We start from the raw sequence: 115,343 nt of genomic DNA, 5'->3' as shown, positions 1-115,343 counted from the left end.
AACCCGGCGATTGGCGCATCTGGTCTATTCGCGCAAGGCTTGGCCGTCCGAGATTCTGGCGGTGACCTTCACCAACAAGGCAGCGCGGGAGATGAAAGAGCGGATTGGCACGATTGTGGGTGATGCCGTCGAAGGCATGCCATGGCTCGGAACGTTCCACAGCATTGGTGCGAAAATGCTGCGCCGCCATGCTGAACTGGTCGGCTTGCAAAGCAATTTCACGATTTTGGACACAGATGACCAATTGCGGCTGCTGAAGCAGTTGATACAGGCCGAGGAACTCGACGAAAAACGCTGGCCCGCTCGCTCTCTTGCTGGTTTGATCGATCAATGGAAGAATCGCGGACTGAATCCCACTGATCTCGATGCCAATGAAAACGAGCGCTATGCCAATGGCCGCGGTCAGGAGTTTTATGCGGCCTATCAGGCGCGGCTAAAGACACTAAATGCCTGCGATTTCGGTGATCTGCTGCTTCATATCCTGAACCTGCTCAAAACCGATCGCGAGATTTTGAAGCTCTACCAGGAACGTTTCAAATATATACTTGTCGACGAATATCAGGACACGAATAGCAGCCAGTATCTCTGGCTTAGGTTGCTGGCGCAGGAGCGCAAGAATATCTGCTGTGTCGGCGATGATGACCAGTCCATTTATAGCTGGCGCGGCGCCGAGGTCGCCAATATCCTGCGCTTTGAAAAGGATTTTCCTGATGCCAAAGTTGTCAAGCTGGAGCAGAATTATCGCTCCACGCCGCATATTCTTGCCGCTGCATCTGCCTTAATTGCGAATAATAGCGGACGCCTTGGAAAAACACTCTGGACCGAGGAAGAAGACGGCGAAAAGGTGCAGGTCACCGGTGTCTGGGATGGTCCGGAAGAAGCAAGACGTACCGGCGAGGAAATGGAAAGCCTGCAGCATAAGGATGTTTCGCTGAACGACATGGCGATTCTCGTCCGCGCACAATTCCAAACACGCGAGTTTGAGGACCGATTTATCTCCATCGGCATGCCCTACAAGATTATCGGCGGCTTTCGCTTCTATGAGCGTGCGGAGATTCGGGACGCCCTCGCCTATCTGCGGGTCATAGCGCAACCCGCAGACGATCTCGCCTTTGAACGTATCGTCAATGTACCCAAACGCGGGCTTGGTGATAAAACTGTGGAAAAAATCCACCGGCTCGCGCGGGCGCAAGCTATTCCGCTGGCCGCCGCCGCTTTGAGCATCTGTGATACCGACGAGTTGCCAGCACGGGCCAGAACCACTCTTCAGGAGCTAATGCGCAGTTTTGCAAGGTGGCGCTCCAATGCGGATGAAGTACCCCATGCGGAGCTAGCACAGATTGTCCTTGATGAATGCGGCTATACTACGATGTTGCAAGCAGACCGAACGCCAGAAGCTGCCGGCCGGCTGGAAAACCTCACCGAGCTGACTCGGGCAATGGAAGAATATGAAACGCTTGGCGACTTCCTCGAACATGTCAGCCTCGTCATGGACAATGACGCATCCGATGATGAGGCCAAGGTCACGATCATGACCATGCATGGTGCCAAGGGCCTGGAATATGATTATGTCTTCTGTGCCGGATGGGAGGAAGGTGTGTTCCCCTCCCAGCGCAGTCTTGATGAAGGCGGAATAGCCAGTCTCGAGGAAGAACGTCGCCTCGCTTATGTTGCGATCACGCGGGCCAGAAAGAAATGCACCATATTCCATGCCGCCAATCGTCGGATTTACGGACAATGGACCAGTTCCATTCCTTCCCGTTTCATCGGTGAACTGCCGCCGGAACATATTGAAGAGGAAACCAGCATGATGGGCGGCGAAAGCCTGTGGCGCGCCAACTGGTCGGAGCGCGCAGATCCCTTTGCCGATTCCGCACGCGGATCCACACGAGGACCTGGGTGGAAACGAGCGCGCAATACCGGCAGTTTCGATAGCACGCCCAAAAACATCAAAGAAGCGCGGCGCAGCGCAGTCTCATTGGGCAATAAAGGACGTGATGATATCACCGTCGGCATGCGTGTTTTTCATACCAAGTTCGGCTATGGCGAAGTGATGGAAAAAGAAGGCAATAAGCTTGAAATCCAATTTGAAAAAAGCGGGCAGAAACGCGTGCTTGATAGTTTTGTGGAAGTGACCTGAAACGCACCAAGTTGCGCACCTACAGGTCGATTTTGCGCCATTCACCGGGCTGCAGCTCGTCCAGCGACCAGTCACCAATACGCCACCGCACCAGCCTCAGCGTCGGATGACCGACGGCCGCCGTCATCCTGCGGACTTGCCGGTTACGCCCTTCCCTGATCGTCAGTTTCAACCAGCAATCAGGCACCGTCTTGCGAAACCGTACTGGTGGATCACGTGGCCATAGCGACGGTGCAGGGATCTGTTCGACATCAGCGGGCCGGGTCAAACCGTCCTTCAATCGAACACCTTGGCGCAATTGGCCGAGGCTTGCATCACTCACTTCACCTTCAATCTGAACCAGATAGGTTTTCGGCATCTTGAACTTGGGATCGGAAATCCGCGCCTGCAATTTGCCATCATCGGTCAAAAGCATCAGCCCTTCGCTATCCCGGTCTAGTCGGCCTGCGGGGTAGACCCCCGGCATATCGATGTAGTCCGACAACGTCTCGCGCGTTGTCTCGGTTCCGCGGTCCGTGAATTGTGACAACACATTATGGGGTTTGTTGAACAATATCAGTTGCGCCATGGCACATCTTTGGCATTGATCACCATGAGCGGCAACGTCCTTCAACAAAGAATGAGCATTTGTCGCTACACATCATGCAATCATGTCAAGTGGGTCGTAAGTCCCTCTATGGAAGCGACACTTTGACATCCGGCTTTTATTATCTGTGACTGAACCACCAAATTTCGTACAGAGCCTCAATGAACCTAACGAATTTTGATATCGACACTTTCCTTCGGGACTATTGGCAGCAGAAACCTCTGTTGATCAAAAACTCTTGGGACGGCTGGAGCGATCCGCTTGAACCGGATGATCTGGCCGGCCTTGCGTGCGAACAGGGCGTGGAGTCACGGCTGATAACCCAAACCGGGGATAATCCCGATCTGCCTTGGGTACTGGAGCACGGACCCTTTGCTGAATCGCGATTCAGCAAGCTTGATCACAAGCGCTGGACGCTGCTGGTGCAGGCCGTTGATCATTATGTACCGGAAATTGCCGCACTGATCGAACCGTTTCGTTTTATACCAAACTGGCGTATCGATGACGTGATGGTAAGTTACGCTGCCGATGGCGGCGGTGTCGGGCCGCATTTCGATCAATATGACGTATTTCTGATCCAGGGATCGGGACGCCGGCGATGGCAAGTCGGCGGCCACTGTGATGAAAATTCAGAATTGCTATTCCATAATGATTTGCGGCTGCTGGCCGATTTTGATGCCACCGCCGAATGGATATGCGAACCCGGTGATATTCTTTATGTACCGCCCGGTATTGCTCATAACGGGGTTGCTGTAGGGGATGATTGCATGACCTATTCCATCGGTTTTCGGGCGCCGGCACGTAGCGAGCTAATCGGATATTGGGCCGATGATCTGCTCGCGGATATGCAGGATGATGATCGCTATTGTGATCCGAAACTGAAGGTCCTGAACAATCCGGGCGAGATTCCGGCGGACGCTCTGGACCAGCTACACGCGATGATCACAGAGAAGTTGAACGATCGGGATGCGTTTGCGATGTGGTTCGGACAGTATAGCAGCACGCCGAAATATCCCGACGTCGACTGGCAACCCGATGAACCCCTTCAGATGCTTCAATTGCAGAAATATTTGGCGCGCGGGCTTCAGCTTTATCGCAATCCGGCCAGCCGTTTTTCTTTCATACGGGAGCCTTCGCAAATCCATCTATTTGTCGATGGAAAGCAATTTAATTGCACCGGGGAAAGCGCGATATTTGCTGAAACTTTGTGCGCGCAAAGCGCGATGCACATGGAACAGAAATGGGCACGGTCTGACAAGGTTCAGACGCTGATTTCGGAGCTCTACGGTCTCGGAAGTATTTCATTCGCTCCGCTGGATCAGGACTAGCAACAACAACGCCCGGCTATAGGCCTGTAGACATTGCATAATCATCGCATTTAACAAATTCGGCCAACACACCTATCGCTTTGCCTAACCTATGGGAAAATGATATAATTCAGTTGGTAGGGTCGCTTCTCATGTCGGGGCACATGGGTCCTGGTTGTGTGAGGCAAGCTGGTGATAGTTGACCTGAGGGCGTCCGACCCCTCGACGCGTTTCGAAGCGGACATTTGTATCGTTGGATCAGGTGCTGCCGGCATTACGCTGGCGCGTCGTCTGGATGCGGCGGGTCTGCGGGTCTTGCTACTGGAAAGCGGCGGGATCGACTTTGAGCCTGATATTCAGGCGCTGGCGGATGGACCGTCAACCGGCCATGACTATTATCCGTTAGCGGATTCGCGGTTACGCTTTTTTGGTGGAACGACCGCCATCTGGGGTGGCCGCTGTGCTGAGCTCAACCCGTCGGACCTGGAACGCCGCGACTGGGTGCCGCATAGTGGCTGGCCGATCTCTTTCGAAGAACTGCGGCCTTACTATGACAGTGCCCGGTGGCTGCTCGGATTGCCTGCCCGCCAATCTTCGGACGATCTATGGCCGCAACTCGGCCGTCAACCACCCGCATTTGCACAAGAAGGCCTGACCACCGATTTCTGGCAATTCACGCCGCAGACCGAGCGTTTTACCCTGCGGAAATGCCATGATCTAGTGAAAAGTGATACCGTCCGTATATTGCTGCACGCTACGGTGACCGCTATCAGCACCAACGATGGCGACGGTCAGGTCAATGGGCTGACTGTTAGCGATATTTCTGGCCGGACAGCGTATATCACCGCGAAGCAATATGTACTGGCGGCCGGCGGAATTGACAATGCCCGGCTGCTCCTCGCATCCGGCATTGGCAATAGTCATGATCAGGTCGGCCGCTATTTCATGGAACATCCTCATGCCCGCGGTGGACGGATGGTACAGGGCAGATTTACAGAGTTGCTCAAAAGCCTTCATGGTCGCATGCGAGACCGCAATGGCTATCTTCATGCAGCCTTGATCAGGCCATCATTGGCCATGCAGAAACGGAAAGCTATTTTGAACAGCGGCTTCACCCTTGCCGTCCGTCAGCATGCAGACGCAAATATGGTCGCACCAGTAAAAGCATATAATGGCTTTAAACATGCGCTCTCGCCGACCAAAGCCAATCGATCGCTTTGGCTCAATGTCAAAAAGGCCTCGACCCGGATCAATGAATGGGCTGGATCGCTGCGACCGCGGGCACTCATGGCGATGGGCTGGGAACTCAGCGCGATCATCCGGGCCGAGCAGGCACCCAATCCACAAAGTCGGGTCATATTGGCAAAGGAAACTGATGCGCTTGGCATGCCTTTGGCTGAGTTGGACTGGCGTTTCAGTGCGCTCGACAAACGAAGTGTAAAGATCATGATGCAGTCCTTTGCGGAGGAGCTCGAACGTCTGAAGATCGGCCGGTTTGATCCCGCTCCCTGGCTGGATGATGCAGCGACGCTATGGACAACCGATCCGCTAATATCCGCCCATGCCAAGGGTGGTTATCATCATATGGGTACCACCCGCATGTCCGCATCACCCCGGGATGGTGTTGTCGATGCGACCTGCCGGGTACATGGTCTCGGCAACCTCTACGTTGCAGGCAGTTCGGTTTTCGTCACGTCGGGATGGGCCAATCCAACTCTCGGAATTATGGCACTTAGCTTGCGTCTCGCCGACCATCTGGCGGAACAGGCTGCGCGAATGACCAAAAGCGTTTCAATGGCAAAGGCCTGATTGCGGTCAGCCCGCCACAATCGGTTCACCAAGTCCCAGCCTTTTGCCATTGGTTACGATCACCCGGTCGCCAAGTTCGACTTGCTCGAACAATAGACGCGCAAATTCTTCCGGCACGCCGATACAACCACGCGTGCCATAGCCCCATTTCACCTCTGCGGCATGAATCGCGATCCCGTCATTGGTCAGCCGCAACATATAGGGCATCGGCACATGATAGATGTTGGAGATATGATCCTTGCTCTTTTGGGTAATCGGGAAAACACCGGTCGGTGTTGGTTTCAATGCATCGCCAAATTTGATCACTGCCGCCCCGATTTCATAGCCATCACGGAAGACTGATATCGATTCCGCTTTCAGATCGACAGTGATAACGATCTCACCATCCGGCACCCCTTCATCATCCCACTTGTAATAACCATGCACGAACGGCTCGTCGATCTGCAGGATACGTTTGACGACAAAAGGAGAATTCGAAACAGTCTCGGGGAGCATTGCTGCCTCCTCCTGCTCGGCATCCATCGCCACAGCCTCGACGGCCACTTTCTCTTCCAATACCGTAACCGCCGGCAGAGGCTCCGCGGCTATCGGTTTTGCAGCAAAGGCACGAACAAGACCAAGAGCGATCAGGCCCAGAACAGAAAAGCCGACCACTATCAATATCGCCGCGCTGATCCGCATCGCTATCTGCTTTGTCATGTTCCAAACCTCCTGTTCGATTAAGAGGCTGGTTACCAAAAACGACAGGGAGCAACCATCGACCATTTCAGCCTGTACCGCTTGGAGACGCAGACGAACCAAATATTAAAAAATACCGTTAAACTGCCCGAGGAGAGCAATATTTGGTGCTTGCCTCAGAAAAGTTCACATTTTGTTCTTTCCTACAATTATGGGTCTGTGACATATTGTTTTCATGACTGATATTTCTCCTGCGCGCACCGCGCCTATCGCCGGTGAGGACGATCTGCTTGTCTTCACTCCTGTTCCCTTTGCCGTGAAGCGCTTCGGTGGCTGGACACCTAATCGCCAGCGCAAGTTTATCTATCACCTGTCTCGTATCGGTGTTGTCTCCGCCGCGGCCAGAGCCGTTGGAATGACCCGCGATTCCGCCTATAAGCTGCGTAGCCGCGCAGGTGCAGGAAGCTTTGCCGCCGCCTGGGATCTGGCTCAGGAAATGGGTCATGGTAATGCCGATGACCACGCCATTACAAGAGCCATTGAAGGTTATACCGTGCCCTATTTTTGTCGTGGTCTGAAGCGCGGCGAAATCCGGCGCTATGACAACCGGTTGTTGCTCGCGTCACTGGCTTCGCGCAGCAGATAGAATTCGATTCAACGTCGACAAAAAACGGTTCGACAGAATTTCGCCTCCGTTTTGCGTATCATTTGTATAATTTCTCGGCGCGTACAACGGGCTTCAGCGGCCTGCTTGATGACCGTTAATCGACATAACCATCATCACAATATCCTTCGGTGGATAAACAAATTTTTGCTGTCCAGCGAAGAGAGACTTGCCTAGAACCAGATATAATCATTGATCGCCACAGAAAATATAAATCATCGAACAGCGCGCACCTCATCCCTTTAGCATAGCCAATTACCGCTACCTCTGGTTCTCGCGGTTGTCGTCGATGTTCGCGCTCTACGCGATGATGCTGATCCTCGGCTGGCAGGCTTATAATCTTGCGCGCGAAGACATGGGTGTCGGTGCGTCGGCCGGCATATTGGGATTACTCGGGCTTTTGCAGTTCGTACCTTTGTTTATCCTGACTCCGCTTGTCGGTTGGGTGGCGGATCATCTGGATCGCCGTTGGATTGCGCGGATAGTTCTTGGCGTACAGGCAGCTATTGCGCTGGTCCTCGGTTTGCTCACCGTCAGCGGTGAAATCACCTTATGGGCCATTTACATCATTTCCGTCCTGCTAGGCATTTGCCGCGCATTTCTCGGGCCGGCAGTCACTTCCCTGGCCCCCAATTTGGTACCAAAAGAGTCGCTACCGCGTGCGATTGCACTGTCTACCATAGCCTGGCAAGTCGGCGTCATTGCCGGCCCTGGCATGGCCGGACCGCTTTACAAGATCGCGCCATCCCTGCCCTATTTCGTCTGCGCAGCGCTTTATGCGCTGGCCATGCTTTCGATATTCATGATCGGACCAGTCACACGCAGCGCGATTGATCGGACCAAGGGACCATTGCGTCAGGTGATGGATGGCATGTCCTACGTCTGGACCAACAAGCTGGTACTCGGTGCTATCACGCTCGATCTACTTGTCATGTTCCTCGCAGGGGCAACTGCGATGATTCCGGTATTTGCGAAAGATATTTTGGGCGCCGGCGAGATCGGTCTGTCATTGCTGGCAGCTTCACCAGCGGTCGGCGCGGTCATTGTCGCCGGGATATTCTCCTTTGCACCACTGTCCCGCAATGTCGGCAATATGATGCTCATCGCGATGGCGGTTTTCGGCTTGGGGACGATTGGATTTGGGTTGAGTACATCCTTACCCCTGTCAATGGCCTGCCTCGCATTGTGCGGTGCCGCTGACATGTTCGGAGTCTATGTGCGCAGTTCGCTAATCCAGCTCCACACGCCTGATGACCGACGCGGGCGCGTGAACGCCGTCAGCCAGATGACGATCAGTGCATCCAATGAGCTGGGTGATGCCCTGTCAGGCGGATTGGCCGTGCTATTTGGCCCTATTGCAGCCATTGTCGCGGGCGGTGCCGGTGCTATAGTGGTTACTGGAATTTGGTCACGGCTATTTCCCCAACTGGGTGCGGCCAAGACGTTTGATCCGCCCCCGGACTTGGAAGCAGACATAAAAAAAGAAGACAAATCAGTCACTAGTGCTACATAATGAATCAGGAGACAGAGCAATGATCGCAAACACCATTCTCGATACAATCGGCAATACGCCCCATATCAAAATGCAACGCCTGTTTGGTGATGCGAATGTCTGGATCAAATCCGAACGCTCCAATCCGGGTGGGTCGATTAAGGACCGGATCGCACTCGCAATGATCGAAGATGCTGAACAATCCGGGGCACTCAAACCTGGCGGCACAATCATTGAACCGACATCGGGTAATACTGGTGTTGGCCTTGCCATGGTAGCAGCGGTCAAAGGCTATAAGCTGATACTAGTCATGCCTGAATCCATGTCATTGGAACGCCGCCGGCTAATGCTCGCTTATGGCGCAAGCTTTGATCTCAGCCCGAAAGAAAAGGGCATGAAAGGCGCGATCGAACGAGCGCAGGAACTGATTGACTCCACCCCTGGTGCATGGATGCCGCAACAATTTGAAAATCCGGCCAATTTTGAAGTGCACAAAAGGACAACAGCACAAGAAATACTGGCAGACTTCAAAGATAATCCGCTTGATGCAATCATCACCGGTGTCGGTACTGGCGGCCATATAACGGGCGTTGCGGAAGTGCTGAAGGAGGAATGGAGCAATCTGAAGGTCTACGCGGTTGAACCTGTCGGTTCCCCTGTCATCAGCGGCGGCCAGCCCGGTCCGCATCCAATTCAGGGCATTGGTGCCGGTTTCATTCCCGGCAATCTACATACCCAAAGCATTGACGGCGCGATTCAGGTTGAGCCAGCCGATGCCAAGGCGATGGCGCTTCGCGCTGCCAAAGAGGAAGGAATGCTCATCGGGATCAGTTCGGGCGCGACCATGTCCGCCATTGCGCAAAAGCTTTCAGAGCTAGGCGACGGAGCCAACATACTCGGCTTTAACTATGATACGGGTGAGCGCTATCTTTCCGTGCCGGAATTTTTGCCCGAAGAATGAGCTCAATTGAAGTCAACACCTTCACCTACAATCACGGTGAACTCGAGCTGGCGGGCTATATGGCCCAGCCAAGCCGTTATCCGCGCGCCGCGATATTGATTGTCCCGACCATTGCAGGTCCGAACAAGATCATGTTTGATCGCGCGCGGTGGCTGGCGTCTATCGGCTATTCGGCGATGGTCTGTGATATTTATGGCCAAGGTGAAGTAACCGATAATCGCATCGCGCAAAGCATGGCGAACAGCTTGCGGGCCGATCCAGAAAATTATCGGGCACGGTTTCGCTGCGCTCTTGATGAACTGCGCAAACGCTCAAAGCTGGCGAACCAACGGATCGCTGCGATCGGTTACTGTATGGGTGGAGAAATCGTGCTGGAAATGGCGCGTGGCGGCGAAGATATTGCTCTCGTCGTCAGCTTTCATGGACTTTTGGCAACTCCCCTGCCCGCCAAGAGGGGCGCGATCAAGGCTCGTATGCTCGTCTGTCACGGCCGTGCTGATCCTCTGGTTCCGCCGAAGCAGGTGCGCGCCTTTATGGAGGAAATGGACTTTGCGGGAGCCGATTGTCACATGCACACTTATACCGGCGTGGTGCATGGTTTTACGGATCCGGCCAGCGATGGAAAGCCACTCGATGCAGTAGCTTATAACAAATCGGCAGATCTGCAGAGTAAAGCCGCAATGCTGAGTATGTTCGAAGAACTTTTCTAAAAAAAGCGCCGGGCAAGTGCGACCCGACCCGGCGCTTTAAGACAAAATGGCGTTAATCGGGTTTACCGTCGCCATCATCGTCAAGAAGGTCGGGTTTGCCGTCGCCGTCAGTATCCCAGGCATCGGGCTGGCCATCACCGCTGCGGTCCCAAGCATCCATGGTGCCGTCACCATCGGTATCAATGGTCGGGGCCGGAATTTCCGATTCCATCGGTTCTTCCTGGGTATCCTGAGCAGCAACTGCACCGGTTGCCATGGAGACGCCAACACCGACGGTCACGAGATAGGGTGTCAGCCTCCGCTTCGGCTTTAAAGTTGTTTTGGAATGCATTGCATCTACTCCTAATGCGGATCATTCCCCTGTCATTTACAGCAATGTGCTACCGCTGCCCTCTCTTCAAGAAGGCAGCGGTTAAGCGAGATAAAAATCAGACTTTTCGGCCGGCTTTTGTCGCCTATCGCGCCAGAGCCACAATCTGCCGCAACCGGTCCAATGAGTTAAGCGACGGCGAACATCTTGGGATCGAGCGCCATGATAGCTTCACTGCCGCCTTCAATCTTGCGCCGCAGCGAGCCCGCATCCGGAAAGAACCGCTCCGAGAAATATTGTGCGGTAACCAGCTTGGATTCGTAGAAATCAGGATTGTCATCGCCAGCTGCTAATGCCTCCGATGCAGCCTTCGCCATCCGGAGCCACATCAGGCCCAAAGCGACAATCCCCATGATATGCATGTAATGATGCGCGCCCGCTCCGGCATTGTTCGGATTTGCCATGGCGTTCTGCATGAACCACATGGTTGCTTTTTGCAGCTCGCCAGTGGCTTTTTCCAAGCCTTCGGCAAAACTCTTCAGCTTGTCATCGCCTTTGGCCTCTTCGACTTCTTTGGTTATCACGGCGAATAGAGCCTGCACTCCGCGGCCACCATTTTGAGCCAGCTTGCGGCCCACTAGATCCATGGCCTGAATACCGTTTGTGCCTTCGTAAATCATGGCGATGCGCGCATCGCGGACATATTGTTCCATGCCCCACTCGCCGATATAACCATGACCTCCGTAAACCTGCTGAGCATTTGTTGCAATCTCATAGCCCTTGTCGGTACCATATCCCTTGATAACAGGCGTCAGCAGTGACAGCAGATCATCTGCCATCTGGCGATCTTCTTCCGATTGCGCCTTGTGAATTAGGTCCGCTTGCAGAGCACCCCAAAGACACAATGCACGCATTCCTTCGGTAAATGCCTTTGCATCCAGCAACATCCGGCGAACATCAGGATGAACGAACAACGTATCGGCTTTTTCTTCTAGGTCTTCCGGACCAGTCAACGCCCTACCCTGACGACGATCATTGGCATAGTGTACGGCATTTTGATAAGCGACTTCAGCAACACCAAGGCCTTGTTGGCCCACGCCCAGTCGCGCAACATTCATCATGATGAACATCGCCGCTAGGCCTTTATTCTCTTCGCCAACCAGATAACCGGTCGCGCCATCATAGTTCATGACGCACGTGGAATTTCCGTGGATGCCCATTTTATGTTCGATAGAACCACAAGACACATCATTCTTATCTCCGAGACTTCCGTCCTCATTGACAATGAATTTTGGAACGATGAACAAGGAAATTCCCTTTACGCTCTCTGGTGCATCCGGTGTCTTCGCCAGCACCAGATGAATGATATTCTCGGACATGTCGTGTTCACCGGAAGAGATGAAAATCTTAGTGCCGGTAATCGCATGGGACCCGTCAGCATTAGGCACAGCCTTTGTCCTGATAAGCCCCAGATCCGTGCCGCAATGCGGTTCGGTTAGGTTCATCGTACCCGTCCATTCGCCGGAAAGCATTTTGGGAACAAACTTGGCTTTCTGCTCGTCGCTGCCTTTTGCGAGGATCGATGATATTGCGCCGTGAGTTAGGCCCGGATACATGGCGAAGGCCATATTGCCACTCGCCATATATTCTTCAAATGCCATCGAGACGATATGCGGCAGCCCCTGGCCGCCAAATTCCTCTGGTCCGGACAAAGTGCCCCAGCCTGCTTCGCAATATTGTTTGTAAGCATCCTTGAAGCCTGTCGGTGTTGTCACGCTGCCATCTTCATGGCGCGTACACCCCTCCAGATCTCCTACTTGATTAAGCGGAAACAGCACGTTTTCGATAAATTTGCTGCCCTCGGTTAAAATCGCATCGATCATTTCCGGCGTTGCGTTTTCAAACCCGGGAAGGTTCGAAAATCGTTCCACACCGAGCACATTGTTGATGACGAATTGCGTGTCGCGGACGGGTGCTTGATAACTTGGCATTATCTAAAACTTTCTCTTAAATTGATTTCAGCCAGAAAATACTGGCGAACTATCCTCTATTATTGCTGTGCTTTGGCGGCCGTCACGGCGTCCCGCACAATCTTGATAAATTCTGTTAGCTCCTTGATTGAGCTATCAATGTCATTTCTTTGCTTTTTCAGCAGATCGACCTTCTCTTGGCATTTGTCGAGTGTCACCTTCATCTGCGTGACACGTCCGTCGCCCAAATCATAGAGGTCGATCATCTCGCGAATCTCGGTCAGGCTGAAACCGACGTTCTTTGCTCGCATGATCCACGCAAGTCGTGCGCGATCCCTTTTGGTATAAATACGCGCCAGCCCCTTGCGATGAGGAGCAATCAGCCCCTCGTCCTCATAGAAACGAAGCGCGCGAGCGGTAACCCCAAATTCCTCCGACAAATCCGAAATCGTAAAGTTTTCGCGATTTTTAAGGTCAGGTGTATCAATCTCGGCATGACTGAGTGCTTTTGACATGACTATCTTATAGCTTACGCTAACGTAAACGTCAATATCAACCGCTAGGGCATAGGTTCTCGATTTCGCGACCCCGCGTCGAGCGCGCCACCGCATCGCCTTCACCAACCAGATAGAAGCTTACTCCGTTAAGTCCGGCGCGCGGAGTGCAATAGCTTTCGCAGGACTCGGGCAAGTCACCGGGCATTTGCAAAGCAACGCCGTCAAAACTTGCAGTAAAACTGCATCGCTGCTCGCTGTCTAATGTGATGGTAACTCGTTCGCCATTCCGTTCCGCTGATCCGAGCCCCTCGCATTTACTATCAGGGCCAAAAACCGCGAGGAGACCAACTTGATATCCTCGCTCATCATTGCCGACTGCGCAAAAACGATCTTCGCCGAGATCACTCTGTCTTTCGAAAGCACCTGACAAGCTGACATTGCGAACATCCGGGATAACTCCAGCGTCAATAGCGGCTTGTTCCAAGGAAGAAGGTTGTTCTTCCGGACCATCAGCTGCGTCGCCTCGCCCTGCCTCGATTTGGTCGCAGCTAGCGAGCAGGAAAGCGAACAACAGGACGCAAACCTGTTTCACTCAACATGCTCCAGCATGCCGTTCTCGATTTTGCGATAGAAACAACTTTTTGCTCCAGTGTGGCAGGTGGGACCAGCGGGTTTCGCTTTGACCCAGATCGCATCTTGATCGCAATCGATCCTTAGCTCGCTGACATTCAGTATATTTCCCGACGTTTCGCCTTTCTTCCAAAGCGACTGACGGCTCCTTGAATAAAAGTGCACGACACCCGTTTTTTGAGTTAGCTCGAGCGCATCAGCATTCATGAATGCGATCACCAGAACATCACCTGACGAATCGTCGGTGACCACTGCTGCGATCAAACCATTCGAATCATATTTTGGATTAAGCGTTGATCCGGTCTCCCGGTCATTGTTTTTATTCTCTGTCATTCCTTCGGATTAGGTCTCCAAATCGTTCAGTGCAACGCAAAACCGGTCTTTCTGCAATTGTGTCCGATGGCTCCCGATAAATATGATATTTTTATGACCAAGGGGGAAGACAAAGCAGGGAATCAAATCTATATCCCTGCCATCTCCCCACTGACGTTAACTAGGCGTCGATATTTTGGGCAGCAAACAAGGTGCGATATGCTTACAACCCACCCGTTTGAAGATGACAAGCTACGAGAGGAATGCGGCGTTTTTGGCGTCGCTGGAGTCGAAGACGCCGCAGCGATGGTCGCGCTGGGCCTTCACGCTTTACAGCATCGCGGACAGGAAGCGGCAGGAATCACCTGTCGCAATGGCAGGGAATTCTACAGTCATCGAGCCCTTGGCCCAGTGGCAGGGAATTTCGATAGCCAGGAAGTCATGGACAAGCTGCGCGGCGATTACGCATGTGGCCATGTCCGCTATTCAACGACCGGGGCTGGAACATTGCGTAACATTCAACCGCTGGAGGCAGACCTTGCATCCGGCGGTTTTGCTATTGCTCATAACGGGAATATATCCAATGCCCTAAAACTCCGCCATGAGCTGGTGCAGAATGGATCGATTTTCCAATCGACAAGCGATACCGAGGTGATCATCCATCTGCTGGCAACGTCAAAATACCGAACGTTGCTCGACAAGTTTATAGATGCCCTTCGGAAGGTTGAAGGCGCCTATTCACTCATTTGCATGACACCCGACGGAATGATCGCATGCCGAGATCCACTGGGTATCAGACCCTTGGTTATTGGCAAAATTGGCGATGCCTATGTCTTCGCGTCAGAGACTGTTGCGCTGGATCTCGTGGGTGCGGAATATGTCAGAAGCGTTGATGCCGGGGAATTGATTGTGGTTTCCAATGGAGAAATGCGATCTCACAGGCCATTTGGATCAACCAATGCTCGTCCCTGCATCTTCGAACATGTCTATTTCTCGCGGCCCGACTCCATTGTGGACGGCTCATCAGTTTATAGCGTGCGCAAAGAAATCGGTGCACAGCTTGCCATCGAAAATCCAGTTGATGCCGACTATGTCATACCAGTTCCGGATAGCGGAACACCGGCAGCCATCGGATATGCAGAACAATCAGGCATCCCTTTTGAATTAGGGATTATTCGCTCCCATTATGTTGGTCGCACTTTCATTCAACCTGGTGACGGAGTCCGTCATCTTGGCGTAAAGCTCAAACATAATGCAAACAGACCGCTGGTGAACGGCAAGAAGATTGTCTTGATTGACGACAGCATTGTGCGCGGAACAACCAGCCTGAAAATTGTTCAAATGATGCGCGAAGCTGGGGCAGCAGAAGTGCATATGCGGATCGCCAGCCCACCGACAATGCATAGCTGCTTTTACGGCGTTAACACGCCAACGCGCGAAAAGTTGCTAGCTGCGATGAAATCCGTCGAACAGATGTGTGAATATATTCAAGCTGATAGCCTCTCCTTCATTTCCATTGATGGCCTCTACAAAGCCGTTGGTGAAGAAGCACGCCAGGAGGCAGAGCCACAATATTGTGATGCTTGCTTCACCGGTGCTTATCCGACGCCGCTTACAGATCAGGAGGGTGGACAACAGCCTGATCAACTCACTCTGTTAAATGAGAAAGTGGCCGCAAAAGAAACACCGATATTGGTCGAGCAAGTTGGATAGGTTTGAATTTGCCAATGAGTTTTGAAAATCAACTGGCGCTGGTTACCGGCGCAAGCCGTGGTATTGGGGCTGCGACTGCAATTGCATTGGCCGCAAAGGGCGCTCATGTCATATTGACAGCGCGCACGGCGAAAGAACTCGAAGAGGTCGAGGAGAAAATTCATCAAGCAGGAGGTCACGCCACGATAGCACCGCTTGATTTGACGGACGGTGATAGCATTGGCAGGCTTGCTCAAGCAATTTCGGAGCGCTGGGAGGCGCTTGATATTTTGGTACTCAATGCAGCTATGCTAGGGACATTGACGCCGGTTCCGGCAATTGATGGCAAAGAGTTTAACAGCATTTTGACCCTCAACCTGATCGCGCAACAAGCTCTTATCGCTGCATTTGATCCGATGATGCGCAAAAGCGAAGATGCACGCTTGCTCGCCATTACCAGCAGTGTCGGCCGATCTCCCCGCGCGTTTTGGGGTGCCTATGGGGCTTCCAAAGCCGCGCTGGAAACGCTGGTGATCAGCTATGGTGAGGAGATGCGCAATCTGGGCAAGTTACGGACCGCGATTATCAATCCTGGCCGCACTCGTACCAACATGAGGGCAAGCGCATATCCCGGTGAAGACCCGCAATCCGTAAAACCGCCCGAGGTTGTTGCTGATCGTATGGTTGAAATTCTCACCAGTAGTTTTGAGACTGGCGAGAGCTTCGATATCAGTTAACCGCAGCCGTTTCGGTAGCCTCGCCATCCTCTGAATCCAAATAGGTTTTCACCGCATTGAAAAAGGCGATGCGCTGGTCCTTCTGCGCATCAGGAGTCGCGCTGGGCCAATTGCCATTACTGGCGATCACCAGTTTCCGAGATGGATCAATAAATATCCCCTGTCCGAAGATGCCTTGGCCGGCAAAGCTGCCATCATCAAAGGTCCACCATTGATAACCATAGCCGCGCCCGGGATCCCCTATATCCGCTTGTTTCGTTCCGGCTTTTGCAAACCAACCATCAGGCACGATCGATTCGTCACCGATCATGCCACCATTCATCGCCAACTGACCAAAGAGTGCATAGTCCCTGACAGTGGCAGAGATGCAGCAACCACCAATTTCCTTGCCGCCCTCATTGAGCAGCCATTCCCCGTCCTGCGCCATCCCATATGGTGACCAGACTTTTTCAGAAAGATATTCGGATATCGTTTTGCCCGTGGCCTTTGCCACCAACACACCAATGAGATTGGTTTCACCAGTATTATATTGCCAGCGCGTGCCAGGCTCTGCTTCGCTTTTCAGCGTCTTCATGTACACGATAATCGGATCAACACCGTCAACCGGCTTGGTATTGTTAAACAATGCCACATCGGATTTTGGATCAGCATAGTCCTCATTCCATTGCACACCGGATGTCATGGTCAACAGCTGCTCGACCGTCACGCCGTCATAACCACTGCCTTGCAGCTCGGGGATATAATCCGTCAGCGGATCATTGATGGATTTGATGAAACCGTCTTTGATGGCCGCGCCGACCATTGTCGACACCAAGGATTTCGCGACCGAGAAAGACGTCCAGCGATCATCTTTGCCGAATTCCATACGATATTCTTCCAGTCGGATTTTTCCGTCCTGCAATATCACAATACCGGCAGTACGCTGGTCAGTCATATATTGGTCGACCGACAGCATCTGGCCATCGATCTGAAATTCTTTGGGAAGCGATTCGCCTTTTTCCCAGACCTTAGGATTTGAGCCGGCCTCAATCGTGTTGGATGGCACAAGCACATCCATCATCCGGAAGGCTTTGTTGCGCTGATCATCGGTCCAAAACAGGATATTCTTGTCAGTCGGTAGTCCAGCAGCATCAGCCGCGACTTCCTTGACCTTCTGGCAACCAGGCAGTGCCAGACACAGTCCAACGCCGGTCATCGCTAGCATCAGCTTTTTTCCTAAACCCATGATCCACTCCTGCTTTCTATTATTCTTTTATCAAAGTCACTTGCGAGACATTAATGCCGCCACCACTGAAACCGCCTTCGCAATAGGTCAGGTAGTAGCGCCACAGCCGAACAAAATGTTCATCAAATCCCGATGGCAATTCGCCTTGCTCAACAATCGCTTCGAACCGTTCTCGCCAGAGGCGAAGTGTATGGGCATAGTCTGGGCCAAAATTGTGTTGATCCGACCAAGATAATCCGCGTTCTTCGGCAAGGGCACGGAACCGGCTTTCCGACAACAACATACCACCGGGAAAAATATAGGTCTGGATGAAGTCAGCGCTGGCGGCATATTGGTCAAAAATATCATCAGCAATACTGATATATTGAATGGCAGCACGTCCGCCTGTATTAAGATTGCGTGCGACGCAATCCAGAAAATCCGGCCAATATTTCTGCCCGACCGCTTCGACCATTTCGACACTGGCGATGGCGTCATATTGACCGACAACATCGCGATAGTCCTGAATGAGGAAATTGGCCTCAGGGTGATGCTCCCTGGCCCATTCAGTCTGCTCATTTGACAAGGATATGCCGGTCACATCCAATCCATGTTCTCGCGCCAATGTGCCGGACAAATATCCCCAACCGCATCCGATCTCCAAGACTTTCTGGCCGGGTGTTATGCCCAATCGGCCGGCTATCGCTGCAACTTTTTTCGCCTGCGCTTCTTCTAAAGTTACTGCTTTTCCGGCGTTATCTTCGAATAGTGCGCTGGAGTAGCTCATGCTTTCGTCTAGCCACAGCCGATAAAAATCATTGCCCAGATCATAATGATATTGGATATTCTGCCTTGCTCGGGCCTTGTCGTTGCGACGACGCGAATGACGCATCTTGGCAATGAACCTGAAAATGCCGGCGGCGCGCCCAGTGTCTTTCAACCCGGCGCGGTTGCGAGTAAACAGATCGAACACCGGCACCAGATCCGGGCTTTCCCACTCGCCCAGTTCCCAAGCACGATACCATCCCACAGAACCGCTATTCACCAGACGCAGCAAAGCGTTCCAGCTATGGATTGTAATCTCCGCCATCGGCCCTTCGCCGCGGCCACCGACAATACGGGTGGTGCCGTCCGGTAATTTGCCTTCAAACGTGCCATGATTCAGGCCTGCATCAATCCGGTCCAATATCCGATGGAATCCGGGTGCGATCAAACGTGCGAGCAAGCCACCACCTGTGCCGAAGCGCTTGCGCGCATCGAGCAGATGTTTTCCACGTTTTGGCGCCTCTGCATTCATGAGCCAAATATGGACCAGTGGTAACTGCTTGGCAATGCGGAACTATCCCTATCAGTGGTGGTCATATCAAGAACCCGGAGCCGCAGCAGAACCGGCTAATATACCGCCATCAATGGTCATTTCGGTTCCCGTGATATAGCTAGCCTCATCCGAAGCCAGCAGCACAGCAACCGCTGCTACTTCTTCAACCTCACCGAACCGTCGCATCGGTGTGTCTTTCACCAACGCATCAATGGCGGCCGCGCGTTCAGCACCTTCGCCCAACATCGGTTCCCACATCGGCGTCATTATTGCCGCTGGATGGATGGAGTTGCACCGGATATTCAAACCCAATTGGGCGCAATAGAGTGCCACCGACTTGCTGTGGTTTCGGATCGCTGACTTGGAAGATGCATAAGCTGCAGCTCCAGGAACACCGACCATACCGGAGCGGGACGAGATGTTGATGATGGAACCAGTCCCTTTGTCCTTCATCGCGCGGATCGCATAACGGCATCCCATGAACGTGCCATCGAGATTGACCCTGTGCACCGCGCGCCAGTCTTCCAACGATGCATTTTCCGGGTCATGGGGCGCGACGCCTGCTTCAAACCCGGTAATGCCGGCATTATTAACCACGACATCGGCCGCGGGATGCAGGTCGGCCAAACGATCCCAATCGGCCTCTTTTTCGACATCAAGGACAAGGGTTGAACTTTGCAGCTCCTGCCCCGCCTCCGCCAGTGTTTCGGTATCCTTGTCGGTCAATAGGACCGTGGCGCCCTCGTCAATGAAAGCCTTGGCAATAGCTTTACCAATACCGCGAGCCGCACCGGTGATAACGCAAAATTTTCCTGATAATCTGTGCATAAAAGATCCTGAATAATAGGTGTCAAAATCCTCAGTCCAACGGACTGATGGGGTTCATTTTGATGTGCCCTAAGGCGACCTACTTATTCATCGACCTGATATCCTCTTTTCGAATGTCCGGATCAATAAGCAGATATTTCAGTCATTTCAATCCCTTCCGTCATTTCACTTGTGCATAAGCGTCTAACGCCCGTGCCCGTGCCTCCTTGTGAGCGATGATCTTCGAGCGATAACGAGCCGGTTTCGCGCCACTTTCTTCGGGATCGTGGACATAGGGGTCACTGACATCTGCCAGCTCTGGCACCCATTTGCGGATATAGTCGCCAGCGTTGAATTTCTCTGATTGGGTCAGTGGCGCCATGATACGGACGAACATATTACTATCGACTCCGGTGCCTGAAACCCACTGCCAATTGACACTGTTAGACGCAAAGTCCGCGTCAACGAGCGTGTCCCAGAACCATCTCTCGCCTTCGCGCCAGTCGATCAGCAGATGCTTGATCAGGAAACTCGCCGCAATCATCCGGACGCGGTTATGCATCCATCCTGTCGCCCAAAGCTCCCGCATACCAGCATCAACGATCGGATAGCCCGTCTGGCCATGGCACCAGGCATCATATTCTTTCCGCACTGCGGGATCAGTCATGTCACGCCAAGGGAAAGCACGGAATTTCTCGCGATAGCTTTCTCCGCCATATTGCGGGAATTGCTGAATCACATTTTGGGCATAGTCCCGCCAGACAATCTCTTTGAGATAGGTTTCAACTTTGGCACCCTGCCCGGCCAACCGGTTCCAGATTGCGGCCGGGCTGATTTCCCCGAAATGCAGATGCGGTGAGAGCCGCGATACCAATTGCTCTGATGGCAGGTTGCGGCCTTCATCATATTGCGCTGCTTTATCGACGAAGATCTCTATAGCTTCATTGGCACCGGCTTCCCCAGGATTCCATTCATCCACAAAGCCAGTGGCCCAATCAGGCTTGCTCGGTAGCAGATGCCAGTCGTCCAGATCATCGCTGACCGGCCAAGCATGGGGGGCGGCGATATGTTCTGGCGCATCCGACGTTTGCGTCGGCGGCATGCGTTCGCGCAGGGATTTCCAGAACGGTGTATAGATTTTATAGGGGCCGCCGCTGCCGGTTTTCAATATTCCGGGCGGGAGCAGATAATTTCCGTGATGCAGAACAACTTCGGCATTGTCACTCAACTTGATCCGCAAGTCCTTTTGCGCATTAAGCCACCAAGGCTCATAATGATGCAGCGCATGGATTTCTTGCGCGCCGCTCTCCTGCGAGAGTTCAGCCAGTATGTCGGCCGCTTTGCCGCGCCGCAAGATCAGCCGCGATCCCTTGGTGCGCAAATCGGTGTCCAATGACTTCAGGCTATGATGCAACCACCAGCGCGATGCGCCACCCATTTTACGGTGCTTGGGTGTTTCATCATCGAGGATATAGACCGGGATGACCGGACCGTTAGCAGCGGCTGCAGCAACGGCGGCTTGATCGGAGAGGCGCAAATCGCGCCGGAACCAGAGAATCGTTGGCGATGTCATTGACCACCTATGGCAGTTTCTCCAGATCTCGGATTTTCATCATTCGGAATCACAGTGCTAACCGCAAAACGATCCTGAACCAGAAGGCTACGAAACCGCATGTCGGAAATATTCAGCGTCACACCTTCTTCTGATGCGGCACTCTTGTCCTGTTGCAAAACCGGCATTCTCGACCAAAACAGATATGCGTTTGCATTCGGGTCTGAACTTTTGACTTTCTCAACCATGGCTTGGGTTGCATCATTCTTAATCCATTCGCCTTTCCAGTAAAAGGGTTCCGGATCGATGAGATCAAATATCGTTTCGCCATATCTGGCATCGACACCTGTGCCCATTTGCCAAAGCATTTCCCGCCGCCAAAAAGTGACCGGTACGGGATTCGCTACCACCTGATCCGGTTTTTGTCCTGTATGCTGGGTAACCGCAAGTTCGGTGTCTGCTTCCGCCTTACCGGTAATCAAACCATTGGCAAAAATATAGGCACAGATGGCAGCAAAGCTTATCCAAGCCGGTCGCTGCCAGTCGTCCCTGCCCTTTTTCTCTCGCCGCCGCGATATCCAGACGCCGGCTATCAACGCAGCCCAAATCCAGATGTCGATGATGAAGATGCTGTCGCCATAATACCATTGCGAGGAAAATGGCTCGAGCAAACGAACCCCATAGCTGTTGAGCCAATCCAGCGCTGGGTGGCTGAGACAGCCGATATAAGCCAAGGCCAAGAGCCAGCCTCTGTGGATCGGCAAGCGATCCGCTGGACGCTTGCCCCGCCCGGTCTGCCAGCGGTCGAACCACAGCATGATTCCGGTCAACAATAACGGCAATATGACCATCGCTATCGGGCCGTGCGTTATACCCCGACGAATGGCGAGATGCTGATGTCCACCAAGTAGCGTCGCAAACGCATCAATATCGGGAATGTTAGCAGCGATGATCAAGGTCGCCATGCCTAAACCGGTTTTCTTTTTCAGGCCGAGCTGACCCAGAACAGCTCCGGCAAGGCTATGAGTAAGATTATCCATATGGTCGACCGCCGTCTAAACCGGACCAAGAAATTATACACTTTACACGCAAAACGGGGGTCATCTTCGGGTGAACTGTTTCATATGAGCGACGAAATTTCCGTTCAGAATCGCCCCACCCCATAGCGTGACGAAAAGGACCGCAGCCCTGCCAACATGCTGGCAAAGCAAATCCTACATTGCAAGCAACAAGTGTCGCAAATGGCTGCTAAAGTTCCGGGCCGTCCTCGGTCACAGTCCAGGTCTGCCCTTTGTTAAGCAATGCCTGAAGGTCCGGTTTCTTGCCTTCAGCCGCTTGTTCATTCTGCTCAACCACCGCCGCTTCAAAAGTCGGACGCGGATCGTCATAGAGTACGCCAATGGCCATCGGAAATTCTCCAAATGGCATTTCAATCAGCATATGGGCCACCGAGCGATTGGTCACGTCATGGACGATCACATTGGCTGCTTGCCAGTCGCCATCGACAACATCGACCACTTTCAGCGACAAGGTTTCACGATCCAATGTGATTCCCTTTTCGCCTTTTTCAAACAGCATCGGTTCACCATCGGCGAGAAGGAGCTGAGTCGACGCGGCGGTTTTCTTGGCCGCAAATTCCTCGAACACGTCTTTATTATAGACGATACAGTTCTGAAAAATCTCGATAAAGGCAGCGCCCTTGTGTGCATGTGCGGCTTTCAAGACATTGGTCAGGTCCTTGTGCACGTCAATACCGCGCGCAATGAACCGTGCACCGGAACCCAGCGCAAAGGCACAGGGGCTGGCGGGCCGATCAACCGAACCATAAGGCGTCGAAGGGGTGTTCGTTCCCACCCGAGATGTCGGTGAATATTGCCCTTTGGTCAGTCCGTAAATCTCATTGTTGAACAGCATGATCTGGCAATCGAGGTTGCGCCGCAACAGGTGCATTGTGTGGTTGCCGCCGATGGATAGCGCGTCGCCATCACCGGTTATAATCCAGACATCGAGATCAGGATTGGCCAGCTTCGCGCCTGTCGCCACCGCAGGAGCACGGCCGTGGATAGTGTGAAAACCGTAAGTTTCCATATAATAAGGAAAGCGAGAAGAACAGCCGATCCCGCTGATAAACAACGTATCTTCGGGACGGACGCCTAGATCCGGCATCGTCCGTTGAACCGCTTTCAGGATCGCATAGTCACCGCACCCCGGGCACCAGCGTACTTCCTGATCGGTTTCCCAGTCTTTCAGCGTCGTGATTTTCGTCATCTCGTTCATGACAGATTCTCCTCAATCGCCGCATCAATTTCGGCAATGGTAAAGGGCTGGCCTGATACTTTGTTTACGGGCTTCGCATCGACCAGATATTGATCGCGCAATACGGTTTTCAGCTGACCTGTGTTCATTTCCGGCACGATGACACGGTCATAGCTTTTCAGCAACTCGCCCATATTTTTAGGCATCGGCCAGACGTTTCGAACATGGATATGACTGACATCTTTGCTAGCCTCAATCGCACGGCGCACTGCCTGGTGGATCGGTCCGAAGGTTGAGCCCCAACCAACAACCGCCAGCTTGCCGCCCGATTTACCCATCGCAACATCCTGATCGGGAATGCTGTCGGCAACGCCCAGCACCTTATCGCGGCGAATTTCCGTCATCTGTTGGTGATTGGCCGCGCCATAATCGATATGGCCGGTATCAATGCCTTTTTCGATGCCGCCGATCCGATGCATCAATTCCGGCGTGCCCGGTTTGATCCAGGGCCGCGCCAGCTTCTCGTCACGCGCATAGGGCTTCAAGCCGCCTTCCGGCATTTTGTCCATGAAGCTGGTTGGAAACGGCTCCAGACTTTCAACGTCTGGGATTTTCCATGGCTCAGCCGCATTGGCGATATAGCCGTCGGTAAGCAGCATGACTGGTGTCATATATTGCACCGCAATCCGCACCGCCTCAATCGCACATTCAAAAGCATCGCCGGGCGAACGCGCGGCAATGACCGGCATGGGCGCATCACCATTGCGGCCATAAATGGCTTGATACAAATCCGATTGCTCGGTCTTTGTGGGCAATCCTGTTGAGGGTCCGCCGCGCTGCGAATTTACAATTACCAAGGGTAGCTCGGTCATGATCGCGAGCCCCATAGCTTCGCCCTTCAGCGCGATGCCCGGGCCAGATGAAGAGGTAATACCCAATTTGCCAGCATAGCTTGCACCGATGGCAGCCGCGATCGCAGCAATCTCATCCTCGGCTTGAAAGGTTGTTACGCCAAATTCCTTGAGCCGCGACAAATGGTGTAGGATTGCGGAAGCCGGGGTAATTGGATAGCCGCCAAAGAACATCGGCAAGTCCGCCAGCTGTGCACCCGCCACCAGACCAAGTGACAGCGCTTCTGCGCCGGTCACCGTGCGATACTCGCCAGGCGCGGACGGCGCTGCGCCCACCTTGCGGGTCGTCAAATGACCGCTACCAAGGCCATCGCCAGATAATTCGGCGGTTTCGCCATAGGCATGGCCGGCATTTAGTGCTGCGATATTTGCATCCGCCACATCAGGCAGTTTCGCAAACTTGGCCTTAAGCCAATCGATAATCGGTTGGCGTTCCCGCTCAAACATCCAAAGCGCCAGACCGAGCGTCCACATATTCTTACAGCGCAGAGCTTCTTTGTTACCAAGCCCGAAAGGCTTTACCGCTTCCAGCGTCAGCGCGGAAATGTCGAGCTTAAGCAATTGCCACTTGGCCAAAGAGCCATCTTCCAGCGGATTATTTTCATATTTCGCTTTGTCGAGGTTCCGTTTTCCAAACTCGCCTTCATCGGCAATGATCAAACCGCCATCGCGCAAGGCATCAACATTGGTCTTCAATGCAGCGGGGTTCATCGCAATCAGGACGTCAGGTTGGTCACCTGCGGTTTCAATGGCGCGGCTACCAAAATTAATCTGGAAAGCCGAAACACCGAATAAAGTTCCTTGCGGAGCGCGGATTTCAGCTGGAAAATCAGGAAAAGTCGCGAGGTCGCTGCCCGCCAGGGCGGTAGATAAGGTGAATTGCCCGCCGGTAAGCTGCATACCATCGCCGCTATCACCAGCAAAGCGAACGACGACATTCTCCGCACCTTCTGGTTGGTTATTGTCTGAATCGTCCTGTTTAAGCGCCGTAGCCATAAATAATTTCCGTACCCATCACTCTATAGAAGATGCGGTAAAGCACTTCTCCCCTCTGCTTCAAACCATAAAAACTACTAGGGATAAAGTTTTTGTTTGAAAGTACAGATTCAGAATACAACTTGCCTAGTGAACCCGAGCTGATCTAGTCGCCTCTGGAAGAGTAGCAAATCAATACGCAACGATACGGAGACTAGAGGATGACAACGGCTTTTGTACGACCCGATGCCCAGGCAATGCTGGCCATGTTGGAAACAGCAATGGAGGTTCCTATGGATCAAATGGAACCAGCAGCGGCGCGCGAAGTTTATGTTGGCATGCGCTTTCTGGTCGACGCTGAGCCCACGGAGCTGGCAGTTGTCAAAGACCTGACCTGCCCCGGACCTGCTGGCGATATAAAGCTGCGTTACTATGACAAGCGAGAGAACCGCGAAAAAGGTCCCGCGATCATTTTTTATCATGGCGGCGGCTTTGTCATCGGCGATCTCGAAAGCCATCATCCTTATTGTACGGAAATGGCAGCGCAGATGGATTTGCCACTGATCGCAGTCGATTATCGCCTCGCCCCCGAAGCGCCCTTCCCTGCCGCACCGGATGACTGTGAGGCCGCGACCCGCTGGATCGTTGAAAATGCAGCCAGTGCATTGGGAATCGAAATTGATGGCCTGATACCTTGCGGCGATAGCGCCGGCGGCAATCTGGCGATTGTGGTGGCACAGGACCTGGCCAAAAACCCTGCATCTGTGCCGGTAATTGCGCAGGTTCCGATCTATCCTGTTGTTGACAGCACGGCCTCGGAAGGGTCGATGCAGGAATTTAGCGAAGGCTTTTTGCTGACCAAAGACTCGATGGATTATTTCCAGGGCCATTATGCCAGCCCTGCCGGCGATGAACGCGGTGATCCGATTCACGGCGATCTGGCAAGCAGCCCGCCAACGGTCTTGATTACCGCAGGTCTCGACCCGCTCAGGGACCAGGGCCGGGCTTATGGGGCAAAGCTTATCGAAGCAGGCGTACCGGTGACCTTTATGGAGGCCAAGGGCAATATCCATGGTCTTATCTGTCTGCGTAAGGGGATTCCGTCGTCACAGCAGGATGTAGACGGTATTTGCAATGCGCTGAAAGCTACCTTGGCCGCTCTATGAAGGATTTTAGCAATCTTCCTTACCGCCCCTGTGCCGGCATCATGCTTGCCGATACTCTTGGGCGTGTTTTCGTCGGACAACGGCTGGATGCCAAGGCCAGTGCCTATCCAGACGCCTGGCAAATGCCGCAGGGCGGCATTGACAAGGGGGAAGATGGTGAGGCAGCGGCAATCCGGGAACTGGAAGAAGAAACTGGAATAACCGCCAATCATGTGCAGATAATTGCGCGCAGTGCCAATGAGCATCTATATGATCTGCCCGATGAATTACTGGGTAAAATCTGGAAGGGAAAATATCGGGGCCAGCGCCAATTCTGGTTTCTGATGCGGTTTACAGGCGAGGACCGGCATGTCAATATTGCCACCGACCATGCAGAATTTTCGGATTGGAAATGGGCCGACCCCAAAGAATTGCCGGATATGATCGTACCGTTCAAAAGAGATTTATACCGCGCAATTTTGAAGGAATTTGAACCCCTGATCTGACTGCGAAACAGAATAGATACGGATTTGTAATATGTTGCGTACAATAGTTTGGTCATTTCCTCTGGTGACTATCGGATTTGCATCGCCATCACTTGCGGCACTTCCAGAACCGGTAAAAGCGATGATCGAAGCGGCCATCGAATCCGGTAAGGACGCGGAAGTCAAATCGGTTCTCAAGTTTGCAAAAGTCACAAATCCGGACGATGCCGCAGAAATCGATGCGATGCTGGCCGCATATAACGTAAAGCAGACACAACTCGCAGCAGCCCAAAAACAGGCCAAAATGGAAGCGCCTTTTTTCCAGAATTGGACAGGAGAAGGCGAGCTTGGTGGCTTTCGCAATACCGGCAACTCTAACAATGTTGGCTTAAGCGGTGGTATCAAGCTGGCAAAAGACGCGGTCAAATGGCGCCTGAAATTCCGCGCCCGCGCTGATTTTCAACGCAGCAATGGCGTGACCAGTCGGGAACAATATGCTGCTGCCCTGGAACCCGAATATAAAATCAATGACCGGCTGTTCATCTACGGACTGGCGCAATATGACCGAGATCAGTTTCAAGGCTTTTCATCCCGGTACACCGTTTCCGGTGGTATTGGCTACGCAGTGATCAAGGAAAAAGACATTTTTCTGAACGTGAAAGCCGGCCCCGCCTGGCGGCTTACGGAATTTTCTGAGGGCGGGTCCGACAGCAGTCTTGCAGGCCTGATCGGTCTTGATCTGGGCTGGCAAATCGCGAAAAATCTAAAACTGACTCAGGGAGCCGGAGCAACACTAGCTTCTGATGCGCAAAGCCTGACCAGTGCTAATGTTATATTCTCTTCCGGTACAAATACGCTCACCGCAACAACCGGACTAGATGCGAAGATAAACGGCAAGCTAACCGCCCGCTTCTCTTATGCTGTTGAACATGAAACCAATCCGCCTGATGGCAGCGAAAAAACTGATACGCTCAGCCGCGCAACCCTGGTCTATGACTTTTAGAGGCCTGGAGTTTGCTGCTTAATTGGGCGCTACTTCTTTGGCCTTTTCATCGCTCACTTTTGGTTTTGGCGTAACGGCCTGCGCTGACATGACCGGTATTTTTTGAGAGGCAGTGATCGCCGATGCCAGCTGGGTTGTTTGCGAACACCTAGTCCGGCAGAGCGTTTCAATCCGTGAAAGGTTGATTTTTGCCTTTTCGACGGCACCGCGTTGAACCAGCGCTTCACCCTGCCCAGCCAGTGCATCAAGATTATTCGGATCAAGGATCAACGCCTCGCGATAAAAGCGAATGGCTTTGCCCGGTAATTTTTGAGCGCGTGCAATCTGGGCAAGCGCGATAAAAGCCGATCCGTTACGTGGATCAACCGCCAGAGCCGTCTCGTACAGGTCCGTTGCCAGTTCAAGATCACCTTGCTTCTGTGCCGCTTCCCCTCGCTCCATATAGGCAACCGAACGGGCCTTGATTTCCACGTCAGCCGACTGGCCAAAACCAGCACTGGAAACAGTGGCCAAAACCAGGGACATCGCAAGGGCAGCGGGTGAAAAACGCATAATCAGCTCCAATAAAGACTCAGGCTTTCTAGCAGGGTCACCTGCACGTTCGGTGAACATGCCGGATCCTGTCATCGTCTGCTATCACATTTTTTCAAGGCAGGTAAAATAAAAGCCATCCGTTCCGTCTTGATACGGGGTGAGAAGAATTCCTTTACGATATGGCCGTCCAATCGGCAAATCAACCTCTATATCCCGCCAATTCGGGTGGTTTTTAAGGAAAAGCTCCGGTTGATCCCCGCCTTCGGCATCCAAAAGAGAACAGACCGCATAGACCAGCCGCCCTCCCGGGGCGACCATTGAGCTCGCCAGTTCCAGTAATCGCGCTTGTAATTTTGCCGTTTGATCCAGCCTTTTCGGCGTCATTCGCCAGCGCAGTTCAGGGTTGCGCCGCCAAGTCCCCGTACCGGTGCACGGCGCATCAACCAGAACGAGATCGCATTGGCCCTTAAAGGGAGAGAGCGCCTCTTCTTCTTTATTAGGTGACAACAGCAACGTATCGATATTCCGAGCGCTGGATCTGCGGAGCCGCGGTTCAATACGGCTTAAACGCCCACGGTCCGTATCAGCAGCGATAATGCGTGTCTCATCTGGCAATTGCGCGGAAAGGCCCAGTGTTTTCCCCCCTGCTCCGGCGCACATATCCAAAACCAAATTCGGTTCATTGGGTAAACAAGCGGCTATTATGGCCTGACTGCCCAGATCCTGAATTTCGATCTGACCGTCATTATAGGCCGCATTGTTCTCGACATTTGTCCCGGTCGGCAGACGGTAGGCATAGGATAAAGGCAGCGCTTCTATTTCCGGCCATTGAGTCTTGATCGTCTCAGCGTTACCTTTTTTCGGATTGAGACGGATATCCAATGGCGCACGATCAAATAGGGACGCCTGTTCGTTGCCATCAATCGGCGCCGCAAATCGGCTCAAAAGCCAGTCCGCAATAATTCCTCCGCTGGCCCGGAGCTCTTTGTCCCCGAGCGCAGCAGGGCCGTAAGCAGAACCGTCGAACAATTCCCGCAATTCCGGCTGTTCCTCGGTCAATCCGGCCATTGCAGCGCGTCCGCTTTCTGGCCGATCACCAAATCGCCGGATGGCGGCGTAGGCAAGTTCCCGCACGGTCCGGCGGTCTTTTGATCCAGCATAGCGGCGGGCTTTAAAGAATTTCTTGGCGATATTATCAGCTGAAGCGCCGTTGTCCCGTGCCGCTACGATTATTTCGTCCAACAGTTCAATCGCTGCTTGCAGGCGCGCTGAGGGCGTCATTCGATGATGCGGCTGTCTTTGTTCAAACAGTGAGACTGCGTTTGAATGTCTGCGCCGTGCTTCTTCATCGCGTCCTCAATGGCTATGACAGCATAGTCTTGACACTCGGCCACAGTCTGGAAGGGTTCAATCGTCCACAATGGGTCGCCTTGATCGTGCCCTTCTGGCCAAACCAACAACAGCAAAAATATTTTCAACTCGACCATCGACCAATCTCTTTAGCGGGTGGGATAGTTTGGCGCTTCCCGCGTAATGGAAACATCATGCACATGGCTTTCCTGCAGGCCCGCATTGGTAATGCGGACAAATTCGGCATTTTCTCGCAAATGCTGTAACGTTTCGGAGCCAGTATAACCCATGGCCGCCTTAACGCCGCCCACCAATTGATGTACGACGTCACCCGCTGGACCTTTAAAGGGCACCTGACCCTCAATACCTTCCGGCACCAGCTTCATTTGATCCTTGATATCCTGTTGAAAATAGCGATCGGCGGATCCGCGTGCCATGGCCCCGACAGATCCCATTCCGCGGTAGCTTTTATAGGCGCGCCCCTGATAGAGGAACGTCTCACCCGGCGCTTCTTCGGTGCCGGCCAGCAACGAACCGACCATGACCGATGATGCACCAGCAGCCAAGGCCTTGGCGACATCGCCTGATGTTCTGAGGCCGCCATCCGCGACAATGGGTATACCGGATTTGGCTGCTTCCTCAGCGCAATCCATGATTGCGGTCAATTGCGGCACACCGACACCAGCAACCACGCGGGTTGTACATATGGAGCCTGGACCAATGCCGACCTTTATACCATCCGCACCCGCATCAATCAGCGCGCGCGTTGCAGCAGCCGTGGCAACATTTCCGGCGATAATCTGTGTCTGGTTAGAACGTTTCTTGACCTCTTCCACAGCCTTGGAAACCATTTTGCTATGACCGTGGGCAGTATCAATGACCACCAAATCACACTCAGCATCGATTAAAGCCTCGGTTCGCTCCAGGCCTGCATCTCCAACAGTTGATGCTGCGGCCACTCGCAGGCGCCCCGTGCTATCTTTGGTAGCATCTGGATAGGTCACCGCTTTTTCGATGTCCTTGACGGTGATGAGGCCGACACAATGATAGCTGTCATCAACCACCAACAGCTTTTCGATACGCCTGTGATGAAGCATCCTGCGTGCTTCTTCCTGACTGACACCCACCGGGACCGTAACTAGATCGTCCTTGGTCATCAGTTCAGAAACAGGTTGCCGAGGATTTTCCGCGAACCGGACATCGCGGTTGGTCAATATGCCGACCAGCTTGCCACTGTCCTCGACCACAGGAATGCCGGAAATCTTGTTTTGCGACATGGTCGTTTCAGCATCAGCCAAGGTCGCGTCCGGCGCAATCGTGATCGGATTGACAACCATACCGGATTCAAACCGCTTCACTTGCCGTACAGCGGCGATTTGTTGCTCCAACGTCAGATTGCGGTGAAGCACACCAATGCCGCCCATTTGCGCCATCACAATCGCCATATCGGCCTCGGTTACGGTATCCATTGCAGACGATAAAACCGGGATATTAAGTGCGATCTCTTTGCTCAGCCATGTCTGGGTATTGGCCTGACTGGGCACGATATCCGACGCGCCGGGCTGCAGCAGAACATCATCAAATGTTAGTCCGGTTCGGATTTCTCTGCTGCTCATGGAATGCCACTTTCTGGTCTGCTGAATTTGATTCTGTGGCGGCCCATGTAATCAGTTCTGTCGCCATCCGCCAGCACTATTCGCTGTACTATTCGCCGGCACTGTCCATATGCCCTTTTTGGTGGGCTTTCGTCGGATAGGTTTCAAGGTTGCCGAAATATCGACCAAGCGCGACGTGAAAATTGGCATCGTCGACTGCGCCGCCAAGCAACAGTTCGTCATCCAGTTCATCGCTTGCGTCATGATAGCGCCCGTTCAGATAGTTATTGAGGCGTTCCTGATCCGAAAAGGCGCTGGTGACCATGAAAGCCGGAATATTTTTCTCCAGGAATACATACCCATCCTGGCGCTTTAGAAAGGCATTGGCTTTGTCCGTTTTGTCTATTTCCCGATCTTCTGCGATAGCGACCTTTTCAAGGTCATCATCCAAATCTGTCTCACCGCGTCCGACAATCGCCAGCAACTTGCCATTGGGTGCTAAAGCTACCGTATCAGCGTTAAACACGGCGACCAGTTTTTCCAGTGGGAAGCTTGGATTAGCTGCAAAAGCCCTTGCGCCCAGCAATCCGCTTTCTTCCGCTGTGGTGGCCAGAAAATAGATGTCGCGGTCCGGTCGCACTTTCGTCAACCGCTTGGCGGTCTCGATCAACAGCGAAATACCGCTCGCATTGTCTACCGCCCCATTGCAGATACGGTCTACAGCAGGCGCTTGACGACATTCGCCAAGATGGTCCCAATGCCCCAGAAAAAGCACCGCACCGCTGCCCGGCTTACGCCCGACTATTTTGCCAACAACATTGTGGGATTGATAGGACCGAACGCGCGTATCGGCTGACAAATCTGCATAGATACCGGTTTGCAGGGGACGGAAATCGCCTGACGCTGCGTCCTCAGCCAATTGATTATAATCAATTCCGGTTTTCCGCAGTAACTTTTCAGCCGCCGCTTTGCTGATAATTCCCTCCAGGCCAGCATGTTGTCCATCAACATCCAGGCTTGTACTGGAACTGCGAAAACGTCTGGCCAACCGGTTAAATCTGGTTTCGCTGCTCGCTATGGAAATTACACCCCATGCACCGGCGGCAAGAATCTTGGCTTTACGATCACGATAGCTTGGAAATTCTTTGGCTCCTGGTGGCGATCGCAAGAACATGAAAACCAATTTGGTTGAGACGGCTTCAGCCAACTGATCCTCGCTCTGGTTTCCGTAACCGACATGCACAATGGGAACATTGGTCGACCGGCCTGATTGCATGGAAGAGCGCAGGATGATCTGATTCTCATCAATCCGAATGGTCTTTTCACGCTTACCATTAAAACGCGTGAAGCTTACAGTTTGCTTCAAGGGTGTCCGATCAACCAGCGCCACTGGCGCATACCAGGATGCTAATCCTGTCGCTGGCACCAATCCAGCTTTTTGCCACTCTGTTGCGATATATTTAAGGGTTTTGTTCTCCCCCAGGGTGCCTGGCTTCCGGCCACCGAAATCATCGCTCGCCAATATTTCGATATGCGTACGCAAATCCGATTCCGAGATATCCTCTGCTTGGACGCTGTAAGAAGACGCAAATGCCAACATGGCGACGCACATGATAAAACGCATAGAATCTGGTAACCTTGTTTCAGAGCGGAAAATTTGCTTTTTCCTTGGCATTTTGACGAGAATAATCAATGATGTTCTAAATATTCTGGAGGCTGGCAAAACATGGAATTTCTTTTATTGCTCGTTCTGATCGTGGTGATCGTTTATCTTTTTGCAAGTATAAAAATCGTTCGACAGGGCTATGAGTATACCATCGAGTATTTTGGCCGCTTCACGACTATCGCCAAGCCAGGTTTTAACTTCTTCCCCGCGTTTCTTTATCGCGTTGGCCGCAAAGTCAACATGATGGAACAAGTTCTGGATATTCCAGGACAGGAAATCATCACCAAGGACAATGCGATGATCTCCACCGACGGTGTCGTGTTTTTTCAAGTCCTGGATGCCGCGAAAGCCGCTTATGAGGTCAACGATCTCTACAACGCTATTTTGAACCTTGTGACCACCAATTTACGGACCGTCATGGGTTCAATGGACCTCGATGAAACTCTGTCGAAACGCGACGAGATCAACGCGCGCCTGCTTACGGTAATTGATGATGCCACTACACCTTGGGGCATTAAAATTACCCGTGTCGAAATCAAAGATATTCGGCCACCACAAGATATTGTCAACGCAATGGCGACGCAAATGAAAGCCGAACGCGAGAAACGCGCGAATATTCTCGATGCTGAAGGTGCCCGCGCATCTGAAATTCTACGCTCCGAAGGCGAAAAGCAGGCCCAAATCCTGCAAGCGGAAGGCCGCCGTGAATCTGCTTTTCGGGATGCCGAGGCCCGTGAACGCGAAGCAGAAGCCGAAGCCAAAGCAACCCAGATGGTTTCCGAGGCCATTGCCTCCGGAAACGCCCAGGCGATCAATTATTTTGTGGCACAAGACTATGTCAAAGCAGTCGAGAAATTTGCGGTCTCGCCCAATGCCAAAACCATCCTGTTCCCGGTGGAGGCCACACAGCTAATCGGTACATTGGGTGGTATTGGCGAGCTCGCCAAGGAAGCATTAGGCGATAACGCGCCATCAACACCGCCGACCAAGACCAGACGCAAGGGCCCGTTTGAGCAGTAATCGCACCACAGACATGATATGACAGATTTGATAACCACCAATCCCGCTTATGTCTGGCTAACCTTGGCAGCCTTGCTAGCCCTGGCAGAGATATTTGTGCCTGGCGTTTTCCTGATCTGGGTTGCTGCGGCGGCGGCGGTTACCGGTATTGCCAGTACATTTATTGAACTGACTCTGGCTGGTCAGCTGACGTTATTCGGTCTTTCTACCATTGCAAGCGTGTTACTGGGTCGTCGTTGGTATTTGACCAATGTTGTAAAAAGTGAAGACCCACTACTCAACGACCGGGCAGCGCGCATGATCGGAACGACCGTCACCGTCGTCAAACCGGTCAACGCGACATCTGGTCGTGTCAAAGTGGCCGATGGAATTTGGTCTGCACGCGGTCCTGACCTGAAAAAGGGTGAGACCGCGCGCATTGTTGATGTCGCCGATGGCGTATTGATTTTGGAAGAAATGCCCGAACAAATCACCTGATTGTCGGACATCCCGGTCCGGACTTATTTCTTAAAGAAGCCCTTGGCCATGTCCGTAATGTCATTCAGCGGATTGCCATCACCGTCACGGTCCAGAAAACCACTGACTTTGCCAAGGATACCGTCCTCACCGCCGAGCTTGTCCATCAGACCGCCTTCGCCGTCTAACCCAGCCTTTTCTGCCATCGCGGGCATAAGGCCTTTAAGTTTCTCCGCATCGACGCCGGCTTCGGCCGCAGCTTCCTTGATTGCGGTTGCTTTATCAACGCTGCCATCCTGCAATTTCGTGAAGAGCGCTTCCCCACCAGATTTCAGTTCGTCAGCTGACATGCCGACTTTTTCAGCCAAGCTGTCCAGATTTACATTGTCAGGCAACATGCCCAGTGCATTGTCCAAAAGTCCCATTTCTTCTCTCCTTTGGTTGTTCTTCTAACGTGCCAGCTTGCCCGCCATGCCGATGATATCATCGAGCGGATTGCCGTCGCCATCAAGGTCAAGCAGCGACCCTAATCCGCCTAGACCACCCGACGATGATGCGGACGAACCGCCACCGAGCAGACCGCCAATCAGACCGCCGAGGCCGCCTCCGCCATTGCCGCTATCATCACCGCCCTGCTTTGCCATATAGCCAGCAACCATCATCGCAACGACGGGAAGCATTTTTTTCAGCAAATCGCTGCTTATACCCGTTTGTTGCTCGGCACCGGCTGCAACCGTACGGCTGACCTCCTTAGATCCGAAAATCTGGCCGAGCACTTCATTGCCCTGATTTACCGGGGTAGGCTCGGTTCCTAACACATTGTCCAACAACCCGCCACCACCGAGCTGCCCCAAGAGACCGCCCAGGCCATCCAGACCACTGGGATGCGCCTGCGTGGTTTTCTTAAAACCGCCGAGAACGGCCGGGAGCAGAGCAGCTGCACCCGCTTGAGCTACGCTTTCATTTACACCCAGTTCACGTGCCATGGTTTCGATGCCACCTGACTGTTGTAATATTTCCAAAATGCTCATTTCCGGTCTCCTTAAGCCCCGCAGGGGTCATTATTGATTCTGTCGATTTAAACCCCTCATTAGCATGTTTTCTTACCCAAAACGCATGAGTTGCAAAGGTTTACGAGTATTTACACTCTAGTACACCATTGATCGGCAAAAAAACACCATGCGGCATTTGACTCTACGCAATGGAACTCCGAAGAACGGTCTCAAGGGCAAACAAAAATATCCCTGAGGAATCAAAGAGGAGCATAATCATGAGCATATTTGGAAAAATCAAAAGCGCCATTTTCGGCGGCGAAGCAAAAGCCGCTGAACCGGAAGCAGCAGCTCCGGCAGCCGAAGCAGCACCAGCGGCACGCGCAGCCATTACCGAGGTCGATGTCACCGCAAGGCTCGACAATATCCCCGGATCAGACAAGCTAAACTGGCGCACGTCGATAGTGGATCTAATGAAACTGGTCCAAATTGATGCGAGCTATGAAAACCGGAAGGCCCTGGCGCAGGAATTAGGCAACGCCAGCTATAGCGGATCGGCCGAAGATAATATCGCTCTGCACAAGCGCGTTATGTCGGAAATTGCGGCCAATGGCGGCATTGTACCGGCTGAGTTGAAAGACTGATTTTTCAGTCCTTTACTGGACGCGATGTCCAAATAATCTTAGGCGGGGGTTATGAGCGATCATAGCCCCCTTCCTTTTGCCGAAGCACCGAAAGACTGTCGCCGCTGTCCGCGCTTAGTCGGTTTGCGCAAGTCACTCCGCAAAGAACATGGCGATTGGTGGAACGCCCCGGTTCCTGCCTTCGGTGATCCCAATGCATGGCTCGCGATTGTCGGACTTGCACCCGGCAAGGAAGGTGCAAACCGGACCGGCAGACCATTTACCGGCGACGCATCCGGCGACCTGCTTTTCGCAACGTTGGACAATGTTGGTCTCTCCAACGGCAAGTTTCAATCTCGCGCGGATGATGGTGTGACCCTGAATGGTGCGATGATCCTCAATGCAGTCAAATGCCTGCCGCCAGAGAACAAACCCAATGGTGTGGAGATTAACAATTGCCGCCCCTATCTCATCAAGGCTCTTGATGGCTTGCCCAACTTGAAAGTTATCCTGGCCCTAGGGAAAATTGCACATGACAGCGTAGTCAGAATGACCGGCGGCAGGTTGGCAGACCATAAGTTCGCGCATGGCGCGGAGCATCGATTACCCGATGGCCGGATCTTGATCGATAGCTATCATTGCAGCCGGTATAATGTGAACACGAAGCGACTGACGGCCGCGATGTTTGAAGAGGTATTTCGGACAACCTTGGCGCGTCGTTAACAATCCTCAACCAAGCGCCCGTATAGCTCTGGTCGCCGATCCCTGAAAAAACCCATACCTGCCCGGTGCTTGCGCGCCTGTTCCAGATTAAAGGTCGCGACAAGGACTCCGCTATCTTCAGCACCATATTCCAGCACCAGATCACCCCATTCATTGGCGATGAAGCTATGACCATAGAAGCTCTGCCCATCTTCCTCCCCAATGCGATTGCTCGCAACCACTGGCATGCAATTGCTAACGGCGTGTCCCTGCATCGCGCGCCGCCACATCCGGCTGGTGTCAAGGCCGGCGTCATAAGGTTCTGAACCAATCGCGGTTGGGTAAAACAGGACTTCTGCTCCCAACAATGCCATTGCCCGTGCTGTTTCAGGATACCATTGGTCCCAGCATATACCGACACCGATGGTGGTTCCAAAGACATCCCAGGTCTTGAAACCGCTATTGCCGGGGCGGAAATAGAATTTTTCCTCATAGCCCGGCCCGTCGGGAATATGGCTCTTGCGATATACACCCATGATCTCCCCGTTCGGATCGATCATCGCGACGCTGTTATAATGATGTGGTCCTTCGCGCTCAAAGAAGCTTGCGGGGATCGCTACTCCCAATTGCTTTGCAAGCTTTTGCATGGCTTTAACGGGCGCGCTGTCTTGTGTTGGTTTTGCCAGCGCAAATAATGCTTCATCTTCGGTCTTGCAAAAATACGGACCGGCAAACAGTTCCGGTGGCAATATAATCTGTGCGCCCTGCTCTGCCGCTTCGGCCACATGCGCGCTCACCGCCTCGATATTTTCTACTTCGTTGCCGTTTAGGGCCAATTGCAAAGCGGCAACCGTGATATTCTGTGTCATGACGCGCTCATAGCTTGATGCCGAAACGGGCTGCAATCGGAATTGTCGCTAAATAGAGGATAATCGTGACCAAAATACCCGCTGACAGCGACGCCCAGAAGTTGATCCCCTGTCGCAACATGACCGGGATGATGAGAAACATCGGCAGACTAGGAATAACGTAGAAGAACGTTGCCTGCACATGTCCGGCTAGCAATTCCGTATCGCCGGTATCGCGCCACAACCAGATCATCGCCAAGATGGAGATTAGTGGCAGTGACGCGATTAGCGCACCCATGGCCGGATAGCGGCGGGCGATGATTGCAACAATGGCAACAATCACCCCCGAAACTATCGCCCGGACCGCAAACTCACCCATATATCAACATGACGTCATGGCAGCTTTTTGAACAACAATGTCATGCGGTCCGATTCACCGATCTCAGTAAATCTGGCTTTGTCCGTATCGCCCTCGGCATAGCGTGGCGGCAGGGTCCAGACACCTTTAGGATAGTCCGCAGTGTCTTTTGGATTGGCGTTGATTTCCGATTGTTTGACCAATTCAAAGCCATGCGCTTCCATAAACTTCACCACCGTATCCGTACGCAAATAGCCTTTGTTGCCATCGGCATAGCTAAACGGCGTGCTGTCCTTCGCGCGATGCTGAATGATACCAACCATGCCGCCATCTTTCAGCATATTGCGCATCACCTTGATCTCGCTATCTGCCAGATTCCAGCGCATCAAATTGTGCATCATCCGCGGAATTATTACAAAATCCGCAGTACCATTGGCTTCTTCCGGCACTTTGTCCGTTGTATAGGCGGAAAATTTCGCAGCTGGCATGCCCGTCCAATCGGCCACATCATTAGGAAACTTGGCAGGGAAGCCGCGAATACGTTCCTTGGCTTCATCGCCGAAAGGCAAAGGGTCGGGCGCGAATGTCAGGCCGATAAACTTGCCTTTTTCAGCAACATAAGGCGCCAATACCCGGGAGTACCAACCGCCGCCAGGAACATATTCAACAACCGTGTGACTGGGCTGGATACCAAAGAAACTGACGGTCTCAGCCGGATGCCGATATTTATCACGTGCCTTGTCCTCTGCGCGCCGCTCATGGGCGATGACAGCACCCAGGTTGGTTTCGTGCGACACACCTTCTTTGGCGTGATGATTTGCGGAAGCGGGCATAAGTGCAAGCGATCCCAAAGCCGTCATAGTGCCTATCATGATCAATTTCTTTTTCATCATTTTTCCTCTCGTTCGGAAGTCGGTTGATAGCCGGAGCGACTGTTTCAGTCGTCTCCCTGCAAAAATTAAGGCCGTTTCTTGAATAACAAGGTCATACGGTCAGACTCACCAATGGCCTGATATTTGGCTCTGTCTTGATCCTTATTGGTCAGAACAGGTGGCAGGGTCCAGACGCCTTTTTCGTAATCTTTGGTGTCTTTTGGATTGGCGTTGATTTCGGACGAATCTACCAGTTCAAAACCGTTAAGCTCAAACAGGGCGATGATCGAACTCTGCTTCAAATAGCCTTTTGTGCCCTTCGACGTCGCATAGGTAGCGTCTTCATTGGCGCGGTGCTGGACGATACCGATCATGCCATCATCCGCCAATATTGATCGTAGCGCCTGTAATTCGGAATCGGAACGAGCGCCATTGAGCATACCATGCATAGAACGGAATATCAGAATACGATCAATTTTGCCCTTCATCTCTTCGGGTACTTCATCGCTTTCATATGCGGCAATCTGGTCAGCTGGCACACCCGTCCATCCTGATGCCGCATCCGGAAAGCGCTCGGGCCAGCTTTTGGAGCGCCCTTCCCGGGCCCGGCTGGTAAAGTTGATGCTGTCACTGTTTCCGTTGACAGCGACATATTTTCCACTGCCGCTCAGATAGGGCAGCAATATCCGCGTATACCATCCTCCGCCTGGGCCATATTCCGCTACTATATGTGTCGGTTTAACCTGGAAAAATGCCAGAGTTTCAGAAGGGTTGCGATAAACATCACGGGCCTTGTCATCCTTGCGCCGATCATGGTTGATCACGGCTGCCAGATTGGCGTCACTATGCATCGCGCCGTCTTTTGCTTGATCTTTTGCCAGCGCAGGAACGCCTGCGGTTGCCAACAATGCTGTCGCGACGCTGGCGAATAGGAACTTCTTAGTCATTCATTCAGACCTTTCAGTTGGGGAATATCTCTCTGATATCGAACATAAATCAGCTGCACGGTGATGCAAAGCAGTTTATCCAGAGACATCTTCTATCATCTTGAATTCCGTCGCAACTTCTGGCCGGGGATAAAGTTCATTCAGAGGAATGGATTTGCCAGTATCTTGGACGATGCGAACATGTTTGCGGCTTAGTTGTCGGGGCTCATCAACGCCGCAGCTATGGGCCAGCACTTCAACCTCATGGACAACGCTTTTACAATAGTTCGCCACCTTGACCTTCTTATCCGTTGGGTCAAGCCCGCGTTGCAGGCGAGGATCATGAGTGGTGATACCAGTGGGGCAAGTATTTTTGTTGCACTTCATCGCTTGAATACAGCCCAGAGAGAACATGAAACCGCGCGCGCTATTGACAAAATCTGCACCGGCACAAAGCGCCCAAGCGACTTCGCTTGGCGTAATCCGCTTGCCTGAAGCAATAATGCGCACGCGCTCTCTCAATCCATATTTGTGCAAAATGTCCGACAGCATCGGCAAGCTTTCATCAAGCTGCAGGCCAACATTATCCATCAGCGGCATGGGTGCGGCACCGGTCCCGCCATCACCGCCATCAAGAGTGAAGAAATCCGGTGCGCTTTCTATGCCGCGACGATGGATCTCCTGGCAAAGGACTTCCAGCCAGCCATAAGCACCGACCACGGCTTTGATACCAGTCGGCTTGCCGGTAACTTTGCGAACATTATCGATAAAATCGAGCATATCGTGGACATTGTTGATTTCAGGATGCCGATTGGGGGAAATCGAGGCTTGGCCTTCGGGAATACCGCGTACCTTGGCGATAACATCGGTAACCTTCTCGCCCGGCAGTATACCACCCTTGCCCGGCTTTGCGCCCTGAGACATTTTTATTTCAAACATCCGCACTTGCTCATGATCCGCCACAGCGCGCAGTTTGTCATCATTCAGGCTGCCATCGTCATTCCGGATCCCATATTTGGCCGTACCAATTTGGAAGACAATGTCGCAGCCCCCTTCCAGATGATAGGGAGACAGTCCACCTTCGCCAGTATTCATCCAGCATCCCGCCATTTTCGCACCATGCGACAATGCCCGAACGGCGGGAACCGACAAGGCTCCAAAGCTCATTGCCGAAATGTTGAATAGCGACTTGGCTTCAAAGGGCTTTTCACAAAAAGGGCCCAATGTGCATGTCGCGGTTTCAGCGGCATCTTTTTCCAGCGTCGGAAACGGGCAGTTAACGAAAATCGGTGTTCCGGCTGGATCAAGATTCTTGGTCGATCCAAAGGCGATGGTATTGCCTTTCCCCTTCGCCGCGCGTCCGACCCATTCCCGTTCTGCCCGGTTAAAAGGCATTTCCTCGCGATCCATTGCGAAAAAATATTGTCTGAAAAATTCACCCAAGCTGCTGAACAAATGGCGGAAGCGACCGATGACCGGGTAGTTGCGGCGTACAGCATCTTGCTTCTGCGTAATATCAACGAAGAATAGCACAATCACGCTAGCCAACCCAAGACCTAGCAAGAAAACCAATATATAGGTGAGCGTGCTCAAAACACTCAAAATTCCGTCAGCCATTACTATCCCCTAAACAATTTAATCAGGATAGCATTTTGCTCCCCTCAAGCATAGTTCGACCGATCACGGCAGAAGTTACAAAATCTGGGCTACTGGGATTTGCTGGGAGATGCAGTGAAAGCTTCCACCACCATTCAGCAATGCGGTACTGGAGAGGCCCACAACCTTGTGTTCCGGAAACAGGGCTGCGATCGCCTCTACTGCTCGATCATCATTAACAGCGTCATATTGGGGAACTGCAACAACCGTGTTGCCGATATAGAAATTCATATAGCTTGCCGGTGCAACAGCGTCATCAATTTCATATTTCCCGACTGAGGGCAATCGGACGACCTCCAGGCCAGTTGCAACTGCCCGTAGCACCGCATCTTCGAAAATCCCTCCATTGGGATCATTGCCATCACTGGCCTTGGGAATCGCTACCGTGCCAGTAGCAACAAAGCGGGCCAAATTATCGACATGACCATCGGTATGGTCCGCCATCAAACCCTTGCCGAGCCAACATATTTTTTTGGTATTCAGAGCCTCACGCAAGCTTGATTCAAGCTGCTGCTGGTTCATCTGTTTGTTGCGATTATTATTGAGAACGCATTGCTCGGTCGTGACCAAAGCGCCTTGACCATCACCATCTATCGCACCGCCCTCCAAGATCCAATCATGGTCTCGGATATACAGGCCCCGTGATTGGGCCAGACGCGCACCGATGTCCTGATCGCCGGCCATCTCAAACTTTCGACCCCAGCCGTTAAAGCCAAAATTATGCGCTTCGCGGCCATTGCTGCCAACGGTGATAATCGGTCCCGTGTCGCGCAACCAGATGTCACCAAATGCCTCATTGATGATGTGAACTGGGTCATCAACCATTGCTGTAGCTGTATCAACATCCTGTTTATCACGACACACAAGTACAACTTGCTCGCCATCACCATTGTCGCAAATGGCATTGGCGAAGGCGGCAACTTCGCGCTGCGCCTCCTCCAATTGCTCGGGCCATTCTATGGGATTGCCGGGAAAGCCAATCCAGACTGCTTCATGCGGCTCCCATTCGGCTGGCCATCTCATGGTCTATCCAAAAGGTTAGCGACTAGGCCCCGGCGCGGCTCTTGTCACGAATATCCCGGAATTCGTCACCGTCATTCCAGTTCGGCCAATCCTCCGTCATCGCCAGCATCCGTGCAACCGTATAATAGACTTTCAGGTCGCCCATAACACCGTCCCAGTTCCAATCCGGATTAAACTCATCCTTTGGTCCGTGGTAACGGTTCTCGGTATAGTCCTTGCTCACCGCTTCTCCTGCTTCACGACCACCTTCAACAAGGTCTTCGCCACCTTCGAAATAGATCATCGGAACACCCAGCTTAGCGAAGCTGAAATGGTCGGAGCGATAGTAAAAGCCCTTTTCAGGTGTCGGCTCTGCTTCGGCAGTTCGCCCGTCAACAGTCAGCGCGCCTTCAAGATAACGATCAAGCTGTGATTTACCCTTACCAACCACCACTATATTTTTCGCAGGACCAGCCATGCCAAAGGCATCCATGTTCACACCGCCAACCGTCTTGTTGAGCGGATAGATTGGATTTTCGGCATAATATTTCGAGCCTAACAGACCGGATTCTTCCGCCGTTACCGCCAGAAAAACAATACTGCGATCCGGTGCGCCTGCTTTGACATGTGCTTCAGCCAGAGCGACCAATGCTGCGGTTCCGGTCGCATTGTCGACAGCGCCGTTACAAATATCATCACCGTCTGGTGCCGGCTTGCAGCGCCCCAGATGATCCCAATGCGCAGTGTAGAGCACATATTCATCGGGCCGGGTCTTACCCTTGATCAAGCCGATGACGTTTTTGCTGTCCATCTTGCTAATATCATTTTCAAAGGACATCGAAGCAGTCAGGCCAAGCGGCACGGCTTTGAAATCTTTGGTTTTCGCGGCGGTCATCATCGCTTCCAGATCTTGACCGGCACTCGCAAAAACCTTCGAAGCGACCTCTTTTTGAACCCAGCCATTCGCCTTCGTCTGATCGGCACCGCCATTGGCTGACTGCGCATAGAATTGCGGACCACTCCAACTCGATTCCACCACATTCCAGCCATAAGCCGCCGGTGCAGTATCATGAATGATCAAGGCCGCCGCCGCGCCCTGACGCGCTGCTTCCTCATATTTATAGGTCCAGCGGCCATAATAGGTCATCGCCCGCCCGCCAAATTCTCCTTCCAGGCTTTCGGTACCGAAATCAGGATCGTTGACCAGGATGACAACGGTTTTGCCTTTGACGTCTACACCCTCGTAGTCATTCCACTCGCGCTCAGGCGCATTAATGCCGTAGCCGACAAAAACCAACTCGCTATCGACAACTTCAATTTTTGGCTGCTCTTGATAGGATGTGATAACCATCTCAGGACCATATTTAAAGTTCATGTCTCCAGTGCCACCCTTGATGGTCAGATCGGACACGTTTTTGGCCTCAATCTCGACCAATGGGACATCCTGAAACCAGCTATCACCATTGCCTGGTTCGATGCCGGCTTCGGCAAATTTCTGGGTCAGCAAAGCAAGGGTTTTTTCTTCCCCTATTGTGCCCGGAGCACGGCCTTCAAAAGCATCAGATGAAAGTTCCTGTGTAATATCGCGCATCGTATCAAGCGACAATTCCGGCGCAGCAACTTCTGGCAACGGTGCGCCGTTTTCTGGGCTCTCCACTTTCTTACATGCTGTCAAAGCCAGCGCCGGTATCAGCGCAAGGGCAAACCATTTCTTTTGCATTTCAAATCCTCATATCAAACTTTGCCTCACGGCTATGCCGAGATTAGTGGCAGAGACCGATAGCAAGCGCAAGCTGTGCGCAAGTCCAAAATATTCTGAAATACAGATTTGCGCTTGCGTTCTTAATTGCTCATGCTGATAGTGGTCGGATTACAAAGTTTACAGTATTGTATAATTAGGGGGCATCATTGTTAAACATCACTAAGCCGTTAGTCGCGGTTTCTATTCTCGCGAGTTCTGTTGCGACACCAGTATTGGCCAACGATCAGGCCACAATTTTCGGCTCAATGCCGGCTATTCAAGACATTAGCCTTTCTCCTGATGGTACTAGAATTGCATTTATTTCTCCGGGCCCCGGATTGCAAACTGACCTCTATTCCATTGATCTGACGAAAGGGAATGAGCCGGTTCGGGTAACGACATCATCTGGCGATCCTGAAAGCTTATTTTGGTGTGGGTGGGTTTCGAACGAACGCTTAGCCTGTAAAATTGGAGGCCTAGAAGAATATGCCGGCGATATTTATGGTTTTTCGAGCGTGTTCGCGGTTAACGCCGACGGCAGCAATCCCAAGCTGCTGAGCAAGAAACAAGCAAGGAATGCAATCGGTTATAGCTTAGGTGGAGGCAGTATTGTCGACTGGCTGCCACAGGAAGACAATGCGGTGCTAATGACCCGCTATCATCTGGAAGAGGCTAATGCCCGCACAAGAATTGCAAAACTCGGTCGGGGACTGGCTGTTGAGAAGATCGACACGCTGACCGGAAAAGCAAAAATGGTCGAACGACCCAAACAGGAAGCCGTTGAATATATCACCGATGGTCTCGGCAATGTCCGTATAAAAGGAAGCAGGATCAAGAAAGGCAGCACGGAACTCGATAGCGGTCAAATCAAATATTTTTACCAATCTGACAATGATTGGCGATCTCTCGGAAAGCTTGATTATGCAAATCGCACCGGATTTAATCCCTATGCGGTCGATCCCAAAACTAATCGTGTATACGGATTTGCACCGCATAAGGGCCGCAGGGCGTTATTATCAATTTCTTTAGATGGAAGCGGCGAACGAAAGGTCGTGTTCGCGCATGATGAAGTTGATGTGGATGGATTGATCAGAATAGGTCGAAACCAAAGGGTTGTCGGTGTAAGCTATGCGACTGAAAAGCGGCAAGGAGTCTATTTTGATCCGGCCTTGGAAAGACTCGCCTCTGCTTTGGGTAAGGCGCTTGGAAAAGACTATTCCATCCAATTTGCAGACGCGAGCCTGGATGAAAACAAGCTATTGATCTGGGCTGGTTCCGATATTGATCCGGGACAATATTTTCTGTTCGACAAGACCACAAAGCAATTGCGGCCTCTCTTGGGTGTGCGCCCTGCCGTCGAGAACAATAAGCTCGCTCAAGTCAAACCGGTATCCTATCCCGCCGCTGACGGCACAATGATACCTGGCTATTTGACGTTACCCGTTGGTGTATCCCCAAAAAATATACCAGCAATCGTGATGCCCCATGGTGGACCAGAAGCCCGTGATGAATGGGGGTTTGATTGGTTGGCACAGTTTTACGTCAGCCAGGGCTTTGCGGTTTTACAGCCCAATTTTCGCGGATCGACCGGATATGGTGAGCAATGGTTCTTGAATAACGGTTATAAGTCCTGGCGTACTGCGATCGGCGATATCTCCGCGGGCGGCCAGTGGTTGATTGATCAAGGAATTGCAAAACCAGAAGCGCTATCGATCGTCGGATGGTCCTATGGTGGATATGCCGCGTTGCAATCGGCGGCGACCTATCCTGATTTGTTCAAGGCAGTTGTCGCAATCGCGCCAGTTACCGATCTGTCTTTGAAAAAACGGAACAATAACAACTATTATAACAGTGCGGTCGCCGACGATCGGATAGGTAACGGTCCACATATCAAAGAGGGATCACCAGCACAGAATGTCGCCAAAATGAAGGCACCAGTGATGCTGTTTCATGGCGACTATGACCGAAATGTCAGAATCAACCATTCCAAACTCATGGAAAACAAACTTCGTGGTGCTGGAAAAACTGTTACTTTCGTTGAATATAAAGGGCTAGCCCATAGCCTGCGGCGCTCTGACGTCAGAATAGACATGCTGGAAAAATCTTCTAGTTTCCTGCCAAAATAGCGCAGTACAATGATACAAAAAAGGGCGGCTCCAACGGGCCGCCCTTTTTTTTGAATATCACAATGCCAATTAGCGCGAATAGAATTCGACCACCAGATTGGGTTCCATCGTCACCGGATAAGGCACTTCGTCCAAAGTAGGAACGCGGACATAGGTAACCTTGTCGGTTCCGTCTGGCGTGACATATTCCGGAATTTCACGCTCTGGCAGGCTCTGAGCCTCAATAACCAGCAGCATCTCTTTGGCTTTGTCGCTCAAGGAAACAACGTCACCGGGCTGCACTTTGCGCGAAGCAACGTTACATTTTACGCCGTTCACACGAATGTGGCCGTGGCTGACGAGTTGACGAGCAGCAAAAATTGTTGGTGTGAACTTGGCGCGGTAAACAACCATGTCCAAACGCTGCTCCAGCAGACCGATTAGGTTCTGGCTGGTATCGCCTTTCATGCTTGATGCTTCTTTGTAAGCGCGCTTGAATTGTTTCTCCGTCACGTCGCCATAATAGCCTTTCAGCTTCTGCTTGGCGCGCAGCTGAATACCGTAGTCAGACAGTTTGCCTTTGCGGCGCTGACCGTGCTGGCCCGGACCATAGTCGCGGCGATTGACAGGTGATTTTGGGCGACCCCAAATATTTTCGCCCATGCGGCGGTCAAGTTTATATTTCGAGCTGGTACGCTTTGTCATTTCAATGACTCCTAATTTGCTATGTCTATTCGTCCCGGAATGCACCGAAAACCCTACTGGATTAACGCGGCTACCGCTTCACCGGGGTGCGGAGCCAATTGCAAGACGCGGCCTATGACGATCTAATAAGCGATTGTCAAGCATCTGCAGGTCCAAAAATCGCACTAAAATCCCCATCATTGCTCGACTTGAGCAGTCGCAGTGACTAAAGGCGCTGACATGACAAAAACGACCCCGCTTCCACCTATGGAAACCATGACAGATGTCCGCGAACAAGTGGACCGTATTGATGGCGAACTTATCGCCCTGATGACCCAGCGCTTTGCCTGTATGGACGCTGCTGCGCGGATCAAAGTGGATCGCACCACCGTTCGTGACGAAGGGCGAAAGGCAAAGGTACTCGATAACGTGAAACAGCTTGCCAGTACCGCTGGTATTCCGGTTCCTACCATGGCCGCGATCTGGGAAATGTTGATCGAAACATCGATCAGCTATGAACTCGAAAAATGGGATCAGATGAGAGACAGCTGACCGGTTAAAAGTTCATTTTTTAACAAATGGCTTTTCGAGAGAGCTGAGCACACCGCGCCATGTCTGGACCTCTTCATTGGTCCACGCCGGTTTGGTGACCATATTGCGCAATGTCACCTTGGTCGCTGGCGCACGATCCGGCGGATAAAAATAGCCAGCACCATCCAACGCTCGCTCCAGATGCTCGTAAAAGCGGTCCAGCTCGATTTGAGGTGCCGGTTCTCGTTTTTTTGTCTCGACTGTAGGCTGCACCGTTCCGGCATTGTCCAACTTGGAAAGCTCGTAAGCCACCAATATGACGGCTTGCGCAAGATTGAGGGAACCAAAATCCGGATTGATTGGTACAGTAATGATCTTGCGAGACAGTTCCACATCAACCACTTCGAGGCCTGACCGTTCTGGGCCGAACAATATAGCGCATTTTCCGCTGGCCGAAGCCATCTCTGCTGCGGCTTCTGCGGGTGTCAAAATTTCTTTGGTCATACCGCGCTTCCGCACCGTGGTCGCATAGACATGCGAACAGTCCGCAACGGCCTCTGCAGTCGTGGCAAAAACCTGCGCATCTTCCAAAACACTATCCGCACCCGCCGCTGTCGGACCAGCGGACGGATTGGGCCAACCATCACGCGGATCGACAATTCGCATATCAGTCAGGCCAAAATTGAGCATCGCACGAGCCGCCTTGCCGATATTCTCGCCCAGCTGCGGCTTCACCAAAATTATAACAGGTTTGCGGCTGCTCATTTGCCTCCGGTGTCAGCAATGCCAACATCCTTCACACTGCCGGCAAACTCTTCAAAATCCTTCGCCTCGGTAAAATCCTTATACACCGAAGCGAAGCGGATATAGGCAACGCTATCGAGACCTTTCAGGCCTTCCATTACCATCTCGCCGATGCGTTTGGACGGGATTTCGGTTTCACCGCTTGTTTCCAACTGCCGCTGAATGCCGGACACCAGCTGGTCCATCTGCTCTTGGGCAATACCGCGTTTGCGGCAGGCCAGGGACACAGACAAATCGATCTTGGACCGGTCGAACGTCTCGCGCCGATCCTCGCTCTTTACTACCGTGATTTCGCGAAGCTGGATTCGTTCAAAGGTCGTGAAGCGAGCGCCGCAGCCTTCGCACTGCCGACGACGCCGGATGGTCGTACCATCTTCGGTCGGCCGGCTATCTTTTACCTGACTGTCATCATGGGCACAAAAGGGACAACGCATAAAAGTCTGTTTCGCTTATTCTGGGTAAATCGGGAAACGGTTGCAAAGTACTTGAACGCGTTCACGGACATCCGCTTCTACAGCCGGGTCACCGTTCTCACCTTTCTCACGCAAGCCGTCGAGAACATCGGCAACCATATCGCCAATCATCTGGAACTCCGCAGGACCAAAGCCGCGCGTAGTGCCTGCTGGCGACCCTACACGGATACCGCTGGTTTTCATGGGTGGCTGAGGGTCATTGGGAATGCTGTTCTTGTTGCACGTAATACCCGCGCGTTCGAGCGCTTCATCGGCATCACGCCCGGTGATACCAAGTGGCGACAGATCAATAAGCGCGAGGTGCGTATCAGTCCCGCCAGCAACCACATTTGCGCCGCGCTCTTTCAGGCGCGCGGCCAAAACTTTCGCATTCTCGATCACTGCCGAAGAATAGCTGGCAAATTCGGGCCGCAGCGCTTCGCCAAAAGCGACCGCTTTAGCTGCGATGACATGCATTAATGGCCCACCTTGGAGGCCAGGGAAAACCGCAGAATTGATCTTCTTTGCAATAGCTTCATCATTAGTCAGCACCAAACCACCGCGCGGCCCACGCAATGTTTTGTGGGTCGTGGTTGTGACCACATCTGCAAAGTCCAGAGGGCTTGGATGATAGCCAGCCGCCACCAGTCCGGCGAAATGTGCCATATCTACCATGAAGATCGCTCCAACCGCATCTGCGATTGCACGGAATTTGGCAAAATCAATCTGGCGCGGATAGGCAGAACCACCAGCGATGATCAGCTTTGGTTGATGCTCCTTGGCAAGAGCCTCAACTTCTTCATAATTGATCAGGTGATCATCTTCGTTGACGCCATATTGGACAGCGTTGAACCATTTGCCGGATTGCGCGGGTTTTGCGCCGTGAGTCAAATGCCCGCCTGCATCCAGAGACATGCCGAGAATAGTATCACCCGGCTTGGTCAGCGCCAGCATCACGGCACCGTTGGCCTGCGCACCCGAATGCGGCTGCACATTGGCGAAACCGCAATTGAATAGCTGCTTGGCACGATCAATTGCCAATGTTTCGACATCATCGGAAGGCGCGCAGCCCTGATAATAGCGACGGCCAGGATAGCCTTCTGCATATTTGTTGGTGAACACAGAGCCTTGCGCCTGTAATACCGCCTTGGACACGATATTTTCAGAAGCGATCAGTTCTATCTGATTTTGCTGGCGAGACATCTCTGCATTGATCGCACCGGCAACCGCCGGGTCACTCTCATCAACCGAGAAATCGAAAAACCCGGTTGGCCGGATATCCTGTATATCTGCGACATTACTCATCACGCTGCTCCTTCGGTCGTTGGTGCGGACAGTTTATCAACGCGGCGCTGATGCCGGTCTCCACCAAATTCTGTGTTCAAGAAATTATTCAGGCAGTCTTTTGCGATTTCGATTCCGACCAGACGCGCGCCCATGGCAATAACATTCGCGTCATTATGCTCGCGAGACAGCTTGGCCGAAAGGCCTTCTGAAACCAAAGCGCAGCGACAAGCCGGATTGCGATTGACTGCCATTGATATGCCAATGCCGGAACCGCACAGGGCAACTCCGCGTTCTGCGCTTCCCGATGCAACCGCTTCTGCCAGCTTATAGCCAAAATCTGGATAGTCGACGCTGTCCGTGGTCATCGGCCCCAAATCAGCCACCTCATGCCCGGCCTCAGTCAGCCATTCAACCAAAGCGGCCTTCATGTCGATGGCGGCATGGTCAGATGCAATGGCAATACGCATAAGCTTTGTCCTCAATATCCAGACAAGAATCGAATGCCCGCTATCTAGTAGACGATCCCTTTATGCGCCACCAAATATTGCCCCCTACTGACGATAAATTTACAATGGACAAGGGCAACAGTTCGCAAGAGACTGTCATATATGAAAAACACCATTGTTAGCGGCACTGAAGGCTATGCCAAACAGGCTCCTGTTCTCTTGAAGCAATATGAAAGCCTTTCGTTTGAAGAGAGCTATGCCGCAGCAATCGATCACTTCCCTCAAATGCCTAGTAAAATTCTAGATATTGGCTCGGGTACCGGACGAGATGCAGCATGGTTCGATGAAAGAGGGCATGATGTCGTCGCAGCCGAACCAACCAAAGAAATGCGAGAAGGAGCAATGAGATTGCACTCCTCACCAACGATTAGATGGCTGGACGATAGCTTGCCTGATCTGGTGAAAATCAGGAAATTGAATGAAACGTTCGATTTCATAATGATCAATGCCGTGTGGATGCATCTGGACGAAGATCAGAGGAAAACAGCAATAGACGCAGTGGCCCGTCTGCTTGGTCAAAATGCCAAACTCTTTGTGTCGCTAAGACACGGCCCTGTCCCCAAGAGCAGAAGAATGTTTGCGGTTTCCGCCGAGGAGACAATTAAGTTGGCGGCGCGCCATCAGCTTGTTCCGCTTTACAACAAAGAAGCTGAATCCATTCAACCGGCCAACAAGTCAGCGGGTGTCTGGTGGACAAAACTGATATTTGAAAACCAAACTTAGTGTCAGATTTCCATCTGACTGCCAAGCTCGACAACCCGGTTACTGGGAAGCTTGAAAAACTCCATAGCGGTAGCAGCATTGCGCAACATCCATGCGAAAATTTTCTCTCGCCAAATCATCATTTTCGGTTTTTCAGACGGCAACAACGTCTGTCGTGACAAGAAGAAGCTGGTCGTCATCATGTCAAAATCCATACCGCATTGCTTGACCTTCTTCAAAGCCGCAGGGACATCAGTTTCTTGCATGAAACCATAGTTCAGAATCAGGCGATAGAATCCATCCCCGAGATCTCTGACCTCAATCCGGTGCTCAAATTCCACATAGGGAACATCTTTGATGTTGACGGTCAGCACCACGACACGTTCGTGGATAACCTTGTTATGCTTGATATTGTGCAGCAAAGCGGATGGTACGCCGACAGAGTTAGACGCCATGAAAATCGCTGTTCCGGGAACCCGGGCAGCACTATTTTTGGCGGACTTGGTGAAAATCTCGATCGGCATGGCGGCTTCTGCCATGTTTTCGCGCATAATTTTGCGCCCCTTGGCCCAGGTCGTGAGCAACAGAAATGCAATGCCGCCAACCATTAGTGGGAACCAGCCACCTTGTGGGACCTTGGTCAGGTTCGCTGCAAAGTAAGCACCGTCGACCACGAAGAACAGGGCGATGAGTGGAACGGCATACCACCATTTCCACTTCCACAACGTAAAGACCAGTACAGCCAGCAAGCATGTATCGATTAGCATCGCACCGGTCACGGCAATACCATAAGCCGACGCCAGACTGCTTGAGCTCTGGAAAGTCAGAACAAGGATAAGAACGGCGATCATGATCGTCCAGTTGATCACCGGAATATAAATCTGGCCAGCTTCTGACGCGCTGGTGTGCTTCACCGTAAGGCGCGGAATGAAACCCAGCTGGATCGCCTGATGGGTGACCGAGAAAGCACCCGAGATGACGGCCTGACTGGCAATGAAAGTCGCCATCGTTGCCAATATCACCAACGGCAAACGCAGCATTTCGGGGGCAAGCAGGAAGAACGGATTCTGGATTGCCGCAGCTGCACCAGCTTCGTCCATACCGATGATCATAGCCCCTTGGCCGAAATAGTTGCACAGCAAGGCTGGCATCACGAAGCCGAACCACGCAATTCGCATCGGCTTACGCCCGAAATGCCCCATATCGGCGAATAGAGCCGCTGAGCCTGTTACGGCCAAAACGACTGAACCCAAGGCCAGAAAGGCCTTGAAACCATCGATCAGGAAAAACTGGAGAGCATACCAGGGGTTCAGCGCCAGCAATATTTCCGGAGTCTGGAATATCTGTGTGAGTCCTAAAATCGCGATGACGGTGAAATAGACGAACATAACCGGTGCGAATAAAGCCCCGATTTTTGCGGTTCCTCGTGATTGGATTACGAAGAGAAAGACAAGTAAGCCCACGGCAATCGGGATAACCATGGGCTGCAATCCGCTATTCACAACGGTCAAACCTTCGACAGCGGACAAGACCGAGATTGCAGGCGTAATCATGCTGTCGCCATAGAATAACGAGGTCGCGAATACGCCCAGCAATATCGCGACCCAGCCGAATTTTGATCGTCGCAAGGCCCCGGACAACAAGGCCACCACTGCGAGACTGCCGCCCTGCCCTTTATTGTCCGCGCGCATCAGGATGGTCACATATTGGATCGCCACGACCAGAGTCATCGACCAGAAAATCAGACTGACCACGCCAAGAACGTGCAACTTGTCCAATTCTAATGGGTGAGCGCCGACAAATGTCTCACGAAACGCGTAAAGCGGGCTCGTACCAATGTCGCCAAATACAATACCAATTGCACCAGCGGCCAGTTTTGCAACGGCGCTGCCCTCTTGGCGTGAACCATGAGGCTGGATGACGCGATTGCGTTTCCGTTTCGGTTGTGACGTCGATTCAGACATTGATTGCCGTTTTGGCGGTCCCCTGATTGGGTCGAAATGGTTGCGCTAGCCCCGCGCAGCCTTTTCGACAAGCGCGCGCGATTAGCATGGGCCTCTATAGCACGCAACTATAGCCGCAGATATGCCCATCAACCTCCTGATATAACTGTGTTTTAGTTACCAGCGGGGGCATTTTCGGGCATGGGCAGCGCAGGTTGCATTTTCTCCATAGCAGCCAAACGCGACTCGAGATCCTTGCGCCATGGTGCCTCTTCCGGGCTGCGTTCCAGCAATTCTGTCCAGATTGCGCGTGCCTGATCAATTTTCCCAGACTGGGCATAAGCCATGCCCAGAAAGAAGGGCGGGCCAGGATGTTCGGGTGAAATATCTGCCGCTTTCTGAAATGCAAATTGCGCGGCTGGCGTTATGATACCATCCGCATGAACAACCAAGGCATTGCCTAAGCCGACCCACAGATCCGGGTTGTTTGGATGCTCCTTCACACCATTACGCAAATAGTTAGCGGCAGCGCCATGTTTGCCGCTGCGATTCAGCGCATCAGAAAATATCAGCCATTCCTGCGCACTACCAAAACGCTCGCCCATTTCCTTGCGGGATTCAATGCTGCTATCGTCAAAACTATTGGGTTTTTCGGTTGGTTCTATCGACACGCCTGCCATGCCGGGATTACCCTGCCACGCGTACCCTGCCACACCAAGCAACAGTGCTGCTCCGGTCAATTCATAGGCCCCACGTGGCAACTTGCCGAGCCAGACAAGACTTCCAAAAAGCAGCAACAGGAAACTCAAAAGTATCAGCCAGCCCATTAGCTATCATCCTTTTTGCGGCGAAAGCGGCCGCGTGCCAACCACAAGGCCGCAATCAACAGAAAAATTGGAGCGATCCACAATGGCCATGTCATTGGCGTTACCGGTGGATCATAGGTCACCCAGCTGCCATAGCGCTCGACCAGCCAATTGCGTATCTGGTCAGGCGTTTCGCCTGCTGCAATCCGTTCGCGGACCTGGCTGCGCATGTCCCCTGCCATAGGGGCATTGCTGTCTGCGATGGACTGGCTCTGGCATTTCAGGCAGCGCAATTCTTCCATCAGATCACGCGCCGCAGCTTCCTTGGCAGGGTCAGCCAGTTGCTGATCCGCATAAGGTGCAGGCGGCAAGCCGGTTTGCGCTGCAACGGGCGATGCCAATATCGATGCGATAAAAACCAGAGTATATCTCATTGGGCCTCCCGCAAAATCTCAAGCAGCTCCGGAACATTTTCCTTGCGAATATCCCCGATATGCTGGTGAACAATAATACCTCTGCCATCAATCACGAAGGTTTCCGGAACGCCCGATGACCCCAGTTCCAACTGTACAGAGCTAGTCGTGTCAGAGCCGATCCGGCTATAGGGATTGCCCCAGCGATTAAGGAAGTTCGCAATATCTTCCGGCCTATCTCGGCTCGCAATAGCATGGATTTCCACACCCGCCTCTTGCAGCTCCAGCAGTTGCGGTGCTTCTGCAATACAAGGAAGACACCAGCTTGCGAAAATATTGAGCAGCTTGGGCTTGCCATCTACCAGATCGGTGCTGCTCAAGGCGGGTCTTTGTTCAATCGCAGCTGGTAGTGAGAAGGTCGGCATCGGTTTGCCGACCATTTTCGATTCAATGATATTGTCCTTTGGAATCATCAAGCCAGCCGCGACCGCAACAAAGAACAATCCGAACAGGCCTAAAGGCAACCAGAGCAACCAGCGGTTCAAAGCACCAGTTCCGCATATTCTTTTTGTTTACGCTGCAGATATTTGCGCCGCAGACGCCCGACAATCGCAAGCACGCCGCCCAAAGCAACCAATATCCCGCCATACCAGATCAGGGTGACAAAAGGCTTCCACCAGGCCCGGACCTGCCAGCGTCCTTCGGCATCACCTTCGCCCAGAACAACATATAATTGCCCGTTCCACCGCGTCAGCAAAGCCGCCTCGCTGGTCTGGGTTTGGGCGGATGCAAACATACGGTTTTGCGGCGTGACCTCGACGGTTTTTCCGCCATCATATTGTGCGGTAATACGTGATTCCAATGCGGTCCAGTTGGGCCCTGCCACTGGTTCAATCGCCTCGAATTTCATTTTCCACTTGTTGACCACAATCTCGTCACCGGGCTTGGCTGCAACCAGCTTTTCTTCGGTAAAACTACTTTCCGACGCCATACCGACCAGCGCCACGGCGATACCGAAATGCGCAATCACCATACCATAAGTGTGCATCGGCGTCCGACGTAAATTGCGCTTCCACAAGGGTACAAAGCTGGCGACAGCAATACCAGCAGCCAGAGCCATGCCCAGCAGTGACAAGACTGACATGCCTGTGGTGAGCAGAACCAACAGGAATAAAGCAGCGGCGGTGATGACAATCGGTATGGATATGCGGTTCAGCAAAGCCTTGGCGTTATCTTTCCGCCAGCGCAGCAAAGGCCCTGCGGCCATGATCGCAACCAGCAGCAGCGCAACCGGTCCGGTTGCAAGATTGAAATAAGGGGGTCCGACCGATAGCTTTTCGTCGGTCAGCGCCTCGACCACCAAGGGATATAGCGTGCCCACAAAGACGATCCCCAATATGGCCGATAGCAGCAGGTTATTGGCAACCAATGCGCCCTCTCGGCTCACAAATTCAAAACGCGCGCCTTCCTTGACGGTCCCGACCCTGAGCGCGAACAGGGCCATGGCGCCGCCGATATAGATGGCAAGCAGCGCAAGAATGAAGCTACCACGCTCTGGATCAACCGCAAATGCGTGGACGCTGGTCAGGATTCCCGAACGGACAAGAAACGTGCCGATCATCGACATGGAGAAAGCCACAACCGCCAGCATTACCGTCCAGGCGCGAAGCCCATCGCGCGTCGCCAATACTGTCACCGAATGCAACAGGGCTGTGGCGGCTATCCATGGCATCAAAGAGGCATTTTCGACCGGATCCCAGAACCACCAGCCACCCCAGCCGAGTTCGTAATAGGCCCAATAGCTGCCCGCCGTGATGCCCAGCGTCAGAAAAACCCAGGCGCCTAGCACCCATGGCCGCATTGCCCGTGCAAAGGCCGGACCGACATCACGGGTGATCATCGCGCCGACGGCGAAGGAGAAAGCCACCGAAAGGCCGACATAACCGAAATAAAGCGTTGGTGGATGGAAGGCCAGACCGGGGTCCTGCAACAACGGATTAAGCCCCTGTCCATCCTGCGGGACCGGAAACATCCGTTCGAATGGATTGGAAGAGATCAGCAGAAATGCATAAAATCCAAGGCTGATGAAAGCCTGCGCCGCCAATGTTGTGACCAGCGTTTTTGTTTTCAAACTGCGCTCAAAAAGGGCGATACAAGTGCCCGCCAGCCCCATCACCGTAACCCAAAGCAGCATGGACCCTTCGTGATTGCCCCAGGTTCCAGCAAATTTGTAAAGCAGCGGCTTTACCGACGCACTGTTTTTTACCACCAGCGACACAGACATGTCCGATCGTAGGAACAGCCAGATTAGAAGCAGGAAAGAAAGTGTAACCAGCACGCCTTGTGCCACCGCCACTGGCCGGATCGCGGCGTAAAATTCCTCACGCCCGGCGCGCACACCAATGGCGCCCAACGCAAATTGCAGCAACGCCAGTCCGGCGGCCAGCCACAGAGCAATCAAACCTGCTTCTGCAATCATTCGACCAGCGTATCCGTTTTGGTCATATTGCCAGTCATATCAATGCCTTCAAGCTCTCGTGGGATATAGTTTTCGTCATGTTTCGCGAGCAGGCTATCAGCCACAAACAGGCCATCGCTGGTTAACTTACCATCCGCGACAACACCGGACCCTTCGACAAACAGATCGGGTGTAATGCCGGTATAGCTAACGGCTTGCTGCGCGGTGCCATCTTGCACGATGAAGTTCACCGTAACGCCATCCGCATCATGTCGTATTGATCCCTCTTCGACCATGCCGCCCAGCCGAATAGCTTTTCCCGCAGCAGGCTTTTTAGCGACTATGTCTGATGGGGTATAAAAATAATTGGCTTGATCCTGCAACGCGAAAGCCGCCAGCAATCCTGCACCGAGCAGCGCGACCAGTGCCAGTACGGCCAATGTCAGTCTCTGATGTTTCGCCTTCACGCGTCAATCTCTCTTATCATCATGTTCATTTCCGGGGCCGCTTAAGCTTATCCGCCTTGGCCTCCGATTCAAGCATCGCAAAATAGCTTCCCGCAATAACCACAGCTGTGCCGACCAGCACAATCACATAAGATGCAATCACAAAGGGCCAATGGTTCATTCTGCTGCCATCCGCTTCAGTCTCGCTTCTACTTTGGTTTCTGCCAATATACCGCGCATACGCATAAGAACGATTGCGCCAAACACCAAGCTAAAGCCAATTACATTTATGGCGAGCGGCCATAGAAAAGCAGTATCAATAGATGATCCACTGACCGTGATACTGGCCTTTTGATGCAGACTGTTCCACCACACGACCGAGCGATTGATAATCGGAATATTGATGGCTCCGACAATTCCGAAAATCGCGGTAACGCGGGATACACCGCCTTTTTCTCCGCTCGCGTTAGCCAGCGCAATATAGGCAAGATAAAGGAAAAACAAAACCAGGACAGACGTCACGCGGCCATCCCAGACCCACCAGGTTCCCCAGGTAGGGCGGGCCCAGATCGATCCGGTAATCAAACCCAGTGCCGTGAACAGGGCGCCCGGCACAGCCACCGCACGAGCCGCGACTGCGGCCAACGGATGTCGCCACGCAATCTGCACGATGCTGGCAATCGCAATAGCTGTCCATCCGCCCATGGCGAGCCATACAGTCGGAACATGGATATAAAGAATCCGAACGCTGTCGCCCATGAGCCGGTCAGCTGGCGCATATAAAAGCCCGTAAATAGATCCGCAGCCGATCAGCAAAATACCAGCAACCAGCAACCATAGTGTCAATGGTCTGGCAAGCGACAGAAAACGGGTAGGGTTTGCATAAGCGTGCATTTAAAAAACGGTCATTGCCCTTGGCTACTGTGCGACCAGTAAATCTGATTTTTTGATGGCAGAACTGTCGCAAGCCGACAAGTGTTTTTCTGTGCGAGCGGACACTTGATAGCAATTATCCTGACCTGCGACTCCGCCTAAATTTTCGTAATGTTAGGCCGGAAACGGCTTACATGCATTCCGCTGGCGAACATATTCTGCCTTGCAGCTCCGGCTATCGCCCGATCAGCAGCCGTGCCATATTGTCGGCAACTTCAGCCGAAGGCAATTTTGTCGAAGCACTCTCTTCCCAGATTTCGGTAAGGCGCGCCGGAATTTTCCCGATCCTGCGATTGACTTCCTCGACATCGCTATCGCCGAGATATTCCAGGCCGACACTGATAATACCGCCCGAGTTGATCACATAGTCAGGTGCAAACAGAATGTTGCGGTCGAAAATCCGTTGTCCGTCTTCCGGCGTCGCGAGCTGGTTATTAGCGCCGCCGGCAACGATAGGGACGTTCAGATGAGCGATAGAAACCTTGTCCAGAATCGCACCCAATGCATTGGGACTAAACACATCTGCTTCAAGACGCATAACTTCATCCAGTCCAACAACCTGTGCGCCAAGCTCATCCGCCAAGCTGCTGACATGATCCTTGTGGATGTCCGCAAGGCTCAAGCGGGCTCCATCTTTCGCCAGCAAACGCGCCAATCCGCCGCCGACACTGCCAACGCCCTGAATCGCGACATGCACATCTTCCATGCTGTCGCGGCCCAACTTGTGCTTTACTGCAGCCTTGACCCCCAAATACACGCCCATGGCGGTAAATGGACCAGGATCGCCGCCAGCTTCTGACCGATCGCTGACCGGAAGGCCCGATACATATTGGGTTTCTTTTGATACCGCGACCATGTCAGCCGTGCTTATGCCGACATCCTCGGCCGTGACGTAACGCCCAGCCAGCGAATCGATCATCCTTCCAAACGCTGCCAGCATATCCGGCGATTTTTTTCGGTTACGGTCTGCAAGGATTACCGCCTTACCACCGCCCAGCGGAAGTCCGGCCATCGCGTTCTTGAAACTCATTCCCCGTGACAGCCGCAAGGCGTCGGTTATTGCAGTTTCCCGATTCTCATAGTGCCAGAATCGCGTGCCGCCAGCTCCCGGCCCCAAATGGGTCGAATGGAGCGCAATTATTGCGCTGAGTCCGGTTTCCACGTCGTGAAAAAAATGAACAGCCTCGTGACCATCAAAATCTGGCAGATCCCACATCACCGACATTTGGAAGAACCCCTTAGTTGCTGAGTAACATAATTTGTTTTTCGAGTAATAATATTACAAACCCTGTTTGTCACCCCAAGATGTACCGTTGGCCGTTAGCTGTTTGAATATACGGAAGATATGGTGTTAAAAATGGGGCGACCGAGGGGTCTCGAACCCCCGACCTCCGGTACCACAAACCGGCGCTCTAACCAACTGAGCTACGATCGCCACAATCGCTAGGCCAATATATTGCCTGCTGCGCCGCGCTGCATAGGGATGCATGGGGGCAGACGTCAAGTATTTAGCGCACGCTATATTGAGGATTCAACCATCACAACGTATCGCCGCGCTGACGGTGAACAAGCTGCGCGGGTTTTCGTGCCGCATCAACCAAAGCGCGCTCCTCAACCAGCGCACCTTGCATGCTCACTTCGATGTCCAGACGGAACCAGCGTGTTTTTAGCTTCACCTGGCTTTGCACTTGCGAAGGGGCTAGAAAACTAGCCGGAAAGGGCTCCGCCCAAAAATCATTAAGGCTGCCATAGCCGGTTTCCGTTCGCCGCCCCAAAAACTGGCGTGACCGCACGATATCGGGATTGTTTGACAGCATCGCGAGTAGCACTGCTTGTTCGGGACGAAGTGTATTCACATTGATTGGTGAAAGATCAGTTGTTGGCAGTGCGCAAAGCCAAGGCGCCAGACGCGCATAGATTTCGCTGGTTACGCCTTTGACCGTGCGCAATTCGCTAACGTCGATCATCAACGCATTGGCGGTGCGGTAGGGCTTTTCAAGCTGAACATAAAACTCGTCCTCGGCACCGCGGGGCGACAATACGGTATCACTATCGATCCAATCGGTCACCGATTCTGCAATGTCAACAGCCGTTCCCTGGGGTATTTCCAACAGTGTCATCAGCCGGACAAACTGACTTTGGCCATCTGGACGAGCAGCGAAGAGAGCGTTGTTCTGGCTCACAAGGCTGTTAACGTTAAAGCAGTTTCCACCGTCGGTTAGTGCCGCGGTGATCAAACCCCCGGCCACCGGGAAACGTCGTTTTTGGCCATTCCAGCCGCCGATGTTGGTGGTGCGCCCTGGCGATATACTGACGATCTGCTCCGCAGATTGCATTCCAATCGACTCTGCAGCGATGAGATAGGCCTTGGCCTGACTGAGTTGGTGGGAATTGGAAGCCAGTTTTGTAGCGCCCGCCAAACGGTCAATCCCGTGTGCGGCCAGCACTGCAATAACCGCAACCAGCAACAAGACGGTCAACAACGCCGCGCCGTGCTCTCCCTTTCCAACAGAATCAAGCGGCTTCATAGATAGCCCGTTCCAACAAGAAAGACGTGCCGGAAATTGCGGCCCTTCTGTTCAAAGCGGATTTCCACGGCACGCGGCAAATCGTTCAGTCGCTCGGTCTCCCAGTTTCCGCGCCACTGTCCCCTTTTGTCGCGAAAGCGAAGTTCCAGCCCGCTAATATCATCGAGCAGCGTCGCGGGCTCGCCAATCGCGCCGCCGTCCGTGGTTTCATATTGCAGTCGTTCCAGCTGCTCGTCATTCAGCTGATAGGATATTCGCTGCATATTGGATCGCGGCTTATTGTTGATATTGCTCTGACCACCCCGGGTGAAAGACAAAAAACCGCGGCCGTTATTGCCAGTCTCACTAGCAAATGCCGCCACGCGATCACCCAGCTCATTGCGATAAGGCCGCGGCAATGCTTGGCTGAGATCTGATTCCATCAGGGATACCAGACGCTGCATCTGAGCCATATCACCAAGCTTTGCATCGGTAACTTCATTGCTGTTCGCTGCACCGCGCAGCAAGACCACACCGGCAACCGATAGTAGCGAGAATATGAATAATGCCACCATCATCTCAACCAGCGTGAAACCGCTTGACCGGCTGATGCCTTTCAAAATGCTATCGCTTTTCTTAATATTGCCGGCGATCATGGTATTTTCTATATCCAACTTCTGCCCAACGGCAAAGAGCGGTTGCGAAGGTCGAATTTTCATTTAATCTGATGCCAGCCAATAGGAAGCTTTTTGGACCATTTAATGACAGACCAGAATACCACTACTGCCGATTATCTCGTCGCTCTCGGTCAGGTCCAACGCTATCCGAACAAAAGCATAGAATTATGCATGCTGAAAAACTTCCTCAAGGAAACGGAGTGCCAGCAGCTTATTCAGCGGATCGACGAAAGACGCAGGCCATCCACCATAGCGGACGCCAATGACGATGATTATTTTCGCACCAGCGAAACCTGTGATCTCGATCATGCCGATCCTTTTGTTGCGGAGATCGACGCAAAAATCTGCAACTTCGCAAATATCGACAAGGAATTCGGAGAACCGCTTCAAGGGCAACGCTATGCCGAAGGCCAGGAATTCAAAGCACACACCGACTATTTCGATCCCAATGGTCAGGATTTTGTGAAATTCTGTTCCGAATCGGGGCAGCGCACCTGGACATTCATGATCTATCTGAATGAGCCGGGCGCGGGTGGTGCGACACGCTTTGTGGAACTGAATAAGAAATTTGTTCCCAAGACCGGTAATCTGCTGTGCTGGAATAATATGCGCCTTGATCAAAGCCCCAATGATCTAACCCTCCATCATGGCATGAAGGTTCGCAAAGGAACCAAATATGTCATAACCAAATGGTTCCGTGAGCGCCCCTGGCCATGGTAAGGGATACTGACGTCATGACGACATTTATGCGATCTTTCCTATGAAGTTAACCCGCTATCGCCCCGGTCCGGGAATGATGGTATCGGCCGCCTTCATTGGCCCTGGCACTGTAACCGCATGCACATTAGCGGGCGCGAATTTTGGATTTGCACTGATATGGGCGTTGGTCTTTGCAACGATCACCACGATCATTTTGCAGTCTATAGCAGTACGGGTTGCCCTTGTGTCGCGTATGGGGCTCGCCGAAGCGATGATGCAGACCATAGCATCACCGCCGCTTCGATGGCTTGCAGCCCTGCTCCTTATTGCGGCACTGGCACTGGGTAACGCGGCCTATGAAGCCGGCAACATATCCGGCGCCCTGTTGGGTGTAGAAGCACTGGATAGCAATCTGTCAAACAACCGGCCCATTATCATCCTTGCGATTGCATTGTTGGCAGGTGGGTTGATATTATTTTCCAAACCACGCTGGGTCGAACGCATTCTCATCGCAATGGTATTGTTCATGTGCCTGTCATTCCTGCTGACCTTCCTGATCACAAGACCAGACCTCGCCGCGATTATGGGTGGTTTCATTCCCACCATTCCAGACGGCGGCCTGTTGACTGCTATCGCCCTTATTGGAACGACCATAGTGCCTTATAATCTGTTCCTTCATGCTGCGAGCGCGCGGGAACGCTGGACAACGTCTGACGGTTTAGCTGAGGCGCAAACCGATAGCGCTGTTTCCATCGGTATTGGCGGCTTGATTTCGATCACCATTTTAGCAACCGCTGCGGCCAGTCTGTTCGGCAGTAACAAGGAAATAACGAGCGCCGTCGATATGGCAGAACAGCTTAATCCCCTGTTCGGATCTTTTGCCAGTGCGACATTGGGCGCAGGCTTTTTTGCAGCTGGCCTGACATCTGCGATCACTGCACCACTGGCCACCGGCTACATCGTGCAGGAGATTTTTGCAAAAAGCGGAAGCGACAGATCGCGATTGCCGTTCAATATCGGTGCATTGGCTGTTATCCTTTCCGGTACATTGGGCGCTTTGCTCAACTACAAGCCGGTCGAGATAATTTTCGTTGCCCAGATTGCAAATGGCCTGCTGCTTCCAATCATCGCTTTTTTCCTGATCAGGCTGGCCAATGATAGCGCATTGCTTGGAAATCATGTGAACGGATGGAAAGGCAATATCGCCGGAGCGGCCATCCTGATTATCACTTCCATGTTGGGCATCCGGCTGATCGCACGGGCATTGGGATGGTGGCCATGAAAACCACCATTGATCTTAATGCCGATCTTGGTGAGGCAGAAACAACCGACGGTATGGCCCGCGATATAGCAATTATGGATATTGTTTCCAGCTGCAACATCGCCTGTGGCGGTCATGCCGGTTCCCCGAAAACAATGCGCGCCATGTTAACGGCCGCAAAGGAGAAAGCGGTCTCGGCTGGCGCCCATCCCTCCTACCCTGATCGCGAAAATTTCGGACGCGTCAGCATGATAATCGACCCCGAAGATCTGAAGGCCAGCATATGGGAACAGTTACGGCGGATCAAAAGTATTGCAGCCGAGATCGGTGTTTCTATCACCCATCTGAAACCGCATGGTGCGCTGTATAATGATGCACAGGACAGCGATAGTCTTGCTGAACTTCTAGTCGGCATCGCTCATGGTGCACAACTGCCGCTAGTCGGAATGGCTGACTCTGTCATCGAGGCGAAGGCAAAACAAAGTGGTGTTCACTTCATTGCCGAAGCATTTATTGATCGGCGCTATACAGAATATAGCCGTCTTGTACCGCGGACAGAGCAAAACGCAGTCATTGCAGATGATGCTGCGCGGATTGGACAGGGACTGGCGCTCGCACAAGCGCTCCCGATTGAGGTTTCCGGGGATCAGCCTCGAACAATCAAGACCGAGACCCTATGCCTCCATTCCGATAGCGAAGGGGCCTTGGCCACCGCAGCTGCGATGCGTCAGGCGCTCGAAAATGAAGGCTTTTCTATTGCAGCATCAACCGGATGACTATCGCCGAAATCCATGCATGCGATGACTGGCTTTCTTGCAAGCTGGATACGCTCGACAAGATCCATACCGCCACCGCCGACTTGCAAGCGCAAGATATGTGGCAAGAGGTGGTCGCCGGTCTGGACAGCGTCGCCGTGCAGTTTGATCCTGCACACATCATGCCTGATGAAGCGAAAAACCTGTTTCGGACGCAGTTGGATAGTCTTACCACGCACGCAATGACCGAAGCGGAAACCATCACCATTCCGCTATGCTATGATGAACAATTCGCCCCCGATATCAGCTGGGTGGCCGAGAAAATGGATCTGTCGGTTGAAGCATTGATTGCCTTGCACAGCTCCGCACAATTCACGGTCACGATGCTCGGATTCATGCCGGGCTTTGCCTATTTGCAATGCCATGAAAATATCCCGGCTATTGGCCGACTGCCAAAACCACGGCAGCGTGTGGCTGCTGGTTCCATTGGTTTGATCGGTGAGCAGAGCTGCATCTATTCTTTTGACAGCCCAGGCGGCTGGCCGATAATTGGTCGGACTCCGGTAAAGCTGTTTGATGCTGATCGACCACGCCCGGCCTTGCTCACCGGAAGCCAGCGGATTGCGTTTCAACCGATAAGCAGCGCCGAATTTAAAGCGCTCCGAGATGAGACTGTCCCATGACGCTCATGGTTGTCAAACCGGGATTGCAGACAACCCTTCAAGGATTTCCGTTCTCCGGTTCCCGCCATTTGGGCATGCCTGCCGCCGGAGCAGCTGACTGCTTGTCACTGGCGTTGGCCAACTGCCTGGTCGGCAATATTCCAGCGGCCATCGCATTGGAAATCACTCTGGATGATGCCAAATTCACAGTAGAACATTCTTGCACGATCGCCCTGACAGGCGCAGCTTCCTTTCTTCATCTGAACGGCGAAGAGAAATCACTGCATAGCTTGATACCGGTGAAAGCCGGTGATGAGATTCATGTTGGCGCAGCGCATCAGGGCTGCCGGTCATATCTCGCTTTGGCGGGAGATATAGATGCACAGTCGGTCTTGGATGGCCAGTCAACCTATCTCGGTGCCGCGCTTGGTGGATTTCGCGGACGGGCATTGAAAACCGGTGACGTTGTCAAACTGACCCCAACCGCGTCTACAAGCGAGACCTATCTGCAAACACCAGATAATCTAAGACCGGTTATCGCTGATCGCTATCTCATCAGGGTTACCGCCGGACCGGAATTTTCAGCGCTTTCAGCTGATCAGCAGCAACTTTTCTTTGAAGGAAAACATGAGGTTGGTCAAAGAAGTAACCGGATGGGTCTCAGCCTGTCCGGGATGAAATTGTCACCTCAAAACAGCACACAGATGCAAAGTGCACCGGTTTTCCCCGGCACGATCCAATGCCCTCCTGACGGTGAGTCGTTCCTGTTGGGGCCGGATGGGCAAACGACCGGAGGCTATCCGCGCATCGCGCAAGTCATTCGCGCTGATCGCCACCTGATTGGTCAGTTGCGCCCGCATGCGAAGATACAATTTGCCAAGGTCACAAACCATCAGGCGACAGAAATTTATCGTCAGAAGCTCTCGCTTCTCACGCCGTGGCTGGGCACTGTCAGCTTGTGGTAGGCAGAGGCGTTAAACCTCTGCAAACACAGCTTAGTTTTTCTTGAGTGAAAGACCGCCGAAACGCTTGTTAAAGCGTGCAACCTGGCCGCCAGCATCCATCAAGCGCTGATTGCCGCCAGTCCATGCCGGATGCGATGTCGGATCGATATCCAATTGCAGTGTCTCGCCCTCTTTACCCCAGGTGGAGCGGGTTTCGAACACAGTGCCATCGGTCATCTGGACCTTGATCATGTGATAGTCGGGATGCGTATCTTTTTTCATTTTCTGCTCCATAGCGGGCTGGTTTCCGACCAGAACCCTAAGCGAATAATATTATGAGAAGCGGCGCATTAACCGCCGCAACTCGAAAGCGCAAGATTCTTTTGCAATTTTTACGCGGCTGGTGGATCCGCAATCATTGCCGTAAAATTAGCCTCAGCAGCCAGTTTGTCACCGATCATTGCTTGTCCGGAAAATTTGCAAACCCGCGGACGCTTCTGCACAAATTCCACATTGAGTGACAGCAAACAGCCAGGCTCAACCGGATTACGGAATTTTGCGCCGTCAATGGCCATAAAATAGACAAGCTTGCCTGATCCAACCAGACCAAAGCTCTCCATTGCCAGCACACCCGCAGCTTGCGCCAATGCTTCAACAATCATGACGCCTGGCATGATGGGTCGGCCGGGGAAATGGCCCTGGAAAAATCCTTCGTTCATCGTCACGGCTTTCACCGCACGAATGGATTCATCCTTGACCAATTCTTCCACACGGTCGACCAGCAACATGGGATAGCGGTGCGGCAACACCGCCATCACCTTGGTGACATCATAGTCCAGTGGTTCAGTCATTTTGGCTGATTACCGGCCAGAAGGCTGTTGCGTTGCAGCCGGTTGCTGGGCCTGCTGTTGCGCCTGGCCTGGTTTCCAGCCAGCTGGCGGAGTAATCGAAGCGGAAGGCACCAGCTTGTTGAGTTCTGCCACAATCGACTCTGTCATGTCGACATAAGGCTCACGTGCAACCACGGCCTGTGGCTGCAGCACCAGATCGACATTTTTCGCTTTCATAGCCGCTTTGATCGCGTCGTTGAGTTTCAGACCAACCTGCTCTTCGACATAGGCTGTTGCCAATGTAACCCGCTGCTGGAGCCGGGCTAGTTCCTGCTGACCGGATTGACGTTTTGTTTGCAACGCTTGCGCCTGTGGCTGAACGGTTTGTGCCGTTGCGCCCGGTTGTTGAACTGCAGCATTATAAGCATCAACCAATGGCTTCAATTCCGTCTGCAGTGCTGTTGCACGAGCATTGGTTGCATCAATATCTGCCTTATAGGTCGTTTTCATCTGCTCTACAGCGGTACGGTATGCTTGCGAACGGACAACAGCTGCTTCATAATTGGCAACGGCGATAGAGGTTCTGGACTGGGCTGCTGCTGGTGATGCCACCATTGCCGGCACCGACAAGGTCGCGATGGCCAGAGCGGCCGATTTCAAAACGGTCTTGGTTGAAAATGTCATTAGAATTGTGTTCCTACATTGAAAGTGAATAGCTTGGTATCATCACCAGGCTCTTTTAACAGAGCGCGCGCTACATCGATCCTAAACGGACCGAATGGTGAGTTCCAGTTGACACCGATGCCAACGGAAAGACGAGGACTGGCGGTATCGCCAAAGAATCGTTCGGTGAAGCTTGTCGCCACCGTATTTGCGCTGCCATCTGCTGCAACAGCATCCACAACTTGAACAACGGCACCAGTATCAGACGTACTAAGAAAGAGAGGTCCGGTCGCTGTAACAGTGCTGACAACTCCAGTATCAGGATCCGTCGTTGTAACAACAGCACCGGTTGCATCTCTAACCGGCACGGTCCCGAAGGATTGCGGATTTTGCAAAATTGGAGTGGTGACTTTGAAGACTGCACCGGCGTCGACAAATATCGACGGCCTCAAACCCAGTTCGCGTGCGCCAGAACCGAGCGGAATTTCGAGCTCAGCGCGAGCGAGATAATAAGCGCGACCACCGATAGCGTCATCCGTCCGCTGTCCATTTTCGTTCTCTACAATCTGATTAAACGGAATGCCGTTTTCATCCAGTGCCGGTGTTGTGAAGTTACGGATAACACGGGGACCGACACCGCGGATGTCGAAGCCGCGAATTTGTGGTTCGCCGAGGAAGAAACGGTCCGTCAACCGAACATCATCGATTCCGTCAGCAGCGCTGCCACGATCTTCAAGCGGATGGATATAGCCCGCTTCACCGCTTATCGAGAAGATGAACTGCCCGAAGGGCCGCCAATATTTCGCAGCGTTAAACCGCCCTTTGAGATATTTGACGCTACCGCCGAGACCGGCAAAATCCAGGCTACCGACAATAGTCTGTCCGCGTGTCGGCCGAACCCGGCTGTCACGGTCATCATATATCAACGACGCACCGATTGATGATGTTGTCCGCTCGCCCAGAGCATCGCAAAGGAAACGACCGGCAACCAAAGGATCACATGTATCTTCGGGACTATTTCCGCGGATATTGTCGCTGTTAAAGTCCGTGAAGAACAAATCTCTGTCCAGCGTAACGTCGTCAAAGCTCAAGCCATAGCGTAGTGATGCGGACAAATATTCCGTGATAGGCACACCTGCACGAACCTGAAAACCTGTTGTAAGTTGCTCAAAAGTGGTCTCGCGGTCACTGCCAACAAAGTTAAAGCTGTTTAGGTCTCGGCGGAAAAGATCCACTCCGACGGCAACATTCCGGTCAAACAAATAGGGCTCTGTAAAACCAAGCTCAATCGACTGCGAAAAGCTGGAATAGCTGACGCTTGCACGAAGCTCTTGACCTTTACCGCGGAAGTTGCGCTGCCGGACAGACGCCTGCAGAATGAAATTCTCGACACTGGAGAAACCTGCCGAAAGTTGCAGTTCACCAGTCGCGCGTTCTTCGACATTGGCTTCCAGTATAATCCGATCGGGCGCGCTGCCTTGTTTTTGTTCAATCTCAAGCTCGTCCTGAAAAAAGCCAAGCGACTTGATTCGGTTGGCGGAGCGCTTGACCTGGAAACTGTTAAACGCATCGCCTTCGTTCAAGCGGAATTCACGGCGGACCACCTTGTCGACGGTCAGAGTATTGCCATTAATATCAATGCGCTCAACATAGACCCGATCACTTTCGGCCACCTTGAAGACAATACCCATGGTCAACGTTTCTTTGTCCCGATTAAATTCGGGACGGACATCCGCAAATGCGTATCCAAATAGGCCAGCTGTCTCAGACAGGCTCTCTACCGTGTCCTCGACTTGTTTGGCGTCATAAAAGTCGCCTTCTTTCATCGGCAAGAGCGGCGTCAATGTCGCGGGTGTGAAGTCACGAATTTCGCTTTCAACCGTCACATCGCCAAACTTATAACGATCGCCTTCTTCAACCACATAGGTGATGATGAAGTCCTTCTTGTCGGGCGTCAGCTCGGCTACGGCAGAAATCACACGAAAGTCGGCATAGCCTTCCGTCAGGTAGAATTGACGCAACTTCTGTTGGTCAAATGCAAGACGGTCTGGATCATAGGTATCGCTAGAGCTGAAGAAACGATAAAAACGTGCTTGCTTCGTTGCCATTTCCCCGCGCAGCTTGCCATCGGAGAAAACCTCGTTTCCAATAATATTGATCTGCTGAACCTTGGACTTCGGGCCCTCATTAATCTCGAAAACAATATCGACACGGTTCTGGTCAAGCTGAACCATTTTGGGTTCCACACTCGCTGCGAAGCGGCCTTTACGCTTATAAAGCTCGATAATGCGGGCCACGTCCGCCCGGACCTTAGAGCGGGTGAATATCTGCCGCGGGGCGAGCCGGATCTCGGGGCCGATCGCGTCATCCTTGATCCGTTTGTTGCCTTCTAGCAGAATCCGGTTGATCACTGGATTCTCGACCACGTCAATGACCACAGCGCCGGCATTGTTGCGGATGCTGACATCCTTGAACAATTCCGTCTCGAACAGGTCTTTGAGCGCCTGGTCAGCCGATTCCTGCGTATAGGTTTGGCCAACTCGCAATTTCATATAGGAGAGGACTGTACCGGACTCGAGGCGCTGTGAGCCATTCACAACAATAGATCTGATGGTGTTGTCGGTCGTCAGACCTGGCTGAACCGCGGGCACTTCCTGCGCGTGCACAGGCACCGCAATTCCTGCCAAAATAGTACCACTCAACAATATGGGCAGGAGCCGTTTTTTATGCTTCACAGACAAACTCGCTTTCACGCCTAAAACTCAAAAATACCAACCAGTGCAAAATATGCATCAGCATTTGCGAAACCCCCTGCCCCAACCAGAGCTATCAATCAATGGGCAATCCATGGGCGACTAGCCCGAGAATGCCCTGAATAGTCCAAATGAAGCCAAATCATTAAACGTCACCACCAACATGAACATCACAACAAGCGCGAAACCCGACCGAAATGCCCACTCCTGAACCATAGGATTAGCAGGCTTTCGCCGCACCGCCTCTATGGCATAGAACATTAAATGTCCCCCATCGAGCATGGGGATTGGCAGGAGGTTGATGAACCCTAAGTTAATTGAGATTAACGCTACAAAGAATATGAATTGGTTTAGCCCAGCAACGAATTGCTCGCCAGAAACCTGAGCGATTTTCAGCGGCCCGCCAAGCTCCGTTACAGACCGCCGACCGCTGATCACCTGACCGAGAGTTGTTACAATCAGGTCAACAATTTCGCCGGTCTGGCGTGTGGCCACAATGGGCGCTTCCCAGACAGAAACATCGCGGCGTTCAAGACTCCCTGGTGATATCCCCAGTAGACCAATGCGATACTCGTTGCCAAACCGGTCTTTTTCGATCCGAATACCGATTTTTGCCTCTTTGGAAATAACCGTTCCATCGCGTTCAAACTTGATCTCAACCTGTTCGTCAGGAATGATTGATATTTCTCGCGACAAATCGGAAAAATGGGTGATCTCGTCACCGTCAATTTCAATGATCTTGTCACCATTTTTCAGGCCGATAGCCTCAGCTGTTGATTTTTCGGCGACCGTTCCGACAATCGGGGGCGTGACGCTCTCACCATATGCCAAAGCAAAACCGGCCAAGATCAGTATTGCGAAAAGAAAATTAATTGCAGGGCCAGCAAACACGATCGCCGCGCGCTGTAGCAGTGATTTGGATTGAAAAGTCTTATTGCGCTCTTCAGGCGGCAATTCCAGCCAATCATCGCCCGGCGTGCTGGCAGGATCCATGTCACCGGCAAACTGGACATAGCCGCCCAGCGGCAACGCACAGATTTTCCAGCGTGTTCCATGCTTGTCATTCCAGCCGACAAGTTCCTTGCCAAACCCGATAGCAAAAGTATTTGCTTTCACACCGCACCAGCGCCCGACCAGATAATGGCCCATTTCGTGAATAAAAACGAGCACACCAATGGTGATCAGAAAAGCGAATAATGTCAGCAATATGCCAGGATTTTCTGTCAAACCTTAATACCCTCAATCATAGCCGAGACCCGTTCTCGTGTTTTCGTATCAATCTCAAAAATATCCGCAAGATTGTCAGGATTGGGCGGGCTATAGCTGTCAATAATGTGCGATACAATATCCGTGATTTCCAGAAACTGAACATCACCATTCAGGAAGCCCGCGACCGCGACTTCATTAGCCGCGTTTAATATGGCCGGAACCGCGCCACCGGCTTCGATCGCATTGCGCGCCAGCTTTATTGCTGGAAAGCGATCATGATCTGGTGCTTCAAAATTCAGGGTCGCAATTTTCGTCAAATCCAAGGGCAAACAATCAGTCTTCATCCGCTCCGGCCAAGCGAGAGCGCTGGCGATCGGAATGCGCATATCCGGTGATCCCAATTGGGCCAATGTCGAGCAATCATGATATTCAACCATCGAATGGATGACCGATTGCGGGTGAACCAATATATCAATATTTTCCAGCCCCACCGGGAACAGATGATGCGCTTCGATCAGCTCCAGCCCCTTATTCATCATCGTCGCGCTATCGACGGATATCTTGGCCCCCATATCCCAGTTGGGATGCGCCACCGCCTGCGCTGGCGTTACCGATGTCATTTGTTCCCTGGACCATGTCCGGAAAGGACCACCGCTCGCGGTAAGTGTGATTTTCCGGACCTGATCGATCCGACCACCCTGAAGACACTGAAAAATAGCATTGTGCTCAGAATCGACTGGAAGCAAAATCGCTCCCGCCTGCTGCGCCTCTGCCATCATCAGGGCACCGGCTGAGACGAGTGCTTCTTTATTGGCTAGTGCTACCGTTTTTCCACATTGCAGAGCAGCCAATGTCGGCGGTAAACCGGCGCATCCGACAATAGCGGCCATCGTCCAGTCAGCCCCGAGGCTGGCAGCATCAACCAGCTTATCCGGTCCAGCGGCGACCTCGGTGCCAGTGCCGGCAAGCAGATCATTCAACACCTCATATCGACTGGCATCGGCAATGACAGCAACTTGCGCGTCAAACTCTTTGGCGAGCTTTGCAAGACCTTCCGCATCACTATTGGCAGTTAGCGCTACCACGCGATATTTGTCACGCTCCAGCCGGATCAAATCAAGCGTGGATGTCCCGACAGAGCCCGTAGCCCCAAAAATAGATATCGTTCTCGTCGCCGGGTCGGTCATTGGTTACCAAACAAAGTGATGACGGCCACAACCGGCGCTACAGGGATCAAACCGTCAAGACGGTCCATCACACCGCCATGACCAGGAAAGATCGTTCCGCTATCCTTGGCCCCTGCCTTGCGTTTCATCTGGCTTTCGAACAGATCACCCATCTGGGCCAACACAGCCAATGGGATACTCAACAACACCAACCGAAACGGCAATTGAAAATAGGCATGCAAGGCAAAGCTGAACAAGGCTGTGACGATCACGCCGCCGATCAAACCCGCCCACGTCTTGTTCGGGCTGTAGGTTGGCGCCAGTTTTGGACCGCCAATGGCACGACCGGAAAAATAAGCACCGATATCTGTTGCCCAAACGAGTGCAAGCGTCCAGAAAACGATCAGCAAGCCGTTATCAACGCCCCTCAGATAGAGAATGGAAAGGGCTGGTAACCCTGCATAAATAATGCCGATCGATAATTTTATCGATCGGTCGAATACTGCGATGAACATCGCGGCTCCGAGAATTAGTCCCAACGCGAGAAAGGACGGGCCTGCCGCCAGATAAGACATAATCGCAAGTGGAACCGACAAGGCATAGAGAGATAGTCGTTTGTTTTCCAACCGCCCGGTCAACTCAGCCCATTCAGACAAGATACCCAAGGACATGAGCACGATCAGCAACCAGAAAGCATGCCGACCAATCCAATGGTCACCCAATATGAGGGTCGTCATGGTCACTGCAACGAGTGCCACTCCAACAATGATCCGCGTCACAAGTTCATTGGGCGGTTTTTTGGCTGGGCTTACAGGATCGCTCATCGTCTACCGCCCGCCGAAACGACGATCCCGGTCGCCAAAGGATTTTAAAGCCCGCTGCAGCTCTCGCTTATCGAAATCAGGCCATAATGTATCAGTGAAATACAACTCGGAATAGGCCGCTTGCCAAAGCAAGAAATTGGATAGACGCAGTTCGCCAGAGGTACGGATCAAAAGGTCTAGCGGTGGTAGATCTGCGGTGTCGAGCGCACTCGACATATGGCTGATATTGATCTGGTCTGGCTCCAGCTCGCCCTGTTTGACCGCTGCTGCGATACCCTGAACGGCACGCAGCATTTCATCCTGTGCACCATAATTAAGCGCAATCGCCAAGGTCATACGGTCATTTTTGGCTGTCCGCTCAAGAGCATTGTCGATCAATGCGACTATATCGCTATCCAGAGCTTTGTAATTTCCGATAACCTTCAGACGGACACCGTTTTCGTCAAACTCGTCAATATCAGACTGAATATATTGGCGCAGCAATCCCATAAGATCGGAGACTTCATCGGCAGGCCTGCTCCAGTTTTCCGATGAAAAGGCATAGAGTGTCATCACTTCAATGCCCATTTCACCAGCAACCCGAACAATGTTGCGAACCGCCTCAACACCCTTTTTATGACCCAATGCTCTCGGCAGGTGCTTTTTCTTGGCCCAGCGGCCATTGCCATCCATGATGATCGCTATATGGCGCGCGCCATGGGCCGGGTCGGCTACCTGTGCAGCACCTTCATTCGGATCACTCGACCCCTTCTTGGAGGGCGCGAGCCTCACTGTGTGAGGATTTCCTGTTCCTTGGCGGATGACAGCTTGTCCGCCTCTTCGATCATCTGGTCGGTTAGCTTTTGAACCTCTGTTTCCAACCGCTTCTTGTCGTCCTCACCGATTTCTTTTTTGTTTTCATCGGCCTTGATGTCGTCCATCCCGTCACGGCGAACATTGCGGATCGCAATCCGAGCCTTTTCAGCAAACTGGCCGGTTAACTTGGCCAGCTCCTTGCGGCGTTCCTCGGTCAGATCAGGAATAGGCAGCCGGATATTGGCCCCATCAATCATCGGATTCAGGCCTAGTCCGGCAGAGCGCACGGCTTTTTCGACCGGTTGGATATTGCCTTTATCCCAGACCTGAATAGATAGCATCCGCGGCTCTGGAACAGACACCGTTGCGACTTGATTAAGCGGCATTTTTGCTCCGTAGACTTCCACCGTGATCGAATCCAGCAGCGCCGTATTCGCTCGTCCCGTACGTAGACCGCTCAAATCGTGCCTCAAAGCCTCAAGCGAGGCCTTCATCCGCTTTTCTAGGCCGCTTTTATCATATTGTGCCATCGCTTCACTCTCCTAATATCTATTCGGTTCCACCGACGATGGTCGCCGTACCGCCGCCGCCAAGGACAGTCGCCAGATTGCCTTGTTCCCGGATCGTGAAGACCACGATCGGGATGTTATTTTCCCGGCATAATGCAACCGCACTAGCATCCATCACTTTCAGGTTGTCCGTCAAAACCTGATCAAAACTCAGCGCCTCGTAACGCACCGCTTCGGGATTTGTTTTCGGGTCGGCGTCATAGACACCGTCCACACTGGTGCCTTTGAACAACGCCTCGCAACCCATTTCCGCAGCGCGCAAGGCCGCAGCGGTATCTGTGGTGAAATACGGATTGCCAGTACCAGCTGCAAATATAACAATCCGTCCTTTTTCAAGATGCCGGACAGCTTTGCGGCGAATATAGGGCTCACAAACGCTGGCCATCGGAATAGCCGACAAGACCCGCGTGTCACAGCCCATTTGCTCGAGCGCATTTTGCACCGCAAGCGCATTCATGACGGTTGCGAGCATGCCCATATAGTCAGCACTCGTCCGATCAAATCCTTTAGCCGCTGCAGCCAATCCGCGGAATATGTTACCGCCGCCAACGACCAGACACAGCTCATAACCGGCTTCTTTTGCTGACTTCACTTCGGCAGCGATCCGATTCACGGTTTCCGGGTCGATTCCGAACTCACCGGAACCCATCAAGGCTTCACCCGAAAGCTTCAGCAAAATGCGCTTAAACGCTGGTCTTTTCATGCAAAATCCATCCCACAAACTGTGACGCCTCGGCGTCTGCTCAGCCCCAAATATGACAATGGCGCAGACCATAGATAGTCCGCGCCATTGCGCCAAGTGTTAATGCGCCCAACTGATATTTGGTCGCAATTTTGGTTGTTTAGCTGCCGAGAGTTGCGGCGACTTCTGCGGCGAAGTCTTCCTCTTTCTTCTCGATGCCCTCGCCAAGCTGAAAGCGGACATATTCAGTCAGTTTGATCTCAGCGCCAGCATCCTTGCCTGCCTGCTCGACAACCTGAGCAATCGGCGTCTTGTTATCCATGACGAATATCTGGCTGAGCAATGCGTTTTCCTTGGCAAATTTTGCCATCGCACCGTCGACCATTTTCTCGACGATATTGGCTGGCTTACCGGATTCGGCAGCTTTTTCGGTTGCGATTGAACGTTCCCGCTCGAGCATGTCCTGATCCAGGCCATCAGCGTTCAGTGCCAACGGGAAAGCTGCAGCAATGTGCATCGCGATCTGCTTGCCCAATGGCTCGAGAACGTCAGCACCCGCGGTGCTTTCGAGAGCAACCAGCACACCGATTTTACCCATTGTTGGGGTCACGGCATTGTGGACATATGGAACAACGGTGCCGCTGCTTACTGCAACGGTTTTCATCCGGCGGATCGCCTGATTTTCACCGATGGTCGCAATATTGTTGGTCAGGGTTTCCTGAACCGTACCGCCAGCGGGATAGTCTGCCGCAGCCAAAGCTTCGACATCATCACTGCCCAGACCCAATGCAACTTCGGTCACGCCAGTTACAAAGCCCTGGAACTGATCGTTCTTGGCAACAAAGTCGGTTTCACTGTTCACTTCAACAGCCACGCCTTTGGTACCGGATACGGCCACGCCAACAAGGCCTTCAGCCGCCGTACGGCTTGATTTCTTCTGAGCGGCAGCGAGACCCTTGGTACGCAACAGGTCGACTGCTGCTTCCACGTCACCATTAGTTTCGTTCAATGCTTTTTTGCAATCCATCATGCCAGCGCCGGTGCGCTCACGCAGTTCTTTCACTGCTGCTGCGGTAATAGCCATGTTCTTAGTTCCTCAATTTCGTGTGTGAGAATGTAGTGCTTTTAATAAAATGAAGGGGCAGCACCGATGCCGCCCCGCCATTTTCCTATGCGGTCAATATATGACCGCACCAAGACGCTTCAAGTTTAGGCCTTTTCGTCGGCTTTCTTATCGTCGTCTTTTTTAGCAGCAGCTTTCTTGGCTGGTGCTTTTTTGGCAGGAGCCTTTTTAGCAGCAGCCTTCTTTGCCGGAGCTTTCTTGGCTGCTGGTTTTTTTGCAGGAGCTTTTGCTTCTTCTGCTGGTTTTTCTTCAGCAGGCTTTTCCTCGGCAGGTTTGGCTTCTTCAGCAGCAGGCGCTTCTTCCACTGGCGCCGCATCCATCTCTGCAACAGCAGCCGCTTCACCCGCAGCCATTGCACTTGCATTGGCTTCGCTTGATACGATCGCTTCTACCGGAGGCGCAATTTCCGCACCCAGATCTTTACCCGATGCAACAGCCGCTTCCTGACCGCCTTTGGTTGCAGCAGCAGCGACGGATTCGCAATAAAGGCGAATAGCGCGCGCCGCATCATCATTGCCGGGAACCGGGAATGCGATGTTGCTGGGGTCAACGTTGGAATCAAGGATTGCAACAACCGGAATACCCAGAACATTGGCTTCCTTAATTGCGAGCTCTTCCTTGTTGGCATCGATTACGAACATCACATCCGGAATGCCGCCCATGTCACGGATACCGCCCAAAGACAGTTCCAGCTTATCACGCTCACGCGTCATCTGGAGGGCTTCTTTCTTGGTGAAGCCAGCCATGTCACCGGAAAGCTGCTCTTCAAGCGTCTTCATCCGGCGGATCGAGTTGGAAATGGTTTTCCAGTTGGTCAGCATGCCACCGAGCCAGCGATGGTTGACGAAATGCTGTCCGCTCATCCGCGCCGCTTCTGCGATAGGCTCTTGCGCTTGACGCTTTGTGCCAACGAAAAGAACCTTGCCGCCAGACGACACCGCATTGGCAATGAAATCAAGCGCGCGAGCGAACAAAGGCACGCTCTGCGAAAGGTCAAGAATGTGGACACCGTTACGGGCACCAAAGATGTAAGGTTTCATCTTCGGGTTCCAGCGGTGGGTCTGGTGGCCGAAATGCGATCCGGCTTCAATCAATTGCTGTAGGGTGACGACAGGGGCCGCCATAATAGTTCTCCTTATCCGGTTATGCCTCTGGAAAGCTGAGAACCTCAAACGACCTGAAAGGCCGGTATCAGCACCGGTATGAGCGCTTTCCATGTGGAATGAGCGTGCCGTTAGAGTGATGCTGGGGGAAATGCAAGAGTAAAGTTGGAAGATCGGTCAGTATCTGTGCGGTAGCAAGCATCATATGAAGTTAATCGGGTGGTGTCGAGGTTGGTGGACGAGAGGATATTGGTGTCCGCTTTGGACGCAAGTCAGGCATTGGGACTATCTGTTATTGTCGCGAATGGAAGCTTTGAAAGCTCTGCTTGCTCAGAGCTGATCAAGGCGATATCGAGTCGAATGTTTGATTTAAATTTCAATGAGTCACTGCTCACTTTCATTGCGCAGTATCGTAGTGAGTATGCCACAAAAATAGTCCAAGCCATCACCTTCATGGGCGAGATTAATGGATATCTCATAGTTGTTGCCTTACTATACACAATGGTGGGCAAACGCTTGGCAGTGCAATCCTCCATTGTTGTTCTTGTTGCGATGATTGCCAACCATCTCCTCAAGACCTTGATCCAAAATCCACGACCTTTCGTGTCCGATGGAACCCATATGGAAAACTGGGCGGTCTCACCCAGTCGAGCAGCGGAACTCGCGGCGGAATTCTCGACACCATCGGGCCATGCCATGGCAGCTGCAGCCTTTTATCTATTCTTGGTCTTTCGGACAAAGAGCTGGATTGCGAGATATACCCTGATCCTGGCTGCAATCTTGATTGGATTGTCCAGACCGATATTGGGTGTGCATTATGCCGAAGACATTCTTATTGGTTGGTTGCTGGGTGGTGGCATTGCTGTTTTGGCTTCATCACATATAGACCGGCTCTGGAACCAATGGCGCCTGATACGAGCACCAATACAAATTGCGCTGACCGCGGCCGTCAGTATTAGTGTTTGGGTCATCACAATCGTCGCCACACAGCGCCCCGTGGCCGAGTTGCCAGTCGAGTTTATCAGTGTCTTGGGGTTTCTCACTGGAGTTTTGCTGGCTGCACCGATCGAAGCAAATCGCGTAGACTTTACCCCAAAAGGAGCATCCGTCGCTACCAAGGCGTTTAGATTTGTTTTGATGATGACAATCCTCGCCGGGGCGATTTTACTGCTTGATGCACTGACCACGGTCGTTGGAACCGGACATGGTGCATATGAAAGCGGACTCAGATACCTCAGATATATAGCGGTCGGTGCGATTGGTGTCTTGGCAGTACCTTGGACGTTTGTGCAGCTCAGAAATTGGAATGATAACCGCCGAAACTGACTTGGTAATCTATCTCAAAAGAAAGATGCCAGAATAAACCGGATTTCGAACCTAAATTGATGTCTCAATGAACTCATATTGATAACCCAGCATAACCTTCCAGGTAATTGATGGGCCGTTTTCGGGTCTCTAACCGCGGACTCCTGATATTATCGGAAAGGTTCATCATGACATTCGAGCTCGCTGTCGCCGGTTGGTTGACGATCATCTACATCACCCTTGTCATGATTCAGGGAGGCTTGGTTCCGGGTCGGCAGGGATTTGCTTGGCGGCTGGGTAGCCGTGATGAACCGCAGGAGAAGACACTCTTGCAGAGCCGCGCAGACCGAACGGTGAACAATCATGGTCAAGCGATGTTGATGTTCCTGCCGCTGATCTTCATCGCCACATTTATTGAACTGTCCAACGACATGACCCAGATTGCCGCTGGCCTTTTTTTGGTGGGACGTATCTTGTTTGCACCGCTCTACTTGATGGGAATTGCATATTGGCGTTCAGCAGCATTTGGTCTGACGCTGATTGCGTTGCTAATCTTCTTGTCACAGTTGATCGGGTATATTCTGTAATGAAAACAATTTGAGAGTCTTTAGCCAAAGGTTGAAATCAATATCAAACAACATAGAGGGACTTTGGAAAATCCTGTCCTTCAGTCTCGCAACTCTCAGCGAACCGGTGGTCACTTTATAACGTTCGCTTTCGGCATATCGCAGCCATGAAGTCTCATCCGTTATGGATGTAAAAGCCATCACAGCATAGCGCTAAGAAACATTTTTATGTTGAATAAGGCATGCGGGTTTGAGATGTTCCTGTTGAATAATCTCGGGGCATGAACATCATCAAACTACATGCATTATTTTATAGCTGGATTCGAAATCTGGTTCATTTTCTTACTCTGACATCCCTGATGGTCGGGCTCATGGCTACGCCTCAATCTGCTTTTGGCATGGACAATATGCCTCCGGATCCGATCCCAGTCCAAAGCTATTCTGCACTACCCTTCCTGCACTCTCCTTCCCTTTCTCCAAATGGAGAAAAAATTGCCGTTTTGGTAACAAAGGGAGATGAAAAACTTATCGGAATAATTGACTTAGCGGCTCCGGCTGACAGCAACCTCAAATATTATTCCATCGGCAAAAGCAAAATAAACTGGTTCCATTGGGCCGGTGACAAGCAATTGCTGATGAGTTTCGGCAGTGTGAGAAACCTCATCTTCCTGTTCTTCTCCACCAACTCTCTCAAGCGCCTCGATCTGGAAACATCCGAAGTGCTTGAGCTCAATAAGAAATCAGAACTGGAAAAAGACAAGATCATTTTTCAGGATCAATCTGGGCGTTACATCATTGCTTACCAGTATCGACGAGGAAAGCCGTATGCGGTGCGGATCAGCCTTGAAAACGCAAGCGAAGTGGTCATTGAAAAGCCTCGCCACCAAATAGATCAATGGCTCACTGATACCGCAGGGAATATTCGCGCGGGCATAAACTATAGCAAAAAAAGATGGCGACTATACTATCGTGAAGAGCCTGGCGCAAAGCTGGCTAAGATCGAAAATCGCCGCTATGATTCATTTGAAGACGGTGTTGTCGAAGATCTTCTTTTTGTGCCCGAAACCGGCCAAACCATCATATTGACCAATGGAAAAAATGGCCGGTTTGGCGCCTATAACTATAGTATCCGTGAAGATATTATCGGTGATGCCATATATGAACATCCAACCGCGGACGTCACGCGGCTCGTAGTAAACTCCAACAAAAAACTGCTCGGTGTGGAGTTTGATGCTGAAAAGCCAGGGCAAAAGTGGCTGGTACCAGAGCTCGAAGATTCATATCAGCGGATCAATCGAGTTTTCAAATCCAAGCAGAATAGGATATTGGGGACCAGCAATGATCGCCAGGTCGTATTGTTCTGGTCTGGATCAGGATCGGACCCGGGTTCCTATTATCTCTACTATCCCAAACTGAAAAAGATCGAACAGGTCTTGATCCCCTTCGACAAAATCAATCCCGAAGACATGGCACCGATGGAGCCTATAAAATATCAATCGCGGGATGGACACATGATACCAGCCTATCTGACGATGCCGAAGGGGCTGACGCACAAAAATCTGCCGACGGTTATCATGCCCCATGGCGGACCGTTTATGCGCACCAGTTGGGAGTTTGATCCCTGGGCACAGTTATTGGCAAATCGTGGATATGCTGTGCTGCAACCCAATTTCCGGGGATCCACAGGATATGGCCGTGACTATGTCGAAAAAGGCTATGACCAGTGGGGTACCGGCATGATCGATGACATTGATGACGGCGTAGATTGGATGATTGCCCAAGGTATCGCGGACGAGAACCGCATCTGTATCATGGGCGCCAGCTATGGAGGGTATGCCGCGTTGTGGAGCACGATCAGACAGCCCGAAAAGTATAAATGTGCAATCAGTTTAAATGGTGTGACCGATGTTCGGGCGATGTTGAAATATGATCGCAAGCAATTCGCTGCACGGCGTTACGCTCGAAAATGGGAAGAGAAAGTCGCGGGTGAGGAAAAGAAAGATCTCGAAGCCATTTCTCCTGTGCAGCAAGCGGCTCGCATGCGTGTTCCTGTGCTCATTGCTCAAGGTGAAAAGGACACTAATGTGCCCAGGAAGCATGCCGATGATTTCATTGAAGCGCTCAATGATGCCGGCTTCAACAAGTTCGAGGAGATATATTTCCCCAAATCAGGGCATGATTTCGCAAACACTGAAGAATCTACCAACTTCCTGAAAAAATCGCTGCAGTTTCTTGCCAAGCACAACCCTTCCTCAATCAATAGCGACCCCCAAGCCGAAGATCTCAAAATTGAAGTTAAAACCGAAACTAAAGATGATAAATCGCCTGAAAAAGAATCCTAAATTGTGCTTTGGGTCATCCACTCAATGAACTGAACCAGTGACCAGAATGGTCTGCTGAGCGGAGTATGCGTCACATTCGCATCATAATTCCGAGAACAAAGCCAGCGCACAGTTGCATCTTATGGCACGTAGCCTAGCGAGGAAATGTTGCTATCCCACGCCTGAGGTCGACCTCAAGTGTAACCTTTCTCTCTCTGGATACGTATTTCAGCCATGTTCCAAATAATATTTGACATGAGAACATTATTAGAACATTAAAGGTTCATAGAAAGAACATACGGGAATTTGACATGCTGACCATTGCTATTGCCACCTTTTTTGCCCTCGCCTTTGTTGGTTCGGTTTTGACCATCGCGATGATGTTTCATGCCTATCAGCATAAAATCAAGGCTGTCATTTTGGCTGATCTTGGTGAAGCAGGATCAGTGACACCGGCAGTGTCGCAACGCAGTTTCAGTTCAGTGAGCAAGACCTATCGGCCTAGCCCGCGGCGCCATTCTTTTCAGCCAGCTCCGTTGCGCGCTGCCGCTTAACCTTTGCATAGCTTCTGATGCTGAACGGGATTAGGACAATATAGCCGATACTAATCGCGCTCAGGGTGATCCACGGATTGTTGATCAGTGCGACACCAAGCAAGGCAAAACCTGCAAGCGCCTCGAGACGGATATTCTTGCGCAGGCGCAGCGAGGACCAGCTGAACGTTGCCGTGTTCGAGATCATCAAAAAGGCGATCAGTACGATCCACGGTCCAACAACGGTATAGTGCCGGAACAATTCCTGTTCAGTAATGACCCAGAGATAAAGTGGAAGCATAGCCAGTCCGGCAGCGACAGGTGCAGGGATGCCGGTCAAAAACCCCGCAGATTTATGAGGCTGATCTTCATCATCAATATGAGCGTTAAAGCGCGCGAGCCGCAATGCGCAGCCAACGGCCATGGTCAGTGAAATCACCCAGCCAAATTGCGGCATATGCTGCAGGGACCAGAAAAACATCACCAAAGCCGGTGTCACACCAAAGGCGATAACGTCGGAGAGTGAATCTAGCTCCGCACCAAATCGGCTTTGCGCATTAAGCAAGCGAGCGATCCGGCCATCAAGCCCGTCCAATATGCCCGCCAACACGACGGCGCCGGCGGCCAGCACCCAATTTTCCATGAAAGCGAAACGCACGCCGCTAAGGCCAATGCATAGAGCCAGCGCAGTAACGGCATTGGGTACAAACGCCCGCAGGGAAATGCCGCGTTCGGGTCGCTGGATACGGTTTTTATCTGCCATCAGCTGAAGATCATATCCTGGGTCACAGCGACAAAAGTCAAAACTCCGGACATCATTGGCCGATGCCTTCAATCTCTTTTACCTGACCGATTTCGGCAATAACAGTCTCACCTGCAATCGTCCGCTGCCCCAGGACGACATTCGGGGTCGTCCCCTTGGGCAGATATACATCCACCCGGCTGCCAAAGCGGATAAGCCCGATACGCTGTCCAACCGCAACAAAATCGCCCTCTTTCACAAAGGACATAATCCGCCGCGCGACTAGTCCTGCAATCTGTGTAAAGCCGACCTTCAGCCCGTCATTGCGTTCCACCATGAAATGTTGCCGTTCATTCTCGTCACTGGCTTTATCAAGATCAGCATTCAGGAACTTACCGGAAATATAGGCCTGCCGTCTTACCGTACCCTCAATCGGTGTGCGATTGATGTGCACATCAAAGACACTCATAAAAATGGAGACACGGATAAGCTCTTCATCGCCAAGACCGCCCTCGCCTTGCAACTCAACCGGCGGAACAACCGGCATGATCAAATTGACCAGTCCGTCCGCTGGCGCGACAATATATTTGTCATCCAATGGCGTCACCCGTTTCGGATCACGGAAAAAGGCCAGAACCCAAATGGTAACGCCGGCCATTGGCCAAGCGAGAGTCTCCCATGCAAGAAACGCAAATGCTGCAGTGATCGCCGCCGAGATAAGCGCAAATTTGCGTCCTTCAGGGTGGACCGGTGGAAAAGACCATTTGGCTTCGCCAAGGCCCTTATTTGAATATTTTTCTATCGCCATGAATGTTCTTTAGGAGCAGTGTCCTGCCCTGACAATACTCCTGCTTCAGTTTTGCAGGAACAATCGTGAGAGATTTGAACAGATGGTTGAACATATTGCGATCTTTGCTAAGAGATCGACATCTTAGATTCCTCCCACTGAGTGCTTCGATATATATTGTTTTGCAGGAAAGAAAAATTTCTATGTCTAAAATTAAGGTCAAAAACCCGGTCGTCGAACTAGATGGCGATGAAATGACGCGGATCATTTGGCAGTGGATTCGTGAAAAGCTCATCGAACCTTATTTGGATGTTGAGCTGCATTATTATGACCTTGCTATCGAAGTGCGCGACGATACGAATGACAAGATTACTGTTGATGCCGCTAATGCGATCAACAAACATGGTGTTGGCGTAAAATGCGCGACGATTACACCTGACGAAGCGCGGGTTGAAGAATTTGGCCTCAAGCGGATGTGGAAGTCACCCAATGGCACGATCCGTAACATTCTTGGTGGCGTTGTGTTCCGTGAACCTATCGTAATCGACAATGTTCCGCGTCTGGTTCCAGGCTGGACCGATCCCATTGTGGTTGGCCGCCATGCCTTTGGTGACCAATATCGCGCCACTGATTTCAAGGTCCCTGGCCCTGGTAAGCTGCGCCTGGTCTTTGACGGCGATGATGGTACGAAGATTGATGAGGAAGTTTTCCAATTCCCCTCTCCTGGCGTTGCCATGGCAATGTATAATCTAGACGATTCCATCCGCGATTTTGCCCGTGCCTCTATGAATTACGGCCTTAATCGCAACTGGCCCGTCTATCTCTCCACCAAGAACACGATCATGAAAGCTTATGACGGTCGCTTCAAGGACCTGTTCGAGGAAGTTTTCGAAACCGAATTTAAGGACAAGTTCGAAAAAGCAGACATTATTTACGAACATCGCCTTATCGACGACATGGTCGCTTCCGCGATGAAGTGGAGCGGCAAATTCGTCTGGGCCTGTAAAAACTATGATGGCGACGTTCAGTCAGATACTGTCGCACAGGGCTTTGGTTCGCTTGGCCTGATGACATCGGTTCTTATGACACCAACCGGTGACACGGTCGAAGCTGAAGCGGCACATGGGACGGTCACGCGCCATTATCGCCAGCATCAAGAAGGTAAAGCGACTTCAACCAACCCGATCGCTTCGATCTTCGCCTGGACTCGCGGCCTGATTTATCGCGGGAAATTTGATGACACACCGGAAGTAACACGCTTCGCTGAAACGCTTGAACAGGTCTGTATTAAAACAGTTGAGAATGGTGACATGACCAAGGATCTCGCGATTCTGATCGGTCCCGATCAAAGCTGGATGACGACCGAGCAGTTTTTTGAGGCGGTGCGTTCCAATCTTGAAACGGAAATGCAAAACTGGAAATAATTTCCAGCGCGTTTTGACTTGCTGACAAACGGAATGTTTCGCGTATAGGTGTCTCTTATGAGTACACCGCTCGACAATCCGGCATTTATTGACGCAATCGTTATTTTGGGAGCTGCAGGGATAATCATTCCTGCATTTGCCCGCTTTCGGATCACGCCGATCATTGGATTTATCTTGGTCGGCGTTTTACTTGGACCATCGGGTTTAGGCGCTCTATCGGGCCAATATGACTGGCTCAGATTTTTCACGATCAATGATCGAGAGGCCATAGAGCCCTTTGCCGAATTTGGCATAATCCTGCTGCTATTTTCCATTGGCCTGGAACTTTCGTTCAAACGGCTCTGGTCGATGCGCCAGCTGGTATTTGGCGTCGGTGCCGCAGAGCTGACCATTTCTGGTTTGATCATTGGTTTCGTACTCTATCTGATCGGTCAGAATCCAGCAGGCGCGCTTGGCCTCGGCCTTGCTCTGGCATTGTCATCCACCGCCCTCGTATTGCCAATGTCCGGAACAAAAAGTCCGGTAGGTCGGGCGGCGCTGGCCATGCTTCTCTTCGAAGATGTCGCCATCGTGCCGATTATTTTCTTACTGGGCGCCCTCGCTCCTTCCTACGCTAGCGGTTCCTCATGGGAAGAGCTTGTTCAAACACTGGTCGTTGGCGGGGCAGTTATTATCGGCATGCTGGTGCTTGGACGGCTGCTGCTGCCGCGCATCTTCGCGCAGGCAGCTCGAACCAAAAGCCCTGAACTCTTTCTCTCGGTCAGTCTGTTGGTGATCATCCTCGCCAGCCTCGCCACTGCGGCAACCGGCCTTTCACCGATAGTCGGCGCGTTGTTGGCCGGCCTGTTGATCGCGGAGACTGAATATCACGGTGAAGTGGAAGTGATCACCGCTCCTTTTAAAGGCCTCGCGCTCGGTGTATTTCTGATCACGGTTGGGATGCAGATCGACATTCGTGTCATTCTGGAAAACTGGGCCAGCCTGATCACTGCTGTCGTCGGTGTCGTTCTGGTCAAGGCCGTTGTAACCGGTGGCCTATTGCGTTTTGCGGGAGCGCGCCCAGGTACGGCAACAGAGGCTGGCGTATTGATGTCGAGCCCATCTGAAACCACTCTGATCGTTCTGGCGGCGGCCGCACAAGCACAGCTCATTCAAGCGCAAACAGCTGCTTTCTGGCAGATTGTTACCGCTATAGGCCTAACGATTACCCCCTTATTGGCAAGATTCGGTCATGATATGGCCCGGCGGATCGAATTGCGTGGTGAGAATATCGCGGCTACCGATGATCAGGTCATTGATGCAGAAAAAACGATAATCATCGGCTTTGGCCGCGTCGGTCGATTGGTTGCGGATATGATGAAGGCCCATAATCAGAATTATCTGGCGATAGAATCGAACATAGATGTCGTCGCTGACGCACGGCGTGACGGCTATCCTATCATCTTCGGAAATGTTGCACGTAACGAGATGTTGGATCGATTGAGACTTGGACATGCCAAGGCGCTGGTTCTTACGATGGACGAACCCGTCCTATCGGTCCAGGTTGTAAAGAAGGTGCGTGCGTGGGTGCCAGACTTGCCGATCATCGTGCGCGCACGTGATACTGAACATGCGGCAGAACTCTATCAAGCTGGTGCCACCAATGCTGTTCCTGAAGCGCTAGAAGGGTCTCTGCAGCTGTCCGAGGCCATATTGGTTGAAAACGGTGTGGCCATGGGACCGGTTATCGCGTCAATCCATGAGAAACGCGACCAGATCCGGCATCAAATTCAAAAAGACGGTGATCTGGAAATCGAGCCCAAGCTCAAGTCATCAGCGCTGGATACAAGCCCGGTAACACCGCCGAAACTTAATCCGCAAGAATAGACTTTATAGCAGCAATGGCTTCATCGGCTTTCGCCCCTTCAGGGCCGCCGCCTTGCGCCATATCGGGCCGCCCTCCGCCGCCCTTTCCACCAACTGCTGCCACCGCCGATTGAACCAAATCAACGGCATTATGCGCGTCTGTCAGATCAGCGGTCACACCGACCGCAACGGTTGCACGGCCATCATTGACTGCGATGAGCGCGCTTACACCGCTACCCATTTTCTTTTTGGCTTCATCAATCAAACCACGAAGTTCTTTGGGATTCAGTCCGTTAATCACCTGACCGCTAAAGGATATATCACCAATCGTCTCGACATCACTTGTCGCCGAGCCGCCGCCATCACCGGCCAAAGCCAGAGCCTTTTTCGCTTCGGTCAGTTCGCGGTCAAGTTTCTTGCGCTCATCAACCAATGCGGACACCCGTTCCGCTGCTTCATCGGGAGAAGCTTTCAAGGCTGCCGCTATCGACTTCAATTTGCTATCGCGGTCACCCAACCAGAGCCGGGCCGCTTCACCGGTCAACGCTTCGATGCGCCGGACGCCGCTGGATACTGCGGATTCGGAGATGATGACCATCAATCCGATATCGCCAAGCGCATTGACATGAGTGCCGCCACAAAGCTCAACCGAGTAATCGATGTCATCCTCAATGCCCATTGATAGCACGCGGACTTCATCGCCATATTTCTCGCCAAATAAGGCCAGCGCTCCGGCAGCTACTGCATCGTCTGGACTCATCAGGCGAGTCACGACCATGCTGTTGCCGCGCACCTGCGCATTCACATCCGCTTCGATAGCGTTGATCTCGGCATCGCTCAAAGCGGTGGGATGGGAGAAATCAAAACGCAGACGGTCCGGTGCCACCAGACTGCCCTTCTGGGTGACGTGATCACCCAGATGGTGGCGCAGCGCCTTATGGAGCAAATGGGTTGCACTGTGATTGGCACGCAACTGGGTGCGCCTCGTCGAATCTACGGTGAGATGAACGGTATCTCCAACGGAAACGGCTCCGCCATCAATTGTCATATGATGCGCATGCAGCCTCCCCAGCGGTTTGCTGGTATCTGCGACGTTAGCCGTGAAGCCGTCATTGCCGGTGACCAGACCGCTGTCGCCCATCTGGCCTCCGCTTTCGCCGTAAAAAGGAGTCTGATTGGTCAGCAATATTACTTCGTCACCAGCATTAGCGGACTGAATCTCCTCACCATCTTTGACAAGCGCAATGACCACACCGTCACCAGCTTCGGCACTATATCCGGTAAATTCGGTACCGCCTTCGCGTTCCGCGATGTCGAACCATACGGCTTCCGATGCTTGATCGCCAGATCCCTTCCAGGCAGCGCGAGCGGCGGCTTTTTGTTCGTCCATTGCCACATCAAATCCGTCCCGATCGACACCCAGCGATTTGGCGCGCAAGGCATCTTCGGTCAAATCATAGGGGAAGCCATAGGTATCATAGAGTTTGAAAGCCGTCGCACCGGGCAAAATATCACCATCCTGCATATCAGCAATCTCGGCATCGAGCAGCTTGAGCCCCTTGTCCAGGGTCCGACGGAAATTGGTTTCTTCCCGCAGCAAAGTTTCCTCGATGAGAGGTTTGGCACGGATCAATTCCGGAAATGCGTTACCCATCTCACCAGTCAATGCGCCGACCATACGGTGCATCAGTGGGTCTTGCGCTCCCAGCAGATGCGCATGGCGCATGGCACGACGCATGATCCGGCGGAGCACATAGCCGCGGCCTTCATTGGCTGGCAAAACGCCATCAGCCACCAGAAAGGAAGAGGCGCGCAAGTGATCTGCAATAACCCGGTGGCTCGCCTGATTATCGCCGGTTGTTTCAGTTCCGGTCAGCGTTCCCGACTGCGCAATCAATGCCTTGAAAAGATCGATCTCATAATTGTCATGGGTACCCTGCATGACAGCGGCCACCCGCTCGAGCCCCATACCGGTGTCTATGGATGGCTTTGGCAGATCGATCCGATCGCCACCGAGATGCTGCTCATATTGCATGAACACCAGATTCCAGATTTCGACAAAGCGGTCTCCATCTTCATCCGGGCTGCCGGGAGGGCCACCAAAAATATGATCACCATGGTCATAGAAGATTTCACTACACGGACCACAGGGGCCAGTGTCACCCATCGACCAGAAATTGTCATGGGTTGCGATACGGATGATCCGCTCTTCCGGCAGACCAGATATTTTTCGCCACAAATCAAAGGCTTCATCATCCGTGTGATAGACGGTTACCGTGAGACGATCGGCGGAAATTTCCCATGTTTTGGTGATCAGTTCCCAGGCATTGAGGATCGCCTGTTCCTTGAAATAATCGCCAAAGGAAAAATTGCCGAGCATCTCGAAAAATGTGTGATGTCGGGCAGTATAACCGACATTGTCGAGATCATTATGCTTGCCTCCCGCGCGAACACATTTCTGGCTGGATGTGGCGGTCGGGAATTTGCTCTTTTCAGCGCCCGTAAAGATATTTTTGAAGGGCACCATACCGGCGTTGATAAACATCAACGTCGGATCATTGTGCGGAATCAACGGAGACGAAGGAACGACTTCATGTCCTTGCGCCGCAAAAAATTCCAGAAAAGAGCGTCTTATATCATTGGTGGTAATCATGAAATCGACTTAGGCGAGGCCCATCCTGTTTACAATCCCGTCAATCAATCAATTGGCAATTTATGATAGTCGATCAAGCATAGGCATAGGGCCCACCTTTTTCGAGCGCGGTCTTATATTGTGACCGGTCATGAATGCGTTTGAGCCAGGCCTGCAAATTCGGGAATCGATCATCCAGCCCGGCCCGTGCCTGACTTGCCTCTAGTGGGAAGCTCATCATCACATCGGCAGCGCTGAGCTCGCTACCTGCAAAATAGGGCCGCGATGCAAGTTCGGTTTCAAGCCAAACCAGCAATTCTTCGACCATGCCCATGACCGGTTTCTTCGCTGGCAAGCCAAGAATGCCCAAGCGGTTGACAAGTAGCGTGCCGAACAGAGGTGGCATCATCGACCCCTCCGCAAAGTGCAGATACTGGGTGTAGAGCTGCGCCCCGGTCTTGTCTTCCGGCGCGCCCAATGTGCCGCCCGCCTTTCTGACGAGATATTCAACAATTGCCGCCGTCTCGATAATGACCTGACCATCATCTTCAATCATCGGTGATTTGCCCAGCGGATGCACGGCTTTCAAGCTATCCGGTGCACGTTGGGTCTTGGGATGCCGTTCATAGCGCTTGATTTCATAGGGCAGCGCCAACTCTTCCAGCAACCAGAGGATGCGCTGGGACCGACTATTTTCGAGATGATGGACGATGATGGTCATGAATTCCCCTTTTCCAATTGTCACAATGTTCCGGCCCGCTGTTTAACTGCGCTCAAAGTTCACACAGATCACACCGTTAAAACCGCCAAAAGTGCGAGACACCACAGCTTTCCGAAACTTGTGACAGGAAATTGCGGGATAGCAAATAAAAAGGGGCCGTCCTGACTATCGGGGGACAGAAGGACGGCCCGGATGCCGAGGTTCGTCTCGGGGGAAACGAACAGGCAAACTTGAAATTTTACGGTCAGGTGCGTGAAAAGCTCATGCTCTCCGCGCTCCTATCACTCTTTATCGTCAGCAATCTCGGTATCGCCATCAGCGCCAACCGGGCCAGTCATCATTTCTTCGGCAATTTCTTCTTCATTGCCGCGGATCTGGTTTTCCAGCTTAGCCATCATTTCAGGGTTTTCGAGCAGGAAGCGTTTTGAATTTTCGCGGCCCTGGCCAATACGCACCGAGTCATAGGAGAACCAGGCACCGGATTTTTCGACCACACCAGCCTTGACGCCAAGGTCGATAATCTCACCGACTTTGGAAATGCCCTGCCCGTACATGATGTCGAATTCGACTTGCTTGAAAGGAGGAGCCACCTTGTTCTTGACCACTTTGACACGAGTAGAGTTACCAACAATATCGTCCCGTTCCTTAATCTGGCCGGTGCGGCGAATGTCTAAACGAACCGATGCATAGAATTTCAGTGCATTACCACCCGATGTGGTTTCGGGATTGCCATACATCACGCCAATTTTCATCCGCACCTGGTTGATGAAGATTACCATACATTTGGAACGGCTGATCGAGCCGGTCAGCTTGCGCAGGGCCTGGCTCATCAATCGCGCCTGAAGACCAACATGGGTATCACCCATTTCACCTTCAATTTCAGCGCGCGGAACCAACGCAGCAACCGAATCGACCACCAGAACATCAATCGCATTGGAGCGCACCAATGTATCGGTGATTTCGAGTGCCTGCTCTCCCGTATCAGGTTGGGAGATGATCAATTCGTCAATATCCACACCAAGAGCATTGGCATAAACAGGATCCAAAGCATGTTCAGCATCAACAAAGGCTGCCGTGCCGCCTGCTTTTTGTGCCTCGGCGATGACATGCAATGCCAATGTGGTTTTACCCGAACTTTCAGGGCCATAAATTTCGATCACACGACCCTTTGGCAATCCCCCGATGCCAAGCGCGATATCCAGTCCCAAGGAACCGGTGGAGACCGATTCGACTTCCATCGCCTTACGAGAGCCCAACTTCATGGCTGAGCCTTTACCAAAAGCGCGATCAATCTGCGCCAATGCGGCGTCGAGCGCCTTTTGTCTGTCTGATGAGTTCAATTGATTATCCGATTCTACGACTTTTAAATTGCCGGCCATTTGCCTGTCCCCTTCGCTAAATGCTTGTACGTTATCAATCAATGATGGATATGATGTACCGCATTTGTTCTACTAGAACAAGAGTGGAACAGAATTTTTTTCAAAACTGAATTAATTGATATATTTCAGCAATATATGAGCCATTCCACAGGCTATTTGGCATGTTCGGCCAAAATTTCTCCAACCGCTTCTGCAATTTGCGCCACAGAAAATGGCTTAGGCAGGAACGCTACATTGTCGAGATCGATGGATTTGCGCAATTGCTCTTCAGCATAGCCGGACATGAACAGGATCGGCATATCAGGATGATGCTCCCTCACCTGCTTCGCCATGGCTGGCCCGTCCATATTCGGCATGACCACATCCGACACGATCATATCGAAAATTTCTTCACCTTCGGCGAGCGCCTCCAGTTGCTGTAATCCTTCTTCGCCGTCGCTCGCGGTGACCACCGTATAGCCTTGCCGCGTCAACGCCCGCTCCGCGACCGCACGAACCATATCCTCGTCCTCGACCAGCAGGATATGGCCGCTGCCCCATAGCTCTTTCTTGGCCACTGCCTTGAGCGGTTCAACGGACTGTGCCGTTTCCTGATCCGACATCGTATGAACGGGGAGGTAGATGGAGAAAGTCGCGCCCTCGCCTGGTTTGGAATCGGCAAAAATATAACCGCCCGACTGTTTGACAATCCCGTAAACCGTCGACAACCCAAGTCCGGTACCCTTTCCAACCTCCTTGGTCGTGAAGAAAGGCTCGAATATCTTGCCAATCAGTTCCGGGGCGATGCCTTTGCCGGTATCGGTTACAAACAGAGCGGTATAGTCGCCAACCGGCAGGATATCGCTTTTCAGCGCTCGAACATCTGAAGCCGCGACCGCCTGGGTGGTAATCGAAATCTTGCCGCCCTTGGCACCACTGGAACCAATGGCATCGCGCGCGTTCACACCCAGATTAATGATCACTTGTTCCAACTGCCCCGGATCAGCCCGCACCAGCCCCAAATTACGGCCATGCTTGACCTCGAGCTCGATACTGTCGTCGAGCAAACGCTTGAGCAAGTTAGAGACATCAGCAACAACGTCCGGCAGTTGCAAGATCTGAGGGCGCAATGTCTGTTGCCGAGAGAAAGCAAGCAATTGCCGCGTCAGACCTGCGGCTCGGTTGCTGTTATTCTTGACCTGCTGAATATCGTCATAGTCGCTATCGCCCGGTGCATGGCGCAACAGCATAAGATCGCAATGGCCAATAATAGCCGTCAGGATATTGTTGAAATCATGCGCAACACCGCCGGCAAGCTGACCCACAGCCTGCATCTTCGTCGCTTGTGCCACCTGACTCTTCAACTTCGTCTCTTCGCTATTGTCCTTGATCGATAGCAGAACCGCAGCGTCGCCCAGCCCGCGTATCCCGGCAATGCCCAAGGCCACGGGATCTTCGCCGCCAGAACGCAGGCGCACGGCAAGATCGCCCGACAAGGATGGCCCGCTCGCATAGCGCCGCACCGCATCGGCCACCGCCGATTTGTCATCACGAATCATGAGATCGCCAGGATAGAGGGGTTTCTCTTCCTCTCGTACGCCGGCAACCTTGGCAAAGGCATTGTTGAAAAACAGGAACCGGCCATCGCGGTCGGTCAGGGCGAGACCGAGAGGCAGTAGCGACAGCATTGACTCGACTTGCTCGAGCGCCTTGCCACGCTCAACCATACCGCCATCATCATCGATCAGCAAAATCAGGGCAGGCCCTTTTTCCTGACTGCGATCGAGCGGAATATGAAACAAACGAACAGGCGTGCCATGCCTGCCATCCCGTTCGAAAAAAATTGTGCCCTTATCATCTGAGCGTAGAAAGTTGATAAAGTTCCGGCCGCTTATATTGGCATCTTCCCGTCCCGTTGCCCGTAACGCGAACCCTTGGTTAGACGCCCTAATTCTTCCCTCACCGCCGATAACCGTCGCCAAAACACCCGCTTCGGACAGCGCCCGGCCGGTGGCACCGCCAACCATCCGGATTGTGTCATCCAGGACGTCATTGCGATGCTGTGGTTTGAACTGCCAGAGCAGATATTCATCGCCCTGCCCGGCCCGTATCACCTTGGCATTATATTCCGCGACCCCGCGTTTCAGCCCTTCGGCATAGCCACGACCGTCGCGCCAAGCGTCCCGGCCGGCGGTTGCAAGCAATTCATTACCGCCATCCTGCAGCGGCAATTGTGGTGGAATCGCTGGCCCATTAAACCATTTGATAAACAGCTCGTTGGCACAAACGAGCCGCCCGGCACGGTCGGTTATCGCCAGGCCAATCTCCGATTGATCCGCAACCAGGCGGGTGACCGCCCAATCGGCAACCAACGCTGATTCTTCATCAACAACACTGGCTTGCGGTCGCAGGAAATAGACCACGGCCGCCGTCGTCAGTGTCAGCGCCGCAAAGGCTATGAGCAAAGCCGTACTCTGGACCTGCCAATACAGCAGGCCAAGCGATGACAATATTCCAACAACCAGAATCAGGCCGCGCAAACGAACATCACTGGCCGTTTTTTGCGTGCTCTGGTTTAACAAACCAATATTGTCTCGTGCTTCACTTGCCATCAATATTTCTGTCTAGACCGAGTTTCTCAATCCGTTTTTTCCACTTGCGGGCCGTCCACCAGCGCCAGCCAAAAGTACTGATGACATAGCCGATGCCGCCAAATATAATCCCAAGTAACACAAAGCCAAAGAAAGTCACTCCGACTTCCCGAACAGCCCAAGTCACCCATTCTCCCAGTCCATTTAACTGTCCGTCACCAGTTGCACTGCTGGTTATACCATCCATGCGCAGAACAAAGCGGCCCAGCTGGTTCGCAATCGCCAGCCAGAACGGATAGGTGAAAGGGTTGGTAATGAAGGTTGTGACTGCCGCAATCGGAACATTCGCTCGGATTGGCAGGGCCAGAAACAGCGCCACAAATGTCTGACCACCAAGCGGGACTATGAAGCCGGTGATCAGGCCCAACGCAACCCCGCGGGGCACCGACCGCCGCGTGAACCGCCATAGGTCAGAGCGCAGAAAACGGTGCGCAATCGGCTTGAGATAGCGGTTATTGGCCATCCCTGCGCGAGTCGGCATTTTCTCTTCGAACCAGCGGTAAAACCGCATGATTGTCCGTGCCGCCCAGTCTTTATTTGGTGAGTTAGGATCAGCCATGTTCGCGCAACAACCGCCCTTGCTGACGCTTCCAGTCACGGTCCTTTTCGGTCGCGCGTTTATCCGGAGCCTTTTTACCTTTAGCCAGAGCCAGTTCGATCTTCGCGCGGCCCTTGCCGTTAAAATAGATGGACAGCGGAACAATAGTCATGCCCTTACGCATAACGGCTCCGTAAAACTTGTTAATCTGCCGTCGGTTCAGCAGTAATTTGCGCGGCCGCTTGGGTTCGTGATTGTGGCGGTTGCCATGACTCCATTCGGGGATATTGGCATTGATCAACCAAACCTCGTCATCCTTTACCTCGGCATAGCTTTCGGCAATCGTTCCTGAGCCGAAACGCAGCGATTTGACCTCTGTACCGGTCAGCATGATGCCTGCCTCAAACTTCTCATCAAGATGATAGTCATAGCGTGCGCGCCGGTTTTCGGCGACGACCTTTTGTTTGTCAAACTCAAGAGGACGGGGTTTCGCCATCAGATCAGCCCGGCTCCCTCCAGCGCTGTATCGACGGCTTTGCGAGCGGCATCCGAAGGCGGCGTCATCGGCAAGCGCAAATCCGTTGGGAAGCCCTCAACCACCCGCGACAGGGCGTATTTTACCGGACCTGGAGATGCATCAGAGAACATTGCCTTGTGCAACGGATAAAGTTTGTCATTCAGCTCCCGTGCTTTTTCATAGTCGCCCGCAGCACAAGCCGCCTGAAATTCGGCGCATAGCTTTGGTGCGACATTGGCCGTCACGGAAATGCATCCGGCGCCGCCAGATGCGTTAAAGGCGAGCGAAAGTTCATCCACACCGGACAACAGGCAGAAATCATCATCACAAGCAAGGCGGTGATCGGTGACCCGGTCAATTTCGCCGCTGGCATCCTTGATTGCGATTACGCTTGGCAATTTGGCCAGGGCTGCCACTGTTTCCGGCAATATATCGGTCACGGTCCGCGCTGGCACATTATAAAGCACTAGCGGCAAGTCATTTTTCGTCGTCAGCGTCTCAAAATGGGCATAAATGCCTTCCTGATTGGGGCGATTATAATAAGGCGCAACAACCAGTCCGGCCGCAGCACCGCATTTCTTGGAAAAATTCAAATGGAGCAATGCATTGGTGGTGTCGTTGGAGCCGCAACCCGCAATAACAGGCACGCGCCCTGCGGCCTGTTCGATACAAACTTCAATGACACGATGATGTTCAGCATTGGACAGAGTTGAAGATTCTCCGGTGGTTCCACATGGGACCAAACCGCTGCTGCCTTGTTCAATCTGCCAGTCTACCAGGGCCCGAAATTCACCTTCCGCGAACGATCCGTCGCGAAAGGGAGTCACCAGGGCCGGAATTGAGCCGGAAAACATGGAAATACTCCTTTAAATTTGGCTAAGAAATTGCCAAGGCTTACTCAAGCTTAACAATGATATAGTTCTTCGTTCAGCGCCTGATAAGGAGCCTACCCCCAAAATGTCCAGTATGGTATCAAGAATTATTCTCACAAGCCTGCTTTTAACGCCAGTAACATGCATGGCAGCAGAGCAGAGCGGCAGTGCAACTCTCTCCGATCCCACACGCGGAAATGCCGTTCTCGGCCTGCAACGCTGGCGTGTGCTGACCCAGTCCGACAACTATTCCTTTGAGGATTATGCCGGCTTTCTGGTCACTTATCCCGGCTGGCCCGAGGATACGCGCATGCGGCGTAACGCAGAGCAGGCCATCGACATCAACAATTTCTCTGCTGGCCGAGTGATTGCCTTTTTTGACCGCTTCACACCGCTGACCAATGCCGGTGCAGCAAAATATGCGGTGGCGCTGCAATCCAGAGGGGAAACGCTGAAAGCCAATGCGATGGCCAAACAGGCATGGCGTGGCGGTACATTAACTGAAGACGATGAAACGGCGTTGCTCAGCCGATTCAGTTCTGCGCTCACCGTTGACGACCATGATGCGCGGATGGACGCGTTGTTATGGGCACGGGCGACGCGCGCCGCTGCGCGCCAACTCGGTTATGCATCCTCAGGACGTCGCGCAGTTTTCGGAGCCCGGCTCGCGCAACTAACCGATGCACCCGACGCCAATGCGAAAGCCACTGCGGTGAACAGTCTCGCTCAATATGATGCTGGCTATATTGCAGACCGCGCGCGCTATTTGCGCAATAAGGGGCAGAGCTATAACGCCCGCCAACTCATGGCCAACCGCCCAACCTTGCGGATCAGACCGACCAGTTCATCGCAAATCGCAACCTGGTATGATGCCAATCTGATAAACGCCAAGGCAGCCTATTATGACCGGCAATGGACAACGGCCTTTAACATCGCATCAAAGGTCGACGATGCCTATGCCGCGCCGACGGACATTGCCGCACAGAGCAGCCGTATCCGCGATAAATATTCCGACCTGACCTGGCTGGCTGGCAATGCTGCCCTTTGGGGTCAGCGCAATCCGGCCAAGGCAGTTGCAATGTTTGACCGCTATGCGCGGTCCTATAACAGTCCTAATATCCGGTCAAAAGGCTATTACTGGGCCGGCCGTGCCGCCGCGGAAGCGGGGCAAACGGCTGAAGCAACCTCTTATTTTGAGAAAGCAGCAGCCTTCCCTGCCTATTTTTATGGCCAGCTGTCGCATGAACGTCTGGGCCGCTCGCTGCCAACATTCAATCGTAAACCAGCGGCCGAAATAACCGGTCAGGATCGTACCAATTTTGATCGCGAACCGACCGTCATTGCCGCAAAAGCGTCGGCACGAACCGGTCCTTGGCGGGAACAAATTCGTTTTTATCGCGCGCTTGCTTTCAATGCCAAAACCGAAAGAGACTATGCGTTGATTAGCGACCTTTCCGGGCGCATTGGGCAACGGGACCTTGGCGTTATTGCCGGTATCAGCGCACAGGGACAGAGGCTGAATGCCACCGACGCAACACTGTTCCCAACCTTGAAAGTGCCAAACGGATACGAACCTAACTGGACCAGCATCCATGCGATCACTCGGCAGGAAAGCCAGTTTGCCCAAGGTGCGATCAGCCATGCCGGTGCGCGCGGCCTGATGCAGCTGATGCCTGGAACCGCTCGCGAACAATCGGGCAAAGCAGGCCTGCGCTACAACCTGTCCTCGCTGACGAGCGACCCGCAATATAATATCCGCCTCGGCAGTGGTTATTTTGAACGTATGCTACGCTATTATGGCGGCAGCTTCCCGTTGGCCGCGGCGGCCTATAACGCGGGCCCGGGCAATGTGAACAAATGGCTGCGGCGCAATGGCGACCCACGTCAAGGCGGCATCGACTGGCTCAAATGGATCGAAGACATTCCGATTTCCGAAACCCGTAACTATGTCAAACGGGTGCTCGAAAACGCGGTCGTCTACGACACGATGAATCCACGCGGGCCGAAAATCAAAAGCGCCACACCGCTCACCCGTTATATCGGCAAAAATTACAAAGGGTGAGTTTGAGGCAGCGGTTGGAGTGAAATATCTACTTCCGCTTGCCTGAAGCGAGCAGGACCGAGCGCCCCAAGCAATTCTGGTCTTCTGCCACATAGCTGATGGTCTCAAAACCACCTTGGCTGAGCAGCTCTTTATATTCATCGGGAGCGAGGCTGGCGTGGTAGACGGTTTCGCCGCCAACGGTTCCGGTCACTTCCCCTTCGCCGGTACCAACGGTCAACATGATCGCTCCTTGCGCTTTGACGAGGTTGGACAATTCGGGAAGGACATCCCTTTGCTGATCGATCGACAAATGGAAAAAGCCGTCCCAGCTATAGATGCCGTCAAATTGTCCGGTCAGCGAGAGTTGCGTGATATCCTGAACCTTCCACTCGACATCCGGCCAATCAGCATCCGGATAATGCTGACGGGCCAGTTCGATCATGGTCTCGGAATAATCCACACCGACAAGAGCATAGCCCTTGCCTAGGAAATATCCGGCTACCGGTATTCCTGAACCACAGCCCAGGTCGAGAAGCCTGCCTTTGGGTGGAAGAGCAGACAAAAAGCGATCCAGCCACGGCTTTTCATATAGTGAAGTGGGTCTCACATCGTCCCAATGACGCGCCTGGCGTTTATATATGTCTTTGGTCGACCGCTTCGCCAACGCGATCTGTTCCGAATTTTCGCTCATGGCCGAACCCTAATCAGGCGCGACCATTCGCGATAGCAGAATCTTGTCCAGATCTCTGAAATGCAATCACGTTCACTTTTCGGATTTAAGCAATTTTTCTGGTTGGAACTGCATCAAGCCAATCGGCAATAAAGACATCTGAGGAGATCGGTTTCGAAATGTGCCACCCTTGTCCAACATCACATTGGAAGCTGCTCAGCATATCCATGCAAATCTGATCCTCAATACCTTCCGCAACGACTTTCAGGCTCAACCCCTTGACCAGTTCGATGGTCGACTTGACCATCAGACGGTTGGAATCATTGCTTATCATCGTCTTCACAAAGCTTTGATCAATTTTGATCTCATCTATTGGCAGATGTTGCAGATAGCTCATGGTTGATTGGCCAGTGCCATAGTCGTCAATCGACACGCTGATGCCAGCCGCACGGATGCGCTCAAGCGACAAAATGGACCTTTGCAAATCAGCCAAAGCAGCGGTTTCGGTCACTTCAAATGTAACATAGCCGCTTGGAATATTGGCCGCACTAACCAGTGCGATCGCCTTGTCGATAAACGACTCGTTATCCAGCAGCTGGGCTGAGATATTGACGGAACAACTTAAACCTGATCTCCGCGCACCCCAACTCGACAAATCGTTGAGCGCATTTTGCAGAACATGGAGTGTCAGCTCATCTATCCGATCAGCTTTCTCCAATATGGGGATGAAAATTTCTGGGCTGATCATCCCTCTTTCCGGATGCCGCCAACGCACCAAGGCTTCGGCGCCGTCCAGTTTATTGAGCTGCAAATTCCATTTTGGCTGATAGACCGTCCAGATATCTCCGCTCTCGATAGCTTGCTCCAGTTCGACAAGCAGGTTCTGTTTCTGGCCGACGGCACGTGCTGCCTCGTCATCATGCAATGCCCAGCGTCGACCCTTGGCCATCGCCTGTTCAGCAGCGACTTTCGCCTTATCAATAGACTCACGGCTGATACCAAAGGATGCGTTCAGTTTGATTTTTGTATCACCCGCCATGACTGGAGATTGGAACAAAGCAACAGCAGTGTTGAAATGGCCGGATAGATCGCTGGTATAGTCTTCTTTGACCACCCAACCGATCATATCGGTGTCGAAATGGAAAATACGTTGGTCTTCCGCCAGAAATTTCAACCGGTCGGCGAGATTTTTGAAAAGATCAACGCGCTTGTCTTTGTCAGTTACGACCAGCAGTTCACGGAAATCAGAAAGGCGCGCGACAGCGATATTGCGGTCCCTGCGGCCATCAAGGAATTTCAGCAGCGCCGCTTCATTGGGAAGGCCGCTCTCAGAATTGGAATACTGGCTGCGATTCAGAGCAAAATTGGTTCTCAGAAATTTCTCGCTCAGCAAGAAAATGCCGAGGAAGAATAAAGCGGGGACATTGGAAAAAGTAAAAAGACCGAAATATTCAGTGATTAGAATTAAGCCGAACAGCGAGAGACCAATGGAAACCGCAACCGGCATGATGCTGTTCCCGACCGCCGGACGGCGCCAGAACCAAGCCAGTAACAAGAAGGCAGCAAGGACCAAAGAAGGCAGATAGCCAATATCTGTTACGTTCGTACCCTGCAAAAGAGTCTCGGCTGCCATCGCCTGTATCACGACGCCTGGCATCATCCCATAGCGGCTAATCGGATAGCGATCACCGAGCTCGATAGCCGTAGCGCCAACCATTATTTTTTTACCGCGTAAGTCAGGATCAATCCGTTCGGACTGCAATATATCGACAAAGCTGTAACGCGGGATAGTGGCGGGATCGATCGACTGATCGATTGCAAATTTCTTGTCGATATGCCCAGACGTCTCGGCCACCATGCTGGCCAATGAGGGGCGGGCTGTATTATCCGTTGTCGTCCCAAAGCTATAGTCGTTTAGTTGCCCCCTTTTATCGGGATGGACGTTGACCGAAGCAAGAAATGCATGCTGACTGAATTGCTCTATCGGCAGACTCTCAACATAATTACCTTGTGTGCTACCTTGCTCCTGCTTGAAGGTCGGCAAGATGATCATCGCATCGGAATTCTGCAGCGCCGCTCCAAATAATCGGTCCTGCTCAACCGTGGAATATGAAGAAAAATCGACATCAAAAGCTATTTGCGCGACATCAGCTGCAGATAGCTTGTCCACCAGTTCAGCATAATATCCGCGGGGCCACGGCCAGCGATCAAGCGCATGAAGGGATTTGGCATCGATTTCGACAATGGCGATCTCACCAGATGCCGGCTTTTCGAGCAAGTCAGCACGTAGATTCTGGAATTGCCGCTCAACCTCACCACCGACATTGATGGCAGGCAGAGCGAGTGCCGCCAAAAGCGCAACGGCCCATGCCAGAAAAACGCGCCACGAAGCATTGGCAAAAAAAGAAGCAAAAATGGCTTTCAAAATATCTCCACGAAACAGCCTTAGGCTGATCGTAATAGATATGCGTCTATTTTGCGTTAACCGCTAAACTGGCGCTGAGAAAGGCGGATCAGCGCTTGGTCTAAGCGCCAACCTGACCGTTTCTGATTATCAGAAATCAGTTCTACTTATTTTTACCTTTGCCTTTGCCCTTGCCGCCGCCTTTGCCAGGATTGCTGTCATCAAAGCCGTCAGGATCGTTGCCGTGGCCATTATTGCCATCGTCGTCGTCATTTCCACCTTTGCCCTGCCCTTTGCCATTACCTTGGCCGGGATTACTGTCGTCAAAGCCGTCAGGATCGTTACCGTGGCCATTATTGCCGTCGTCTTGGCCGCTGTTTGCGTCGCCATTGCCGGGCATATTTTCGTCGTTAGTTTGGTTATCTTCACCCTGATCATCGTCGCCCTGGTCATCTTCACCCTGATCGTCGTCACCCTGATCGTCGTCGCCCTGGTCGTCATCGCCCTGGTCGTCATCACCCTGATCGTCGTCGCCCTGGTCGTCATCACCCTGGTCGTCATCGCCCTGGTCGTCATCGCCCTGGTCGTCATCGCCCTGGTCGTCATCGCCCTGATCGTCATCGCCCTGATCGTCATCACCCTGGTCGTCGTCGCCCTGGTCGTCGTCGCCCTGGCCTTCGTCGCCCTGGCCTTCGTCGCCCTGATCAGCTTCACCTTTCTCGTCGTCCGCGATGATTTCGCTTACAATTTCCTCTTCACCGCTAGTGGCATCTACGACATCTTCGCCAGCGCCGACGGATTCTTCGGCATTTTCGACAAAGACGAATCTGTTGTAACTAACGTCGCCACGGATCAGGCCATTGGTCAGTTCCGCAAGTTCAACACCCTCCTCGCTAATTGGTACTGAGATTGTTCCTGACAAGCCAGAAGCAGAAGATCCAGTTGCGGCGACAGCCGGTGCTGCTGTCACCTTAACATCATCGGAATTTGCCGGTTTGTTGGGTGACTCAATCACCCGTCGTTCGCCATCAATAACCACCAGGCTGAACGGATCATTGGCATTGATCATACCGATCACACCAGGCGTCACCAGTTCGGAAGCGCCTTCATCCAGCGTGAAAACTTCTACGGCACCTTCCGTAACCTGAACGGCGGATCCTTCAGCGCTGACTGAAACGCTAAAGGTCGTTCCTTTAACAACAGCCGCCATATAGGGTGTTTTAACGCCGAAATGTGGTGTTTCTTTCTTGTCGATCCGGAACAGGACATTGCCGAGATATTCGATAATCTGAGTGACCTTGCCACTCTTTTCCGGTGCTGCAATCTCGATATGGCTGGCAGGCGATACAACCAGATATTCACCGCCACGCAATAACACTGCCCGCCCTTTTGGACCGGTTTTGATGACATCACCCGGTGCCAATTTGGTTTGGCGTTGCGCAATCTTCACAACCCCCTTGCGCGCTACCGTAACATTCCCACTAATTTCTGACACTTGCCAGCCGGGCGTGCCAGCATAGGCGGCACCGCTCGACAATAAGGCCGCGATAACCAGCGACTTGGTAATGGGATGGCTCATAACAGTTACTCTTCATTAAATTGAACTTGCCTGTCTAAGAACCAGATTTGAAGATAAGAAAAACATAGCTAGTTAAAAGCATCTTAATTTTTTGCCTCTGATAACCAACATTTAACACCGCTAGTTTATGCTCGTGACCGGACCAAATTTTTCAAGAGTATCGGTATCACTGTGTTGCGTATCCTATCCATCTCCAGCCTGTTGGCATTTTCAGTTCCTGCACTGGCACAGCCAGTTGCAATGGCACAGGACAGCCAGATTGCTGCATTGGACGCTGGCGTGTGGACGGCGGGATTCCCGGAGCCCGATATTTCGACGCGATCCTCGACTCGCCCGGAAGAACAATCCGCAAAACCTCTGGATTTGGCCATTGCAGAAACCCAGATTCCTGATTCAGCGCCGCTGATCGAAGAAGCGCCAACCAATTTCCGGATCGGTGCCATCGGCGTTGTCGGGGCAGATGCGCTGGACGTAGAGGTCTTCTCGCCAGTGGTTGAGACCTTTATCGGTCAGGAAGCAACCGAAGAGGAGCTCGCCTCGCTGACCCAGCAAATTGCTGATATTGCTAGGGAAGAAGGCTATATATTCGCATCGGCCTTTATTCCGGAACAATCTGTGCAAATGGGTGTGTTAGAAATCAAGCTGATTGAAGGCATGGTTGATGCGGTGCGGATCATTGGCTCAGACAATCAACATCTGCTAAAACTATTATCCTCTCTGGAGGGCAAGGTTGCCCATCGGCCCGAGATTGAACGTCGCTTGCTGCTTGCTGGCGATATTCCCGACATCCGCGTGCGATCGACCAAGTTTCTTCAGGAAGATGGCCGAAATATCCTGCAAGTCACGGTTCGTGAACGCGGCAACCGTGCGCGCATACAGGCTGACAATTACGGGAGCGAGAGCTTTGGGCCGATAAGGGCGCGCCTTTCCGCCGATTTGAAGGCAGTGATCAATGATGCCGATGCCCTCGGTGTTGCCATAAGAACCAATCCGATTGATCCCGAGGAGATACTCTCGGTCAGCGGCTATTATGAAAGTGCGATCGGCACTGATGGGTTAAAAGCCGGCATTGCTGGCTCAGTAGGAGATACGGCGCCGGGCGGCAACGCGGGCGGCTCCGATATTTCGGGGGAAAGCCGATATCTTGCGCTATATGCCAGTTATCCTCTGGTTCGGGCGACGTCCGGCAGCCTGTGGATCGAGACCGAGGCCGCCTATTTGTCGATCAATCGCGACGATATGAATGCGCTGATCCGAGAAGATACAGAAGTCACCGTTTCACTAGGCCTCAGAGGGGAATTCCCGTTTGCCGGCGGCAGGGTGCGTGCCGGTGCCGCCATCGTACAGGGTTTCGATATTTTCGGTGCGACCCGTTTGGGTAGTCCGTTGGCCTCTCGGCGTGATGGTGATGGCGTGTTTACAAAGGGCGAATATTGGGCCGATTTTAGAACCGGATTAACCAAAGACCTTAGTATCTATCTCGCCGCCCGGGGGCAAATTGCCAACCGCCCTCTACTTGCTGCACAAGAACTCAGCATTGGCGGAGCGTATCGCGTACGCGGCTATGACTTCAGCGAATTGTCCGGTGACGAAGGCTTTTATGGCCTGGCCGAGCTGCGATATACTATAAAATCGCGACCATCTTGGCTCAAAAGACTGCAAATATACGGATTTGCCGACATGGGCTATGTCAGCGATATCGCCAGTGATAGCGGTGAAGGTACGTTGATCTCTGCAGGTCCAGGTGTTCGCGGACGGGTTGGACCACTTGATTTTGAGCTGGAAACTGCACTCCCGATCAATCGCGATCGCGACAATAGCAACGACAAGTCTCCCCACCTAAATGTTCGGGTGGGCATGGATTTTTGATCGCCACTTAGGTCGTTCGGAGCCCGATCAGATAGCCGATACTTGCTCGATGGCTGCCAGATCCTAAAATTCAGACATGAGTGATAATCACAAAGCCCCGCCAGATTGCTTTGACAGGGCTTTGAAAATATTCATCCTGATCGGTTAGCTAAGCGTAACTGACTTTTACTTTAGCCTTGCGCTGACGCCGCCGATTTGACCTTAGGGCGCCACCAATGGCACCAAAACCCAGGATCATGAAGGCCCACGTGGCTGGCTCTGGCACAGGCGCTGTCGATGAAAGCTCGGCAAAGCCTCCGAGACCGCCAAAGCCAAAGGGAGAGTCGGTGACAATACCTGTCACGGTGTAAGACCCGGCTCCCAAGAGATAGGAAGCCCGTGTGTAGAAGCCGCCCGCAAATGCTATATCGGGGTCAGCTGTTGTCGGGCCACCCAGCACCGGCGCTGACGTCAGTGGCTGTACGACACCATTGATCGTAAATTGGAAAACATCTCCGATGCCATCAACATCCGTGACATTGAAATAACCTGGCCCTGTCAGAACAAAATCGAAATCCGGTGTGATCGCGCTGCCGGTATCGCCGAAGTTGAAATTGGTCCAACCTGCATCAAGCACCAAAGTCGCGGCTTGCGCAGAGCCTGCCGAGAATGCGGCGATAGCAGCTGCTGTAGCCAAAATTGTCTTCTTAAATTTCACGCTGTAGCCCTCTAGATTTATCAGAGCACTTCCAAATAGCGAAAACCTATTTGACTATGCACCAATGAATTTTGCGAACCCTAACAAATTGTTAACATGTCACAGCATCACGACCAAACGGTTTCTCTCCAAAAGGCAAATAAATGTACCGATTTGGGACACATTTGGCTTATGTTTTTCCGCTCAGAACGGAAATCAGCTCTATTTACTCCGGCTTATAGCCAAAGGCTTCTTCTGCCATTTTGACGAGCTCGGGGTCCGCTTCGGGCAATTCATCCGGCAGCGCGGCTTCCAATACTTCTGCAACATGAGTCATTGCAGCAATTCGCGCGGATTTCTTGTCGTTGCCGTCAATGACCTTCCACGGCGCCCAGCGCGTGTCGGTCTGTTTGAACATGTCCTCTATGGCATCGATATAATCCGCTCGTTTGGAACGGTTGCGAAAGTCTTCCGCGGTAATTTTCCAGCGTTTATACGGGATATTCAAGCGCCGAGCGAAACGCTTATCCTGCTTGTCCTGTGTCACGTGGAAGAAAATCTTGATTAGGTTAATCCCGCTATCAATCCGCTGCGCTTCAAATTCGTTGATCTCATCATAAGCGCGCTTCCATTCGGTTTTGCTACAAAAGCCTTCAACACGTTCGACCAGAACGCGGCCGTACCAGCTGCGATCGAATATCGTAATATTGCGCTTTGCCGGCAGTTTCAGCCAAAACCGCCAAAGAAAATGATGATCCTTTTCTACCTGCGTGGGTGCGCTGATCGGACAGACTTCAAAATAGCGTGGATCCCATTCAGTCGTCATGCGGCGAATGGAACCGCCCTTACCCGCTGCATCCCAGCCTTCAAACACAATCATCGAGCGGCTGCCGTGAATGATATGTTTGAAATGGACCTGCGCCAGCCGCTCCTGCAACTGCTTCAGTTTCTTGTCATAGTCGCCGTCAAAGCCCGTGTCAGATTCATAATCCGATAATTTGATCTTCTTGCTCATGCTTTGTCCCGAAATCTCAACCAGCCCGCACTAACGGGCATGCTGGCTTACTATAGGATGAAAAAAAGACCGAATCGATTAACCCTGTTTCGGTCAATTTGCTTCGGCGATGGCTGGCGCTTCAGCAGGCTCCGATCCGGCATAGCGAACATCCATATCATCCAGCGCCTGTTGACGATCTTCAACCCGCCGGACCGCCTGGCGGATTTCACCCTTCTTGCCAGACAATTGTCCGGCCTCGGCATAAAAAGTCAGTGCCATTTCCAGCGCGCCGGCTTGCTCTGCGCAAAGGCCGCGATTGAATGCTATCGAGACATGCGCAGCACCATTGGCAGCAACTTCATCCCACATCCGACAAGCTTCCGGCTCGTCAGTCTTGGTCATCTTCACCGCCGCCTTGAAAAACTTGGCGGTCGCCTTGTCCATGCCTTTGCGGCCTTCCAGCACCCGTATATTCTGTCGTCTTTCAATCGGCGCGAGGTCACGACGCACGGCATGGGCAGCGCTTTTGATCATCCCGCGAATGACGTCTTCACTACTGGAAAAGCTCTCTTTGCGGCCACAGACAGTCTGTTCATTGGCATTGGATTTGCGGTCCGAATAAATAGTCTGACCGTCGCTAAAACGGGAAAGCCGGATCTGGGCCTGAAAATCGATAACCCGTTTTAGGCAAGACACTTCTATGCTTTTCCGCTTCTCGCACTTGCCCTTTTCGTCCCGTTCGACGCAGCGATCACGATAGGCCGTGGTTGGAAATTCTTCTATTCCAGCCGTCGCGGTTCCCGACAATGTTCCCTCTGGTTCCATTGCAGAACGCCCTGCAATCACTTTGAAATAGGGCGCTCCGTCAATCTCGATATCGCTGAGCTTGTCTTCAATTTCAAAAGCCAATGCTGTTCCATCACTGCCACCAAATCGGTCTATGGCAATAGATTTGATCGGTGCGATATTAGGCGCGCGGGCCGGATAAAGCCCCTCGATCCGCAATGTTTCCGCTTGCGCCGTGGAGGTCAGACATAAGGCGGCCAGTCCCACTGAAGCCGCTTTGCCGATAGATAGAATTTGCTTCATAATACCCCTCTAACTCTTTCACTTGAAGGGGATATCCCAGTTTAGCTGAACTCGCAATTACAGGGTCGTTCATTTTACCACTTAGTTTTATTAACGAACAAGTCCCGCGACAATATGGCGGGCAATCTGGTTGGGATCTTGCATCGGCATGAAGTGCGAAAGTTCCGGGATATGGAGCTCCCTGGCGTTGGAGAATATGTCCGCTAGTCCAGGCCAGGTTGGACTATTGGCAAAGTCACGCACAGCGGTAACGTCATCACCCGCCATTTGGGCACGGAGAATGGCGACAGGCAATGCGATGCGTTTGACCAGCGGATAGGGATCCACCGACCGGAAGCCTTCATAAACCGATGCTTCAAGATAGGGCGGACAGGCCAGCATGAAGCCATCGCCTTCATCGGCGGGCAGCAAACCATATTGACAATAATCCATCAACACATCGGTCTGCCACAGACTGAACGGGTGGCGATCCTTGAACGCCGTGAACATCGCTTCCGGCGAATCCCAGCTATTGCGCCGCCGTGACACCGGATTCTGGTTAGGGTCAATATCCTTGAGATCAGGCGGGTTTCTGTAAATTTCCGGCTCTGTTATAGTGGGATCAACGAGCACGAGCCGCTCAAATCGTTCTGGCATCACATCAGCAGCCTGAACCAGTGCATGCGCGCCCATGCTGTGACCAACACCGATCAGGTTTTTGCAATCCAGTCCCGCAACGAGAGCGCCGACCGATTTTCCCATCAATCTCCAGTCACTCAGGCTATCGGGTTTGCCACTCCGACCGTGGCCAAGCTGGTCCACCGCGATGATATGGTAGCCAGATGGCAGAGCCGCGATCGTCTTGTCCCAACAACGCGCATGAAAGCCAGTCGCATGAACCATCAATATGGTCTGGTCGTGCGGATTACCCCACTCAAAATAGCAGAGGTTGGTTTCGTCCCATTGAAACCGCTTTTCTGTTGGCTCCCCCGCTTCGCTCATCCCTCTTTCGGCGGCTCCACGACACGGATATGGAGTTCACGCAATTGCTTGGGCGAAACGCCGCTAGGTGCGCTCATCATCAAATCTTCCGCTTTCTGGTTCATCGGGAAGAGTACGACTTCACGGATATTGGGCTCATCAGCCAGCAACATAACGATCCTGTCAACACCGGGAGCAGACCCGCCATGCGGCGGAGCGCCGTATTTCAGCGCGTTGATCATGCCGGAAAATTCGCTGTCCACCGCCGCTTTGTCATAGCCGGCAATTTCAAACGCCTTGTACATGATATCCGGGCGGTGGTTCCGGATCGCGCCGGAGGACAGTTCGATACCGTTACAGACAATATCATATTGCCATGCAAGGATATCCAAGGGATCCTTGTTCTCGAGTGCTTCCATCTCACCCTGCGGCATCGAGAAGGGGTTGTGCGAGAAGTCGAGCTTCTTCAGTTCCTCGTCATATTCATACATGGGATAGTCAACCACCCAGCAGAATTTGAACTCATTTTCGTTTATCAGTCCAAGCTGTTCGGCAGCGCGCGTTCGTGCGACGCCAGCCAATTTGGCGGCTTCGGCTTCCTTGCCAGCGGCAAAGAAAACACCGTCATCAGGACCACAACCGAGGTCGGCTAGCAATTTCGCCGTGCCTTCTTCGCCATGGTTCTTGGCAATTGGTCCGCCAGCAGCACCCTCTTTCATATTGATGTAGCCGAGGCCCGCAAAGCCTTCGCCGCGTGCCCAATTGTTCATGTCATCAAAAAACTTACGGCTATTCTTGCCTGCTTCCGGTGCAACAAAGGCGCGCACGATGCCACCCGATGATGTAATCTTGTCAAACAATCCAAAGCCGGAGCCTTTAAAATGTTCCGATACGTCCTGAATGATAATCGGATTGCGAAGATCGGGCTTGTCCGACCCATATTTCAGCATTGATTCCTTGTAAGGAATGCGCGGAAACTCACCGGCTGGCGTAACGCTCTTGCCATTGGCAAATTCTTCGAACACACCGGCAAGAACAGGCTCAAGCGCTTGAAACACATCTTCCTGCGTTACAAAGCTCATTTCCAGATCGAGCTGATAAAATTCTCCTGGAGAACGATCCGCCCGCGCGTCTTCATCACGGAAACAAGGTGCAATCTGGAAATAGCGGTCAAAGCCTGCAACCATCAGCATCTGTTTGAACATCTGCGGTGCTTGCGGCAGCGCGTAGAATTTCCCAGGATGTACGCGGCTCGGTACAAGATAGTCACGCGCGCCTTCTGGTGACGATGCGGTCAATATCGGGGTCTGGAATTCGGTAAAGCCTTGCTCGACCATACGGTTGCGCAAAGAAGCAATGACTTTCGAACGCAGCATCATATTTGCGTGTACTTTCTCACGCCGCAAATCCAGGAAACGATAACGCAGGCGGATATCTTCAGGATATTCCTGCTCACCAAAAACCGGCATGGGCAGTTCTTCGGCCGGCCCCTGCATCTCAACCGTCTCGGCAACAAGCTCTACTTCGCCGGTGGGCAGGTTCGCGTTGACCGTCTCCGACGAGCGTGCAGCGACCTTACCGGTGACCGTGATGACCGATTCCTTGCGTGCCGCATCGAGTAGCTTGAAAGCTTCGCTGCCTTCTTCGCTGACAATCTGAGTCAAACCGAAATGGTCGCGCAAATCTACAAACATCAAGTTGCCATGGTCACGTATATTGTGGATCCAACCCGACAGACGGACGTCTTCGCCAACATTGGCGGTGCGAAGCTGTGAACAGTTATGGGAGCGATATGCGTGCATGATGAACCTTTGATATTGGAATGTTTCTGATCGCGAAACTTATGAGGGCGTAACACAGCCCGAAAGAACATTTGTCAAGGATGAAGGTTTTATTCCGTCATTCTTATTGCCGCCCCAAGACGGGACAAATGCGCAAGACTATAGAAATTGTCTATGAGAAATGTTTGCGAGCCTTGGAACAGCTTGTATAGAACCTCTATGAAAATTCTTCCATTGCTGACCGACAATCAGGATATTGCCGACATTTGTGAACGCTTTTCGACCGCCGACTTTGTCGCGGTGGATACCGAGTTCATGCGCGAAAACACCTATTGGCCGATCCTTTGCCTGATCCAGATTTCCGATGGCAAAGAGGTCGCCGCCATTGATCCGCTTGCCAAGGACGTCGATCTGAAACCGTTGATGGATCTGTTGGTCAACAATGAAGAGGTTTTGAAGATTTTTCATGCCGGCGGTCAGGATGTCGAAATCATCCACAATATGACCGGAAAAACGCCACATCCGATTTTCGACACTCAAGTCGCCGCTATGGCCTTGGGGCCCAGCGAGCAAATCGGCTATGCCAATCTCGTAGATAGCTGGCTCGGCATCACACTCGACAAGGGTGCGCGCTTCACGGACTGGTCGCGGCGTCCGCTGAACGATCGGCAAATTGCATATGCCATAGGTGATGTGACCCATTTGTCGGAAATTTTTCCGATGATGCTGGAAAAGCTGATCGAATCCGGACGCGGGATGTGGATCAATGCAGAGATGGAAAAACTCGCCGACCCGGCAAATTATGTCAACGATCCGGCAAATTCCTGGCGCCGCGTCAAGTTTCAGGGCCGCAATCTGGAAGCGCTTGGCCGTCTGAAAGCGCTCGCAGCCTGGCGGGAAAAAGAAGCGCAGTCGAAAGACATGCCGCGCGGACGGATTATGCGTGACGAGACGCTGGCCGATATTGCCGCCCATCCCCCGAAAGATCAGCACAAACTATCGCAGGTTCGCGGCCTCTCATCAGGCTGGAAAAATAATGATATCGGTGAACGGCTGATGGACGCTCTTGCGACAGCTGAACCACTTGCCAAAGGAGAATTGCCTGAACGGAGCGGCCGTCGCCCCAAATTCAGCAAGGAAAATGCGCTGGTTGCAGATCTCTTGAAGTTGCTGCTCAAGATTCGTTCTGCGGAAATGAACGTGGCGTCCAAGTTACTTGCCCGCGCCGATGATCTGGAACGCATTGTTGGCGGCGAACGGGATGGGGTCGCTTTGCTGCAAGGCTGGCGGTACGAAGAATTTGGCCGCGATGCCATCGACTTGATCGAAGGCCGCATGAGCTTTACGGTCAAGGACGGCAAGCTCCAGATGACTCACCAACCTGAAACGGAGGATGAAGCGGCAGAATGAGAACACGAGTGTCTTTCGCGCTGTTAAGCTGCTCTGCCCTACTCGCCTGTTCGACAACTGGCCAAGAACCCGAGATTCCAGAGCGAGGTGTAACGCCAGGCTTTGTGTGCAACAGTGATGGTCTGAGCAAATTTGTCGGACAAAAGGCTGATAGTACCACAGGCGCTAGCGCGCTCGATCAGTCCGGAGCGAAAAGCCTGCGTTGGATTCCACCCAATAGCGCCGTCACGATGGATTTTCGTCAGGATCGGTTGAACATCGAATATGATGATAAAATGGTGATATCCCGCATCAATTGCGGTTAGTCCGCGTCTATTCAGTCACCAATACCGGTTCCAGTTCCAGCAAATTGGCCAGTTGTACGTGTCGTTTGGCGACGGCATCGCCGTAGAGCGGTTTCAAATCAGCCGCCATGATGATTTCCAGACGTCCGTCAATTTTGCGCAATTGTGTCTGTTCCAGCGGATTGCGGGTACCACCGCTCAGGCGCTGACCCAGCCGCATGGCGAGCCCCCAGCAAATAGCCCGTTCTGTCGCCTTAGCGCTTGCAAGCTTGCCGCCGCCCGGGAAGATATTATTGCCCCCGCCAAAACTGGTGAACAGCGCTTGTCCCAGTTGCTCCCGCTCTGCACCGGTAATGCCAATCCAATTTCCATGCAGCCCCATCACCAGGCCGCGCTCGGCTCTGAAGTTTGGATTGGCGCGCCAGGCAACGTCGCCCAGATTGCAGGCCGCTTGCCGGATACGTTGCCACTCTGGCGGGTCCTCCGCAAAAATCGGTGCTATCCATTTGCCGAGCAATTTGCTGTTGGCCGGGAAACGCGCCTGGGCTGCCCCGGATTCTTCAGTCGCCAGCAATAGCGGATCACGCTTGCTTTCCGACTTGCTGACATTCTGGAACAGCAAACCTTCGCGCGCGCCATAAGCAGAGACAATCATCGTACTGCTGCCAAGATAACGCACCACAAAAGACAATAACCATGCGGCATCGTCCAATGTGGGAATTCGGGATGTCGACAGGCCCGGTACCGCTTTCAGCTTCGCCTTGTTCATCCGCGCCAATTGCCTGACGAGACGGCGTGCCCGTTGCGGCTGCATTTCATAATGATGGATGACCGGCAGCGGATAGCCGCTGTCAAACATATCGAGGCGAGCGAGCGAGCGCCATGAACCGCCAACCAGATAGAAGGGCAGATCTTGCGCCTTCTGATCCCAGCCAGTTTTTTTCAGCATCTTGCGCACCTGGCGTTTCAGCTTGTCTTTTCCCTTGGCCCGCAAATCAGCGACCCGCAGCACGCCGAGGGGGAAACTGTACCGCTCAAGCACCTTACCCTTATCGATCATGGCAAGTTCCAGACTGCCTCCGCCAAGATCCCCGACAATGCCGCGCGCATCCGGAATCGCTGAAAGCACGCCTAAACCGGCCAGTTCTGCCTCTTCTTCGCCTTGCAGGACCTGTGTATCAAAGCCAATCCGCGCGGCAACTTTCAGCAATTCCTTACCGTTGCTGGCATCCCGCACCGCAGCCGTTGCGAAGCTCTTGATCGTATCGACTTCCATCTGGTTACAAAGCCGAAAGAAACGCTCCAAAGCCTGCACCGCAAGCGCCATCGCACTCGCTCCAATCGCTCCGGTTGTAGCAAGTTCCTTGCCCAAACCTGCCATCACTTTCTCATTAAACAAGATAGCGGGAACTCGTGCAGGTCCTTGATATACCACCAGACGAATGGAGTTTGATCCAATGTCGACAATCGCTGTCCGTCGGTTAATCCGCGGCGATTTTCGTTTTCTGGTTATTTGCAATCCCCCGACCTGCATCCGATAATCGCGATCAGACTTTTTTCTGACGACGGCGCATCGAGAGACGCGGTACTGCGGTACTTTTGTTCAAGGCCTTGCCGCGACCAGATAAGGATGGATTGGTCATAAAATAGCGATGCAGATTAAACGGTTTGTCCGATGATTTGATCCGCGTATAGCTGCCATCCGGATTCAGTTCCCAACTTTGTTCGTTGTCGATCAAGTTCGCCACCATGACCTGGTCCAAGATCTGATCATGCACTGTCGCGTTTGTAATCGGCATCATATATTCCACCCGCCGATCCAGGTTGCGTGGCATCCAGTCGGCAGAACTGATGTAAAGTGCTGCGGCATCATTGGGTAGGTCGGCACCGTTACCAAAGGCCCATATCCGGCTATGCTCGAGGAAACGGCCAACCACAGATTTTACGCGGATATGATCGGACATGCCAGGCACTCCGGGACGCAAACAACATATCCCGCGGATGACAAGATCCACCTCCACTCCGGCATTGCTTGCGGCATAGAGCTTTTCGATGAGTGCAGGGTCAACCAGAGAATTCATCTTGGCCCAGATCATACCGGGCTTTCCAGCCCGTTCATTCGCGATTTCCCGATCGATCAAATCCATCAAGTCTTGCCGCATATAGCGCGGCGACATGGATATCATTTCCAATTTTTCCGGTTCAACATAACCAGTGATATAATTGAACAGCTGTGCCGCATCCCGCGCGGCCTTGGGATCGGCGGTGAAGAAACTGAGATCTGTGTATATCTTCGCTGTTATCGGATGATAATTGCCAGTTCCGAAGTGGCAATAGGTTCTATAGCCTTCCTGCTCCTTACGGATAACCATCGAAATTTTCGCATGAGTTTTCCATTCGATAAAACCATAGACAACCTGCACCCCTGCCCGCTCAAGCGCACTGGCCCAAAGCAGATTTTGCTCTTCGTCGAAACGCGCCTTCAATTCGACAATGGCCGTGACCGACTTTCCAGCCTCTGCGGCATCGATCAATGCACGGATCACAGCGGATTGTTTTCCGGCGCGATAAAGTGTCTGCTTGATCGCAACAACTTCCGGGTCGGCTGCCGCTTGTCTCAAAAACTCGATAACAACTTCAAAGGATTCATAGGGATGATGAACCAAGATGTCCTTGTCACGGATAGCGGCGAAACAATCCCCGCCATGTTCGCGAATGCGCTCTGGAAACCGCGGACTATAGGGCGTGAACTTCAAGTCTGGCCGATCTTCGCTAACCAGCAAATCAAGATCACCGATTCCAACCAGACCTTCAACCCGGCTTTCGGTCGCTCCTTCCGTCAAAAGATTATCTCGCAGCATTGCAACAACGATATCGGACAAGCCCGGCCCCATTTCCAGCCGGATAACATCACCTCTCCGACGCCGCTTGATGGCACTGCGGAAATAGCGCACCAGATCCTCGGCTTCTTCCTCAACCTCAAT

The 115,343-nt window shown here is 52.5% G+C and carries 108 protein-coding genes, 1 tRNA gene and 1 pseudogene (2 of these 110 only partly in view); 34 read left to right on the top strand and 76 right to left on the bottom strand.

Features of this window, described 5'->3' with window-relative positions:
• Positions 1 to 2,140 carry the 3' portion of an ATP-dependent helicase gene (locus DG177_RS01095; protein ID WP_443216428.1) on the top strand. 125 nt of this gene lie to the left of the window's left edge, so 2,140 of the gene's 2,265 nt are visible here — the last part of the coding sequence; its start codon lies beyond the left edge, outside the window; it ends in the stop codon at positions 2,138 to 2,140.
• 19 nt (positions 2,141 to 2,159) lie between these two features.
• On the opposite strand, the gene DG177_RS01090 is transcribed toward DG177_RS01095, so the two are convergent.
• Positions 2,160 to 2,708: a pseudouridine synthase gene (locus tag DG177_RS01090; RefSeq protein ID WP_108809801.1), complete on the bottom strand. Its 549-nt coding sequence runs from the start codon at positions 2,706 to 2,708 to the stop codon at positions 2,160 to 2,162.
• A gap of 179 nt (positions 2,709 to 2,887) precedes the next feature.
• On the opposite strand from DG177_RS01090, the gene DG177_RS01085 reads away from it, so the two are divergent.
• Together DG177_RS01085 and DG177_RS01080 are read left to right on the top strand one after the other, a co-directional pair.
• Positions 2,888 to 4,054: a JmjC domain-containing protein gene (locus tag DG177_RS01085; RefSeq protein WP_108809800.1), complete on the top strand. Its 1,167-nt coding sequence runs from the start codon at positions 2,888 to 2,890 to the stop codon at positions 4,052 to 4,054.
• Positions 4,055 to 4,225: 171 nt separating this feature from the next.
• Positions 4,226 to 5,842 carry a GMC family oxidoreductase gene (locus DG177_RS01080; protein ID WP_337658408.1) on the top strand — a complete coding sequence of 539 codons (1,617 nt, stop codon included), beginning with the start codon at positions 4,226 to 4,228 and terminating at the stop codon, positions 5,840 to 5,842.
• Positions 5,843 to 5,848: 6 nt separating this feature from the next.
• Here the strand turns inward: DG177_RS01080 and DG177_RS01075 are convergent, their stop codons facing one another.
• Positions 5,849 to 6,541: a L,D-transpeptidase family protein gene (locus tag DG177_RS01075; protein WP_337658407.1), complete on the bottom strand. Its 693-nt coding sequence runs from the start codon at positions 6,539 to 6,541 to the stop codon at positions 5,849 to 5,851.
• 214 nt (positions 6,542 to 6,755) lie between these two features.
• Between DG177_RS01075 and DG177_RS01070 the strand changes: the two genes are divergently transcribed.
• From DG177_RS01070 to DG177_RS01055, 4 genes are all read left to right on the top strand, one after another.
• Positions 6,756 to 7,166, top strand: a complete 411-nt coding sequence (locus DG177_RS01070; protein WP_108809799.1) for a hypothetical protein — start codon at positions 6,756 to 6,758, stop codon at positions 7,164 to 7,166.
• A 232-nt stretch (positions 7,167 to 7,398) separates the two neighbouring features.
• Entirely contained in the window at positions 7,399 to 8,697 is a 1,299-nt protein-coding gene (locus DG177_RS01065; protein WP_108809798.1) for an MFS transporter, read from the top strand.
• A 19-nt stretch (positions 8,698 to 8,716) separates the two neighbouring features.
• On the top strand, positions 8,717 to 9,637 hold the full coding sequence (gene cysK / locus DG177_RS01060) for a cysteine synthase A (protein ID WP_108809797.1): 921 nt from the start codon (positions 8,717 to 8,719) through the stop codon (positions 9,635 to 9,637).
• Complete coding sequence (locus DG177_RS01055) at positions 9,634 to 10,347, top strand: dienelactone hydrolase family protein (protein ID WP_108809796.1); 714 nt, start codon at positions 9,634 to 9,636, stop codon at positions 10,345 to 10,347. The genes cysK and DG177_RS01055 overlap by 4 nt, the downstream gene beginning before the upstream one ends.
• A gap of 52 nt (positions 10,348 to 10,399) precedes the next feature.
• Here DG177_RS01055 and DG177_RS01050 read toward each other — a convergent pair whose 3' ends face one another.
• The 5 genes from DG177_RS01050 to hisI form a co-directional block, all read right to left on the bottom strand.
• Complete coding sequence (locus tag DG177_RS01050) at positions 10,400 to 10,678, bottom strand: hypothetical protein (protein WP_108809795.1); 279 nt, start codon at positions 10,676 to 10,678, stop codon at positions 10,400 to 10,402.
• A 167-nt stretch (positions 10,679 to 10,845) separates the two neighbouring features.
• Positions 10,846 to 12,648 (bottom strand): acyl-CoA dehydrogenase C-terminal domain-containing protein, encoded by a 1,803-nt coding sequence (locus DG177_RS01045; protein WP_108809794.1) that lies wholly within the window; start codon positions 12,646 to 12,648, stop codon positions 10,846 to 10,848.
• Positions 12,649 to 12,707: 59 nt separating this feature from the next.
• Positions 12,708 to 13,142, bottom strand: coding sequence for a MerR family transcriptional regulator (locus tag DG177_RS01040; RefSeq protein ID WP_108809793.1), 435 nt, complete (start codon positions 13,140 to 13,142; stop codon positions 12,708 to 12,710).
• Positions 13,143 to 13,179: 37 nt separating this feature from the next.
• A complete protein-coding gene (locus DG177_RS01035; protein WP_108809792.1) occupies positions 13,180 to 13,716 on the bottom strand; it encodes a hypothetical protein in 537 nt (178 codons plus the stop codon).
• On the bottom strand, positions 13,713 to 14,087 hold the full coding sequence (hisI, locus tag DG177_RS01030; protein WP_108809791.1) for a phosphoribosyl-AMP cyclohydrolase: 375 nt from the start codon (positions 14,085 to 14,087) through the stop codon (positions 13,713 to 13,715). Before hisI ends, DG177_RS01035 begins: the two co-directional genes overlap by 4 nt.
• A 198-nt stretch (positions 14,088 to 14,285) precedes the next feature.
• Here hisI and purF point away from each other — a divergent pair, with 198 nt between their 5' ends.
• Both purF and DG177_RS01020 read left to right on the top strand, forming a co-directional pair.
• Positions 14,286 to 15,779 (top strand): amidophosphoribosyltransferase, encoded by a 1,494-nt coding sequence (purF, locus tag DG177_RS01025; protein WP_108812701.1) that lies wholly within the window; start codon positions 14,286 to 14,288, stop codon positions 15,777 to 15,779.
• A gap of 14 nt (positions 15,780 to 15,793) precedes the next feature.
• Positions 15,794 to 16,495, top strand: coding sequence for an SDR family NAD(P)-dependent oxidoreductase (locus DG177_RS01020; protein WP_108809790.1), 702 nt, complete (start codon positions 15,794 to 15,796; stop codon positions 16,493 to 16,495).
• Here the strand turns inward: DG177_RS01020 and DG177_RS01015 are convergent.
• From DG177_RS01015 to DG177_RS00985, 7 genes are all read right to left on the bottom strand, one after another.
• Complete coding sequence (locus DG177_RS01015; protein WP_337658406.1) at positions 16,488 to 17,720, bottom strand: serine hydrolase domain-containing protein; 1,233 nt, start codon at positions 17,718 to 17,720, stop codon at positions 16,488 to 16,490. The two genes, DG177_RS01020 and DG177_RS01015, sit on opposite strands and share 8 nt — an antisense overlap.
• Before the next feature lie 19 nt (positions 17,721 to 17,739).
• Positions 17,740 to 18,996, bottom strand: coding sequence for a class I SAM-dependent methyltransferase (locus DG177_RS01010; RefSeq protein WP_108809789.1), 1,257 nt, complete (start codon positions 18,994 to 18,996; stop codon positions 17,740 to 17,742).
• A gap of 66 nt (positions 18,997 to 19,062) precedes the next feature.
• Positions 19,063 to 19,845 (bottom strand): SDR family oxidoreductase, encoded by a 783-nt coding sequence (locus DG177_RS01005; protein WP_108809788.1) that lies wholly within the window; start codon positions 19,843 to 19,845, stop codon positions 19,063 to 19,065.
• A gap of 160 nt (positions 19,846 to 20,005) precedes the next feature.
• Positions 20,006 to 21,397: an FAD-binding domain-containing protein gene (locus DG177_RS01000; RefSeq protein WP_108809787.1), complete on the bottom strand. Its 1,392-nt coding sequence runs from the start codon at positions 21,395 to 21,397 to the stop codon at positions 20,006 to 20,008.
• Positions 21,394 to 22,416 carry a metal-dependent hydrolase gene (locus DG177_RS00995; protein ID WP_108809786.1) on the bottom strand — a complete coding sequence of 341 codons (1,023 nt, stop codon included), beginning with the start codon at positions 22,414 to 22,416 and terminating at the stop codon, positions 21,394 to 21,396. Before DG177_RS00995 ends, DG177_RS01000 begins: the two co-directional genes overlap by 4 nt.
• A gap of 208 nt (positions 22,417 to 22,624) precedes the next feature.
• Complete coding sequence (locus tag DG177_RS00990) at positions 22,625 to 23,653, bottom strand: thiamine pyrophosphate-dependent enzyme (protein WP_108809785.1); 1,029 nt, start codon at positions 23,651 to 23,653, stop codon at positions 22,625 to 22,627.
• Positions 23,650 to 25,539, bottom strand: a complete 1,890-nt coding sequence (locus DG177_RS00985; RefSeq protein WP_108809784.1) for a 2-oxoacid:acceptor oxidoreductase subunit alpha — start codon at positions 25,537 to 25,539, stop codon at positions 23,650 to 23,652. Before DG177_RS00985 ends, DG177_RS00990 begins: the two co-directional genes overlap by 4 nt.
• A 200-nt stretch (positions 25,540 to 25,739) precedes the next feature.
• Between DG177_RS00985 and DG177_RS00980 the strand changes: the two genes are divergently transcribed.
• The 3 genes from DG177_RS00980 to DG177_RS00970 are packed head-to-tail and all read left to right on the top strand — an operon-like array spanning position 25,740 to position 28,151.
• The gene (locus DG177_RS00980; RefSeq protein WP_108809783.1) at positions 25,740 to 26,684 is read left to right on the top strand and encodes an alpha/beta hydrolase fold domain-containing protein; all 945 of its coding nucleotides are present in this window, start codon (positions 25,740 to 25,742) and stop codon (positions 26,682 to 26,684) included.
• Positions 26,681 to 27,169, top strand: coding sequence for an RNA pyrophosphohydrolase (locus tag DG177_RS00975; protein WP_108809782.1), 489 nt, complete (start codon positions 26,681 to 26,683; stop codon positions 27,167 to 27,169). The genes DG177_RS00980 and DG177_RS00975 overlap by 4 nt, the downstream gene beginning before the upstream one ends.
• Positions 27,170 to 27,200: 31 nt before the next feature.
• Entirely contained in the window at positions 27,201 to 28,151 is a 951-nt protein-coding gene (locus DG177_RS00970; RefSeq protein ID WP_108809781.1) for a DUF481 domain-containing protein, read from the top strand.
• 18 nt (positions 28,152 to 28,169) lie between these two features.
• On the opposite strand, the gene DG177_RS00965 is transcribed toward DG177_RS00970, so the two are convergent.
• The 5 genes from DG177_RS00965 to DG177_RS00945 form a co-directional block, all read right to left on the bottom strand.
• On the bottom strand, positions 28,170 to 28,703 hold the full coding sequence (locus DG177_RS00965) for a tetratricopeptide repeat protein (protein WP_108812699.1): 534 nt from the start codon (positions 28,701 to 28,703) through the stop codon (positions 28,170 to 28,172).
• A gap of 84 nt (positions 28,704 to 28,787) precedes the next feature.
• On the bottom strand, positions 28,788 to 29,966 hold the full coding sequence (locus tag DG177_RS00960; protein ID WP_108809780.1) for an RsmB/NOP family class I SAM-dependent RNA methyltransferase: 1,179 nt from the start codon (positions 29,964 to 29,966) through the stop codon (positions 28,788 to 28,790).
• Positions 29,963 to 30,172 carry a hypothetical protein gene (locus DG177_RS00955; protein WP_108809779.1) on the bottom strand — a complete coding sequence of 70 codons (210 nt, stop codon included), beginning with the start codon at positions 30,170 to 30,172 and terminating at the stop codon, positions 29,963 to 29,965. Before DG177_RS00955 ends, DG177_RS00960 begins: the two co-directional genes overlap by 4 nt.
• Positions 30,173 to 30,184: 12 nt before the next feature.
• Positions 30,185 to 31,651 (bottom strand): IMP dehydrogenase, encoded by a 1,467-nt coding sequence (gene guaB, locus DG177_RS00950; RefSeq protein ID WP_108809778.1) that lies wholly within the window; start codon positions 31,649 to 31,651, stop codon positions 30,185 to 30,187.
• An 88-nt stretch (positions 31,652 to 31,739) separates the two neighbouring features.
• A complete protein-coding gene (locus tag DG177_RS00945; RefSeq protein WP_337658405.1) occupies positions 31,740 to 33,254 on the bottom strand; it encodes a M28 family peptidase in 1,515 nt (504 codons plus the stop codon).
• A gap of 102 nt (positions 33,255 to 33,356) precedes the next feature.
• On the opposite strand from DG177_RS00945, the gene DG177_RS00940 reads away from it, so the two are divergent.
• Together DG177_RS00940 and DG177_RS00935 are read left to right on the top strand one after the other, a co-directional pair.
• Positions 33,357 to 34,316, top strand: a complete 960-nt coding sequence (locus tag DG177_RS00940; protein WP_108809776.1) for an SPFH domain-containing protein — start codon at positions 33,357 to 33,359, stop codon at positions 34,314 to 34,316.
• 18 nt (positions 34,317 to 34,334) lie between these two features.
• Positions 34,335 to 34,793, top strand: coding sequence for an NfeD family protein (locus DG177_RS00935; RefSeq protein WP_108809775.1), 459 nt, complete (start codon positions 34,335 to 34,337; stop codon positions 34,791 to 34,793).
• A 23-nt stretch (positions 34,794 to 34,816) separates the two neighbouring features.
• On the opposite strand, the gene DG177_RS00930 is transcribed toward DG177_RS00935, so the two are convergent.
• Together DG177_RS00930 and DG177_RS00925 are read right to left on the bottom strand one after the other, a co-directional pair.
• Positions 34,817 to 35,197, bottom strand: coding sequence for a hypothetical protein (locus DG177_RS00930; protein WP_108809774.1), 381 nt, complete (start codon positions 35,195 to 35,197; stop codon positions 34,817 to 34,819).
• Between the two features lie 24 nt (positions 35,198 to 35,221).
• A complete protein-coding gene (locus tag DG177_RS00925) occupies positions 35,222 to 35,803 on the bottom strand; it encodes a DUF937 domain-containing protein (protein WP_108809773.1) in 582 nt (193 codons plus the stop codon).
• Positions 35,804 to 36,042: 239 nt separating this feature from the next.
• Here DG177_RS00925 and DG177_RS00920 point away from each other — a divergent pair, with 239 nt between their 5' ends.
• Together DG177_RS00920 and DG177_RS00915 are read left to right on the top strand one after the other, a co-directional pair.
• Positions 36,043 to 36,408: a DUF3597 family protein gene (locus DG177_RS00920; protein WP_108809772.1), complete on the top strand. Its 366-nt coding sequence runs from the start codon at positions 36,043 to 36,045 to the stop codon at positions 36,406 to 36,408.
• 51 nt (positions 36,409 to 36,459) lie between these two features.
• On the top strand, positions 36,460 to 37,110 hold the full coding sequence (locus tag DG177_RS00915) for a uracil-DNA glycosylase family protein (RefSeq protein ID WP_108809771.1): 651 nt from the start codon (positions 36,460 to 36,462) through the stop codon (positions 37,108 to 37,110).
• Here the strand turns inward: DG177_RS00915 and aguB are convergent.
• The 7 genes from aguB to DG177_RS00880 form a co-directional block, all read right to left on the bottom strand.
• Positions 37,107 to 37,958 (bottom strand): N-carbamoylputrescine amidase, encoded by an 852-nt coding sequence (aguB, locus tag DG177_RS00910; RefSeq protein ID WP_108809770.1) that lies wholly within the window; start codon positions 37,956 to 37,958, stop codon positions 37,107 to 37,109. The genes DG177_RS00915 and aguB overlap by 4 nt on opposite strands.
• 7 nt (positions 37,959 to 37,965) lie before the next feature.
• A complete protein-coding gene (locus tag DG177_RS00905; RefSeq protein ID WP_108809769.1) occupies positions 37,966 to 38,316 on the bottom strand; it encodes a DUF3147 family protein in 351 nt (116 codons plus the stop codon).
• A 14-nt stretch (positions 38,317 to 38,330) separates the two neighbouring features.
• Entirely contained in the window at positions 38,331 to 39,188 is an 858-nt protein-coding gene (locus DG177_RS00900) for a class I SAM-dependent methyltransferase (protein ID WP_337658400.1), read from the bottom strand.
• A gap of 65 nt (positions 39,189 to 39,253) precedes the next feature.
• Positions 39,254 to 40,114, bottom strand: coding sequence for a class I SAM-dependent methyltransferase (locus DG177_RS00895; protein ID WP_108809767.1), 861 nt, complete (start codon positions 40,112 to 40,114; stop codon positions 39,254 to 39,256).
• 75 nt (positions 40,115 to 40,189) lie between these two features.
• Positions 40,190 to 41,710 carry a glutamate synthase-related protein gene (locus tag DG177_RS00890; protein WP_108809766.1) on the bottom strand — a complete coding sequence of 507 codons (1,521 nt, stop codon included), beginning with the start codon at positions 41,708 to 41,710 and terminating at the stop codon, positions 40,190 to 40,192.
• Positions 41,711 to 41,785: 75 nt separating this feature from the next.
• The gene (locus DG177_RS00885; protein ID WP_108809765.1) at positions 41,786 to 42,772 is read right to left on the bottom strand and encodes an agmatine deiminase family protein; all 987 of its coding nucleotides are present in this window, start codon (positions 42,770 to 42,772) and stop codon (positions 41,786 to 41,788) included.
• 22 nt (positions 42,773 to 42,794) lie between these two features.
• Positions 42,795 to 44,471 carry a M28 family peptidase gene (locus DG177_RS00880; protein ID WP_108809764.1) on the bottom strand — a complete coding sequence of 559 codons (1,677 nt, stop codon included), beginning with the start codon at positions 44,469 to 44,471 and terminating at the stop codon, positions 42,795 to 42,797.
• Positions 44,472 to 44,659: 188 nt separating this feature from the next.
• On the opposite strand from DG177_RS00880, the gene DG177_RS00875 reads away from it, so the two are divergent.
• Positions 44,660 to 46,618: a S9 family peptidase gene (locus tag DG177_RS00875; RefSeq protein ID WP_337658396.1), complete on the top strand. Its 1,959-nt coding sequence runs from the start codon at positions 44,660 to 44,662 to the stop codon at positions 46,616 to 46,618.
• Positions 46,619 to 46,687: 69 nt separating this feature from the next.
• On the opposite strand, the gene rpsD is transcribed toward DG177_RS00875, so the two are convergent.
• Positions 46,688 to 47,302: a 30S ribosomal protein S4 gene (gene rpsD, locus DG177_RS00870; protein ID WP_108809763.1), complete on the bottom strand. Its 615-nt coding sequence runs from the start codon at positions 47,300 to 47,302 to the stop codon at positions 46,688 to 46,690.
• Positions 47,303 to 47,521: 219 nt separating this feature from the next.
• On the opposite strand from rpsD, the gene DG177_RS00865 reads away from it, so the two are divergent.
• Entirely contained in the window at positions 47,522 to 47,833 is a 312-nt protein-coding gene (locus DG177_RS00865; RefSeq protein ID WP_108809762.1) for a chorismate mutase, read from the top strand.
• Between the two features lie 12 nt (positions 47,834 to 47,845).
• Here the strand turns inward: DG177_RS00865 and DG177_RS00860 are convergent, their stop codons facing one another.
• Genes DG177_RS00860 through rpiB form a run of 4 tightly spaced genes read right to left on the bottom strand, consistent with a single transcriptional unit; the run spans position 47,846 to position 50,822 of the window.
• Positions 47,846 to 48,577 carry a TrmH family RNA methyltransferase gene (locus DG177_RS00860; protein WP_108809761.1) on the bottom strand — a complete coding sequence of 244 codons (732 nt, stop codon included), beginning with the start codon at positions 48,575 to 48,577 and terminating at the stop codon, positions 47,846 to 47,848.
• Positions 48,574 to 49,050: a transcriptional regulator NrdR gene (gene nrdR / locus DG177_RS00855; RefSeq protein WP_108809760.1), complete on the bottom strand. Its 477-nt coding sequence runs from the start codon at positions 49,048 to 49,050 to the stop codon at positions 48,574 to 48,576. The genes DG177_RS00860 and nrdR overlap by 4 nt, the downstream gene beginning before the upstream one ends.
• Positions 49,051 to 49,065: 15 nt before the next feature.
• On the bottom strand, positions 49,066 to 50,373 hold the full coding sequence (gene glyA, locus DG177_RS00850; RefSeq protein WP_108809759.1) for a serine hydroxymethyltransferase: 1,308 nt from the start codon (positions 50,371 to 50,373) through the stop codon (positions 49,066 to 49,068).
• The gene (rpiB, locus tag DG177_RS00845; RefSeq protein ID WP_108809758.1) at positions 50,373 to 50,822 is read right to left on the bottom strand and encodes a ribose 5-phosphate isomerase B; all 450 of its coding nucleotides are present in this window, start codon (positions 50,820 to 50,822) and stop codon (positions 50,373 to 50,375) included. Before rpiB ends, glyA begins: the two co-directional genes overlap by 1 nt.
• Before the next feature lie 141 nt (positions 50,823 to 50,963).
• Between rpiB and DG177_RS00840 the strand changes: the two genes are divergently transcribed.
• Positions 50,964 to 51,584, top strand: coding sequence for a methyltransferase domain-containing protein (locus DG177_RS00840; RefSeq protein ID WP_108809757.1), 621 nt, complete (start codon positions 50,964 to 50,966; stop codon positions 51,582 to 51,584).
• Between the two features lie 2 nt (positions 51,585 to 51,586).
• Here the strand turns inward: DG177_RS00840 and DG177_RS00835 are convergent, their stop codons facing one another.
• The 12 genes from DG177_RS00835 to gspJ form a co-directional block, all read right to left on the bottom strand.
• Positions 51,587 to 53,527, bottom strand: a complete 1,941-nt coding sequence (locus tag DG177_RS00835) for a KUP/HAK/KT family potassium transporter (RefSeq protein ID WP_108809756.1) — start codon at positions 53,525 to 53,527, stop codon at positions 51,587 to 51,589.
• Between the two features lie 152 nt (positions 53,528 to 53,679).
• Positions 53,680 to 54,333, bottom strand: a complete 654-nt coding sequence (locus DG177_RS00830; protein ID WP_108809755.1) for a tetratricopeptide repeat protein — start codon at positions 54,331 to 54,333, stop codon at positions 53,680 to 53,682.
• Positions 54,333 to 54,746 carry a cytochrome c-type biogenesis protein CcmH gene (locus DG177_RS00825; protein ID WP_108809754.1) on the bottom strand — a complete coding sequence of 138 codons (414 nt, stop codon included), beginning with the start codon at positions 54,744 to 54,746 and terminating at the stop codon, positions 54,333 to 54,335. The genes DG177_RS00830 and DG177_RS00825 overlap by 1 nt, the downstream gene beginning before the upstream one ends.
• The gene (locus DG177_RS00820; protein ID WP_337658392.1) at positions 54,743 to 55,270 is read right to left on the bottom strand and encodes a DsbE family thiol:disulfide interchange protein; all 528 of its coding nucleotides are present in this window, start codon (positions 55,268 to 55,270) and stop codon (positions 54,743 to 54,745) included. Before DG177_RS00820 ends, DG177_RS00825 begins: the two co-directional genes overlap by 4 nt.
• Complete coding sequence (locus DG177_RS00815) at positions 55,267 to 57,204, bottom strand: heme lyase CcmF/NrfE family subunit (protein WP_108809753.1); 1,938 nt, start codon at positions 57,202 to 57,204, stop codon at positions 55,267 to 55,269. The genes DG177_RS00820 and DG177_RS00815 overlap by 4 nt, the downstream gene beginning before the upstream one ends.
• Entirely contained in the window at positions 57,201 to 57,650 is a 450-nt protein-coding gene (gene ccmE, locus DG177_RS00810; RefSeq protein ID WP_108809752.1) for a cytochrome c maturation protein CcmE, read from the bottom strand. Before ccmE ends, DG177_RS00815 begins: the two co-directional genes overlap by 4 nt.
• Positions 57,651 to 57,675: 25 nt before the next feature.
• Entirely contained in the window at positions 57,676 to 57,810 is a 135-nt protein-coding gene (locus tag DG177_RS17620) for a hypothetical protein (protein ID WP_337658390.1), read from the bottom strand.
• On the bottom strand, positions 57,807 to 58,523 hold the full coding sequence (ccmC, locus tag DG177_RS00805) for a heme ABC transporter permease CcmC (protein WP_108809751.1): 717 nt from the start codon (positions 58,521 to 58,523) through the stop codon (positions 57,807 to 57,809). The genes DG177_RS17620 and ccmC overlap by 4 nt, the downstream gene beginning before the upstream one ends.
• A 214-nt stretch (positions 58,524 to 58,737) precedes the next feature.
• Positions 58,738 to 59,787, bottom strand: a complete 1,050-nt coding sequence (locus tag DG177_RS00800) for a Glu/Leu/Phe/Val dehydrogenase dimerization domain-containing protein (RefSeq protein WP_108809750.1) — start codon at positions 59,785 to 59,787, stop codon at positions 58,738 to 58,740.
• A gap of 133 nt (positions 59,788 to 59,920) precedes the next feature.
• A tRNA-His gene (locus DG177_RS00795) sits at positions 59,921 to 59,997 on the bottom strand.
• 103 nt (positions 59,998 to 60,100) lie between these two features.
• Entirely contained in the window at positions 60,101 to 61,090 is a 990-nt protein-coding gene (gene gspK, locus DG177_RS00790) for a type II secretion system minor pseudopilin GspK (protein WP_108809749.1), read from the bottom strand.
• Positions 61,087 to 61,725 (bottom strand): type II secretion system minor pseudopilin GspJ, encoded by a 639-nt coding sequence (gspJ, locus tag DG177_RS00785; protein ID WP_337658387.1) that lies wholly within the window; start codon positions 61,723 to 61,725, stop codon positions 61,087 to 61,089. Before gspJ ends, gspK begins: the two co-directional genes overlap by 4 nt.
• A 105-nt stretch (positions 61,726 to 61,830) precedes the next feature.
• On the opposite strand from gspJ, the gene DG177_RS00780 reads away from it, so the two are divergent.
• From DG177_RS00780 to DG177_RS00760, 5 genes are read left to right on the top strand one after another with little or no spacing between them, the layout of a single operon-like run.
• The gene (locus tag DG177_RS00780) at positions 61,831 to 62,466 is read left to right on the top strand and encodes a 2OG-Fe(II) oxygenase (protein ID WP_108809747.1); all 636 of its coding nucleotides are present in this window, start codon (positions 61,831 to 61,833) and stop codon (positions 62,464 to 62,466) included.
• 40 nt (positions 62,467 to 62,506) lie between these two features.
• Positions 62,507 to 63,727, top strand: a complete 1,221-nt coding sequence (locus DG177_RS00775) for an Nramp family divalent metal transporter (protein WP_108809746.1) — start codon at positions 62,507 to 62,509, stop codon at positions 63,725 to 63,727.
• Positions 63,724 to 64,482, top strand: coding sequence for a 5-oxoprolinase subunit PxpA (gene pxpA, locus DG177_RS00770; protein ID WP_337658385.1), 759 nt, complete (start codon positions 63,724 to 63,726; stop codon positions 64,480 to 64,482). The genes DG177_RS00775 and pxpA overlap by 4 nt, the downstream gene beginning before the upstream one ends.
• Positions 64,479 to 65,144, top strand: coding sequence for a carboxyltransferase domain-containing protein (locus tag DG177_RS00765; RefSeq protein WP_108809744.1), 666 nt, complete (start codon positions 64,479 to 64,481; stop codon positions 65,142 to 65,144). The genes pxpA and DG177_RS00765 overlap by 4 nt, the downstream gene beginning before the upstream one ends.
• Positions 65,141 to 66,088 (top strand): biotin-dependent carboxyltransferase family protein, encoded by a 948-nt coding sequence (locus DG177_RS00760; RefSeq protein ID WP_108809743.1) that lies wholly within the window; start codon positions 65,141 to 65,143, stop codon positions 66,086 to 66,088. Before DG177_RS00765 ends, DG177_RS00760 begins: the two co-directional genes overlap by 4 nt.
• A gap of 30 nt (positions 66,089 to 66,118) precedes the next feature.
• Here the strand turns inward: DG177_RS00760 and rpmE are convergent, their stop codons facing one another.
• The 12 genes and pseudogenes from rpmE to rpsB form a co-directional block, all read right to left on the bottom strand.
• Positions 66,119 to 66,349: a 50S ribosomal protein L31 gene (rpmE, locus tag DG177_RS00755; RefSeq protein WP_108812696.1), complete on the bottom strand. Its 231-nt coding sequence runs from the start codon at positions 66,347 to 66,349 to the stop codon at positions 66,119 to 66,121.
• A 110-nt stretch (positions 66,350 to 66,459) separates the two neighbouring features.
• Entirely contained in the window at positions 66,460 to 66,918 is a 459-nt protein-coding gene (gene fabZ, locus DG177_RS00750) for a 3-hydroxyacyl-ACP dehydratase FabZ (RefSeq protein WP_108809742.1), read from the bottom strand.
• A 9-nt stretch (positions 66,919 to 66,927) separates the two neighbouring features.
• Positions 66,928 to 67,581, bottom strand: a complete 654-nt coding sequence (locus DG177_RS00745; RefSeq protein ID WP_108809741.1) for an OmpH family outer membrane protein — start codon at positions 67,579 to 67,581, stop codon at positions 66,928 to 66,930.
• Complete coding sequence (bamA, locus tag DG177_RS00740; protein WP_108809740.1) at positions 67,581 to 70,313, bottom strand: outer membrane protein assembly factor BamA; 2,733 nt, start codon at positions 70,311 to 70,313, stop codon at positions 67,581 to 67,583. The genes DG177_RS00745 and bamA overlap by 1 nt, the downstream gene beginning before the upstream one ends.
• Positions 70,314 to 70,415: 102 nt before the next feature.
• On the bottom strand, positions 70,416 to 71,540 hold the full coding sequence (gene rseP / locus DG177_RS00735; RefSeq protein WP_108809739.1) for an RIP metalloprotease RseP: 1,125 nt from the start codon (positions 71,538 to 71,540) through the stop codon (positions 70,416 to 70,418).
• A complete protein-coding gene (locus tag DG177_RS00730) occupies positions 71,537 to 72,709 on the bottom strand; it encodes a 1-deoxy-D-xylulose-5-phosphate reductoisomerase (protein WP_108809738.1) in 1,173 nt (390 codons plus the stop codon). Before DG177_RS00730 ends, rseP begins: the two co-directional genes overlap by 4 nt.
• The gene (locus DG177_RS00725) at positions 72,706 to 73,512 is read right to left on the bottom strand and encodes a phosphatidate cytidylyltransferase (RefSeq protein ID WP_108809737.1); all 807 of its coding nucleotides are present in this window, start codon (positions 73,510 to 73,512) and stop codon (positions 72,706 to 72,708) included. Before DG177_RS00725 ends, DG177_RS00730 begins: the two co-directional genes overlap by 4 nt.
• Before the next feature lie 3 nt (positions 73,513 to 73,515).
• Positions 73,516 to 74,184 (bottom strand): polyprenyl diphosphate synthase, encoded by a 669-nt coding sequence (uppS, locus tag DG177_RS00720; protein ID WP_443216427.1) that lies wholly within the window; start codon positions 74,182 to 74,184, stop codon positions 73,516 to 73,518.
• Between the two features lie 95 nt (positions 74,185 to 74,279).
• The gene (gene frr / locus DG177_RS00715) at positions 74,280 to 74,837 is read right to left on the bottom strand and encodes a ribosome recycling factor (RefSeq protein ID WP_108809735.1); all 558 of its coding nucleotides are present in this window, start codon (positions 74,835 to 74,837) and stop codon (positions 74,280 to 74,282) included.
• A gap of 19 nt (positions 74,838 to 74,856) precedes the next feature.
• Positions 74,857 to 75,579 carry a UMP kinase gene (pyrH, locus tag DG177_RS00710; RefSeq protein WP_108812695.1) on the bottom strand — a complete coding sequence of 241 codons (723 nt, stop codon included), beginning with the start codon at positions 75,577 to 75,579 and terminating at the stop codon, positions 74,857 to 74,859.
• Positions 75,580 to 75,718: 139 nt separating this feature from the next.
• Positions 75,719 to 76,642: a translation elongation factor Ts gene (tsf, locus tag DG177_RS00705; RefSeq protein ID WP_108809734.1), complete on the bottom strand. Its 924-nt coding sequence runs from the start codon at positions 76,640 to 76,642 to the stop codon at positions 75,719 to 75,721.
• A 416-nt stretch (positions 76,643 to 77,058) separates the two neighbouring features.
• Positions 77,059 to 77,805: pseudogene (gene rpsB, locus DG177_RS00700) on the bottom strand (30S ribosomal protein S2); the annotation flags it as partial.
• A gap of 339 nt (positions 77,806 to 78,144) precedes the next feature.
• Between rpsB and DG177_RS00695 the strand changes: the two are divergent.
• The 4 genes from DG177_RS00695 (at position 78,145) to DG177_RS17615 (ending at position 82,530) form a co-directional block, all read left to right on the top strand.
• The gene (locus DG177_RS00695; RefSeq protein WP_337658375.1) at positions 78,145 to 79,110 is read left to right on the top strand and encodes a phosphatase PAP2 family protein; all 966 of its coding nucleotides are present in this window, start codon (positions 78,145 to 78,147) and stop codon (positions 79,108 to 79,110) included.
• 167 nt (positions 79,111 to 79,277) lie between these two features.
• Positions 79,278 to 79,676 (top strand): MAPEG family protein, encoded by a 399-nt coding sequence (locus tag DG177_RS00690; RefSeq protein ID WP_337658373.1) that lies wholly within the window; start codon positions 79,278 to 79,280, stop codon positions 79,674 to 79,676.
• A gap of 350 nt (positions 79,677 to 80,026) precedes the next feature.
• Positions 80,027 to 81,997, top strand: coding sequence for an alpha/beta hydrolase family protein (locus DG177_RS00685; protein ID WP_337658371.1), 1,971 nt, complete (start codon positions 80,027 to 80,029; stop codon positions 81,995 to 81,997).
• Between the two features lie 290 nt (positions 81,998 to 82,287).
• Entirely contained in the window at positions 82,288 to 82,530 is a 243-nt protein-coding gene (locus DG177_RS17615) for a hypothetical protein (RefSeq protein WP_337658370.1), read from the top strand.
• Here the strand turns inward: DG177_RS17615 and DG177_RS00680 are convergent.
• Positions 82,478 to 83,272, bottom strand: coding sequence for a CDP-alcohol phosphatidyltransferase family protein (locus DG177_RS00680; protein ID WP_108812694.1), 795 nt, complete (start codon positions 83,270 to 83,272; stop codon positions 82,478 to 82,480). The genes DG177_RS17615 and DG177_RS00680 overlap by 53 nt on opposite strands.
• Positions 83,273 to 83,324: 52 nt before the next feature.
• Positions 83,325 to 84,059 (bottom strand): phosphatidylserine decarboxylase, encoded by a 735-nt coding sequence (locus tag DG177_RS00675; protein ID WP_108809729.1) that lies wholly within the window; start codon positions 84,057 to 84,059, stop codon positions 83,325 to 83,327.
• A 182-nt stretch (positions 84,060 to 84,241) separates the two neighbouring features.
• On the opposite strand from DG177_RS00675, the gene DG177_RS00670 reads away from it, so the two are divergent.
• Both DG177_RS00670 and DG177_RS00665 read left to right on the top strand, forming a co-directional pair.
• Positions 84,242 to 85,462, top strand: a complete 1,221-nt coding sequence (locus tag DG177_RS00670; protein WP_108809728.1) for an NADP-dependent isocitrate dehydrogenase — start codon at positions 84,242 to 84,244, stop codon at positions 85,460 to 85,462.
• Between the two features lie 57 nt (positions 85,463 to 85,519).
• Complete coding sequence (locus DG177_RS00665; protein ID WP_108809727.1) at positions 85,520 to 87,328, top strand: cation:proton antiporter domain-containing protein; 1,809 nt, start codon at positions 85,520 to 85,522, stop codon at positions 87,326 to 87,328.
• Here DG177_RS00665 and alaS read toward each other — a convergent pair.
• The 7 genes from alaS to dapA form a co-directional block, all read right to left on the bottom strand.
• A complete protein-coding gene (gene alaS, locus DG177_RS00660) occupies positions 87,312 to 89,960 on the bottom strand; it encodes an alanine--tRNA ligase (protein WP_108809726.1) in 2,649 nt (882 codons plus the stop codon). The two genes, DG177_RS00665 and alaS, sit on opposite strands and share 17 nt — an antisense overlap.
• 73 nt (positions 89,961 to 90,033) lie before the next feature.
• Positions 90,034 to 90,660 (bottom strand): glutathione S-transferase N-terminal domain-containing protein, encoded by a 627-nt coding sequence (locus DG177_RS00655; protein ID WP_108809725.1) that lies wholly within the window; start codon positions 90,658 to 90,660, stop codon positions 90,034 to 90,036.
• A 281-nt stretch (positions 90,661 to 90,941) separates the two neighbouring features.
• Positions 90,942 to 92,039 (bottom strand): recombinase RecA, encoded by a 1,098-nt coding sequence (gene recA, locus DG177_RS00650; RefSeq protein ID WP_108809724.1) that lies wholly within the window; start codon positions 92,037 to 92,039, stop codon positions 90,942 to 90,944.
• 152 nt (positions 92,040 to 92,191) lie between these two features.
• Positions 92,192 to 94,630, bottom strand: coding sequence for a response regulator (locus tag DG177_RS00645; RefSeq protein ID WP_108809723.1), 2,439 nt, complete (start codon positions 94,628 to 94,630; stop codon positions 92,192 to 92,194).
• Positions 94,620 to 95,228 (bottom strand): DUF2062 domain-containing protein, encoded by a 609-nt coding sequence (locus DG177_RS00640; RefSeq protein ID WP_337658362.1) that lies wholly within the window; start codon positions 95,226 to 95,228, stop codon positions 94,620 to 94,622. Before DG177_RS00640 ends, DG177_RS00645 begins: the two co-directional genes overlap by 11 nt.
• On the bottom strand, positions 95,221 to 95,703 hold the full coding sequence (gene smpB / locus DG177_RS00635; protein WP_108809722.1) for an SsrA-binding protein SmpB: 483 nt from the start codon (positions 95,701 to 95,703) through the stop codon (positions 95,221 to 95,223). Before smpB ends, DG177_RS00640 begins: the two co-directional genes overlap by 8 nt.
• Positions 95,703 to 96,578 carry a 4-hydroxy-tetrahydrodipicolinate synthase gene (gene dapA, locus DG177_RS00630; protein WP_108809721.1) on the bottom strand — a complete coding sequence of 292 codons (876 nt, stop codon included), beginning with the start codon at positions 96,576 to 96,578 and terminating at the stop codon, positions 95,703 to 95,705. The genes smpB and dapA overlap by 1 nt, the downstream gene beginning before the upstream one ends.
• A 103-nt stretch (positions 96,579 to 96,681) precedes the next feature.
• On the opposite strand from dapA, the gene DG177_RS00625 reads away from it, so the two are divergent.
• Entirely contained in the window at positions 96,682 to 98,658 is a 1,977-nt protein-coding gene (locus DG177_RS00625) for a transglycosylase SLT domain-containing protein (protein WP_108809720.1), read from the top strand.
• A 28-nt stretch (positions 98,659 to 98,686) separates the two neighbouring features.
• Here DG177_RS00625 and DG177_RS00620 read toward each other — a convergent pair whose 3' ends face one another.
• From DG177_RS00620 to DG177_RS00610, 3 genes are all read right to left on the bottom strand, one after another.
• A complete protein-coding gene (locus tag DG177_RS00620) occupies positions 98,687 to 99,331 on the bottom strand; it encodes a methyltransferase domain-containing protein (protein WP_108809719.1) in 645 nt (214 codons plus the stop codon).
• An 85-nt stretch (positions 99,332 to 99,416) separates the two neighbouring features.
• Complete coding sequence (locus DG177_RS00615; RefSeq protein ID WP_108809718.1) at positions 99,417 to 101,735, bottom strand: EAL domain-containing protein; 2,319 nt, start codon at positions 101,733 to 101,735, stop codon at positions 99,417 to 99,419.
• A 142-nt stretch (positions 101,736 to 101,877) separates the two neighbouring features.
• Positions 101,878 to 103,293 (bottom strand): FecR domain-containing protein, encoded by a 1,416-nt coding sequence (locus DG177_RS00610; RefSeq protein ID WP_108809717.1) that lies wholly within the window; start codon positions 103,291 to 103,293, stop codon positions 101,878 to 101,880.
• 171 nt (positions 103,294 to 103,464) lie between these two features.
• On the opposite strand from DG177_RS00610, the gene DG177_RS00605 reads away from it, so the two are divergent.
• Complete coding sequence (locus tag DG177_RS00605; RefSeq protein WP_108809716.1) at positions 103,465 to 105,162, top strand: ShlB/FhaC/HecB family hemolysin secretion/activation protein; 1,698 nt, start codon at positions 103,465 to 103,467, stop codon at positions 105,160 to 105,162.
• Between the two features lie 148 nt (positions 105,163 to 105,310).
• Here the strand turns inward: DG177_RS00605 and DG177_RS00600 are convergent, their stop codons facing one another.
• From DG177_RS00600 to aspS, 5 genes are all read right to left on the bottom strand, one after another.
• Positions 105,311 to 105,859, bottom strand: coding sequence for a PEPxxWA-CTERM sorting domain-containing protein (locus DG177_RS00600; protein ID WP_337658356.1), 549 nt, complete (start codon positions 105,857 to 105,859; stop codon positions 105,311 to 105,313).
• A 205-nt stretch (positions 105,860 to 106,064) separates the two neighbouring features.
• A complete protein-coding gene (locus tag DG177_RS00595; RefSeq protein ID WP_108809714.1) occupies positions 106,065 to 106,853 on the bottom strand; it encodes a polyphosphate kinase in 789 nt (262 codons plus the stop codon).
• Between the two features lie 93 nt (positions 106,854 to 106,946).
• Positions 106,947 to 107,924: a hypothetical protein gene (locus tag DG177_RS00590; protein WP_108809713.1), complete on the bottom strand. Its 978-nt coding sequence runs from the start codon at positions 107,922 to 107,924 to the stop codon at positions 106,947 to 106,949.
• A gap of 90 nt (positions 107,925 to 108,014) precedes the next feature.
• Entirely contained in the window at positions 108,015 to 108,905 is an 891-nt protein-coding gene (locus DG177_RS00585) for an alpha/beta fold hydrolase (protein WP_108809712.1), read from the bottom strand.
• Positions 108,902 to 110,686, bottom strand: a complete 1,785-nt coding sequence (aspS, locus tag DG177_RS00580) for an aspartate--tRNA ligase (RefSeq protein WP_108809711.1) — start codon at positions 110,684 to 110,686, stop codon at positions 108,902 to 108,904. The genes DG177_RS00585 and aspS overlap by 4 nt, the downstream gene beginning before the upstream one ends.
• Positions 110,687 to 110,884: 198 nt before the next feature.
• Here aspS and rnd point away from each other — a divergent pair, with 198 nt between their 5' ends.
• A complete protein-coding gene (gene rnd, locus DG177_RS00575; protein ID WP_108809710.1) occupies positions 110,885 to 112,075 on the top strand; it encodes a ribonuclease D in 1,191 nt (396 codons plus the stop codon).
• Positions 112,072 to 112,380 (top strand): I78 family peptidase inhibitor, encoded by a 309-nt coding sequence (locus DG177_RS00570; RefSeq protein WP_108809709.1) that lies wholly within the window; start codon positions 112,072 to 112,074, stop codon positions 112,378 to 112,380. Before rnd ends, DG177_RS00570 begins: the two co-directional genes overlap by 4 nt.
• Before the next feature lie 7 nt (positions 112,381 to 112,387).
• Here DG177_RS00570 and DG177_RS00565 read toward each other — a convergent pair whose 3' ends face one another.
• Together DG177_RS00565 and DG177_RS00560 are read right to left on the bottom strand one after the other, a co-directional pair.
• Positions 112,388 to 113,893 (bottom strand): Ppx/GppA phosphatase family protein, encoded by a 1,506-nt coding sequence (locus DG177_RS00565; protein ID WP_108809708.1) that lies wholly within the window; start codon positions 113,891 to 113,893, stop codon positions 112,388 to 112,390.
• Between the two features lie 13 nt (positions 113,894 to 113,906).
• Positions 113,907 to 115,343, bottom strand: the 3' portion of a protein-coding gene (locus tag DG177_RS00560; protein ID WP_108809707.1) for an RNA degradosome polyphosphate kinase. Its footprint extends 750 nt past the window's final position; 1,437 of the gene's 2,187 nt are visible here — the last part of the coding sequence; its start codon lies beyond the right edge, outside the window; its stop codon occupies positions 113,907 to 113,909.

Origin of the sequence: Sphingorhabdus sp. Alg231-15 (assembly GCF_900149705.1) — a bacterium.
Taxonomy (GTDB): domain Bacteria; phylum Pseudomonadota; class Alphaproteobacteria; order Sphingomonadales; family Sphingomonadaceae; genus Parasphingorhabdus.
The sequence above is the reverse complement of the archived record's forward strand: the minus strand, read 5'-3'. Positions and strand labels throughout refer to the sequence as shown.

Excerpts from the sequence above, each read along its gene's own strand:
- DG177_RS01090 (WP_108809801.1), bottom strand. The coding sequence starts at position 2,708 with ATGGCGCAACTGATATTGTTCAACAAACCCCATAATGTGTTGTCACAA.
- DG177_RS01085 (WP_108809800.1), top strand. The coding sequence starts at position 2,888 with ATGAACCTAACGAATTTTGATATCGACACTTTCCTTCGGGACTATTGG.
- DG177_RS01075 (WP_337658407.1), bottom strand. The coding sequence starts at position 6,541 with ATGACAAAGCAGATAGCGATGCGGATCAGCGCGGCGATATTGATAGTG.
- DG177_RS01070 (WP_108809799.1), top strand. The coding sequence starts at position 6,756 with ATGACTGATATTTCTCCTGCGCGCACCGCGCCTATCGCCGGTGAGGAC.
- cysK (WP_108809797.1), top strand. The coding sequence starts at position 8,717 with ATGATCGCAAACACCATTCTCGATACAATCGGCAATACGCCCCATATC.
- DG177_RS01055 (WP_108809796.1), top strand. The coding sequence starts at position 9,634 with ATGAGCTCAATTGAAGTCAACACCTTCACCTACAATCACGGTGAACTC.
- DG177_RS01050 (WP_108809795.1), bottom strand. The coding sequence starts at position 10,678 with ATGCATTCCAAAACAACTTTAAAGCCGAAGCGGAGGCTGACACCCTAT.
- DG177_RS01045 (WP_108809794.1), bottom strand. The coding sequence starts at position 12,648 with ATGCCAAGTTATCAAGCACCCGTCCGCGACACGCAATTCGTCATCAAC.
- DG177_RS01040 (WP_108809793.1), bottom strand. The coding sequence starts at position 13,142 with ATGTCAAAAGCACTCAGTCATGCCGAGATTGATACACCTGACCTTAAA.
- hisI (WP_108809791.1), bottom strand. The coding sequence starts at position 14,087 with ATGACAGAGAATAAAAACAATGACCGGGAGACCGGATCAACGCTTAAT.
- purF (WP_108812701.1), top strand. The coding sequence starts at position 14,286 with ATGCTTACAACCCACCCGTTTGAAGATGACAAGCTACGAGAGGAATGC.
- DG177_RS01020 (WP_108809790.1), top strand. The coding sequence starts at position 15,794 with ATGAGTTTTGAAAATCAACTGGCGCTGGTTACCGGCGCAAGCCGTGGT.
- DG177_RS01015 (WP_337658406.1), bottom strand. The coding sequence starts at position 17,720 with ATGGGTTTAGGAAAAAAGCTGATGCTAGCGATGACCGGCGTTGGACTG.
- DG177_RS01010 (WP_108809789.1), bottom strand. The coding sequence starts at position 18,996 with ATGAATGCAGAGGCGCCAAAACGTGGAAAACATCTGCTCGATGCGCGC.
- DG177_RS01005 (WP_108809788.1), bottom strand. The coding sequence starts at position 19,845 with ATGCACAGATTATCAGGAAAATTTTGCGTTATCACCGGTGCGGCTCGC.
- DG177_RS01000 (WP_108809787.1), bottom strand. The coding sequence starts at position 21,397 with ATGACATCGCCAACGATTCTCTGGTTCCGGCGCGATTTGCGCCTCTCC.
- DG177_RS00995 (WP_108809786.1), bottom strand. The coding sequence starts at position 22,416 with ATGGATAATCTTACTCATAGCCTTGCCGGAGCTGTTCTGGGTCAGCTC.
- DG177_RS00990 (WP_108809785.1), bottom strand. The coding sequence starts at position 23,653 with ATGAACGAGATGACGAAAATCACGACGCTGAAAGACTGGGAAACCGAT.
- DG177_RS00985 (WP_108809784.1), bottom strand. The coding sequence starts at position 25,539 with ATGGCTACGGCGCTTAAACAGGACGATTCAGACAATAACCAACCAGAA.
- DG177_RS00980 (WP_108809783.1), top strand. The coding sequence starts at position 25,740 with ATGACAACGGCTTTTGTACGACCCGATGCCCAGGCAATGCTGGCCATG.
- DG177_RS00975 (WP_108809782.1), top strand. The coding sequence starts at position 26,681 with ATGAAGGATTTTAGCAATCTTCCTTACCGCCCCTGTGCCGGCATCATG.
- DG177_RS00970 (WP_108809781.1), top strand. The coding sequence starts at position 27,201 with ATGTTGCGTACAATAGTTTGGTCATTTCCTCTGGTGACTATCGGATTT.
- DG177_RS00965 (WP_108812699.1), bottom strand. The coding sequence starts at position 28,703 with ATGCGTTTTTCACCCGCTGCCCTTGCGATGTCCCTGGTTTTGGCCACT.
- DG177_RS00960 (WP_108809780.1), bottom strand. The coding sequence starts at position 29,966 with ATGACGCCCTCAGCGCGCCTGCAAGCAGCGATTGAACTGTTGGACGAA.
- DG177_RS00955 (WP_108809779.1), bottom strand. The coding sequence starts at position 30,172 with ATGGTCGAGTTGAAAATATTTTTGCTGTTGTTGGTTTGGCCAGAAGGG.
- guaB (WP_108809778.1), bottom strand. The coding sequence starts at position 31,651 with ATGAGCAGCAGAGAAATCCGAACCGGACTAACATTTGATGATGTTCTG.
- DG177_RS00945 (WP_337658405.1), bottom strand. The coding sequence starts at position 33,254 with ATGCGTTTTATCATGTGCGTCGCCATGTTGGCATTTGCGTCTTCTTAC.
- DG177_RS00940 (WP_108809776.1), top strand. The coding sequence starts at position 33,357 with ATGGAATTTCTTTTATTGCTCGTTCTGATCGTGGTGATCGTTTATCTT.
- DG177_RS00935 (WP_108809775.1), top strand. The coding sequence starts at position 34,335 with ATGACAGATTTGATAACCACCAATCCCGCTTATGTCTGGCTAACCTTG.
- DG177_RS00930 (WP_108809774.1), bottom strand. The coding sequence starts at position 35,197 with ATGGGACTTTTGGACAATGCACTGGGCATGTTGCCTGACAATGTAAAT.
- DG177_RS00925 (WP_108809773.1), bottom strand. The coding sequence starts at position 35,803 with ATGAGCATTTTGGAAATATTACAACAGTCAGGTGGCATCGAAACCATG.
- DG177_RS00920 (WP_108809772.1), top strand. The coding sequence starts at position 36,043 with ATGAGCATATTTGGAAAAATCAAAAGCGCCATTTTCGGCGGCGAAGCA.
- DG177_RS00915 (WP_108809771.1), top strand. The coding sequence starts at position 36,460 with ATGAGCGATCATAGCCCCCTTCCTTTTGCCGAAGCACCGAAAGACTGT.
- aguB (WP_108809770.1), bottom strand. The coding sequence starts at position 37,958 with ATGACACAGAATATCACGGTTGCCGCTTTGCAATTGGCCCTAAACGGC.
- DG177_RS00905 (WP_108809769.1), bottom strand. The coding sequence starts at position 38,316 with ATGGGTGAGTTTGCGGTCCGGGCGATAGTTTCGGGGGTGATTGTTGCC.
- DG177_RS00900 (WP_337658400.1), bottom strand. The coding sequence starts at position 39,188 with ATGATGAAAAAGAAATTGATCATGATAGGCACTATGACGGCTTTGGGA.
- DG177_RS00895 (WP_108809767.1), bottom strand. The coding sequence starts at position 40,114 with ATGACTAAGAAGTTCCTATTCGCCAGCGTCGCGACAGCATTGTTGGCA.
- DG177_RS00890 (WP_108809766.1), bottom strand. The coding sequence starts at position 41,710 with ATGGCTGACGGAATTTTGAGTGTTTTGAGCACGCTCACCTATATATTG.
- DG177_RS00885 (WP_108809765.1), bottom strand. The coding sequence starts at position 42,772 with ATGAGATGGCCAGCCGAATGGGAGCCGCATGAAGCAGTCTGGATTGGC.
- DG177_RS00880 (WP_108809764.1), bottom strand. The coding sequence starts at position 44,471 with ATGCAAAAGAAATGGTTTGCCCTTGCGCTGATACCGGCGCTGGCTTTG.
- rpsD (WP_108809763.1), bottom strand. The coding sequence starts at position 47,302 with ATGACAAAGCGTACCAGCTCGAAATATAAACTTGACCGCCGCATGGGC.
- DG177_RS00865 (WP_108809762.1), top strand. The coding sequence starts at position 47,522 with ATGACAAAAACGACCCCGCTTCCACCTATGGAAACCATGACAGATGTC.
- DG177_RS00860 (WP_108809761.1), bottom strand. The coding sequence starts at position 48,577 with ATGAGCAGCCGCAAACCTGTTATAATTTTGGTGAAGCCGCAGCTGGGC.
- nrdR (WP_108809760.1), bottom strand. The coding sequence starts at position 49,050 with ATGCGTTGTCCCTTTTGTGCCCATGATGACAGTCAGGTAAAAGATAGC.
- glyA (WP_108809759.1), bottom strand. The coding sequence starts at position 50,373 with ATGAGTAATGTCGCAGATATACAGGATATCCGGCCAACCGGGTTTTTC.
- rpiB (WP_108809758.1), bottom strand. The coding sequence starts at position 50,822 with ATGCGTATTGCCATTGCATCTGACCATGCCGCCATCGACATGAAGGCC.
- DG177_RS00840 (WP_108809757.1), top strand. The coding sequence starts at position 50,964 with ATGAAAAACACCATTGTTAGCGGCACTGAAGGCTATGCCAAACAGGCT.
- DG177_RS00835 (WP_108809756.1), bottom strand. The coding sequence starts at position 53,527 with ATGTCTGAATCGACGTCACAACCGAAACGGAAACGCAATCGCGTCATC.
- DG177_RS00830 (WP_108809755.1), bottom strand. The coding sequence starts at position 54,333 with ATGGGCTGGCTGATACTTTTGAGTTTCCTGTTGCTGCTTTTTGGAAGT.
- DG177_RS00825 (WP_108809754.1), bottom strand. The coding sequence starts at position 54,746 with ATGAGATATACTCTGGTTTTTATCGCATCGATATTGGCATCGCCCGTT.
- DG177_RS00815 (WP_108809753.1), bottom strand. The coding sequence starts at position 57,204 with ATGATTGCAGAAGCAGGTTTGATTGCTCTGTGGCTGGCCGCCGGACTG.
- DG177_RS17620 (WP_337658390.1), bottom strand. The coding sequence starts at position 57,810 with ATGAACCATTGGCCCTTTGTGATTGCATCTTATGTGATTGTGCTGGTC.
- ccmC (WP_108809751.1), bottom strand. The coding sequence starts at position 58,523 with ATGCACGCTTATGCAAACCCTACCCGTTTTCTGTCGCTTGCCAGACCA.
- DG177_RS00800 (WP_108809750.1), bottom strand. The coding sequence starts at position 59,787 with ATGTCGGTGATGTGGGATCTGCCAGATTTTGATGGTCACGAGGCTGTT.
- gspK (WP_108809749.1), bottom strand. The coding sequence starts at position 61,090 with ATGAAGCCGCTTGATTCTGTTGGAAAGGGAGAGCACGGCGCGGCGTTG.
- gspJ (WP_337658387.1), bottom strand. The coding sequence starts at position 61,725 with ATGATCGCCGGCAATATTAAGAAAAGCGATAGCATTTTGAAAGGCATC.
- DG177_RS00780 (WP_108809747.1), top strand. The coding sequence starts at position 61,831 with ATGACAGACCAGAATACCACTACTGCCGATTATCTCGTCGCTCTCGGT.
- DG177_RS00775 (WP_108809746.1), top strand. The coding sequence starts at position 62,507 with ATGAAGTTAACCCGCTATCGCCCCGGTCCGGGAATGATGGTATCGGCC.
- pxpA (WP_337658385.1), top strand. The coding sequence starts at position 63,724 with ATGAAAACCACCATTGATCTTAATGCCGATCTTGGTGAGGCAGAAACA.
- DG177_RS00765 (WP_108809744.1), top strand. The coding sequence starts at position 64,479 with ATGACTATCGCCGAAATCCATGCATGCGATGACTGGCTTTCTTGCAAG.
- DG177_RS00760 (WP_108809743.1), top strand. The coding sequence starts at position 65,141 with ATGACGCTCATGGTTGTCAAACCGGGATTGCAGACAACCCTTCAAGGA.
- rpmE (WP_108812696.1), bottom strand. The coding sequence starts at position 66,349 with ATGAAAAAAGATACGCATCCCGACTATCACATGATCAAGGTCCAGATG.
- fabZ (WP_108809742.1), bottom strand. The coding sequence starts at position 66,918 with ATGACTGAACCACTGGACTATGATGTCACCAAGGTGATGGCGGTGTTG.
- DG177_RS00745 (WP_108809741.1), bottom strand. The coding sequence starts at position 67,581 with ATGACATTTTCAACCAAGACCGTTTTGAAATCGGCCGCTCTGGCCATC.
- DG177_RS00730 (WP_108809738.1), bottom strand. The coding sequence starts at position 72,709 with ATGACCGACCCGGCGACGAGAACGATATCTATTTTTGGGGCTACGGGC.
- DG177_RS00725 (WP_108809737.1), bottom strand. The coding sequence starts at position 73,512 with ATGAGCGATCCTGTAAGCCCAGCCAAAAAACCGCCCAATGAACTTGTG.
- uppS (WP_443216427.1), bottom strand. The coding sequence starts at position 74,184 with ATGGATGGCAATGGCCGCTGGGCCAAGAAAAAGCACCTGCCGAGAGCA.
- frr (WP_108809735.1), bottom strand. The coding sequence starts at position 74,837 with ATGGCACAATATGATAAAAGCGGCCTAGAAAAGCGGATGAAGGCCTCG.
- pyrH (WP_108812695.1), bottom strand. The coding sequence starts at position 75,579 with ATGAAAAGACCAGCGTTTAAGCGCATTTTGCTGAAGCTTTCGGGTGAA.
- tsf (WP_108809734.1), bottom strand. The coding sequence starts at position 76,642 with ATGGCTATTACCGCAGCAGCAGTGAAAGAACTGCGTGAGCGCACCGGC.
- DG177_RS00695 (WP_337658375.1), top strand. The coding sequence starts at position 78,145 with ATGTTTGATTTAAATTTCAATGAGTCACTGCTCACTTTCATTGCGCAG.
- DG177_RS00690 (WP_337658373.1), top strand. The coding sequence starts at position 79,278 with ATGACATTCGAGCTCGCTGTCGCCGGTTGGTTGACGATCATCTACATC.
- DG177_RS00685 (WP_337658371.1), top strand. The coding sequence starts at position 80,027 with ATGGCTACGCCTCAATCTGCTTTTGGCATGGACAATATGCCTCCGGAT.
- DG177_RS17615 (WP_337658370.1), top strand. The coding sequence starts at position 82,288 with ATGCTGACCATTGCTATTGCCACCTTTTTTGCCCTCGCCTTTGTTGGT.
- DG177_RS00680 (WP_108812694.1), bottom strand. The coding sequence starts at position 83,272 with ATGGCAGATAAAAACCGTATCCAGCGACCCGAACGCGGCATTTCCCTG.
- DG177_RS00675 (WP_108809729.1), bottom strand. The coding sequence starts at position 84,059 with ATGGCGATAGAAAAATATTCAAATAAGGGCCTTGGCGAAGCCAAATGG.
- DG177_RS00670 (WP_108809728.1), top strand. The coding sequence starts at position 84,242 with ATGTCTAAAATTAAGGTCAAAAACCCGGTCGTCGAACTAGATGGCGAT.
- DG177_RS00665 (WP_108809727.1), top strand. The coding sequence starts at position 85,520 with ATGAGTACACCGCTCGACAATCCGGCATTTATTGACGCAATCGTTATT.
- alaS (WP_108809726.1), bottom strand. The coding sequence starts at position 89,960 with ATGATTACCACCAATGATATAAGACGCTCTTTTCTGGAATTTTTTGCG.
- DG177_RS00655 (WP_108809725.1), bottom strand. The coding sequence starts at position 90,660 with ATGACCATCATCGTCCATCATCTCGAAAATAGTCGGTCCCAGCGCATC.
- recA (WP_108809724.1), bottom strand. The coding sequence starts at position 92,039 with ATGGCCGGCAATTTAAAAGTCGTAGAATCGGATAATCAATTGAACTCA.
- DG177_RS00645 (WP_108809723.1), bottom strand. The coding sequence starts at position 94,630 with ATGGCAAGTGAAGCACGAGACAATATTGGTTTGTTAAACCAGAGCACG.
- DG177_RS00640 (WP_337658362.1), bottom strand. The coding sequence starts at position 95,228 with ATGGCTGATCCTAACTCACCAAATAAAGACTGGGCGGCACGGACAATC.
- smpB (WP_108809722.1), bottom strand. The coding sequence starts at position 95,703 with ATGGCGAAACCCCGTCCTCTTGAGTTTGACAAACAAAAGGTCGTCGCC.
- dapA (WP_108809721.1), bottom strand. The coding sequence starts at position 96,578 with ATGTTTTCCGGCTCAATTCCGGCCCTGGTGACTCCCTTTCGCGACGGA.
- DG177_RS00625 (WP_108809720.1), top strand. The coding sequence starts at position 96,682 with ATGTCCAGTATGGTATCAAGAATTATTCTCACAAGCCTGCTTTTAACG.
- DG177_RS00620 (WP_108809719.1), bottom strand. The coding sequence starts at position 99,331 with ATGAGCGAAAATTCGGAACAGATCGCGTTGGCGAAGCGGTCGACCAAA.
- DG177_RS00610 (WP_108809717.1), bottom strand. The coding sequence starts at position 103,293 with ATGAGCCATCCCATTACCAAGTCGCTGGTTATCGCGGCCTTATTGTCG.
- DG177_RS00595 (WP_108809714.1), bottom strand. The coding sequence starts at position 106,853 with ATGAGCAAGAAGATCAAATTATCGGATTATGAATCTGACACGGGCTTT.
- DG177_RS00590 (WP_108809713.1), bottom strand. The coding sequence starts at position 107,924 with ATGAAGCAAATTCTATCTATCGGCAAAGCGGCTTCAGTGGGACTGGCC.
- DG177_RS00585 (WP_108809712.1), bottom strand. The coding sequence starts at position 108,905 with ATGAGCGAAGCGGGGGAGCCAACAGAAAAGCGGTTTCAATGGGACGAA.
- aspS (WP_108809711.1), bottom strand. The coding sequence starts at position 110,686 with ATGCACGCATATCGCTCCCATAACTGTTCACAGCTTCGCACCGCCAAT.
- rnd (WP_108809710.1), top strand. The coding sequence starts at position 110,885 with ATGAAAATTCTTCCATTGCTGACCGACAATCAGGATATTGCCGACATT.
- DG177_RS00570 (WP_108809709.1), top strand. The coding sequence starts at position 112,072 with ATGAGAACACGAGTGTCTTTCGCGCTGTTAAGCTGCTCTGCCCTACTC.
- DG177_RS00565 (WP_108809708.1), bottom strand. The coding sequence starts at position 113,893 with ATGCAGGTCGGGGGATTGCAAATAACCAGAAAACGAAAATCGCCGCGG.